The 112,444-nt window shown below is 69.1% G+C and carries 109 protein-coding genes, 1 rRNA gene and 4 pseudogenes (1 of these 114 cut by a window edge); 32 read left to right on the top strand and 82 right to left on the bottom strand.

Features of this window, described 5'->3' with window-relative positions; all coding sequences use genetic code 11:
• A protein-coding gene (locus tag ACTWQI_RS23550) for a polyprenyl synthetase family protein (RefSeq protein ID WP_443273471.1) crosses the window boundary here: on the bottom strand, positions 1–822 show its 5' portion. Its footprint begins 186 nt before the window's first position; the window shows 822 of its 1,008 coding nt (coding positions 1–822); the start codon lies at positions 820–822; the stop codon falls past the left edge of the window.
• A gap of 301 nt (positions 823–1,123) precedes the next feature.
• Here ACTWQI_RS23550 and fahA point away from each other — a divergent pair, with 301 nt between their 5' ends.
• Entirely contained in the window at positions 1,124–2,335 is a 1,212-nt protein-coding gene (gene fahA, locus ACTWQI_RS23545) for a fumarylacetoacetase (protein ID WP_443273470.1), read from the top strand.
• Between the two features lie 121 nt (positions 2,336–2,456).
• Here the strand turns inward: fahA and ACTWQI_RS23540 are convergent, their stop codons facing one another.
• The 18 genes from ACTWQI_RS23540 to ACTWQI_RS23455 form a co-directional block, all read right to left on the bottom strand.
• The gene (locus ACTWQI_RS23540) at positions 2,457–3,275 is read right to left on the bottom strand and encodes a glycerophosphodiester phosphodiesterase (RefSeq protein ID WP_443273469.1); all 819 of its coding nucleotides are present in this window, start codon (positions 3,273–3,275) and stop codon (positions 2,457–2,459) included.
• Between the two features lie 107 nt (positions 3,276–3,382).
• A complete protein-coding gene (locus ACTWQI_RS23535) occupies positions 3,383–4,246 on the bottom strand; it encodes a geranyl diphosphate 2-C-methyltransferase (RefSeq protein WP_443273467.1) in 864 nt (287 codons plus the stop codon).
• Positions 4,247–4,292: 46 nt separating this feature from the next.
• The gene (locus ACTWQI_RS23530; protein ID WP_443273466.1) at positions 4,293–5,717 is read right to left on the bottom strand and encodes a family 2 encapsulin nanocompartment cargo protein terpene cyclase; all 1,425 of its coding nucleotides are present in this window, start codon (positions 5,715–5,717) and stop codon (positions 4,293–4,295) included.
• A 35-nt stretch (positions 5,718–5,752) separates the two neighbouring features.
• The gene (locus ACTWQI_RS23525; protein ID WP_443273464.1) at positions 5,753–7,168 is read right to left on the bottom strand and encodes a family 2B encapsulin nanocompartment shell protein; all 1,416 of its coding nucleotides are present in this window, start codon (positions 7,166–7,168) and stop codon (positions 5,753–5,755) included.
• 212 nt (positions 7,169–7,380) lie between these two features.
• The gene (nuoN, locus tag ACTWQI_RS23520; protein ID WP_443273517.1) at positions 7,381–9,033 is read right to left on the bottom strand and encodes an NADH-quinone oxidoreductase subunit NuoN; all 1,653 of its coding nucleotides are present in this window, start codon (positions 9,031–9,033) and stop codon (positions 7,381–7,383) included.
• A 5-nt stretch (positions 9,034–9,038) separates the two neighbouring features.
• The gene (locus ACTWQI_RS23515) at positions 9,039–10,646 is read right to left on the bottom strand and encodes an NADH-quinone oxidoreductase subunit M (protein WP_443273463.1); all 1,608 of its coding nucleotides are present in this window, start codon (positions 10,644–10,646) and stop codon (positions 9,039–9,041) included.
• A 3-nt stretch (positions 10,647–10,649) separates the two neighbouring features.
• Positions 10,650–12,590, bottom strand: a complete 1,941-nt coding sequence (nuoL, locus tag ACTWQI_RS23510) for an NADH-quinone oxidoreductase subunit L (protein WP_443273461.1) — start codon at positions 12,588–12,590, stop codon at positions 10,650–10,652.
• Between the two features lie 12 nt (positions 12,591–12,602).
• Positions 12,603–12,902: an NADH-quinone oxidoreductase subunit NuoK gene (gene nuoK, locus ACTWQI_RS23505; RefSeq protein ID WP_443273459.1), complete on the bottom strand. Its 300-nt coding sequence runs from the start codon at positions 12,900–12,902 to the stop codon at positions 12,603–12,605.
• Entirely contained in the window at positions 12,899–13,714 is an 816-nt protein-coding gene (locus ACTWQI_RS23500; RefSeq protein ID WP_443273457.1) for an NADH-quinone oxidoreductase subunit J, read from the bottom strand. Before ACTWQI_RS23500 ends, nuoK begins: the two co-directional genes overlap by 4 nt.
• Positions 13,711–14,316: an NADH-quinone oxidoreductase subunit NuoI gene (gene nuoI, locus ACTWQI_RS23495; RefSeq protein WP_443273456.1), complete on the bottom strand. Its 606-nt coding sequence runs from the start codon at positions 14,314–14,316 to the stop codon at positions 13,711–13,713. The genes ACTWQI_RS23500 and nuoI overlap by 4 nt, the downstream gene beginning before the upstream one ends.
• On the bottom strand, positions 14,309–15,688 hold the full coding sequence (gene nuoH / locus ACTWQI_RS23490; RefSeq protein ID WP_443273455.1) for an NADH-quinone oxidoreductase subunit NuoH: 1,380 nt from the start codon (positions 15,686–15,688) through the stop codon (positions 14,309–14,311). Before nuoH ends, nuoI begins: the two co-directional genes overlap by 8 nt.
• Positions 15,685–18,246: an NADH-quinone oxidoreductase subunit G gene (locus ACTWQI_RS23485; RefSeq protein ID WP_443273454.1), complete on the bottom strand. Its 2,562-nt coding sequence runs from the start codon at positions 18,244–18,246 to the stop codon at positions 15,685–15,687. Before ACTWQI_RS23485 ends, nuoH begins: the two co-directional genes overlap by 4 nt.
• Positions 18,243–19,601 (bottom strand): NADH-quinone oxidoreductase subunit NuoF, encoded by a 1,359-nt coding sequence (gene nuoF, locus ACTWQI_RS23480; RefSeq protein WP_443273453.1) that lies wholly within the window; start codon positions 19,599–19,601, stop codon positions 18,243–18,245. The genes ACTWQI_RS23485 and nuoF overlap by 4 nt, the downstream gene beginning before the upstream one ends.
• On the bottom strand, positions 19,601–20,434 hold the full coding sequence (gene nuoE / locus ACTWQI_RS23475) for an NADH-quinone oxidoreductase subunit NuoE (protein WP_443273513.1): 834 nt from the start codon (positions 20,432–20,434) through the stop codon (positions 19,601–19,603). Before nuoE ends, nuoF begins: the two co-directional genes overlap by 1 nt.
• Positions 20,435–20,451: 17 nt before the next feature.
• Positions 20,452–21,828 carry an NADH-quinone oxidoreductase subunit D gene (locus tag ACTWQI_RS23470; protein WP_443273452.1) on the bottom strand — a complete coding sequence of 459 codons (1,377 nt, stop codon included), beginning with the start codon at positions 21,826–21,828 and terminating at the stop codon, positions 20,452–20,454.
• Positions 21,828–22,577 (bottom strand): NADH-quinone oxidoreductase subunit C, encoded by a 750-nt coding sequence (locus ACTWQI_RS23465; protein ID WP_443273451.1) that lies wholly within the window; start codon positions 22,575–22,577, stop codon positions 21,828–21,830. Before ACTWQI_RS23465 ends, ACTWQI_RS23470 begins: the two co-directional genes overlap by 1 nt.
• Positions 22,578–22,695: 118 nt before the next feature.
• Complete coding sequence (locus ACTWQI_RS23460) at positions 22,696–23,250, bottom strand: NuoB/complex I 20 kDa subunit family protein (protein ID WP_443273450.1); 555 nt, start codon at positions 23,248–23,250, stop codon at positions 22,696–22,698.
• Positions 23,251–23,266: 16 nt separating this feature from the next.
• On the bottom strand, positions 23,267–23,626 hold the full coding sequence (locus ACTWQI_RS23455; protein WP_443273448.1) for an NADH-quinone oxidoreductase subunit A: 360 nt from the start codon (positions 23,624–23,626) through the stop codon (positions 23,267–23,269).
• A 685-nt stretch (positions 23,627–24,311) separates the two neighbouring features.
• Between ACTWQI_RS23455 and ACTWQI_RS23450 the strand changes: the two genes are divergently transcribed.
• Complete coding sequence (locus ACTWQI_RS23450; RefSeq protein WP_443273446.1) at positions 24,312–25,109, top strand: C40 family peptidase; 798 nt, start codon at positions 24,312–24,314, stop codon at positions 25,107–25,109.
• Positions 25,110–25,215: 106 nt separating this feature from the next.
• Here ACTWQI_RS23450 and ACTWQI_RS23445 read toward each other — a convergent pair whose 3' ends face one another.
• The 3 genes from ACTWQI_RS23445 to ACTWQI_RS23435 all read right to left on the bottom strand — a co-directional run bounded on the left by ACTWQI_RS23445 (position 25,216) and on the right by ACTWQI_RS23435 (position 30,110).
• Entirely contained in the window at positions 25,216–27,552 is a 2,337-nt protein-coding gene (locus ACTWQI_RS23445; RefSeq protein WP_443273444.1) for an ATP-binding protein, read from the bottom strand.
• Between the two features lie 100 nt (positions 27,553–27,652).
• Positions 27,653–28,948 (bottom strand): geranylgeranyl reductase family protein, encoded by a 1,296-nt coding sequence (locus ACTWQI_RS23440; protein WP_443273443.1) that lies wholly within the window; start codon positions 28,946–28,948, stop codon positions 27,653–27,655.
• A 157-nt stretch (positions 28,949–29,105) separates the two neighbouring features.
• Positions 29,106–30,110 carry an asparaginase gene (locus tag ACTWQI_RS23435; RefSeq protein WP_443273441.1) on the bottom strand — a complete coding sequence of 335 codons (1,005 nt, stop codon included), beginning with the start codon at positions 30,108–30,110 and terminating at the stop codon, positions 29,106–29,108.
• A gap of 133 nt (positions 30,111–30,243) precedes the next feature.
• Here ACTWQI_RS23435 and ACTWQI_RS23430 point away from each other — a divergent pair, with 133 nt between their 5' ends.
• Positions 30,244–30,699, top strand: coding sequence for an Lrp/AsnC family transcriptional regulator (locus tag ACTWQI_RS23430; RefSeq protein ID WP_443273439.1), 456 nt, complete (start codon positions 30,244–30,246; stop codon positions 30,697–30,699).
• Positions 30,700–30,750: 51 nt separating this feature from the next.
• On the opposite strand, the gene ACTWQI_RS23425 is transcribed toward ACTWQI_RS23430, so the two are convergent.
• The 3 genes from ACTWQI_RS23425 to ACTWQI_RS23415 all read right to left on the bottom strand — a co-directional run bounded on the left by ACTWQI_RS23425 (position 30,751) and on the right by ACTWQI_RS23415 (position 33,754).
• Positions 30,751–31,446, bottom strand: a complete 696-nt coding sequence (locus ACTWQI_RS23425; RefSeq protein ID WP_443273437.1) for a demethylmenaquinone methyltransferase — start codon at positions 31,444–31,446, stop codon at positions 30,751–30,753.
• Between the two features lie 56 nt (positions 31,447–31,502).
• Positions 31,503–32,699 (bottom strand): cyclic dehypoxanthinyl futalosine synthase, encoded by a 1,197-nt coding sequence (mqnC, locus tag ACTWQI_RS23420; RefSeq protein ID WP_443273436.1) that lies wholly within the window; start codon positions 32,697–32,699, stop codon positions 31,503–31,505.
• 191 nt (positions 32,700–32,890) lie between these two features.
• A complete protein-coding gene (locus ACTWQI_RS23415; RefSeq protein WP_443273511.1) occupies positions 32,891–33,754 on the bottom strand; it encodes a menaquinone biosynthetic enzyme MqnA/MqnD family protein in 864 nt (287 codons plus the stop codon).
• A gap of 440 nt (positions 33,755–34,194) precedes the next feature.
• On the opposite strand from ACTWQI_RS23415, the gene ACTWQI_RS23410 reads away from it, so the two are divergent.
• A complete protein-coding gene (locus tag ACTWQI_RS23410) occupies positions 34,195–34,398 on the top strand; it encodes a cold-shock protein (RefSeq protein ID WP_030620150.1) in 204 nt (67 codons plus the stop codon).
• 123 nt (positions 34,399–34,521) lie between these two features.
• Here ACTWQI_RS23410 and ACTWQI_RS23405 read toward each other — a convergent pair whose 3' ends face one another.
• Positions 34,522–35,028, bottom strand: coding sequence for a hypothetical protein (locus ACTWQI_RS23405; protein ID WP_443273435.1), 507 nt, complete (start codon positions 35,026–35,028; stop codon positions 34,522–34,524).
• 10 nt (positions 35,029–35,038) lie between these two features.
• Positions 35,039–36,868 (bottom strand): AMP-dependent synthetase/ligase, encoded by a 1,830-nt coding sequence (locus tag ACTWQI_RS23400; protein ID WP_443273433.1) that lies wholly within the window; start codon positions 36,866–36,868, stop codon positions 35,039–35,041.
• Positions 36,869–36,989: 121 nt separating this feature from the next.
• Between ACTWQI_RS23400 and ACTWQI_RS23395 the strand changes: the two genes are divergently transcribed.
• Complete coding sequence (locus tag ACTWQI_RS23395) at positions 36,990–38,114, top strand: AraC family transcriptional regulator (RefSeq protein WP_443273431.1); 1,125 nt, start codon at positions 36,990–36,992, stop codon at positions 38,112–38,114.
• 142 nt (positions 38,115–38,256) lie between these two features.
• On the top strand, positions 38,257–39,435 hold the full coding sequence (locus ACTWQI_RS23390) for a lipase family protein (protein ID WP_443273429.1): 1,179 nt from the start codon (positions 38,257–38,259) through the stop codon (positions 39,433–39,435).
• 79 nt (positions 39,436–39,514) lie between these two features.
• Here the strand turns inward: ACTWQI_RS23390 and ACTWQI_RS23385 are convergent, their stop codons facing one another.
• Positions 39,515–40,156: a TetR/AcrR family transcriptional regulator gene (locus ACTWQI_RS23385; protein WP_443273510.1), complete on the bottom strand. Its 642-nt coding sequence runs from the start codon at positions 40,154–40,156 to the stop codon at positions 39,515–39,517.
• A 265-nt stretch (positions 40,157–40,421) separates the two neighbouring features.
• Between ACTWQI_RS23385 and ACTWQI_RS23380 the strand changes: the two genes are divergently transcribed.
• Positions 40,422–40,943, top strand: coding sequence for an SUKH-3 domain-containing protein (locus ACTWQI_RS23380; protein WP_443273428.1), 522 nt, complete (start codon positions 40,422–40,424; stop codon positions 40,941–40,943).
• A 197-nt stretch (positions 40,944–41,140) separates the two neighbouring features.
• On the opposite strand, the gene ACTWQI_RS23375 is transcribed toward ACTWQI_RS23380, so the two are convergent.
• From ACTWQI_RS23375 to ACTWQI_RS23325, 11 genes and pseudogenes are all read right to left on the bottom strand, one after another.
• Positions 41,141–42,304 (bottom strand): ABC transporter permease, encoded by a 1,164-nt coding sequence (locus ACTWQI_RS23375; RefSeq protein WP_443273426.1) that lies wholly within the window; start codon positions 42,302–42,304, stop codon positions 41,141–41,143.
• 2 nt (positions 42,305–42,306) lie between these two features.
• Entirely contained in the window at positions 42,307–42,972 is a 666-nt protein-coding gene (locus ACTWQI_RS23370; RefSeq protein WP_443273424.1) for an ABC transporter ATP-binding protein, read from the bottom strand.
• Positions 42,973–43,663: 691 nt separating this feature from the next.
• Positions 43,664–44,134: a hypothetical protein gene (locus tag ACTWQI_RS23365; RefSeq protein ID WP_443273422.1), complete on the bottom strand. Its 471-nt coding sequence runs from the start codon at positions 44,132–44,134 to the stop codon at positions 43,664–43,666.
• 98 nt (positions 44,135–44,232) lie between these two features.
• Entirely contained in the window at positions 44,233–44,643 is a 411-nt protein-coding gene (locus ACTWQI_RS23360) for a hypothetical protein (RefSeq protein ID WP_443273420.1), read from the bottom strand.
• A 111-nt stretch (positions 44,644–44,754) separates the two neighbouring features.
• On the bottom strand, positions 44,755–45,150 hold the full coding sequence (locus ACTWQI_RS23355; RefSeq protein WP_443273418.1) for a hypothetical protein: 396 nt from the start codon (positions 45,148–45,150) through the stop codon (positions 44,755–44,757).
• A 115-nt stretch (positions 45,151–45,265) separates the two neighbouring features.
• Positions 45,266–45,667: a hypothetical protein gene (locus tag ACTWQI_RS23350; RefSeq protein WP_443273416.1), complete on the bottom strand. Its 402-nt coding sequence runs from the start codon at positions 45,665–45,667 to the stop codon at positions 45,266–45,268.
• Between the two features lie 514 nt (positions 45,668–46,181).
• A complete protein-coding gene (locus ACTWQI_RS23345) occupies positions 46,182–46,391 on the bottom strand; it encodes an SH3 domain-containing protein (protein ID WP_443273414.1) in 210 nt (69 codons plus the stop codon).
• A gap of 730 nt (positions 46,392–47,121) precedes the next feature.
• Entirely contained in the window at positions 47,122–47,328 is a 207-nt protein-coding gene (locus tag ACTWQI_RS23340) for a hypothetical protein (protein WP_443273412.1), read from the bottom strand.
• Entirely contained in the window at positions 47,325–47,558 is a 234-nt protein-coding gene (locus tag ACTWQI_RS23335) for a DUF7848 domain-containing protein (protein ID WP_443273411.1), read from the bottom strand. Before ACTWQI_RS23335 ends, ACTWQI_RS23340 begins: the two co-directional genes overlap by 4 nt.
• Before the next feature lie 216 nt (positions 47,559–47,774).
• Positions 47,775–48,200 carry an ATP-binding protein gene (locus ACTWQI_RS23330; protein ID WP_443273409.1) on the bottom strand — a complete coding sequence of 142 codons (426 nt, stop codon included), beginning with the start codon at positions 48,198–48,200 and terminating at the stop codon, positions 47,775–47,777.
• Positions 48,201–48,381: 181 nt separating this feature from the next.
• Positions 48,382–49,567: pseudogene (locus ACTWQI_RS23325) on the bottom strand (helix-turn-helix domain-containing protein).
• Between the two features lie 129 nt (positions 49,568–49,696).
• Here ACTWQI_RS23325 and ACTWQI_RS23320 point away from each other — a divergent pair.
• Positions 49,697–50,260, top strand: coding sequence for a flavoprotein (locus ACTWQI_RS23320; RefSeq protein ID WP_443273408.1), 564 nt, complete (start codon positions 49,697–49,699; stop codon positions 50,258–50,260).
• A gap of 39 nt (positions 50,261–50,299) precedes the next feature.
• Here ACTWQI_RS23320 and ACTWQI_RS23315 read toward each other — a convergent pair.
• Positions 50,300–50,407 (bottom strand): annotated as a pseudogene (locus tag ACTWQI_RS23315) (IS5 family transposase); the annotation flags it as partial.
• A gap of 5 nt (positions 50,408–50,412) precedes the next feature.
• A pseudogene (locus ACTWQI_RS23310) lies at positions 50,413–50,601 on the bottom strand (transposase); the annotation flags it as partial.
• Here ACTWQI_RS23310 and ACTWQI_RS23305 point away from each other — a divergent pair.
• Positions 50,600–50,956, top strand: a complete 357-nt coding sequence (locus ACTWQI_RS23305; protein WP_443273406.1) for a PadR family transcriptional regulator — start codon at positions 50,600–50,602, stop codon at positions 50,954–50,956. The pseudogene ACTWQI_RS23310 and the gene ACTWQI_RS23305 overlap by 2 nt on opposite strands.
• Entirely contained in the window at positions 50,953–51,570 is a 618-nt protein-coding gene (locus ACTWQI_RS23300; RefSeq protein WP_443273404.1) for an HAAS signaling domain-containing protein, read from the top strand. The genes ACTWQI_RS23305 and ACTWQI_RS23300 overlap by 4 nt, the downstream gene beginning before the upstream one ends.
• Before the next feature lie 194 nt (positions 51,571–51,764).
• Here ACTWQI_RS23300 and ACTWQI_RS23295 read toward each other — a convergent pair whose 3' ends face one another.
• The 7 genes from ACTWQI_RS23295 to ACTWQI_RS23265 form a co-directional block, all read right to left on the bottom strand.
• The gene (locus ACTWQI_RS23295) at positions 51,765–53,093 is read right to left on the bottom strand and encodes a dicarboxylate/amino acid:cation symporter (RefSeq protein WP_443273402.1); all 1,329 of its coding nucleotides are present in this window, start codon (positions 53,091–53,093) and stop codon (positions 51,765–51,767) included.
• Positions 53,094–53,510: 417 nt separating this feature from the next.
• Entirely contained in the window at positions 53,511–53,795 is a 285-nt protein-coding gene (locus ACTWQI_RS23290) for a DUF4229 domain-containing protein (protein ID WP_443273399.1), read from the bottom strand.
• Between the two features lie 66 nt (positions 53,796–53,861).
• A complete protein-coding gene (locus ACTWQI_RS23285) occupies positions 53,862–54,386 on the bottom strand; it encodes a GNAT family N-acetyltransferase (RefSeq protein WP_443273398.1) in 525 nt (174 codons plus the stop codon).
• Positions 54,387–54,405: 19 nt separating this feature from the next.
• Complete coding sequence (locus ACTWQI_RS23280) at positions 54,406–55,077, bottom strand: UdgX family uracil-DNA binding protein (protein WP_443273396.1); 672 nt, start codon at positions 55,075–55,077, stop codon at positions 54,406–54,408.
• A 90-nt stretch (positions 55,078–55,167) separates the two neighbouring features.
• Positions 55,168–56,346 (bottom strand): aminofutalosine synthase MqnE, encoded by a 1,179-nt coding sequence (mqnE, locus tag ACTWQI_RS23275; RefSeq protein ID WP_443273395.1) that lies wholly within the window; start codon positions 56,344–56,346, stop codon positions 55,168–55,170.
• A gap of 75 nt (positions 56,347–56,421) precedes the next feature.
• Positions 56,422–56,877: an Lrp/AsnC family transcriptional regulator gene (locus ACTWQI_RS23270; protein WP_443273393.1), complete on the bottom strand. Its 456-nt coding sequence runs from the start codon at positions 56,875–56,877 to the stop codon at positions 56,422–56,424.
• A gap of 121 nt (positions 56,878–56,998) precedes the next feature.
• Positions 56,999–57,709, bottom strand: a complete 711-nt coding sequence (locus ACTWQI_RS23265; protein WP_443273391.1) for a UbiX family flavin prenyltransferase — start codon at positions 57,707–57,709, stop codon at positions 56,999–57,001.
• 91 nt (positions 57,710–57,800) lie between these two features.
• Between ACTWQI_RS23265 and ACTWQI_RS23260 the strand changes: the two genes are divergently transcribed.
• The gene (locus ACTWQI_RS23260; RefSeq protein ID WP_443273389.1) at positions 57,801–58,475 is read left to right on the top strand and encodes a rhomboid family intramembrane serine protease; all 675 of its coding nucleotides are present in this window, start codon (positions 57,801–57,803) and stop codon (positions 58,473–58,475) included.
• 27 nt (positions 58,476–58,502) lie between these two features.
• Here ACTWQI_RS23260 and mqnP read toward each other — a convergent pair whose 3' ends face one another.
• Entirely contained in the window at positions 58,503–59,417 is a 915-nt protein-coding gene (gene mqnP / locus ACTWQI_RS23255) for a menaquinone biosynthesis prenyltransferase MqnP (protein WP_443273387.1), read from the bottom strand.
• A gap of 94 nt (positions 59,418–59,511) precedes the next feature.
• Positions 59,512–60,963, bottom strand: coding sequence for a menaquinone biosynthesis decarboxylase (locus ACTWQI_RS23250; RefSeq protein WP_443273385.1), 1,452 nt, complete (start codon positions 60,961–60,963; stop codon positions 59,512–59,514).
• 212 nt (positions 60,964–61,175) lie between these two features.
• Here ACTWQI_RS23250 and ACTWQI_RS23245 point away from each other — a divergent pair, with 212 nt between their 5' ends.
• The gene (locus ACTWQI_RS23245) at positions 61,176–61,577 is read left to right on the top strand and encodes a PLD nuclease N-terminal domain-containing protein (protein ID WP_443273383.1); all 402 of its coding nucleotides are present in this window, start codon (positions 61,176–61,178) and stop codon (positions 61,575–61,577) included.
• Positions 61,578–61,588: 11 nt separating this feature from the next.
• The gene (locus tag ACTWQI_RS23240) at positions 61,589–62,557 is read left to right on the top strand and encodes an isopenicillin N synthase family dioxygenase (protein ID WP_443273382.1); all 969 of its coding nucleotides are present in this window, start codon (positions 61,589–61,591) and stop codon (positions 62,555–62,557) included.
• 25 nt (positions 62,558–62,582) lie between these two features.
• On the opposite strand, the gene ccsB is transcribed toward ACTWQI_RS23240, so the two are convergent.
• From ccsB to hemL, 7 genes are all read right to left on the bottom strand, one after another.
• Entirely contained in the window at positions 62,583–63,716 is a 1,134-nt protein-coding gene (gene ccsB / locus ACTWQI_RS23235) for a c-type cytochrome biogenesis protein CcsB (protein WP_443273380.1), read from the bottom strand.
• On the bottom strand, positions 63,713–65,524 hold the full coding sequence (resB, locus tag ACTWQI_RS23230; protein WP_443273378.1) for a cytochrome c biogenesis protein ResB: 1,812 nt from the start codon (positions 65,522–65,524) through the stop codon (positions 63,713–63,715). Before resB ends, ccsB begins: the two co-directional genes overlap by 4 nt.
• 3 nt (positions 65,525–65,527) lie before the next feature.
• Positions 65,528–66,289, bottom strand: a complete 762-nt coding sequence (locus ACTWQI_RS23225; protein WP_443273509.1) for a cytochrome c biogenesis CcdA family protein — start codon at positions 66,287–66,289, stop codon at positions 65,528–65,530.
• A gap of 7 nt (positions 66,290–66,296) precedes the next feature.
• A complete protein-coding gene (locus tag ACTWQI_RS23220) occupies positions 66,297–66,917 on the bottom strand; it encodes a TlpA family protein disulfide reductase (RefSeq protein ID WP_443273377.1) in 621 nt (206 codons plus the stop codon).
• 101 nt (positions 66,918–67,018) lie between these two features.
• Positions 67,019–68,251, bottom strand: coding sequence for a hypothetical protein (locus ACTWQI_RS23215; protein ID WP_443273508.1), 1,233 nt, complete (start codon positions 68,249–68,251; stop codon positions 67,019–67,021).
• Positions 68,252–68,359: 108 nt separating this feature from the next.
• Complete coding sequence (locus tag ACTWQI_RS23210; RefSeq protein ID WP_443273375.1) at positions 68,360–69,106, bottom strand: histidine phosphatase family protein; 747 nt, start codon at positions 69,104–69,106, stop codon at positions 68,360–68,362.
• A gap of 8 nt (positions 69,107–69,114) precedes the next feature.
• Positions 69,115–70,431 (bottom strand): glutamate-1-semialdehyde 2,1-aminomutase, encoded by a 1,317-nt coding sequence (gene hemL / locus ACTWQI_RS23205; RefSeq protein ID WP_443273373.1) that lies wholly within the window; start codon positions 70,429–70,431, stop codon positions 69,115–69,117.
• 116 nt (positions 70,432–70,547) lie between these two features.
• On the opposite strand from hemL, the gene ACTWQI_RS23200 reads away from it, so the two are divergent.
• On the top strand, positions 70,548–71,126 hold the full coding sequence (locus tag ACTWQI_RS23200) for a hypothetical protein (protein WP_443273507.1): 579 nt from the start codon (positions 70,548–70,550) through the stop codon (positions 71,124–71,126).
• A gap of 160 nt (positions 71,127–71,286) precedes the next feature.
• On the opposite strand, the gene ACTWQI_RS23195 is transcribed toward ACTWQI_RS23200, so the two are convergent.
• Both ACTWQI_RS23195 and ACTWQI_RS23190 read right to left on the bottom strand, forming a co-directional pair.
• A complete protein-coding gene (locus tag ACTWQI_RS23195) occupies positions 71,287–71,757 on the bottom strand; it encodes a hypothetical protein (protein ID WP_443273371.1) in 471 nt (156 codons plus the stop codon).
• A gap of 284 nt (positions 71,758–72,041) precedes the next feature.
• Positions 72,042–72,689 carry a TetR/AcrR family transcriptional regulator gene (locus ACTWQI_RS23190; RefSeq protein WP_443273369.1) on the bottom strand — a complete coding sequence of 216 codons (648 nt, stop codon included), beginning with the start codon at positions 72,687–72,689 and terminating at the stop codon, positions 72,042–72,044.
• Positions 72,690–72,719: 30 nt separating this feature from the next.
• On the opposite strand from ACTWQI_RS23190, the pseudogene ACTWQI_RS23185 reads away from it, so the two are divergent.
• Positions 72,720–73,308, top strand: a pseudogene (locus tag ACTWQI_RS23185) (aromatic-ring hydroxylase C-terminal domain-containing protein); the annotation flags it as partial.
• 12 nt (positions 73,309–73,320) lie between these two features.
• Here ACTWQI_RS23185 and ACTWQI_RS23180 read toward each other — a convergent pair.
• The gene (locus ACTWQI_RS23180) at positions 73,321–74,061 is read right to left on the bottom strand and encodes an AAA family ATPase (protein ID WP_443273367.1); all 741 of its coding nucleotides are present in this window, start codon (positions 74,059–74,061) and stop codon (positions 73,321–73,323) included.
• On the opposite strand from ACTWQI_RS23180, the gene ACTWQI_RS23175 reads away from it, so the two are divergent.
• A complete protein-coding gene (locus tag ACTWQI_RS23175) occupies positions 74,054–74,272 on the top strand; it encodes a hypothetical protein (RefSeq protein WP_443273365.1) in 219 nt (72 codons plus the stop codon). The two genes, ACTWQI_RS23180 and ACTWQI_RS23175, sit on opposite strands and share 8 nt — an antisense overlap.
• A 30-nt stretch (positions 74,273–74,302) precedes the next feature.
• On the opposite strand, the gene ACTWQI_RS23170 is transcribed toward ACTWQI_RS23175, so the two are convergent.
• Positions 74,303–74,977: a hypothetical protein gene (locus ACTWQI_RS23170; protein WP_443273363.1), complete on the bottom strand. Its 675-nt coding sequence runs from the start codon at positions 74,975–74,977 to the stop codon at positions 74,303–74,305.
• A 284-nt stretch (positions 74,978–75,261) separates the two neighbouring features.
• On the opposite strand from ACTWQI_RS23170, the gene ACTWQI_RS23165 reads away from it, so the two are divergent.
• The 4 genes from ACTWQI_RS23165 to ACTWQI_RS23150 all read left to right on the top strand — a co-directional run bounded on the left by ACTWQI_RS23165 (position 75,262) and on the right by ACTWQI_RS23150 (position 77,968).
• Positions 75,262–76,062, top strand: a complete 801-nt coding sequence (locus ACTWQI_RS23165; protein WP_443273361.1) for an SDR family NAD(P)-dependent oxidoreductase — start codon at positions 75,262–75,264, stop codon at positions 76,060–76,062.
• A gap of 168 nt (positions 76,063–76,230) precedes the next feature.
• Complete coding sequence (locus ACTWQI_RS23160) at positions 76,231–76,641, top strand: hypothetical protein (RefSeq protein WP_443273359.1); 411 nt, start codon at positions 76,231–76,233, stop codon at positions 76,639–76,641.
• A 2-nt stretch (positions 76,642–76,643) separates the two neighbouring features.
• On the top strand, positions 76,644–77,201 hold the full coding sequence (locus tag ACTWQI_RS23155) for a thiol-disulfide oxidoreductase DCC family protein (RefSeq protein WP_443273356.1): 558 nt from the start codon (positions 76,644–76,646) through the stop codon (positions 77,199–77,201).
• 11 nt (positions 77,202–77,212) lie between these two features.
• On the top strand, positions 77,213–77,968 hold the full coding sequence (locus tag ACTWQI_RS23150) for a TetR family transcriptional regulator (protein ID WP_443273354.1): 756 nt from the start codon (positions 77,213–77,215) through the stop codon (positions 77,966–77,968).
• A 217-nt stretch (positions 77,969–78,185) separates the two neighbouring features.
• On the opposite strand, the gene ACTWQI_RS23145 is transcribed toward ACTWQI_RS23150, so the two are convergent.
• Positions 78,186–79,556, bottom strand: coding sequence for a hypothetical protein (locus ACTWQI_RS23145; RefSeq protein ID WP_443273352.1), 1,371 nt, complete (start codon positions 79,554–79,556; stop codon positions 78,186–78,188).
• A 333-nt stretch (positions 79,557–79,889) separates the two neighbouring features.
• Positions 79,890–81,083, bottom strand: coding sequence for an RtcB family protein (locus ACTWQI_RS23140; protein WP_443273350.1), 1,194 nt, complete (start codon positions 81,081–81,083; stop codon positions 79,890–79,892).
• A gap of 156 nt (positions 81,084–81,239) precedes the next feature.
• On the opposite strand from ACTWQI_RS23140, the gene ACTWQI_RS23135 reads away from it, so the two are divergent.
• The 3 genes from ACTWQI_RS23135 (at position 81,240) to ACTWQI_RS23125 (ending at position 84,476) form a co-directional block, all read left to right on the top strand.
• Positions 81,240–82,151 carry a hypothetical protein gene (locus tag ACTWQI_RS23135; protein WP_443273347.1) on the top strand — a complete coding sequence of 304 codons (912 nt, stop codon included), beginning with the start codon at positions 81,240–81,242 and terminating at the stop codon, positions 82,149–82,151.
• A 58-nt stretch (positions 82,152–82,209) separates the two neighbouring features.
• Positions 82,210–82,917: a DUF3558 domain-containing protein gene (locus tag ACTWQI_RS23130; protein ID WP_443273345.1), complete on the top strand. Its 708-nt coding sequence runs from the start codon at positions 82,210–82,212 to the stop codon at positions 82,915–82,917.
• A 194-nt stretch (positions 82,918–83,111) separates the two neighbouring features.
• Positions 83,112–84,476, top strand: a complete 1,365-nt coding sequence (locus ACTWQI_RS23125) for a DUF2637 domain-containing protein (protein WP_443273343.1) — start codon at positions 83,112–83,114, stop codon at positions 84,474–84,476.
• A 25-nt stretch (positions 84,477–84,501) separates the two neighbouring features.
• On the opposite strand, the gene lysS is transcribed toward ACTWQI_RS23125, so the two are convergent.
• Complete coding sequence (gene lysS / locus ACTWQI_RS23120; RefSeq protein WP_443273341.1) at positions 84,502–86,280, bottom strand: lysine--tRNA ligase; 1,779 nt, start codon at positions 86,278–86,280, stop codon at positions 84,502–84,504.
• Between the two features lie 118 nt (positions 86,281–86,398).
• Here lysS and argS point away from each other — a divergent pair, with 118 nt between their 5' ends.
• Complete coding sequence (gene argS, locus ACTWQI_RS23115; RefSeq protein ID WP_443273339.1) at positions 86,399–88,168, top strand: arginine--tRNA ligase; 1,770 nt, start codon at positions 86,399–86,401, stop codon at positions 88,166–88,168.
• 75 nt (positions 88,169–88,243) lie between these two features.
• Here argS and ACTWQI_RS23110 read toward each other — a convergent pair whose 3' ends face one another.
• Positions 88,244–89,704 (bottom strand): VCBS repeat-containing protein, encoded by a 1,461-nt coding sequence (locus ACTWQI_RS23110; RefSeq protein WP_443273338.1) that lies wholly within the window; start codon positions 89,702–89,704, stop codon positions 88,244–88,246.
• A 228-nt stretch (positions 89,705–89,932) separates the two neighbouring features.
• Between ACTWQI_RS23110 and ACTWQI_RS23105 the strand changes: the two genes are divergently transcribed.
• Positions 89,933–90,520, top strand: coding sequence for an AMIN-like domain-containing (lipo)protein (locus tag ACTWQI_RS23105; protein ID WP_443273337.1), 588 nt, complete (start codon positions 89,933–89,935; stop codon positions 90,518–90,520).
• A gap of 46 nt (positions 90,521–90,566) precedes the next feature.
• Here the strand turns inward: ACTWQI_RS23105 and ACTWQI_RS23100 are convergent, their stop codons facing one another.
• Entirely contained in the window at positions 90,567–90,998 is a 432-nt protein-coding gene (locus ACTWQI_RS23100; protein WP_443273335.1) for an ATP-binding protein, read from the bottom strand.
• Between the two features lie 112 nt (positions 90,999–91,110).
• Here ACTWQI_RS23100 and ACTWQI_RS23095 point away from each other — a divergent pair, with 112 nt between their 5' ends.
• Together ACTWQI_RS23095 and ACTWQI_RS23090 are read left to right on the top strand one after the other, a co-directional pair.
• Positions 91,111–91,929, top strand: a complete 819-nt coding sequence (locus ACTWQI_RS23095) for a helix-turn-helix domain-containing protein (RefSeq protein ID WP_443273334.1) — start codon at positions 91,111–91,113, stop codon at positions 91,927–91,929.
• Complete coding sequence (locus tag ACTWQI_RS23090) at positions 91,926–92,174, top strand: DUF397 domain-containing protein (RefSeq protein WP_443273333.1); 249 nt, start codon at positions 91,926–91,928, stop codon at positions 92,172–92,174. The genes ACTWQI_RS23095 and ACTWQI_RS23090 overlap by 4 nt, the downstream gene beginning before the upstream one ends.
• A gap of 9 nt (positions 92,175–92,183) precedes the next feature.
• Here ACTWQI_RS23090 and ACTWQI_RS23085 read toward each other — a convergent pair whose 3' ends face one another.
• Both ACTWQI_RS23085 and ACTWQI_RS23080 read right to left on the bottom strand, forming a co-directional pair.
• On the bottom strand, positions 92,184–93,635 hold the full coding sequence (locus tag ACTWQI_RS23085; RefSeq protein WP_443273332.1) for a DEAD/DEAH box helicase: 1,452 nt from the start codon (positions 93,633–93,635) through the stop codon (positions 92,184–92,186).
• 215 nt (positions 93,636–93,850) lie between these two features.
• Positions 93,851–94,054 carry a cold-shock protein gene (locus tag ACTWQI_RS23080; protein WP_020871138.1) on the bottom strand — a complete coding sequence of 68 codons (204 nt, stop codon included), beginning with the start codon at positions 94,052–94,054 and terminating at the stop codon, positions 93,851–93,853.
• Positions 94,055–94,355: 301 nt separating this feature from the next.
• Here ACTWQI_RS23080 and ACTWQI_RS23075 point away from each other — a divergent pair, with 301 nt between their 5' ends.
• Complete coding sequence (locus ACTWQI_RS23075; RefSeq protein ID WP_443273506.1) at positions 94,356–94,715, top strand: SCO5918 family protein; 360 nt, start codon at positions 94,356–94,358, stop codon at positions 94,713–94,715.
• 22 nt (positions 94,716–94,737) lie between these two features.
• On the opposite strand, the gene hemB is transcribed toward ACTWQI_RS23075, so the two are convergent.
• Genes hemB through ACTWQI_RS23050 form a run of 5 tightly spaced genes read right to left on the bottom strand, consistent with a single transcriptional unit; the run spans position 94,738 to position 100,607 of the window.
• Entirely contained in the window at positions 94,738–95,739 is a 1,002-nt protein-coding gene (gene hemB, locus ACTWQI_RS23070) for a porphobilinogen synthase (protein ID WP_443273330.1), read from the bottom strand.
• Positions 95,736–97,397: a uroporphyrinogen-III synthase gene (locus ACTWQI_RS23065; RefSeq protein WP_443273329.1), complete on the bottom strand. Its 1,662-nt coding sequence runs from the start codon at positions 97,395–97,397 to the stop codon at positions 95,736–95,738. The genes hemB and ACTWQI_RS23065 overlap by 4 nt, the downstream gene beginning before the upstream one ends.
• Complete coding sequence (gene hemC / locus ACTWQI_RS23060) at positions 97,394–98,395, bottom strand: hydroxymethylbilane synthase (protein ID WP_443273327.1); 1,002 nt, start codon at positions 98,393–98,395, stop codon at positions 97,394–97,396. Before hemC ends, ACTWQI_RS23065 begins: the two co-directional genes overlap by 4 nt.
• Positions 98,392–99,825, bottom strand: coding sequence for a glutamyl-tRNA reductase (locus ACTWQI_RS23055; RefSeq protein WP_443273325.1), 1,434 nt, complete (start codon positions 99,823–99,825; stop codon positions 98,392–98,394). Before ACTWQI_RS23055 ends, hemC begins: the two co-directional genes overlap by 4 nt.
• A complete protein-coding gene (locus tag ACTWQI_RS23050; RefSeq protein ID WP_443273324.1) occupies positions 99,822–100,607 on the bottom strand; it encodes a redox-sensing transcriptional repressor Rex in 786 nt (261 codons plus the stop codon). Before ACTWQI_RS23050 ends, ACTWQI_RS23055 begins: the two co-directional genes overlap by 4 nt.
• 305 nt (positions 100,608–100,912) lie before the next feature.
• Between ACTWQI_RS23050 and ACTWQI_RS23045 the strand changes: the two genes are divergently transcribed.
• From ACTWQI_RS23045 to ACTWQI_RS23030, 4 genes are all read left to right on the top strand, one after another.
• Positions 100,913–101,191 (top strand): glutaredoxin family protein, encoded by a 279-nt coding sequence (locus ACTWQI_RS23045; RefSeq protein WP_443273322.1) that lies wholly within the window; start codon positions 100,913–100,915, stop codon positions 101,189–101,191.
• Positions 101,192–101,376: 185 nt separating this feature from the next.
• Positions 101,377–102,357 carry an HAD family hydrolase gene (locus ACTWQI_RS23040; RefSeq protein WP_443273321.1) on the top strand — a complete coding sequence of 327 codons (981 nt, stop codon included), beginning with the start codon at positions 101,377–101,379 and terminating at the stop codon, positions 102,355–102,357.
• Between the two features lie 485 nt (positions 102,358–102,842).
• Complete coding sequence (locus tag ACTWQI_RS23035) at positions 102,843–103,625, top strand: ECF subfamily RNA polymerase sigma factor, BldN family (protein WP_443273320.1); 783 nt, start codon at positions 102,843–102,845, stop codon at positions 103,623–103,625.
• Positions 103,626–103,885: 260 nt separating this feature from the next.
• Positions 103,886–105,115, top strand: a complete 1,230-nt coding sequence (locus ACTWQI_RS23030; protein ID WP_443273319.1) for a DUF5667 domain-containing protein — start codon at positions 103,886–103,888, stop codon at positions 105,113–105,115.
• A gap of 144 nt (positions 105,116–105,259) precedes the next feature.
• Here the strand turns inward: ACTWQI_RS23030 and ACTWQI_RS23025 are convergent, their stop codons facing one another.
• The 9 genes from ACTWQI_RS23025 to rrf all read right to left on the bottom strand — a co-directional run.
• Positions 105,260–106,297: a lysophospholipid acyltransferase family protein gene (locus ACTWQI_RS23025; RefSeq protein WP_443273318.1), complete on the bottom strand. Its 1,038-nt coding sequence runs from the start codon at positions 106,295–106,297 to the stop codon at positions 105,260–105,262.
• A gap of 1 nt (position 106,298) precedes the next feature.
• Complete coding sequence (locus tag ACTWQI_RS23020; protein ID WP_443273316.1) at positions 106,299–107,351, bottom strand: NAD-dependent epimerase/dehydratase family protein; 1,053 nt, start codon at positions 107,349–107,351, stop codon at positions 106,299–106,301.
• A gap of 245 nt (positions 107,352–107,596) precedes the next feature.
• Positions 107,597–107,695 carry a 30S ribosomal protein bS22 gene (locus ACTWQI_RS23015; RefSeq protein ID WP_003948845.1) on the bottom strand — a complete coding sequence of 33 codons (99 nt, stop codon included), beginning with the start codon at positions 107,693–107,695 and terminating at the stop codon, positions 107,597–107,599.
• A 143-nt stretch (positions 107,696–107,838) separates the two neighbouring features.
• Complete coding sequence (locus ACTWQI_RS23010; RefSeq protein ID WP_443273314.1) at positions 107,839–108,051, bottom strand: helix-turn-helix domain-containing protein; 213 nt, start codon at positions 108,049–108,051, stop codon at positions 107,839–107,841.
• A gap of 127 nt (positions 108,052–108,178) precedes the next feature.
• Positions 108,179–108,994: a phosphatase gene (locus ACTWQI_RS23005; protein WP_443273312.1), complete on the bottom strand. Its 816-nt coding sequence runs from the start codon at positions 108,992–108,994 to the stop codon at positions 108,179–108,181.
• A gap of 191 nt (positions 108,995–109,185) precedes the next feature.
• Positions 109,186–110,358, bottom strand: a complete 1,173-nt coding sequence (locus ACTWQI_RS23000) for an acetoin utilization protein AcuC (protein WP_443273310.1) — start codon at positions 110,356–110,358, stop codon at positions 109,186–109,188.
• Positions 110,309–111,568, bottom strand: coding sequence for an MFS transporter (locus ACTWQI_RS22995; RefSeq protein WP_443273308.1), 1,260 nt, complete (start codon positions 111,566–111,568; stop codon positions 110,309–110,311). The genes ACTWQI_RS23000 and ACTWQI_RS22995 overlap by 50 nt, the downstream gene beginning before the upstream one ends.
• 43 nt (positions 111,569–111,611) lie before the next feature.
• Positions 111,612–112,256, bottom strand: a complete 645-nt coding sequence (locus tag ACTWQI_RS22990) for an HAD family hydrolase (RefSeq protein ID WP_443273307.1) — start codon at positions 112,254–112,256, stop codon at positions 111,612–111,614.
• A 109-nt stretch (positions 112,257–112,365) separates the two neighbouring features.
• Positions 112,366–112,444 (bottom strand): 5S ribosomal RNA (gene rrf, locus ACTWQI_RS22985); the annotation flags it as partial.

Genomic DNA, 112,444 nt, shown 5'->3' with positions numbered 1-112,444 from the left:
GAGGTCGCCGTCGAGCAGCTCGCACAGCTCCCGGTCGGCGGCCTCGCCCTTCGCCGCCCGGGCGCGCAGATGGAGGACGGGCAAGGTCGGGATGCCCTCACGGAGGTCCGTGCCCGGCGTCTTGCCGGACTCATGGCTGTCGCTGGCGATGTCGAGCACGTCATCGGCGAGCTGGAAGGCGGTGCCGAGCCGCTCACCGTACTGGGTGAGGATGGACACCATGCTCTCGTCGGCGCCGGACATCATCGCGCCGAATCGGCCGGAGACGGCGATCAGCGAGCCCGTCTTGCCCGCGATGACGTCGAGGTAGTGGTCGATCGGGTCCCGGCCGTCGCGCGGCCCCGCGGTCTCCAGGATCTGTCCGGTGACGAGCCGCTCGAACGCCTCGGCCTGGATGCGGACGGCGTCCGGCCCGAGGTCGGCCAGGATGTGGGAGGCACGGGCGAACAGGAAGTCGCCGGTGAGCACCGCGACCGAGTTGTCCCAGTTCGCATTGGCGCTGGGGACCCCGCGCCGAACGTCCGCCTCGTCCATCACGTCGTCGTGATAGAGCGTGGCGAGGTGGGTCAGCTCGACGACCACGGCGGACGGGACGACCCCCGGCGCGTGCGGGTCCCCGAACTGCGCGGCGAGCATCACCAGCAGCGGGCGGAACCGCTTGCCCCCGGCCCGTACGAGATGCTGTGCGGCCTCGGTGATGAACGGGACATCGCTCTTGGTGGCCTCCAGCAGGCCCTCCTCGACTGCCGTCAACCCGGCCTGGACATCGGCTTCCAGAGCCTGGTCCCGCACGCTCAGCCCAAACGGCCCGACGACGGTCACGAGGGGTTCTCCTGTCTGCGGACGACTAGGTGGAATGTCGATGTGTCGCTGTCACCACTGGCAGCGTAACCGGTCCCCTGTGGATCACCACGGGCGCCTGCCCCACCCGGCACGCGCGGCACCGGCCACGACACGAGCTCGGTCGGCGCACGTCGAGCAGCGGGCCGCGCGGCAGGCGGCCGGCCGCTTCGCCTCGACGCGGAAGCGGCGGTTCGGCGAGCCCGTGGCGTGCCGTCAGGACGTAATCTGGCTGCCCGGCCCCGGAGCCCGCACGGCGGACAGGAAGGCGAGGCAGCGATCCATGACCGAGCAGAGCCCGCTCGATCTCCCCGAAGACCACCCCTTCGGCCTGCACAACCTCCCCTACGGGGTGTTCAGCACGCCCGACGAGCCCGACCGCCACCGGATCGGCGTGCGGTACGGCGACCACGTCCTGGACGTCCACACGGCGTCGACCGCGCTCGGCTCCCCGCACGCCGACCTCCTCGCGCACCCGACGCTGAACGCGCTGATGGCCGCGGGCCGCGCCGTCTGGCAGGCCGTACGCGCCGACATCCGGACCTGGCTCGGCTATCCGGCGATCGAGCCCTTCCTGCACCCGCTCACCGGCGTCACCCTGCACCTGCCGATCGAGGTCGCGGACTACGTCGACTTCTACGCATCCGAGCACCACGCCACGAACGTCGGCCGGATGTTCCGGCCCGACGGGGATCCGCTCACGCCCAACTGGAAGCACCTGCCCATCGGCTACCACGGCCGCGCCGGAACCGTCGTGGTCTCCGGCACCCCGGTCGTACGCCCCAGCGGCCAGCGCAAGGCCCCCGCCGACGCCGATCCCACCTTCGGGCCCACCCAGCGGCTCGACATCGAGGCCGAAGTGGGCTTCGTCGTCGGCACCCCATCGGCGCTCGGCGAGCCGGTGCCGCAGACCGCCTTCCGCGAGCACGTCTTCGGAGTCTGCCTGCTCAACGACTGGTCGGCACGGGACATCCAGGCCTGGGAGTACGTCCCGCTCGGCCCGTTCCTCGGCAAGTCCTTCGCCACGTCCATCTCCGCCTGGATCACCCCGCTCGAGGCGCTGGACGCGGCCCGTACGGCCCCTCCGGCGCGGGACCACGCGCTGCTGCCCTATCTGGACGACGGCGACCTCGAGCCCGGCGGCCTGGACCTCCGGATCTCCGTCGCGATCAACGGCCACCCGATCGCCAACCCGCCCTTCTCGGCGATGTACTGGACGGCCGCTCAGCAGCTGGCCCATATGACGGTGAACGGGGCCTCGCTCCGCACGGGCGACCTCTACGCGTCCGGCACGGTCAGCGGACCACGCGTCGAGGAGCGTGGCTGCCTGCTGGAGCTGACCTGGGCGGGCCGTGACCCGGTGGACCTCCCGGACGGCAAGCGCACCTTCCTGGAGGACGGTGACGAGGTCACCCTCACCGCCTGGGCCCCGGGGCCGGGGACCGTACGGATCGGTCTCGGCGACGTCGTCGGCCGGATCGAGCCTGCCGTCTGACGCACGACGAGCGAGGGCCGGGGGCCACCCGACCGGCGGGGCCTCCGGCCTTCGCGTATCGCGGGAGCCGGACCAGTGGGTCAACGACGCGGGATGGCCACCGCGGCGGGGACACCGGACGTCAGCGGTCGCCGATCTGAGCCAGGACCTCGCGGGGACGGTTGGTGATCAGCGCCTCGACGCCGAGGCTGAGGCACAGCTCCACGTCCTCCGGCTCGTCCACGGTCCATACGTGCACCTGGTGACCGGCTGCGCGCAGCCGGCGCACCCGGTCGGGCCGGGCCCGTACGAGGTCGATGCCGGGGCCCGCGATGCGGACTCCTCGCGGGAGGGCCGTCGCCCGGCCCGGGAGCACGGCGCGTTCGGTGAGCAGTACGCGGGGCAGATCGGGGGCGAGCGCCCGCATTCTGCGGAGCGCGAGCCGCGAGAAGCTCATCAGCCGCACCCTCGGCGGCTGCCCCGGCCGGGTCCGGTGCAGTCCGAAGAGCCGCAGCTGCCGGACGAGTTCGCGCTCGACTCGGCCCGCCCAGCGCGTGGGGTGCTTGGTCTCGACGGCCAGACCGACCGGCCGGGGCGCGGAGGTGGCCAGGGCCAGCAGCTCATCGAAGGCAAGGATCCGGGCGGGCCCGGCGCCACCGCCCTTCCAGGAGCCGAAGTCCAGCCGGTCCAGCTCGTCCAGGGTCATGGCGGAAACGGCGCCGCGGCCACCGGACGTACGGTCCACGCGCCGGTCGTGGATGCACACCAGCCGGCCGTCGCCGGTCAGGCGGACATCGCACTCCAGCACATCCGCTCCGTCCGCGATCGCCTGCTCGTACGCGGCGAGGGTGTGCTCGGGCTGGTCGTGGGAGGCGCCCCGGTGGGCGACGACCTGGGTGATCCGGCCGGTGGGGATGACCGGTGCCCGGTCTTGGCGCTGGGTCTGTGGGAGGAGGTTCACCCGTCAGAGGGTGTCATCCGAGGGTGAACGGACAGCCAACGGCCCGCAATGCCAAGAAATGTCCTTTATGACACTTCGCACCACGGGCCGTGAGACGCCTCAGCCTGTCAGATCCGGTCGGCGGCGATCAGCAGATAGTGGAAACTGCCTTCCTTGTACGCGGCGAGGAACGGCTCCTCGATGCCGGTGGCCACCGAGGACTTCGCCCGTAGCTCCCAGTACGGGATGGTCGCGGCCGTCAGATCGACGACGTTGATCGGGACGAGGTTGTTGGCCGCCAGCGCCTTGAAGTACTCGCTTCTCGGGTGGATGTTGCAGGTGTAGTGCTCGTCGATCCGGCTCACAGCCTTGGAGCGGAGGCCCGTCACATCATTGGAGCACCCGGTGATGCAGACATAGCGGCCGCCGTACTCGAGCAGCCGGGAGAACTCCGCGAAGAGCTCGAACAAGTCCACATACATCGTGGTCTCGTTGGTCCAGATGGCTCTGCGGGAGCGGCTCGCGAGGCCGGTGTCCAGCATGTTGCGGAAGTGGAATCTGACGTGGTCGGTGACGCCCCGCTGCTCGGCCTGCTCGCCGGCGAAGCCGACCTGGTACTCCGAGATCGACACCCCGTCCACTTGGCAGCCGAAGCGCTGATGGGCCATGAAGCTGGTGCCGCCCCGGCCGGACCCGGCGTCCAGCAGGCGGCCCCCGGGGGACACCGGACCCAGGTGGTCGAGGAGCAGATCCGCCTGTGCCGTCTCGAGCCGGTGCAACTCGGCGATGATGCGCTCGTCCCGGGTGTCCTCCCGGCCGTCCAGTACGGAGGGGTCGTAGTCGCCGATCCCGTAATGGTGGTGGTAAAGGCCGTCGACGTCGCCGAGCCGCAGGTTGACCGGATCCTGCTGGTTAGTGTTCCAGTACTCCGCGACGGACTTCTGATACGCGGTGCGCAGGACGGTGGTAGGGGCGGATGTGGTGGCGGTCATGGTGGGGGGAACTCCTTGTGTTCGTAACGGGATCAGCAGACGTCGATTACGCGGTGCTGTAGCGGGCGCTGCCGGCGTGCCATTCGCGGTTGCCGCCCACCCAGGCCCACGTTCCGGCCAGGAAGCGGCGCAGCTCGGGGGAGCCGGTGAGGGCGAGGGCGGATGCCTCGGCCTCGTAGGTGTGCATCAGCTCGTCGTGGATCATGACGCTGCGCTCGACCGCTTCCTGCATCGAGCACTGCTCCTCGGCCGCGATCAGCATGGGCAGGCTGAAGTCCGAGGGACCTTCCTTGCCCATCGAGTACAGATCGTTCATGAGCACGGTCGCGGTGCCGGCCAGGTTGAACGCGCGGCGCACCCGTGGGTGGGCGAACTCGGCCTGCGGGACCTCGTAGCCGGCGACGGCGTCGACCAGCACCATGCACGGGACGAAGCTGTTCTCGTGCCGGTGCATCAGGTACTCCCAGACCGGCGGTGTGTGCCCGGCCGTATGCCAGACCGCCTCCTGGTTGTAGGCCACGAACATGATGGCCAGCTCATGGCGGAGCCGGCGCACCTGGGTCGTCGTGGCGTACCTGCCGAGGTTCTGCAGAGCGGAGCGGATGGCGACCATCACGGGGTCCTTCCGCACCACCTGCTCCAGCTGCGGCGCGTAACGCAGCGGGAGCTGGGCCTGGTCGATCACCGAATGGGCGATCGCCAGCCGCTGACCGAGCAGTTCGTGGTGGGCTTCCTCCACTTCGCCGTCGACATAGTGGTCGTCGACCGCCCACTCGGACAGCCCGCACTTCGCCGCGGCCAGCAACCGGTCGGGGTCGTCCGTCTCGGGATGGGCGAGCATCATGAGGCGTCCGAAGTTGGCCGAGCGGACCTTGTCGAGCTGACCGGGGTAGATCCCGACCTCCTCGGCCCACTCGACCAGCCGCTCGTTGACCACCTCGCCGAGGGCGGGGTCGTCGCGGACGGCGGGCGGACAGTACAGAACCAGCCCCGACGTATCGGAACTGCGCGACGACGCAGCACCCTCGGACCGCTCGCCGCCGCCCGCGAGCCGAGCGGCGGACGTGCCGAGTCCGGCGGGGCGGGTGGGCACCCGGGACTGGGCGCCCCGGGCGACAGCGCTCGGGTCGATGGCGGACGGCGCGGGGAGTTCGACCCTGGCCGCCGACGTGCCCAGACCGGTGGGCCCGGTGGGAAGCCGGGGTACGGCCGGAGCCGGTGCGGACTGCTCCGGCACGGACGGCGGCGCGGACGTTCCCGGCACGGACGCTTCCGGCAGGGACGCTTCCGGCAGGGACAGCTGTGGCACAGACCGTTGCGCGGGCGCAGCCTTCGGGTCCGACGGTCGCTCCTCGGCCGGCCCGGGGAGATCCCTCCTTCCGGGGCGTACCGGGTCGGACAACAGGGCACCCACCAGACGCGCCACCTCGTCCGCGGCCTCAGAGGCGGACATCCGGGACAGCAATGACACCGTCTCAGCCCTCCTTCACTGGTGGCGCGGAACGCTCAGCCACGCGGACGGACCTCGACGTTCTCCAGAATCCCGATGGCGTCCGGGACGAGCACCGCGGCCGAGTAGTAGGTGCTGACGAGGTACGAGATGATGGCCTTCTCATCGATGCCCATGAACCGCACGTTGAGGCCGGGCTCGACCTCGTCGGGAATCCCCGTCTGGTAGAGGCCGATGACGCCCTCGTTGTCCTCGCCGGTGCGCATCGCGATGATCGACGACGTCTGCTGCTCGGTGACCGGGATCTTGCCGCACGGGAGGATCGGTACGCCCCGCCAGGCGGGGATGTGGTGACCGTCGACGTCGACGCTGCCGAAGTAGATGCCCCGACTGTTGCACTCCTTGCCGAAGGCGGCGATGGCGCGCGGGTGGGCGAACAGGTACTTCGTCCCGCGCCGCATGCTCAGCAGGTCGTCGAGGTCGTCCGGGGTCGGCGGGCCGGACTGGGGCTGGATGCGCTGGTCGTAGTCGGTGTTGTGGAGCAGACCGAAGTCGGGGTTGTTGACCAGCTCCCGCTCCTGGCGCTCGCGCAGCGCCTCGATGGTGAGCTTCAGCTGCTGCTCGGTCTGGTTCATGGGCTGGTTGTAGAGATCGGCGATCCGGCTGTGCACCCGCAGCACCGTCTGCGCCACGCTCAACTCGTACTCACGTGGATTGAGTTCGTAGTCCGCGAACGTGGCCGGCAGGTCCGGCTCACCGGCGTGGCCGGAGAGAAACGCGATCTCGGCCTCGCCGGACTTGTTCGTCGGCCTGCTTCCGTTGGAGCTCATCTGCTCGACGTGGGACCGCAGTCTCGCGTGCTGGCCTGCCACCGCCTTGTACGCCGTATGCGGCAGCGCCAGCACCGTGGTCGGGGTCACCGCACGAGCCGTGAACTGCCACTTGCCGTTAGGACCCTGCAGCACCTGACCACCGAAGGTGTCGCCGTCGGCCATTCGTCCCAGGACCGTCTCGTCGCCGTACTTCCCGGTGCCGACCTGCTCCACCCTGCCGTGGGCGATCAGGAAGACGTGATCCGCCTTCCTGCCCTCCTGCACGATGACCTGGCCGGGGGCGAACTCCTTCTGGACGAACTTGTCGGCCAGCGCCCCCAGCGCCATGGGGTCGTCGAACCCGTGCAGCAGGGGCAGCTCGGCAAGCTCCGCGGGAACGACCTTCACCTTGGAGCCGTTCTGGACGAACGTCACCCGCCCGTCCCCTAGGGCGTACGACAGTCGCCGGTTCACCCGGTAGGTTCCGCCGGGCACATGAACCCACGGCAGTTTTCGCAGCAACCACCGCGAACTCTTCCCCTGCATCTGCGGCTCGGACTTGGCCGTCGTCGCAAGGTTCCGCGCCGCCGCCGTGCTGAGGCTCTGCCGCTCCTGCTCCTGCACATCCGCCGCTGGGGCAGTACTCGTCTCGACCGACATCGCTTACCTCTCTCTTCGCATGATCACGATCGGTGATCAGATGCAATCGCACAGCAATCTCCGCTGCGAACAGGCACGCGGAACGGCCCGAGGCGAACCCGCGAACAGCGCGCCCCCCAAAGTGCGCTGCGCGCGCCCCCGCACGACGGGGAAACGAAGAAGCTCCCAGGTCAGCTGACCTGGGAGCTTCCTGCCCGAAGCGGCGACGAGCGCTACCGCACGAACACCCCTGCCTGGCTCGCCAGGTCGAGGAAGTACTGCGGAGCGACGCCCAACACCACCGTGACCGCGACACCCAACGCGATCGCCGTCATCGTCAGCGGGCTCGGCACCGCGACCGTCGGCCCCTCCGGCTTCGGCTCGCTGAAGAACATGAGCACGATCACCCGGATGTAGAAGAACGCCGCGATGGCGGAGGCGATGACGCCCACGATGACCAGCGCCCCGGCACCGCCCCCCGCCGCCGCCTTGAAGACCGCGAACTTCCCGGCGAATCCGGAGGTCAGCGGGATACCGGCGAAGGCCAGCAGGAAGATCGCGAAAACCGCGGCCGTCAGCGGCGACCGCCGCCCCAGCCCCGCCCACTTGGAGAGGTGGGTGGCCTCGCCCCCGGCGTCGCGCACCAGCGTGACCACCGCGAAGGCGCCCAGGGTCACGAAGGAGTACGCGGCCAGGTAGAAGAGGACCGACGAGATGCCGTCCGGGGTGGCGGCGATGACACCCGCGAGGATGAAGCCGGCGTGCGCGATCGAGGAGTACGCCAGCAGCCGCTTCACATCGGTCTGGGTGACGGCAACGACCGCACCGAACAGCATGGTGACGATCGCCACGCCCCACATCACCGGCCGCCAGTCCCAGCGCAGGCCCGGCAGCACGACGTACAGCAGCCGCAGCAGCGCACCGAACGCCGCGACCTTGGTGGCCGCGGCCATGAAGCCGGTCACCGGGGTCGGGGCGCCCTGATAGACGTCGGGCGTCCACATGTGGAAGGGCACGGCGCCGACCTTGAAGAGCAGGCCCATCAGCACCATGGCACCGCCGATCAGCAGCAGCGCGTCGTTGCCCATGGTCCCGGCGAGGGCCGGAGTGATCTCCCGCACCGTGCCGTCGACGACCTCGGCGATCCCGGCGTACGTCACCGTGCCCGCATAGCCGTAGAGCAGCGCGATGCCGAACAGCATGAAGGCGGAGGAGAAGGCGCCCAGCAGGAAGTACTTCACCGCTGCCTCCTGCGAGAGCAGCCGCTGACGGCGAGCCAGCGCGCACAGCACGTACAGCGGCAGGGAGAAGACCTCGAGGGCGACGAAGAGGGTCAGCAGGTCGTTGGCGGCGGGGAAGATCAGCATGCCGCCGACCGCGAACAGGAGGATCGGAAAGACCTCGGTCGTGGTGAACCCGGCTTTCACGGCGGCCTGTTCCGCCGTGCCGCCCGGCACGGCACCGGCCTGCGCGGCGAACGAATCGACATGCTTGCCGTGTTCCTTCGGATCGAGCCGCCGCTCGGCGAAGGTGAAGAGCGCCACCAGGGAGACGAGGAGGATCGTGCCCTGCAGGAAGAGCGCCGGGCCGTCGACCGCGATCGCGCCCATCGCGGCGATCCGCGACTTCTCCGTCGCGTAACCGCCCACCGCCAGCCCCACGACGGCCGCGAAGGCGGCTGCGAGACCGACCAGCGACAGCAACAGCTGGGCGTAGTACCGGCTGCGGCGCGGCAGGAATGCCTCCAGGAGCACGCCGATGACGGCGGCGCCGAGCACGATCAGGGTGGGGGCCAGCTGCCCGTACTCGATGTCCGGGCCCTGGATCTTCTCCGGAGCCTGGGCCGCCGTTGTCCACAGGCTGTGGACAACACTTGGGTCTGCCACGGCGATCACTTCGCGGCCTCCACGTCTCGTACCGGAACATCAGGCTTGGGGTCCGTCTTCTGGACGTCCGAGAGGGTGTAGTCCACCGCCGGGTTCACGAGGTCGGTGACCGGCTTCGGGAAGACCCCCAGGAAGATCAACAGGGCGACCAGCGGGGCGACGACCACGAGCTCCCGGACCTTGAGATCGGGCATGCCCCGCACCTCGGCCTTCACCGGGCCGGTCATCGTGCGCTGGTAGAGCACCAGGACGTAGAGCGCGGCCAGCACGATGCCGAAGGTCGCGATGACAGCGAGCGCCGGATAGCGGCTGAACGTGCCGACCAGCACCAGGAATTCACTGATGAAGGGCGCGAGGCCGGGCAGCGAGAGCGTGGCGAGACCACCGACGAGGAAGGTGCCCGCGAGGACCGGCGCGACCTTCTGCACCCCGCCGTAGTCGGCGATGAGCCGCGATCCCCGTCGCGAGATCAGGAAGCCGGCCACCAGCATCAGGGCTGCAGTGGAGATCCCGTGGTTGACCATGTAGAGCGTGGCCCCACTCTGCCCCTGGCTGGTCATCGCGAAGATGCCCAGGATGATGAAGCCGAAATGGGAGATCGAGGCGTACGCGATCAGCCGCTTGATGTCTCGCTGGCCGACCGCGAGCAGTGCTCCGTAGACGATGCTGATGACGGCCAGCACCAGGATCGCGGGCGTGGCCCACTTCGACGCCTCCGGGAAGAGCTGGAGACAGAAGCGGAGCATCGCGAAGGTGCCGACCTTGTCGACGACCGCGGTGATCAGTACGGCGATGGGTGCAGTGGACTCGCCCATCGCGTTCGGCAGCCAGGTGTGCAGCGGCCAGAGCGGCGCCTTCACCGCGAAGGCGAAGAAGAAGCCGAGGAACAGGGCGCGTTCGGTGACCGTCGCCATGTCGAGCTCTCCGCCGGCCCGGGCCTCGACGATCCCCTGGAGGGAGAACGTGCCGGTGCCGAGGTCGTCGGCGGTGACCGCGAAGAGCCCGATGACGGCGGCCAGCATGATCAGACCGCCCGCGAGGTTGTAGAGCAGGAACTTCACCGCGGCGTACGACCGCTGCCGGCTCGCTTCCTCCTCACCATGCGGGTGTGCCCGGTCCCCGAAGCCCCCGATGAGGAAGTACATCGGGATCAGCATGGCTTCGAAGAAGATGTAGAAGAGGAAGACGTCGGTGGCCTCGAAGGAGATGATCACCATCGCCTCGACCATCAGGACCAGCGCGAAGAAGCCCTGGGTGGGCCGCCACTTGCGGCTCACCTTCTCCTCGAGGGGGTCGGCGTCGTGCCAGCCGGCCAGGATCACGAAGGGGATGAGGAGCGCGGTCAGCCCGATGAGCGCCACCGCGATGCCGTCCACGCCCAGCGAGTACCGGACCCCGAAGTCCTCGATCCAGGCATGCGACTCGGTGAGCTGGTAGCGGGCGCCACCGGGGTCGAAGCGTACGAGCACGACCGCCGCCAGCACGAGCGTGGCGAGGGAGGCCAGCAGCGCGACCCACTTGGCGGCGGTGCGGCGCGCGGCGGGGACGGCGGCAGTGGCGATCGCGCCGAGCGCCGGCACCGCCGCCGTTACCGTGAGCAGGGGAAATGACATCTATCAGACCGCCCTCACCAGCAGGGTGGCGGCGATCAGGACCGCCGCACCGCCGAACATCGAGACCGCATAGGAGCGGGCGAAGCCGTTCTGCACCTTGCGCAGCCGGCCCGAGAGACCGCCGACCGAGGCCGCGGTCCCATTGACCACACCGTCGACGAGCGAGTGGTCGAGGTAGACCAGACCCCGGGTGAGGTACTCCCCGGGCTTGACCAGGGCCACATGGTTGAAGTCGTCCTGGAGCAGATCGCGGCGGGCCGCCCGGGTGAGCAGCGAGCCGCGCGGCGCGGTGACCGGCACGGGCGCGCGCCCATACTGCGCCCAGGCCAGCGCCACACCGACGAGCAGGACCACGACCGTCGCGGAGGTGACGGTGGCGGCGCTCAGCGGGGAGTGACCGTGCTCGAACTCGGTCACCGGCTTGAGCCAGTTGACGAACGCGTCGTTGATGCTGAAGAGCCCGCCCGCGAAGACCGACCCGAAGGCGAGCAGGATCATCGGGATCGTCATGGACTTCGGTGCCTCGTGGGGGTGCGGCATCTCGCCGGGGTGCACCTCGATACCGGGCTCGACACTCGGCACCTTGTCCGGGTCGGGTGCGGGCTGCCACCGCTTCTCGCCGAAGAAGGTCAGCAGCATCACTCGGGTCATGTAGTACGCGGTGATGGCCGCGCCCAGCAGCGCCGCGCCGCCGAGGATCCAGCCTTCCGTACCACCCTTGGCGAAGGCCGCTTCGATGATCTTGTCCTTGGAGAAGAAGCCGGACAGGCCCGGGAAGCCGATGATCGCCAGATAGCCGAGCCCGAAGGTGACGAAGGTGATCGGCATGTACGTCCGCAGGGCGCCGTACTTTCGCATGTCGACCTCGTCGTTCATGCCGTGCATGACCGAGCCCGCGCCGAGGAAGAGCCCGGCCTTGAAGAAGCCGTGGGTGATCAGGTGCATGATCGCGAATGCGTAGCCGATCGGGCCGAGGCCCGCCGCCAGCATCATGTAGCCGATCTGGGACATCGTCGACGCGGCGAGCGCCTTCTTGATGTCGTCCTTCGCGCAACCGACGATCGCCCCGAAGAGCAGCGTGACGGCGCCGACGGTCACCACCGCGAGCTGCGCGTCCGGCGCCGCGTTGAAGATCGCCCCGGACCGGGTGATCAGATAGACGCCGGCGGTCACCATCGTCGCGGCGTGGATCAGCGCCGAGACGGGGGTCGGGCCCTCCATCGCGTCACCGAGCCAGGACTGCAGCGGCACCTGGGCGGACTTGCCGCAGGCACCGAGCAGCAGCATCAGGCCGATGGCGGTCACCGTGCCCTCGCCGGTCGCACCCACCGAGGCCAGCACCGGTTCGAAGGCGAAGGTCCCGAAGGTCACGAACATGATCATGATCGCGATGGACAAGCCCATGTCGCCGACCCGGTTGACCAGGAACGCCTTCTTCGCCGCCGTGGCCGCGCTCGGCTTGTGCTGCCAGAAGCCGATGAGCAGGTACGAGGCCAGGCCGACGCCCTCCCACCCGACGTACAGCAGCAGGTAGTTGTCGGCCAGGACCAGCAGCAGCATCGCCGCGAGGAAGAGGTTGAGATAGCCGAAGAAGCGACGGCGGCGCTCGTCGTGCTCCATGTAGCCGATCGAGTAGAAGTGGATCAGCGAACCCACTCCGGTGATCAGCAGCACGAAGGTCATCGACAGCTGGTCGAGGCGGAAGGCCACGTCCGCCTGGAAGCCCCCGACCGGGATCCAGCTGAACAGGTGCTGGCCCAGGGTGCGTTCCTCGCCGCCGAGGCCCAGCATATGGGCGAACAGCACCGCGCCGATCACGAAGGACACGGTGGCCATGGCGCAGCCGATCCAGTGCCCGGTGCGGTCCAACCGCCGCCCGCCGCACAGCAGTACGGCCGCACCGAGCAGTGGGGCCGCGACGAGCAATCCGATGAGGTTCTCCACTGTTGCGACCCCTTACAGCTTCATCAGGCTGGCGTCGTCGACCGAGGCCGAGTGGCGGGCACGGAAGATCGTCACGATGATCGCCAGGCCGACCACGACCTCGGCCGCGGCGACGACCATCGTGAAGAACGCGATGATCTGGCCGTCGAGGTTGCCGTGCAGCCGGGAGAAGGCGACGAAGGCCAGATTGCAGGCGTTCAGCATCAGCTCGACGCACATGAAGACGACGATCGCGTTGCGCCGGATCAGCACGCCTGCCGCCCCGATGCTGAACAGCAGGGCGGCGAGGAAGAGGTAGTTGACCGGATTCACTTGCTGGCCTCCTCGGAACGCTCGTACCGTCCGAGCCGCTCCTCGGCGCGCTGCTCGAGCGCGGCGAGTTCGGCGAGCGACTGCCGGGACACATCGCGGATCTGGCCGCGGGCGCGCAGCGTCTGGCTGACGGTGAGCTCCGACGGCGTGCCGTCCGGCAGCAGGCCCGGGATGTCCACCGCGTTGTGCCGGGCGTAGACCCCGGGCGCGGGCAGCGGCGGGACCTGCTTGCCTTCACGGACTCGGGCCTCGGCCTGCTCGCGCTGGGACGGGGCGCGCTCGGCGCGCTCGCGGTGGGTGAGCACCATCGCGCCGACGACCGCGACGATCAGCAGGGCGCCGGTGAGCTCGAAGGCGAACACGTACTTGCTGAAGAGCAGCGCGGCCAGGCCCTCGACATTGCCGCCCGCGTTCGCCCGGCCGATGCCGTTGAAGGTCTCGATCGAGGCGTTGCCGATCCCGGCGATCATCAGGATGCCGAACCCGAGCCCGCAGATCGCCGCCAGCCAGCGCTGGCCCTTCAGGGTCTCCTTGAGCGAGTCGGCGGCGGTGACGCCGACCAGCATGACGACGAAGAGGAACAGCATCATGATCGCGCCGGTGTAGACGACGATCTGGACGACGCCGAGGAAATAGGCGCCGTTGACGAGGTAGAAGACCGCCAGGACGATCATGGTGGCGGCCAGGCACAGGGCACTGTGCACGGCCTTCTTCATCCAGACGGTGCACAGGGCCCCGATGACGGCGACGACCGCCAGAATCCAGAACTGCACGGCCTCGCCGGTGGAGGTCATGGTGGCCGCGAGGTTCATGCGTCCACCCCCTGGTCTTCGGGCCGGGCCGAAGACCCTTCGGACTCCGGCTCTTCGCCCTCGCTCACGGCCACCTGCCGCTCCGTGCCCGTTGCCGCCTCGGTGACGAGCCCCCGGTAGTAGTCCTGCTCCGTCATCCCTGGATAGATCGCGTGCGGAGAGTCGACCATGCCCTCCTCCAGGCCCACGAGCAGCTCCTCCTTGGTGTAGATGAGCGACTCGCGGGTCCGGTCGGCGAGCTCGTATTCGTTCGTCATCGTCAGCGCCCTGGTCGGGCACGCCTCGACGCACAGCCCGCAAAGAATGCAGCGCAGATAGTTGATCTGGTAGACGCGGCCGTATCGCTCGCCGGGCGAGTAGCGCTCCTCGTCGGTGTTGTCCGCGCCTTCCACGTAGATCGCGTCGGCGGGGCAGGCCCAGGCGCACAGCTCGCAGCCGATGCACTTCTCCAACCCGTCCGGATGACGGTTGAGCTGGTGCCGGCCGTGGAAGCGCGGTGCAGTGGGCTTCTTCTCCTCCGGGTACTGCTCGGTCAGCCGCTTCTTGAACATGGCCTTGAAGGTCACGCCGAAGCCGGCCACGGGGTTCTGGAACTCACCCACCGTCAGCCTCCTTTCCGTCACTGTCAGTATCCGGCCCGCCACTGACAACCAACTCGCGCTGGCTGCGCGACCGTCGGCGCGGAACTGGCGGCAGAGTCTGTCCGGGCAGCGGCGGCACCGGGAAGCCGCCCGCCATCGGGTCGAACTCGGGCGGCGGTCCGCCCTCCGCCTCCGCCGCCCTCGCGCCCCGGTCGCGGAAGACGTCGACGACGAAGGAGAGGAGCAGGAGCGCGATGACCGCACCGCCGATGTACAGCACGATCTGCTGGAAGTCGTAGTTCTCGTTGCGCAGCGCCCGCACCGTCGCGACGAGCATCACCCAGACCGCCGAAACCGGGATGAGGACCTTCCATCCGAGTTTCATCAGCTGGTCGTAGCGGACCCGCGGGAGCGAGCCGCGCAGCCAGATGAAGAAGAACAGCAGCAGCTGCACCTTGAGCACGACCCAGAGCAACGGCCACCAGCCGTGGTTCGCACCCTCCCAGAACGCGCTGATCGGGTACGGGGCCCGCCAGCCGCCCAGGAAGAGGGTGACCGCCAGAGCCGAGACGGTGACCATGTTGACGTACTCGGCGAGCATGAACATCGCGAACTTGATCGACGAGTATTCGGTGTTGAACCCGCCCACGAGGTCGCCCTCGGACTCCGGCATGTCGAACGGCAGGCGGTTGGTCTCGCCGACCATCGACACGATGTAGATCAGGAACGAGACCGGGAGCAGGACCGCGAACCAGCGGTCCCCCTGCGCCTCGACGATCGCGGAGGTCGACATCGACCCCGAGTAGAGGAAGACGGCGGCGAAGGACAGGCCCATGGCGATCTCGTAGGAGATCAGTTGGGCGGCGGAGCGCAGGCCGCCGAGCAGCGGGTAGGTCGAGCCGGAGGACCAGCCTGCCAGCACGATCCCGTAGAAACCGACGGACGCCACCGCGAGGATGTAGAGGACGGCGATCGGGAGGTCGGTGAGCTGCATCGCGGTGCGCTGGCCGAAGATCGAGACCTCGTTGCCCGCCGGCCCGAACGGGATCACCGCGATCGCCATGAACGCCGGGATGGCGGCGACGACCGGCGCCAGCACGTAGACCACCTTGTCCGCGCGCTTGACGACCACGTCCTCCTTCAGCATCAGCTTGATGCCGTCCGCGAGGGACTGGAGCATCCCCCACGGTCCGTGGCGGTTGGGGCCGATGCGCAGCTGCATCCAGGCGACGACCTTGCGCTCCCAGACGATCGAGAAGAGCACGGTCAGCATCACGAAGGCGAAGCAGAACACCGCCTTCAGCGCGATCAGCCACCAGGGGTCCCGTCCGAACATGGACAGGTCCTCCTGGGCCAGCACGGTCTCGGCCCTGAAGGCCGGGATTGACCTCACGATCGCACCTCCGGCGTCTCCGGGCCGCTGCCAGAATCGGCGGCGGCCTCGTGTGCCTGCGGGCCCGCGGCATCGGCACTCGCACCGGCACCGATCCGGACGAGCTCACCCGGGCGTGCACCGGTATCGGCCGTGACGCCGCCGCCGACGGAGTTCATCGGCAGCCAGACGACGCGGTCGGGCATCGACGTGATCTGCAGCGGGAGTTCCACGGACCCGGCCGGTCCTGAGACCCGTACGCTCCGGCCGTCCGCGACGCCCGCCTCCTTCGCCGTGGCGGCCGAGAGCCGGGCCACGGCCGCGTGCCGGGTCGCGGCCAGTGCCTCGTCACCGGTCTGAAGCCTGCCCTGGTCGAGCAGCAGCCGATGCCCGGCGAGCACGGCCTCGCCCGCGCCGGGGCGGGGAGCCGGCTGCGGACGTTCCGCGGGGCCGGTGGCGTACGGGCCCTGCCAGGCGCCCAGCCGCTCCATCTCCCGCCGGATGGTCCGCACATCCGGCAGCCCCAGGTGCACGTCGAGTGCGTCCGCGAGCATGTGCAGCACACGGGCGTCGGGGAGGGGCTGGCGCCGGGCCATCTGGTCCGGCTTGAGCGCGGTCTCGAACGGCCTGGCCCGGCCCTCCCAGTTGAGGAACGTGCCGTCCTTCTCGGCGACGGCGGCGACCGGGAACACGACGTCGGCCCGGTCGGTCACCTCGCTCGGCCGCTGCTCCAGGCTGACCAGGAAGCCGACGTCGTCCAGCGCCTGGAGTGCCCGGGCCGGGTCCGGCAGATCGGCGACCTCGACGCCCGCGACGACCAGGGCGACCAACTCGCCGGTGGCCGCGGCCTCGACGATCTGCCCGGTGTCACGGCCGTGCCGGTGCGGGAGCCCGGCGATGCCCCAGACGGCGGCGGTCTCCTCGCGGGCGCGCGGGTCGGTGGCCGGGCGGCCGCCGGGCAGCAGCCCGGGCAACGCACCCGCCTCGACCGCACCGCGCTCGCCGGCCCGGCGCGGGATCCACGCGAGCGTGGCACCCGTCGCGGTGGCGGCCCGTACGGCGGCGGTCAGTCCGCCCGGAACGCCGGCCAGTCGCTCACCGACGATGATCACTGCGCCGTCGGCACGCAGCGCCTCCGCCGCCTTCTCCCCTTCGCCGTCGAGCCCGTTCCGGGCCGCGAGAGCGTTGAGCCAGTCGGGCTCGGTGCCGGGCGCGGCCGGGAGCAGGGTGCCGCCCGCCTTGGTCAGACCGCGGGTGGCGTGCGTAGCAATGGCGAAGGTGCGCTGACCGTGGGTGCGCATGCCCTTGCGGAGCCGGAGGAAGACGCCGGGCGCCTCCTCCTCGGACTCGAAGCCCACCACCAGCACCGCCGGGGCCTTCTCCAACGCGGTGTACGTGACCCCGCTGCCGTCCAGATCCCGGCCGCGGCCGGCGATGTGCGCGGCGAGGAAGTCGGTCTCCTCGGCGCTGTGGACCCGGGCCCGGAAGTCGATGTCGTTGGTGTCGAGCGCGACCCGGGCGAACTTGGCGTAGGCGTAGGTGTCCTCGACCGTGAGTCGGCCTCCGGTCAGCACGCCGGTACGCCCCTTGGCTGCCGCCAGTCCCTTGGCCGCCGCCTCGAGGGCCTCCGGCCAGCTCGCGGGCTCCAGCTCGCCGGACTCCGCGTTCCGTACCAGCGGCGTGGTCAGCCGGTCCCGCTGCTGCTGGTAGCGGAAGGCGAAGCGGCCCTTGTCGCAGATCCACTCCTCGTTGACCTCGGGGTCGTCGCCCGCCATGCGACGCATGACCTTGCCGCGCCGGTGGTCCGTGCGGGTCGCGCAGCCGCCCGCGCAGTGCTCGCAGACGCTGGGCGAGGAGACGAGGTCGAAGGGGCGGGAGCGGAACCGGTAGGCCTTGGAGGTGAGGGCCCCCACCGGGCAGATCTGGATGGTGTTGCCGGAGAAGTACGACTCGAAGGGCTCGCCCTCGCCGATGCCGACCTGCTCCAGCGCGCCCCGCTCCAGCAGCTCGATCATCGGGTCGCCCGCGATCTGCTGCTGGAAGCGGGTGCAGCGGGCGCACAGCACGCAGCGCTCGCGGTCCAGCAGCACCTGCGCGGACAGCGGGACCGGCTTCTCGTACGTCCGCTTCCGGCCCTCGAACCGGCTGTCGGCCTGGCCGGCGCTCATCGCCTGGTTCTGCAGCGGGCACTCGCCGCCCTTGTCGCAGACCGGGCAGTCCAGCGGGTGGTTGATGAGCAGCAGCTCCATCACACCGCGCTGGGCCTTCTCGGCGACGGGCGAGGTGAGCTGGGTCTTCACCACCATCCCGTCCGTGCACGTGATCGTGCAGGAGGCCATCGGCTTGCGCTGGCCCTCGACTTCGACGATGCACTGGCGGCAGGCGCCGACGGGGTCGAGCAGCGGATGGTCACAGAAGCGCGGGATCTCGATGCCGAGCAGCTCGGCCGCCCGGATCACGAGCGTCCCCTTGGGCACGGAGATCTCGATGCCGTCGATGGTGACGGACACCAGGTCCTCCGGCGGGACGGCGGCGCCTTCCCCTCCGGAAGAGGTGGCGGAGGACGTCGTGACGGTCATGCGGACACCTCCCTGTGGGGGTTCTTCTCGTCTGCCCAGACAGTGGATTTCGCCGGGTCGAAGGGGCAGCCGCGGCCGGTGATGTGCTGCTCGTACTCCTCGCGGAAGTACTGGAGCGAGGAGAAGATCGGGCTGGCGGCACCGTCGCCGAGGGCGCAGAACGACTTGCCGTTGATGTTGTCGGCGATGTCGTTCAGCTTGTCGAGGTCCGCCATCCGGCCCTTCCCGGCCTCGATGTCGCGCAGCAACTGCACCAGCCAGTACGTCCCTTCCCTGCAGGGTGTGCACTTGCCGCAGGACTCATGGGCGTAGAACTCGGTCCAGCGGGTGACGGCCCGGACCACACAGGTCGTCTCGTCGAAGCACTGAAGCGCCTTGGTGCCGAGCATCGAGCCGGCCGCGCCGACGCCCTCGTAGTCGAGCGGCACATCCAGATGCTCGTCGGTGAGCAGCGGGGTGGACGAGCCGCCGGGGGTCCAGAACTTCAGCCGGTGGCCAGGCCGCATGCCGCCGCTCATGTCGAGGAGTTGGCGCAGCGTGATGCCGAGCGGCGCCTCGTACTGGCCGGGGCGCGCGACATGACCGGAGAGCGAGTAGAGCGTGAAGCCCGGGGACTTCTCGCTGCCCATCGAGCGGAACCAGTCCTTGCCCTTGTGCAGGATCGCCGGAACCGACGCGATGGACTCGACGTTGTTCACCACAGTGGGGCAGGCGTAAAGACCGGCGACCGCGGGGAAGGGGGGACGCAGCCGCGGCTGGCCCCGTCGGCCTTCGAGCGAGTCGAGCAGTGCGGTCTCCTCACCGCAGATGTACGCCCCCGCGCCGGCGTGCACGGTGATGTCGAGATCCAGGCCGCTGCCCAGGATGTTCTTGCCGAGGTATCCCGCCTCGTACGCCTCGGCGACCGCCTGGTGCAGGCGCCGCAGCACGGGCACGACCTCACCGCGCAGATAGATGAAGGCGTGGTCGGAGCGGATCGCATGGCAGGCGATCGCCATGCCCTCGATCAGCGAATGGGGGTTGGCGAAGAGCAGCGGGATGTCCTTGCAGGTGCCAGGTTCCGACTCGTCGGCGTTGACGACGAGGTAGTGCGGCTTGCCGTCGCCCTGCGGAATGAACTGCCACTTCATGCCGGTGGGGAAGCCGGCCCCGCCGCGGCCGCGCAGACCGGAGTCCTTGACCAGGGCGATGACGTCGTCCGGCGCCATCTCCAGGGCCTTGCGCAGGCCCTTGTAGCCGTCGTGGCGGAGGTAGGTCTGCAGGGTCCAGGACTGCGGCTGGTCCCAGAAGGCCGACAGCACGGGGGAGAGCAGTTTCTCGGGGCTGGTCGATTCGATGTGTGCTGCCACGGTCATCACTCACCCTCCTCGGACACCGGGCCGGCCGGGTGGTCCGGGTCGGCCGCGGACGTCTGCTGCGGGGAGTCATGGGAGCTGGGGTGGGTCGGGGGCGCTTCGTCGTCGGGCCCCGGCGGCTCTCCGGCCCGGTCGGCGGGGGCCGGTCGGGGGGAGACGATCCGGCCGGGTGTGGCCTCGCCCTTGGCGAGCCGCAGTCCGACGAGCGAGGCGGGCCCGGCACCGCCGGTGGCCTCAACCGCGCCGGGCCGGGTGTCGGGGAAGCCGGCCAGAATGCGGGCGGTCTCCTTGTACGGGCACAGCGGGGCGCCGCGGGTCGGCGCGACTTCCCTGCCTGCCCGCAGGTCGTCCACCAGCTGCTTGGCCGACTCCGGCGTCTGGTTGTCGAAGAACTCCCAGTTGACCATCACCACGGGTGCGAAGTCGCAGGCCGCGTTGCACTCGACGTGTTCGAGCGTGACCTTGCCGTCCTCGGTGGTCTCGCCGTTGCCGACACCGAGGTGCTGCTTGAGCTCGTCGAAGATGGCGTCACCGCCCATCACCGCGCACAGCGTGTTCGTACAGACGCCGACCTGGTACTCGCCCGACGGCTTGCGGCGGTACATGGTGTAGAAGGTGGAGACCGCGGTGACCTCGGCGGTGGTGAGGTCGAGCATCTCGGCGCAGAACCGGATGCCGGTGCGGGAGACGTACCCCTCCTCCGACTGCACGAGATGCAGCAGGGGCAGCAGCGCGGAACGGCTGTCGGGGTAGCGCCCGATCACCTCGCGCGCATCGGCCTCCAACCGGGCCCGCACGTCGGCCGGGTAGTCGGGGGCGGGGAGCTGCGGCATCCCCAACTGGACGTCTGTCACCGGTCGACGCCTCCCATCACGGGGTCGATGGACGCCACCGCGACGATGACGTCGGCGACCTGGCCGCCTTCGCACATCGCCGCCATGGCCTGCAGGTTGGTGAAGGACGGGTCGCGGAAGTGGACCCGGTAGGGGCGGGTTCCGCCGTCGCTGACGGCGTGCACGCCCAGTTCGCCCTTGGGCGACTCCACGGCCGCGTACGCCTGGCCGGGCGGGACCCGGAAGCCCTCGGTGACCAGCTTGAAGTGGTGGATCAGGGCCTCCATCGACGTGCCCATGATCTTCTTGATGTGGTCGAGCGAGTTGCCGAGCCCGTCCGGCCCCAGCGCGAGCTGCGCAGGCCAGGCGATCTTCTTGTCGGCGACCATCACCGGCCCCGGCTCCAGCCGGTCCAGGCACTGCTCGACGATCCGCAGGCTCTGCCGCATCTCCTCCAGCCGGATCAGGAACCGGCCGTACGCGTCGCAGGTGTCGGCGGTCGGGATCTCGAACTCGAAGGTCTCGTAGCCGCAGTAGGGCTGGGACTTGCGCAGGTCGTGCGGGAGGCCGGTGGCGCGCAGGATCGGTCCGGTGGCGCCGAGCGCCATGCAGCCGGCGAGGTCGAGGTAGCCGACGTTCTGCATCCGGCCCTTGAAGATGGGATTGCCGGTGGCGAGCTTGTCGTACTCGGGCAGGTTCTTCCGCATCTTCTTGATGAACTCACGGACCGCGTCCACCGCCCCGGGCGGCAGATCCTGGGCCAGCCCGCCGGGCCGGATGTACGCGTGGTTCATCCGCAGCCCGGTGATCAGCTCGTACAGGTCCAGGATCATCTCGCGGTCCCGGAAGCCGTAGATCATGATCGTGGTGGCGCCGAGCTCCATGCCGCCGGTGGCGATGGCCACCAGGTGGGAAGAGAGCCGGTTGAGCTCCATCAGCAGGACGCGGATCAGGGTGGCGCGGTCGGGGACGTCGTCCTCGATGCCGAGCAGCCTCTCCACGGCCAGGCAGTACGCCGTCTCGTTGTAGAACGAGGTGAGGTAGTCCATGCGCGTGACGAAGGTGGTGCCCTGCGTCCACGTCCGGAACTCGAGGTTCTTCTCGATGCCGGTGTGGAGATAGCCGATGCCGCAGCGGGCTTCGGTGACCGTCTCGCCGTCGATCTCCAGGATCAGCCGGAGCACGCCGTGCGTGGACGGGTGCTGCGGGCCCATGTTGACGACGATCCGCTCGTCGTCCGCCTTGGCAGCCGCGGCCGCGACCTCGTCCCAGTCGCCGCCGGTGACGGTGTAGACGGTGCCTTCTGTGGTCTCTCGTGCATCCGACGGGGGCGGCCCGAAGGGCGTCGATGAGGGGCGGTGGCCGGGTGACGGGTGGGATTGCGAAGCAGACATCAGCTGTACGACCTCCGCTGGTCGGGAGCCGGGATCTGGGCGCCCTTGTACTCGACGGGGATGCCACCGAGCGGGTAGTCCTTGCGCTGCGGGAAGCCCTGCCAGTCATCCGGCATCATGATCCGCGTCAGCGCCGGGTGGCCGTCGAAGACGATGCCGAAGAAGTCGTACGTCTCGCGCTCGTGCCAGTCGTTGGTCGGGTAGACCGAGACGATCGACGGGATGTGCGGGTCGGCGTCGGGGCAGCCGACCTCGAGCCGGATCAGCCGGTTGTGGGTGATCGAGCGCAGGTGGTAGACGGCGTGCAACTCGCGGCCCTGGTCGCCGAGGAAGTGGACGCCGCTGACGCCGGTACAGAGCTCGAAGCGCAGCGCGGGGTCGTCGCGCAGGGTCTTGGCCACCTGCGGCAGGTGCTCGCGGGCGATGTGGAAGGTGATCTCGCCGCGGTCGACGACGGTCTTCTCAATGGCGTCGTCGGGGGCGAGTCCCTGCTCCTCGAGGGCGCCTTCGAGCTCGTCGGCGACCTCGTCGAACCAGCCGCCGTACGGGCGCGTGGCCGCGTGCGGCATCCGTACGGACCGTACGAGCCCACCGTAGCCGGAGGTATCGCCGCCGTCGCGCGGACCGAACATGCCGCGGCGCACGTCGATGACCTCGCCGTGGTCACCGCGCCGGCCCGGCAAGTTCTGGGCGCTCAGCTCCTTGTCGGGGTTCACGCCGTTGGCGTTCGGCTCGGGTGCGTCGCTCACAGCGCCCCTCCGTTCTCCCCCAGAGCTTGCGCCTGGGAGGTACCCCCATCTCCGCCCGCTCGGCGCAGAGGTGCGGGCATCGTCGCCATCTGCCGCCCGGCGGCCTCGCGTGCGTCGCTCACCTCAGCAGCCCCTTCATCTCGATCGTCGGAAGCGCCTTGAGTGCCGCCTCCTCCGCCTCGCGGGCGGCCCGCTCGCGGTTCACCCCGAGCTTCTCCTCGCGGATCTTCTGGTGGAGCTTGAGGATCGCGTCGAGCAGCATCTCGGGGCGGGGCGGGCAGCCGGGCAGATAGATGTCGACGGGGACGACGTGGTCGACGCCCTGCACGATCGCGTAGTTGTTGAACATCCCGCCGGAGGAGGCGCAGACGCCCATCGAGATGACCCACTTCGGATTCGGCATCTGGTCGTAGACCTGCCGCAGCACCGGGGCCATCTTCTGGCTGACCCGGCCGGCGACGATCATGAGGTCCGCCTGCCGCGGAGAGCCGCGGAAGACCTCCATGCCGAAGCGGGCCAGGTCGTAGCGTCCCGCGCCGGTGGTCATCATCTCGATGGCGCAGCAGGCGAGCCCGAACGTGGCCGGGAAGACGGACGACTTGCGCACCCAGCCCGCCGCCTGCTCGACGGTGGTCAGCAGAAAGCCGCTCGGCAGTTTCTCTTCGATACCCATAGTGGCTCCTGGCCCCCTAGTCCCATTCCAGGCCGCCGCGGCGCCAGACATACGCGTAGGCGACGAAGACGGTGAGCACGAAGAGGAGCATCTCGACGAGCCCGAACAACCCCAGGGCGTCGAAGGTGACGGCCCAGGGATAGAGGAAGACGATCTCGATGTCGAAGACGATGAAGAGCATCGCCGTCAGGTAGTACTTGATCGGGAAACGGCCGCCGCCGGCCGGCTGCGGGGTCGGCTCGATGCCGCACTCGTACGCCTCGAGCTTGGCCCGGTTGTAGCGCTTGGGCCCGACGATGGCGGCCATGACCACGGAGAAGATCGCGAAGCCTGCCCCGAGGGCGCCAAGCACGAGGATGGGCGCGTAGGCGTTCACGCTCCTCGCTCCTTCCAGTCGACGATGACTGCGGACCGTGACCGGACATGAGTGCCGCCTCACGGAAGATCGTGCGTATGTGAGGCAGTTCACAAGCCCGAGTCGACTGCATCCTATGCCTCCCGCTCTGTGATCTGCGACACGGGGTCCCCAAGAGGTTTGTGATCTCCACCACCTGACGAACGATCATGAGGTCGGATGGGCGGCAATCGCCATACGTGAAGCGTCCGCTCGGTCACCAGTTGTCACATTGGGCGACGTTACCGCTGGTCAGAGAGTTGAGCGTCTAGCAAAGCAATCCGGGCAGGGGCAAATTCGCGCTGGACGAGAACGGCTGATAGACGCGCGGCGCCCGCCCGGGAGGGCGCGGCCAAGATCTTCGGTACGTGCATGCGTTCACGTACGGGCCCTTGCGTTCAAACTCCCAGCAATCTGTTAGGAATCCCACGCCCCTCCGCCACCGGAGAAAGCATTGCTTGGCCACTGACCGTACGGAGTGATAAGCGGCGAGCAATTCGGACGAAGCAACGGAATGCCGTGCTCATGGGGAAGACCGGAGTTGATCCTTCCGCAGCGGAATCAGCCCGCCGAGATCGGCGGCCCGCTTTTTCGCCGCGTACCCGCCAACTGTGGCGCATCACACGTTTCTTGAAGGCACCCACGCCCCACTGATAGCCGTGGTCACATGTCCGAAACAACCGCTCACATACGTAGCCGCCGGAAACCCCGCCGTGCCTCCAACCCCTGGGTGGTACGGGCGGGTGTGGCCGGCGGCGTCCTCAGCACACTCGCCGTCACCGGCGGGTCGAGCTCCGCGACCGCCGCGGAGACCGTCACCGAGACCGTGGAGATGCCCACGGTGACCGCCGCACTCGTCGGTGCGGCCGCGCAGTCCTCCGCGGCCACCGAGCAGGCCGCCCAGGACTATGCGGACCGGGCCGAGCTCCAGAAGCAGCGGGACCGCGCCGCCGACGCCGCCCGCAAGGCCGCCAAGAAGGCCAAACAGGAGGCCGAGCGCAAGGCCGAGGCGCAGCGCAAGGCGCGGGCCGCGCGAGAGGCCGAGGCGCAGCGCGAGCGGGCCGCCCGCTCCGCCGAGCGGACCAGCCTGAGCACCGCCTCCTCCGCGACCGGCAGCGTCGCGACCCTCATCTCCTTCCTCGAAGCCCAGGTCGGCAAGGCCTACGTCATGGGTGCGACCGGCCCCTCCGCTTACGACTGTTCCGGTCTCACGCAGGCCGCGTTCCGGACCGTCGGCGTCGACCTGCCGCGCGTCTCGCAGGACCAGTCGGCCACCGGCACTTCGGTCTCCCTGGACGCGCTGCGCCCGGGCGACCTCCTCTACTGGGGCGGCGCGGGCAGCGCGTACCACATTGCCGTCTACGTGGGCGACGGCATGTACATCGACGCCGCGAACTCCAGCAAGGGCGTGGTGAAGCAGAAGGTCAGCGACTGGCCGCCGACCGGCGCCACCCGCGTGCTGTAACCGCGCGTACCGGAAATCCCTGCTGCCCGGCGGCCCTGTGCCGCCGGGCAGTCGGCTTCGGTCGACGCACAGGGGGCGACTCCCTCGGAGCGGTCACAGCGAGGAGTCACTGGTGCCCGCGAGGCCGCTCCCCTTCGAGATGCTCAGCGGCCCAGGCGGCGATCTGCGCACGCGAGTGGAAGCCGAGCTTGGCAAGGATGTGCTCGACATGGCCCTCGGCGGTGCGCTGGGCGATGACGAGCTGGGCGGCGATCTCCCGATTGCTCAGCCCCTGGGCGACCAGCCCGGCGATCTCGCGTTCCCGAGGGGTCAACGTGGGCGCGGCGGTCGTCGTCACCTCCGCGGTGGTGGCCGCCTCCTCGCCGAGCGCCAGGGCCACGGCCTCATCAGGCCCCAGCGTCTCGCCGTGGCGGACCGCCGCCTGGAAGGCCTTGTCGCCGAGAGCGGCTCGCGCCTGTGCCTCGCAGCGCTCGTGCGGCGGGGCCAAGTGCCCGTACTTGTCAGGGGAAGTGCCCACCACGCGCCAGAAGACCCGGGCGGCACCGAGCAGCTCCGCGGCTCGCGCATGTCGGTCCTGCGCCCCGGCGGTCCAGGCGAGCAGCTCGATGCACAAGGCCGTGCCCAGTGGGTCGTGGAAGGCGTGCCGCAGCCGGGTGCTCTCGCGCACCAGACTGACCGCCCGGGGCAGGTTCCCCTGCCGGAACATTGCCACCCCGAGCACATGCAGTGCGTACGAGGAGGACCACCTCAGACCTCGTTCCCTGCAGAGCGCGAGCATCTCTTCACCCAGCTCGGCGGACCGGGGATCACCCGCGGCGGAGGTGGCGGAGGCCAGCAGGTACAGGCCCACCACGATGCCGCTGACGTTGCCCAGGGACCGGTGGCGCTCCAGCGCCTCGGAGAACAGCTCGACCGCCCGCGGGATGTCGGACCCGTGCAACGCTGCCTGACCGGACCACTCGATCGCCCAGGCGAGGGCTGTCTCGTCGCCCAGCTCCTCTGCCAGTTGGCGGCACTCGGCCAGCAGCGGCACTCCCCCCGCCACATCGCCTTGCTGGACGGCGTGCCAGCCGGCTACCCACAGCGCCTTCGCCCTGACCCGGCTGTGCTGCGGATCGGCCGCGAGTGCTTCGCCGAGCCAGTGGCGCGCCTCGGTGAAGGCACCCGAAGCGAGCCAGTAGGGCCAGAGCGAGGAGCCGATGGCGAGCGCCGCTTGCGCGCCGCCCGGCTCAGCCACGGAGAACTCGAATGCCGCTCGCAGGTTGGAGTGGTCCCTGGCCATCCGGAACAGCCACTCCACCTGATCCGGCCTGGTCCAGGCGGCCTCGTTCTCCTCGGCCAGGTGCCGGTACCAGTCCCGGTGCCGGCGGCGCAGCGCGACCTCCTGACCGGAGTCGGCGAGCAGCTCCCGGCCGTACTGGCGGATGGTCTCCAGAAGCTGGTATCGCGCAGGTCCGTCCTCGGGACGTACACACCCGATGATCGATTTGTCGACCAGGCCGGAGATCAGGTCGAGCATCTCCGTCCTGTCGATGCCATCGCCCGCGCACACCTCCTCGGCCGCCTCCAGATCCAGGCTTCCGGCGAAGACCGACAGCTTGGCCCAGAGCAACTGCTCCTTGGGGGAGCAGAGCTCGTAGCTCCAGTCGATCGCCGCTCGCAGAGTGCGCTGGCGTGGCGGTGCCGCCCGCCATCCACGGGTGAGCAGATGCAGCTGGTCGTCCAGACGGTCCAGGATCTGCTCGAGAGCCAGACGGCGCAGCCACATGGCCGCCAGCTCGATCGCGAGGGGGATCCCCTGGAGTCTCCCGCAGATCCGGCTCACGGCCTGGGCATTCTGATCACTCAGAGTGAAACCCGTCTGCATGGCGCCGGCCCGCTCCAGGAAGAGCCTCACGGCGTCGTATCGCGGTAGCGATCCGGGCGGCACCCCTGCTTCGGGGTCGGGTACGGGCAGCGGCGGCACATCGAGGATGTATTCGCCCTGCACCCCCAGCGGCTGGCGGCTGGTGGCCAGGATCCGCAGGCCAGGGGCCGCACGCAGCAGTTGCCCGGCCAGACTCGCGACCGCGTCCAGCAGGTGCTCGCAGTTGTCCAGCACCAGGAGCAGCTGCCGGTCGGCGAGGAAGTCGCAGAGAGCCTCGACGGGCGGGCGGGCCCGCTGCCGGATCCCGAGCGCATCGATCACGGTGTGGGCCAGCAGCCGCTCGTCCGTGAGGGCCGCCAGCTCGACCAGCCACACCCCGTCGGGGAAAGCGCGCTCCACCTCGCCGGCGATCCTCAGCCCAAGCCGGGTCTTGCCCACCCCACCGACCCCGGTGAGCGTCAGCATCCGGGTGCTCGACAGCAGCCTCTTGGCCTCCGCTACCTCCCGGCGGCGGCCGATGAAGCTGGTGGTATCGGCCGGCAGACGCGTCTCATGCCGCGGCGCCACAAATGTCATAGTGATTTGACTGTAAATATCCGGACTCGCTGTGACAACCGTGTCAGTGCTTTGCCGACGGGCGATCCGGAGCGCAGCCGCCCGGAACCGCCGTGCCCGCCTAGGAGCGCGGTGCCACTTTCGACAGGCCGTTGATGATCCGGTCCATGGCGTCACCGCCGGTCGGGTCCGTGAGGTTGGCCAGCAGCTTCAGCGTGAACCTCATCAGCAGCGGGTGCGTGAGGCCACGCTGCGTCGCGACCTTCATGACCTTCGGGTTGCCGATCAGCTTCACGAAGCCGCGGCCCAGCGTGTAGTAACCGCCGTAGGTGTCCTTGAGGATCTTCGGGTAGGCGTGGAGGGCCCGCTCACGCTGCGCCGGGGTCGCACGGGCATGCGCCTGGACGATGACATCCGCGACGATCTGCCCCGATTCCATCGCGTAGGCGATGCCTTCGCCGTTGAACGGGTTGACCAGTCCGCCCGCGTCACCGACCAGCAGCAGCCCCTTGGTGTAGTGCGGCTGCCGGTTGAAGGCCATGGGCAGCGCGGCGCCGCGGATCGGGCCCGTCATGTTCTCCGGGGTGTAGCCCCAGTCCTGAGGCATCGAGGCGCACCACGCCTTGAGGACCTCACGCCAGTCCAGCTCCTTGAAGGAGTCGGAGGTGTTGAGGACGCCCAGGCCGACGTTGGAGGTGCCGTCCCCCATGCCGAAGATCCAGCCGTAGCCGGGCAGCAGCCGCTCCTGGCCGCCGCGCCGGTCCCACAGCTCCAGCCAGGACTCGAGGTAGTCGTCGTCGTGGCGCGGGGAGGTGAAGTACGTCCGTACGGCCACGCCCATCGGACGGTCCTCGCGCCGGTGCAGGCCCATGGCCAGGGAGAGTCGGGTCGAGTTGCCGTCCGCCGCGACGACGAGCGGGGCGTGGAAGGTGACCGGGGTCTTCTCCTCGCCGAGCTTCGCCTCGACGCCGGTGATCCGGCCGGTCCGGTCGTCCAGGATCGGGGCACCGACGTTGCAGCGCTCGTACAGCCGCGCGCCCGCCTTCTCCGCCTGCCGGGCCAACTGCTCGTCGAAGTCGTCCCGCTTGCGGACGAGTCCGTAGTCCGGATACGAGGCCAGCTCCGGCCAGTCGAGCTGGAGGCGGACCCCGCCGCCGATGATCCGCAGGCCCTTGTTGCGCAGCCAGCCCGCTTCCGGTGAGACGTCGATGCCCATGGCGACCAACTGCTTGGTGGCACGCGGGGTCAGACCGTCGCCGCAGACCTTCTCGCGCGGGAACGCGGTCTTCTCCAGCAGGAGGACGTCGAGGCCGGCCTTCGCCAGGTAGTACGCCGTCGTCGAGCCGGCGGGCCCGGCCCCGACCACGATCACGTCTGCGCTGCGCTCGTTGTGTGCGGTGGCGGCGGTGTCGGTCACGTCGGCACTCCTGGTGCTCTCGGCGGAGACGATCCCCGCAGTCTAGAACGACCGCTTTGCGCCGACGGGAGGAGGTCGACCGGGCGCCCGTCCGCCACTGGCGACGACGAGCGGCCCGGCTTCGACGGTGCGTCAGGACTGCGTCAGGCCCGCTGCGTCAGGCCGTCGCCGGAAGGGCCACCGTGCTGGGGTCGGCGATGCGCCGGAGCGTGGCCGCGCACTCCAGCGGGTCGGTCCCGGACATCAGCGCGGACAGGACGGCGATACGGGCCTGGCCGCCGCGCAGGGTGCCGGTCGGCACCGCACCCGCCGCGATCAGGTCCACGGCGCCGCCGCCGGTGTAGATCGGGGTGACCGGTCCGGCTGCCACCCGGGTGGTGAGCGCGACGAGGACGCCGCGGGACACCGCCCGGGCGACCGCGTTAGCGAATTCCGGGGTGGCGTTGCCCGCCCCGGTGGCGACGAGCACCACGCCCCGCGCCCCCGCCTCCACGGCGGCTTCGAGGAGCAGTGGATCGGCGTCGACATGGTGCATGACCATGTCCACGCGCGGGACTTGGGCACCGCGGGCCGGCAGATCGAGGGGCTCCGGACGGTCCGGGCGGCGCAGCACCTGGACGCGGCCGAAGCCGACCTTCCCGACCGGCCTCTGGGAGGGGTCGGCGAAGGCGTCGGCGGCCACGGTCTGGGTCTTCACCGTGCCGCGGGCGGCGTGCACAGAACCCGCGAAAACCGAGAGCGTGCCGAGGTCCTGGACGCTCGCGGCCGTGAGCAGCGCGTCGTAGAGGTTGCTCGCCGCGTCGCCGTCGACCGCCTCGAAGGGACGCTGTGCCCCGGTGAGTACCACGGGGCGGGGGTCGCCGTGGTGGAGGTCGAGCAGCAGCGCGGACTCCTCCAGGGTGTCGGTGCCGTGGGTGACGACGACGCCGTCCACCGCGGGGTTCGCCAGGACCTCGTGAACCGTGTGGAGCAGGGCGAGTTGGTGGGAGGTGGTCAAGCGCGGGCTGTTGACGGTGAAGAGATCGACGATCTCGGTCTCGACGCCTTCCGGGAGGGCGGCCGTGGCGAGCACGTCCTGCCCGGCGGCGTCGGCGGCGTACCCGTTGCCCTGCCAGCGGCTGGCTATGGTCCCACCGGTGGTCACCACGACGATGCGTCGCATACCCCTGCTCACCTTCTTCCCTCGTCCTTCTTCGGCGGACTCTGACCCAACGGGCAATAATAGGGCACACGGGATGGCAAGTGATGGCTAGTATTCATGCAGCATCCTTCTCTAGTAGCGGATAATTGCGGGAATGGACGAGATCGATCGCAGCATCTTGCGCGAGCTCCAGCATGACGGCCGACTGACGAACCAGGAGCTGGCCCAGCGGGTGGGTCTGACGCCCTCGCCGTGCCTGCGCCGCGTGCGGCAGCTTGAGCAGGACGGCGTGATCCTCGGCTACCGGGCAGTGCTCGACCCCGTGGCGGTGGGACGCGGCTTCGAAGTCCTCGTCTCGGTCGAGGTGCGCCGGGACCGCGAAACGGTGGAGGCCTTCGAGGCGGCGCTCGAGGAACTGCCGGACGTGGTGGAGGCCTACCGGCTCTTCGGCAGCCCCGGCTGTCTGCTGCGGATCGCGGTCGCCGACATCGACGCGTACGAGCAGCTGTGGATCGAACGGATCACCGCGCTGCCCGGGGTGACCGAGGTGAACTCGCAGATCGTGATGAAGCGGATCAAGGAGCCGCGAGGACTGTCGGTCGGTAGCTGACCGGGCCACAAGATCCGGCATCCGATCCGCCCGATCCGGGCGGCGGACCACTCAGTCGGTGCGGACCGCCCGGTGCAGGGCGACGATGCCGCCCGTCAGATTCCGCCAGGCGACCTTCGACCAGCCCGCCTTCCCCAGCAGGGCGGCCAGCGCAGGCTGGTCCGGCCAGGCGCGGATCGACTCGGCGAGGTAGACGTACGCGTCCGGGCTGCTGCTGACCGCGGTCGCGATCGGCGGCAGCGCCCGCATCAGGTACTCGGTGTAGAGCGTGCGGAACGGCGCCCACGTGGGGTGGCTGAACTCGCAGATCACCAGCCGGCCCCCGGGCTTGGTGACCCGCAGCAGCTCCGCCAGCGCGGCATCCGTGTCCTGCACATTGCGCAGCCCGAAGGAGATCGTGACGGCGTCGAAGGAGGCGTCCGCGAAGGGCAGCCTGGTGGCGTCGCCCGCAGTGAACGGCATGTGCGGATACCGCTTCTTGCCCTCGCGCAGCATGCCCAGCGAGAAGTCGCAGGGCACGACGTACGCCCCCGCCGCGGCGAAGGGCTGCGAGGAGGTGGCCGTCCCGGCGGCGAGGTCCAGGATCCGCTCCGCGGGGCGTGCGGCGACGGCCCGGGCCACCGCCTTGCGCCAGAGCCGCGCCTGGCCCAGCGACAGCACGTCGTTCGTGAGGTCGTACTTCGCCGCCACGTCATCAAACATCGCGGCGACTTCATGCGGCTGCTTGTCCAGGGATGCTCGGGTCACGGCCCCATTCTTCACCCTGGACAGATGCGGTCCGTACCCGGCCCGCCCGGCGCGGCTCACCCCGCGTCGATGAGTTTGAGCTCGGGATGCGCCGTCCCCCCGGCGATGGCCGTGGAGGACAGGTGCGAGACCACGTGGTCGTCGACCGGGTCGTTCGCCGGATCGTCGTGGACCACCAGGTGCTGGTACGTCGTCGACCGCTGCGCCGGGACACGGTCCGCGGCACGGATCAGCGCCAGCAGCTCCATGCGGTTGGAGCGGTGCTTGGCGCCCGCCGAGGAGACCACGTTCTCCTCCAGCATCACCGATCCGAGGTCGTCCGCACCGTAGTGCAGCGACAGCTGGCCGACCTCCTTGCCGACGGTGAGCCACGAGCCCTGGATGTGGGCGACGTTGTCGAGGAAGAGCCGCGCGACCGCGATCATCCGCAGGTACTCGAAGATCGTGGCCTGGGTCTGCCCCTTCAGATGGTTGTTCTCCGGCTGGTAGGTGTACGGGATGAAGGCGCGGAAGCCTCCCGTACGGTCCTGGACGTCGCGGATCATCCGCAGGTGCTCGATGCGCTCCGCGTTCGTCTCCCCCGTGCCCATCAGCATGGTGGAGGTCGACTCGACACCGAGCCCGTGCGCGATCTCCATGATCTCCAGCCAGCGCTCGCCGGACTCCTTGAGCGGCGCGATGGCCTTGCGGGGGCGGGCGGGCAGCAGTTCGGCGCCCGCGCCGGCGAAGGAGTCGAGACCCGCGGCGTGAATCCGGCGGATCGCCTCCTCCACCGGGACGCCCGAGATGCGGGCCATGTGCTCGACCTCGGACGCCCCGAGGGAGTGGATGACCAGCTGCGGGTACGCCTTCTTGATCGCCGAGAAGTGCTCCTCGTAGTACTCGACGCCGAAGTCGGGGTGGTGGCCGCCCTGGAACATGATCTGGGTGCCGCCGAGTTCGACCGTCTCGGCGCAGCGCCGCAGAATGTCGTCGAGGTCGCGCGTCCAGCCCTTGTCGCTCTTCGGCGGAGCGTAGAAGGCGCAGAATTTACACGCCGTCACACACACGTTGGTGTAGTTGATATTGCGCTCGATGATGTACGTCGCGATGTGGTCGGTCCCGGCGTAACGGCGGCGGCGGACCGCGTCGGCGGCTGCGCCGAGCGCGTGCAGCGGCACCGACCGGTACAGGTCGAGCGCCTCCTCCGGGGTGATGCGGCCCCCCACGGCAGCGCGGTCGAGGACGGACTGAAGGTCGGCGCTCTGGCTCACCGGGGCGTCCCTTCCGGAGGGTCTTGACGGACCGGACCAGCGTACGCCCCCGTCCGGACGGAGCCCGCGGCGGTACGCCGCCGAAGGGTGGACGTGGTGACCGTGCAGCCCGGCGCGGCACCGGAAGTCGTGGCGTCCCAGGCCGGATTCCGGGCCGGGGAACGCGCGGACCGACAGATCGACGGACCGGCTCAGGAGGTCGCCGCAGGCAGCAGCTGCACCCGCACGTCCGGCGGGAAGCCGGTCGTGGGACCGACGCGGCGGGCGAACTCGGCCACACCCGCGAGCTGTTCGGGCCCGAAACGGAAGTCCAGCGTGGTGAAGTACCGCTCCAGCATCTCGGCGTCGAAGGCCTCCCAGCGGGCCGCCTGCTCGGCGACCTTGCCGACCTCCTCCAGCGAGAGGTCCCGGGACGCGAGGAACGCCTCGTGCACCTGGCGCACGATCCGCGGCTCGCGCGCCAGGTAGTCGCGGCGGGCCGCCCAGACGGCGAAGACGAACGGCAGGCCCGTCCAGTCCTTCCACATCCGTCCCAGGTCGTGGACCCGGAGCCCGAGGCGGGGCGCGTCGTGCAGGGAGGCGCGCAGCGCTGCGTCCCCGATCAGCACGGCGGCCTGCGCCTCCTGCATCATCAGACCGAGATCGGGCGGACAGGTGTAGTAGTCGGGCGCGACGCCGTACTGCTCGGCGAGGAGCAGCTGGGCGAGCCGTACCGACGTACGGGACGTGGAGCCCAGCGCCACGCGCGCGTGGTCCAGCTGGTCCAGCGGCAGCTGCGACACGATCACACACGACATCACCGGCCCGTCGCAGCCCACGGCCAGATCGGGGAAGGCGACGAGATCGTCCGCGTTCCGCAGGAACTCGACCAGCGTGATCGGTGCGATGTCGAGTTCGCCGCGGATCAGCTGCTCGCTGAGCTTCTCGGGAGTGTCCTTGCTCAGCTCGAGGTCGAGCAGGGAGCCCGTACGGGCAAGGCCCCAGTAAAGGGGCAGGCAGTTCAGGAACTGGATGTGGCCGACCCGGGGCCGACCGTGACGGTGGCCGTCGCCGATGCGGTCGTCGGCGACGGGGGTGCCTGCGGCGTGGGTGCTGAGGGCGGCGCTGTCTGAGCGGTGTTCCACAGCGTGAGGCTAGACCCGGCGGCCCGGGGGAACGGCCGCGGGGCACCCTTCCCGTACCGGCGAGGCGGCCCGGAGGGCCGAATTCACCCGGACGGACCGCCGGGCCCGGTCCGGTACGTGTCCTACGGGGCCGATGTTCCGCTGTGCCGCGCCGCAGGCTCGCGCGGCTTTGCCGGTGTGAAACCGCCCGCCCGGGTGATCTTCTTCTCTTCCGGGACCTGCGCATACCTGCTAGGCTCGCCCCCAAGTTGCAGTTTGGTTTCCCTTGCAGTACAGAGCCTGCGGAGCATGTGACGCCGCAGGCTTTTGTAGTTTTCAGACTTCTTTGCAGGTTCTGGAGCAGGGCAACCCTTTGGCCCAAGGAGGGCTTTATGGCTACCGGAACCGTCAAGTGGTTCAACGCCGAGAAGGGCTTCGGCTTCATCGCCCAGGACGGCGGCGGTCCCGATGTCTTCGTCCACTACTCCGCGATCAACGCGTCTGGCTTCCGCTCCCTGGAGGAGAACCAGACCGTGACCTTCGACGTCACCCAGGGCCCGAAGGGCCCGCAGGCGGAGAACGTCACCCCGGCCTAAGGTGCCCGGGTCGACCGATCACGGTCGACGTGTTGGACCCGAGTGCAGTACCCAAGGAGCCCTGCCCCCGCTTCGGCGGAGGCAGGGCTCCTGCCTGTGTCACGTCCCGGCCCCGGCAGCCTGTCACATCCCGGCCACGCGGCGTTCCGTCCGCGCCGGCCCTGACGCCAGCCCCTCCGGGCAGGCCAGCTCCGGCTCCATCAGGTTCGGGCAGCAGATCAGCGCGTACGAGGCGAACCGCCCGTCCCGCAGGTGGAAGCCCCACACCACGTCCCCGCCCCATCGGAGCATGTCCGCCGCGACCGCCTCGCGCCGGGCCAGCGGTGGCGACTCGGCCTCTTCCGGGTGCAGCAGTGACGGTACGACCTCCTCGGTCCGCGCCCTGATCCACGCGGCCGCCTCCTCGGGGTCCGTGAAGGTGGAGCGGATCATGCGCCTGGGCTTGCGCAGCCACTGCGCCGGCCGCAGCGGAGTCACCTCCGATGCCGCGAAGGCAGCGGGGTACTCCGGCCGCCGCTCGCCCTCCTTGTCGAAGAGCCAGCGGGGCCCGACCCAGGCATACGCGTGGCAGTGCGCGGGCGCAGGCGCCCCTCCCGCCGCGTACGGCTCCGCGTACGGAGACCGCTCCACCTCTTCATTGTCAGCCCTGCTCGTAGAGGGCCGCGATCTGAGCCGCGTACCGCTCCGCGACAGCGCTGCGGCGGACCTTCAGGGTCGGGGTCAGGAGGCCGGAGTCGACCGTGAAGTCCTCGTCGAGAATCGCGAAGGCGCGGATCCGGGCCGGGCGGGCCAGCTGGGCGTTCGCGGCGGCGACGGCTTCCCGGCACAGCGCCCGTACGGCCGGGTGACGGGACGGACCGTCGTCCAGCGCCACGCCCTCGCGCCGCGCCCAGCCCGCGATCTCCTCAGCATCGAGGGTGAGCAGCGCGACCGGGTACGGGCGGTGGTCGCCGATCATCACCGCCCGGGAGATCCAGCGGGACTGCTGGATGGCGAATTCCACGAGCGACGGCGTCAGATTCTTGCCGGCCGAGGTGATGATCAGGTCCTTCTTGCGACCGGTGATGGTGAGATAGCCGTCGGCGTCCAGCGCGCCGAGGTCGCCGGTGTGCAGCCAGGCCTCCGCATCCACCGCCTCCCGGGTGGCCTCCGGGTTCCGGTGGTAGCCGGGGAAGACGTTCGGGCCGCGGACCAGCACCTCGCCGTCCTCAGCGATCTTGACCTCGCAGCCCGCCATGGGCCGCCCGACCGTGCCGTACCGCACCGCGCCCGGGTGGTTGAGCGCGATGACGCCGCCGGACTCGGTCATCCCGTACCCCTCGTAGACCGCGATGCCGCAGGCGCGCAGGAAGTCCAGGGTCTGCCGGGCGATGGGCGCGGCTCCGGTGAGGGCCCAGCGCAGCCGCCCTCCGAAGGCCGCGCGGACCAGGCCGTACAGCGCCCGGTCGGCCGCCTGCCATCGGTCCAGCAGCTCGCCCGTCGGCTCCTCGCCGCGCGCTCGCGCCTCGGCGACCTGCACACCCAGCCGTACGGCCGCGTCGAGGCGCTCCCGGCCGCCCTCCTGGGACTCGGCGAGCGCCAGGACGGTCGCATGGACCTTCTCGAACAGTCGTGGCACGGACGGGAGACGGGTGGGCCGGACCTCGGCCAGCTCGGCCACGATGTTCTCGATCTTCCCGCCGAAGTAGCAGAGAGTGCCGCCCTGGAGCAGGGTCTGGAACTGCACGAGCTGTGCCATGAGGTGCGCGAGGGGAAGGTAGAGATACGTGGTGTCGCCCGGGCCGCCGTCGGTGAGGTGGAGCGTGCCGTCCCGAACGGCGCCGATGTTGCCGTGCGTGAGGCGGCAGCCCTTGGGCAGGCCGGTGGTGCCGGAGGTGTAGACGATGGCGGCCAGGTCGTCACCCGTGCGCCGGGCGCTCCGCGCCAGGAGCTCGGGCAGCGGCGCGGGGTCGGGAAGGGCGGTCAGCGACAGATCGTCGTCCGTGGCCTCGGACATCAGGACGACGTGCCGCAGGCCCGTCAGTTTCCAGCGGATGCGCTCGATCTTCGCGGCCTGCGCAGCGTCCTCGCAGACGATCACGGTGGGGGCGGAGTCGCCGAGCACCCAGGTGACCTCCTCCTCGCCCGCGGTCGGGTAGACCGGGACGACGACCGCGCCCGCCGCCAGCGCGGCCAGCTGCGCGTACGTCCACTCGGGCCGGGTTTCGGCGAGGATCGCGACCCGGTCGTCCGGGCGAACGCCGAGCCCGCCGACGAATCCGCAGGCGATGGCCCGTACGGTCTCCCAGAGCTCCCCGTACGTGACCTCCGCCCAGCAGTCCCCCTTCCGGAACCGGAGGGCGGGCAGCTCGCCGAAGCGGTCGGCGGTCCACTCCGTGAACACGGCTAGGGTCTCCGGCTGTTCGCTCTGTTCGGGCTGTTCGGGCTGTTCGGGCTGTTCGGGCTGCTGGACGTGCCGGGCCTGCTCCATGGCGTCTCCCTCGGTCGCGTACCGTACGACGCTAGGGAGCGGGCGTGGCGGCCAGGGATGGCGGGAAACGTCACCGCGACTGGCCTCTCCGCTCACCGGAGCTCACGGGAGCCCACCTGCAATGTCGAGCCGGCGGACGATCTCAGTGCACCATGTGCGCGCCGCCCTGCGCGGAGCCCAGCGACTCGGCATCGACACCGTGCCGCTGCTGCAGCGGGCACAGATCCCTCCGCTGCTGCTCGGCGACGACCGGGCACGGGTCACGCCCGAGCAGTTCACGCGCCTCGTCAGGGCGCTGCACCGGGCCACCGACGACGAGTTCCTCGCCCTCGGATCCGCGCCCAGCCGGCGCGGCACCTTCGCGATGATGTGTTACGCCGCGCTGGGCTGCCGGGACCTGGGTGCCGCGCTGGAGCGGGGCATCCGCTTCTACGGGCTCTTCCCCAACGGTCCCGACCTCGCCCTCGAGCGCCCCGCGAGGCTCGCCGCCGGCTCCGAGGCCGTCTTCGTCGTCCGCAGTGATCTCGCCCACGACGAGGACCACTTCCTCTCCGAGTGCCTGGTGATCATCTGGCACCGGCTGTCCAGCTGGCTGATCGGCCGCCGTATCCCGCTGCTGCGCGCCGAGTTCGCCTATCCCGCGCCCCTGGCCCCGTACCGGCACGAATACGACATCCTGTTCGGCTGTCCGGTGCGCTTCGGTGCCGACCGCACGCGCGCCGCCATCGACGCGCACTGGCTGGCCGCCCCCGTCGTGCAGGACGAGTCGACCCTCGAGGCCCTGCTGCGGCGGGCACCCGCCGATCTGCTGAGCCGCCGCGAGTACGGCACGACGGTCGCCGAGCAGGTGCGCCGGGTGCTCGTCCGGGCCCTGCGGGGCGGCGGTACGGCCCGGCTGCCCGAGGTCGCCGAGGTCGCCGCCAGGCTGGCGGTCAGTCCGGCAACGCTGCGGCGCAGGCTCCAGCAGGAGGACACCTCCTTCCAGCGCCTGAAGGACGCGGTCCGTCGGGATGCGGCGATCACGGGGCTGGCGGAGGGACGGGAGCCGATCGCGGAGCTGGCGGCACGGCTCGGGTTCTCCGAGGACACCGCGTTCCACCGGGCCTTCCGCCGCTGGACCGGCACCACGCCGGGCGCGTATCGCCTCTCGGGCGGCGAACGCAGCGGCGCGGAAGCAGCCGACGGCGGAACTCACGGTGCAGGAGCCGGTGGCGCGTCTTGTGAGACGCAGAGTCAACAAAGCTGAGCTGTTCGGTCAGCGCCGACCTTACTCGTGAGTCACTACGTTCCCCCCAACGTCCAGAGATGGTCCGGTCGACCAGCCGGACCGGCCCAGCGCTTCCGGGCGCTTGTCGCCGGTCCGCCGCTCGGACAGTTGGGAGAGCCGCATGCATCGTGCACCAGTGCGCCCGTACCACCGGTGGGCCGTCGCCGCCACGGCGGGCCTGATCCTCGCGGCGGGCCTGCCATGGGCCGCCACCGCCATCGACGCCGGCGGCGAAGCCGTGAGCCGCCCGGGCGACATCGTCCGATCCGCCCCGACCTCCTTCCACCCCCTCCCGGGCCAGCCGACGAACACCCGGGCCTGGCACATCGAGTACCGCTCCAGCACCGCCAAGGGCGAGCCGAACGTCGTCTCCGGCACGGTGATCGTCCCCAACGACGGCAGGACGGGGCCGCGGCCGCTGGTCACGTACGCCGTCGGGACGGTCGGGCTCGGCGATCAGTGCGCCCCGTCGGCGGGGTTCCCGAACGGCACCACCACCGAAGCCACTCTGATCAACCAGGTGGTGCAGCGGGGCTGGGCGGTGGCCGTCACCGACTACGAGGGCCTCGGCACCCCTGGCGACCACACGTACACGGTCGGCCGGGCCGAGGGCCACGCCGTCCTCGACGCGGCGCGCGCCGCCCAGCGCCTCCCGGAGGCCGGTCTTTCGGCGGACGGGCCCGTCGGCATCATGGGCTACTCGCAGGGCGGGCAGGCCTCCAGTTGGGCGGCCGAGCTGCACGACTCGTACGCGCCTGAGCTGAAGGTCGAGGGCACGGCGACCGGCGGCGTGCCCGCCGATCTGCTGAAGGTCGCCGACTTCAATGACGGCAACATCGGCGCGGGCCTGATCCTGATGGCGGCCACCGGCCAGAACGCCGCCTTCCCGGAACTGCAACTCGACAAGTACCTCAACGACAAGGGGCGCTTCTACGTCGACTACATGAAGAAGAACTGCGTCGCTGCCAACACCACGGCGGGACTCTTCAAGCGGATCTCGGACGTGACGGTCAAGAACCCGCTGTACGAGGAGGACTGGCTGCGGCGGCTGCGCGAGAGCAACCTCGGTTCGCACGGCCCCGACCACCCCGTGTACCTGTACCACGGGACCGTGGACGAGCTGATCCCGTACGACGTGGGGCAGCGGCTGCGCGCCGACTGGTGCGCCAGGGGCACGGCTGTGCGGTGGACGTCACTGCCGCTCGGGCATGTGACGGCGGTGACGGCGGGAGCGGTCCCGGCGATCGACTGGCTCGCCGGCCGATTCTCCGGGAAGCCGGCGGACGGCAACTGCTCGTAGCGGCCGCCGGTCCGAAGACCCGTGGGTGCGGTGCTCCTGGTCCCGGCACCGCACCCACGGCTGCCGGCACGGACCTGCCTCAGCGGGTGGGTGACCAGGGGCGACCGTTCATGAGGTTCCCCAGCCCCGCCCAGGCGAAGTTCATCAGTGTCGCCGCTGTCTCCCGCGCCGACGGACCGTCCTCGCCGGGGCGGTCGTGCTTGCGGTCGTTCGCCCATCCGGCCAGCGACTCGGCCGCCCCTACCAGCGCGTGTGCCATCCCGGCCACCTCCCGCTCGGTCGGCTCGGGGTCGCACCCGGCCTCGCGTGCCGCCGCCGCGATGAGTTGCGTGACGAACGCGACGATGTCCACCCGCATGGCGGCGACTTCGCGGGCGAAGGGCTCCCCGTGCGTACGGGCCTGACTGTGCAGCACCGCCCAGCCGTCCGGATGCTCGGCGGTGTGCGCGAAGAAGGCCCGCAGCCCGTTCCAGAGCTGCTGCGCCGCGGACTCCGCATCCCGTTCGACCGCCTCCCGGACGGCCGCAAGCAGGGCCGCCCCCTCGCGCCGGATGCAGGCGCTGAACAACTCCTCCTTGGAGTTGAGATACAGATACACCAGCGGCTTCGACACGCCTGCCAGCTCGGCGATCTCGTCCATCGACGCGGCCCGGTACCCGCGCTGGGCAAAGGTCGCCACCGCCGCGTCGAGCATCTGCTGCTCCCGCACGGCGCGCGGCATCCGCTGCGCCCTCTCGCCCACGTCTCCGCCCTCCCCCCACCCGACTTACTGGCCGGTAATATAACCGGCCGGCCGCACGGCCCTCGTAGCCGCCGTCGGCTTCCGGCCTGCGGCGCAGCCCCGCCACAGCGTTCCCCGTGATCGCAGCCCAAGGCTCGCCCCTGCCCCACGGATTGCCGGGATACCGAGAAATACACCGGTCCTCGATTCACGGGTGTGACGGCCTGCCGCTGCTGGACGTCAACTGTTCGCGACAGTGAGCCAGATGGGAACGACGTTCCGTGCGCATGCCCGTCCCGGACCGGCGCCGGACGCCGACGAATCCGGAATCGGACAGCACAGAGCAGCGCCGCGAAGCAGCAAGATCTTCTGGGGATTCCCAAGCTCGCCCGCTGAGGTGCACGGTTCCCTGGCCGTCAGTACGGATTGCTCGCGACCCAGATCTCGGCAGTCCGACCAGAATGAATCCATGTCACCAGAAGTGGATGAGGCTCTTCGAGCTGCGGGCTGGCTGCCAGGGCGGAGGATCGACACGACTGCCTGGCGCGCTGAGCTGGAGCAGGAAGGCCTTCGCATTCATGAGGCCGCCGAGGTCTTCCTCCGAGAGTTTGGCGGCTTGGACGTCCGGCGGCCCTTCTCGTCCTCCACCACCTGCACCACACCAGCCCCTTCCTCCGCAAAGGCCGACCAACCGTCTTCCGCCGCATCCCAGCCCCCTTCACAAACACCCCTAGCAATGCTCCGCGCCCGTGCCTCCATTGGCCAGGGGATGACGGCACAGTGGTAGCTAGTCGGCACGGGGGCGAGGCCTGAGGATCAAAGCCTCCGCCGCCGACCGCGTGCCACCTCATGAGTCGATCAGAGCGTCGCTAGCCCCGTCTGGCTGTCCTCGGTGCAACGCGGCTGCCAAAGATGAGGGGATGACCAGCAGGATCGAACGTCGGCGCAGATCGATTCTGACCAAGCGTTATAGCCAGCAGTGTGCTACTGGGTGCGGATGGCATCAATCACGTCAACACGGGTCGCCTGACGGGCTGGTATCACGCCAACCAATAGGCCAAGCGCCACTGACACAACCAGGCCGACCAGAACTGCGCTTCCGGGCAACTCTGCATTCCCAAGGTCGATGCTTCCAATCGGTGGCATGACCTGCAGCGCGAACCAGGAAATGCCGACGGAGGCAATGCCCGCACCGAGTGTGATCACGACGGATTCCATGAGCACCGTCAGGAAGACCGACGCTCTGGTAGCTCCGAATGAACGGAGGACACCGAAGTCGCGGACACGTTGCTGGACGGATGCCAATCCCAGATTAAGAAATCCCAAACTGCCGGCGATCAACGCGATAGCGGCAGCACCAATGCCAACCCCTTGGATCACACGAAAGATCTTTTGAAATGCATCACTGTCATCGATACGACGTACGTCCACCCCGGAGGCCTCAAGATTACGTGCGAGACGGGCTAGGTCGCGAGCAACTAGTTGGGCTCCACTCGGCGAAATGGCATAGAGGTAACCAGCCTCAGGGGCAGGAAGTGTAGCCGATGTCGACTGCAGGGACTCATGAAGTCCATATACGGTGGCGTCCGTTCGCCCGTCGTCAACTTTCCCTATCACCCTGGCAGCAATGGCCGTGTCCCCCACCTTCAATACGGACACCGTACCAATTTCGTCCGAGGAAAGATCGCCGCCTGCGGCCTTATTAATCACTACAGGGACCGGGTAACGCCGGACGTCCTTGCTGCTATACCACCTGCCAGCAATTAGGTCGATAGAACGGACATGATTGTAAGACGGATCGACAGCAAATAGGTCGGTGCTGCGACCCGTGGAGGTTATGGCCTGGTAGCCGTCGTAGCGGCTACGGGAAGGGACGCCGAGTTGTGCCAGGCGCCGATCCGCATGCTCTACAACCTTGCGCGACAAAAAGTTTCCATCGGTGTCCAGTCCATCGAGCTTGTACGTCTCCGCTCGACCAGCGGACTTTTCGATGTCGCTCCGGATAGCGCGCTCCCCCAATCCGGTGAGAGCCACTACCACCACGAGGCAGGTAATGCCGACGACTACACTGGCTGCAGCGAGCAGAGTGCGTGTCGGATGCGCGGTGAGTTCATCCCGAACTGCCGCCATGAGGGATCGAAATCGCATGATTACTCCAGCACCCGTCCTTTGTCCAGATGGACTGTCCGGTCAGCCTGGAGGGCCAACTCCCGATCATGCGTGACAAGAAGCAGCGTTGCGCCGGCGCTCCGCACCTCGTCAATCAGTAGACGCATCACTTGCGTTCCGGTGTCTTCATCCAAGGAGCCGGTGGGCTCATCTGCAAGGACAATCTTGGGATTTCCGATGAGTGCACGGGCGATAGCAACTCGTTGCTGCTCGCCGCCGGACATCGTGGAAGGCACCGCATCCAGGCGATGTTCCAATCCAACCCGTCGCAGCTGCTCAACTGCCCGGCGCCTGCGCTCCCGCGCATCACAGGACGAGGTGAATAGCAACGGCGCAGCCACATTAGCAACGGCCGTGCGTCTTGCAAGGAGATTAAATTGCTGGAAGACAAAGCCGAGGTGCTGGCCTCTAAGCTGGGACAGTTCCGTGTCTCCGCATCCGGAGATGTCTTTGTCCTCGTAGAGGATGCGCCCGCGGGTTGGGGTGTCCAGCAGGCCAATCAAATTGAGCAAAGTGCTCTTGCCTGAGCCGGAACGGCCCACTACAGCGACGAACTCACCTGCGCGCACTGTCAGATTCACCTGGTCCAGCAAGGTGAGCGGCTGCCCATCACGGAGGACGACATCCTTTCCGACCTCCTCAAGCATGATCACTACTTGCCACCCGGTTCGAAGAAGGATGGTGGCGGGTCAAGCACTACGGAACCAGTCCTCAATCCCGAGGAGATTTCGACGTTGACGCCGTCGTGCAGCCCGAGCTTGACCTCTCGTGGATGTGGCTTTCCGTTCTCGACGACGTACACAGTTCCACGCTCTGATGATCCATCAACGGCGCTGAGTGGCAAAGTGACAACGTCTCGGGCCTCCCCGACGGTTAGAGCCAGTTCTGCCCCAACGCCTGGGTAGCCGATTCGCTGAGGAAAGCGGCACCGAATGCGGGTTGGGGCGTCTGGCCCCCCACCAGTCAGCCTGGAGAGGCGGCAGTCTTGGGTAGCAGGGCCCCCGTCAACCTTTCCCTTCCCGGTGGTGGGCAGGTTCGAGAAGCGTACGAGCTGCTCAGGTCGGATTTCCGCTTCGATAGTGCGAGATCGCTGGATGCTGTCCTTATCAGACGCCTCAGTCGAGTCTCGGTCGGCCACCACGCTTCCATCGAGCACGATGACTGAACGAATCGTGCCGCGACTGGTGGTTACATGGCGAGGTGAGGCATCGGCCAGGGGGGATTTCACTTGCTCAGTTGTCGCAGAAGGGCCTGTTGCCTGCTGGGCCAGCCAACCGCCAGTGACGCTTCCCGCCAGAATGAGAAGCCCAACACCAACAGTTCTAAATATACGCATTTTCACGAGTAGCTCTTACAATTGTTGTCAACGTACTGGCTCATCGTGCTAAAGTCCCCCAATTCCGCCTTGCTTTGGGTGGATTCTACCAACTGCCGGTAGCTGACGTCATTGCGCTTGTACGCTGGCAGATTGCGCAATTCCTTGAGCTCTGCCAGGGCCTTTTCCTGGCCCCGTTCATCGTCCTTTTCCGCGCTCTTTAGCGCAGCCAAACTCCACGCGCAGGTCACCTCGTCCAGGACCATGGCCTGCGCGGCACCCTCCTCATAGATGTCCTTCTGTCCGCCCGCCACCTGGTCTTGCCAGTGCCATCCCTTAGGGAGCGAGACCTTCTGGCGCTCCTTGACTAGCTGCTTCTTGACTTTGTCCTTGGTGGTCCAACCGTCAGGGATCTCATTTCCCCCTCCGCAACCAGTGAGTCCTGCCAAGAGCATTCCTGTCACCAGTGCTGCCCAGCCTGCGTTTGCGCGCATGTAAGTTTCCATCCTTCATTGCGGTCGATCGAACGTTAGGAAAGCTATCGGCGCCAGGCCCGCAGAGGCCTGGCGCCGACGTTATCGATTTGCGCCTGTCAGAGGTTACGCCAATCGATGTGGGCGAACCAGGTGTCCTGCCAGTCCGTCTCGAAGGTGCCCTCGTATTGGCGGGCGTTCCAGTAGAAGCACTTACCAGAATTGACGCCCATATTGCGCCACGCGTAGGTGCCGGCGGTGAAATACTGATCGGAATAGGTGATTCCGCCACCGCCCGACCCGGAAGTCGGCTTGTGGCGCATGTCGTCGCCATCCGGGTAGCTGCTCATCTGGAAGTACACGACCCCGTGTGAAGATGGGACGCACCGCTTGGTGGAATAGTGGGCCCAACCGTCGTCATAGACGGTTCCCGACATGTCCTCAGTGGTGGCGTTTGCTATCCCCGTTGCCGCTACGCCTGCGAGGGCGGTAGCAATTGCAACGAACGCGAGCTTTCGCTTCAGCCGCATTCGATCCTCCTGAATCAGCGGAGTGTTTATGTGTTGCTTGAAGGTTGTGATGCATGCGATGGCGTGACACGCAACCTAATTGGCGTTACACCATGACGAACTCGCTGCCACCTACTTGTACTCGATCTTGCCGAACCAGGTGTCCTGCCAGTCCGTCTCGAAGGTGCCTTCATATTGGCGTGAGTTCCAGTAGAAGCAGTCGCCCGAGCCCATGCTCATGCTTCGCGCCGTGTAGGTGCCGGCGCTGAAGTACTGGTCGGTGTAGGCAGTTCCCCCGCCGCCAGACCCAGAGGTCGGCTTGTGGCGCACGTCGTCACCATCCGGGTAACTGCTCATCTTGAACCAGACACTGGTGCTAGCGCAGCGCCTGGTCGAATAGTGCGACCACCCGTCGTCGTAAACCGTCCCCGACATATCGAGGTAAGTGGCACTTGCGGTCCCGACCCCAGCCACGCTCGCGAGAGCGGCGGTAATGGCGACTACAGCGAGCTTTCGCTTCAACTGCATTCGTCCTCCCCTGAATCCGTAAAGCTTGAAGCGACCTGACGAACTGTCGTGGCGTGCGGCATGACGCAGCTCGAAACCGCCCGTCGGCGCACACAATGAGGCAGGCTGCCCCGACCTAGTACTCGATCTTGCCGAACCAGGTGTCCTGCCAGTCCGTCTCGAAAGTTCCCTCGTATTGGCGCGAATTCCAGTAGAAGCACTCGCCCATGCTGGGGCCCATGGTTTTTGCCGTGTAGTCGCCAGACGTGAAGTACGTGTCGGAGTAGACGCGGCCCCCGCCGCCCGACCCAGAGGTCGGCTTGTGGCGCATGCTGTCGCCGTCCGGGTAGCTGCTCATCTTGAATCTGGCAGCTCCGATAAAGGCTGAAACACAACGCTGTTTGGAATAGTGGGACCAACCGTCGTCGTAAACCGTCCCCGACATATCTGTGAACGTGGCGCTCGCGGTGCCGACGCCGGCCACGCTCGCGAAGGCGGCAGCAACGGCCACGATCGCCAGCTTTCGCTTCAACTGCATTCGAACCTCCCCGACTCGAAAGATGTTGACGTGCACACGCCTAGAGCATTGACGTGGGCACGGCGGAGATCATTAAACACTCTTTCTTGCCTATGTACATACGGTGACTAGCTTGATCAACTGTGTCGTGAATCACGGGACAAATCACCTTGAATAATGGCTTTCACGACTTCCTCTTCCTCTCCCACGGGCTATATAGCGGATAAAGAGTGGATTTAAGGACGCAGGCCTCCTCGATCCTTAGTCCGCACTGCGCACTCAGCCGTCTTGCCCGGTTCATCGCCCCAGGCCCCAGCGACGCATCCTCACGCATGTAGCGCATCTCCTCACGGGCCAACCGACCCCGCCAGTTGCCCTGCATCAGCAAACGCACAGCGTTGGGCAAATTCGTACCCTGTTGAACCACCGAAAACGGTCCCCTCCCATGCAGGGAGGAGACCGCAGTTCCAGATGGTGACGATCCGTCACCGAGTACCTCGTGGGAGCCCGCTCCAGGCACCAGGCTTCCCGCCGACTAGGCGAGGTACCACTTGTAGACGTAGCCGAACGTCCGCTTGCTCAGACCTCCCCTGCCCTTCTGCGTCAGGACAACCCCGACCCAGTCCCGGTTGTACGAAGGGTGGAACTGTATGCGGACAAAGACCCTGTCCCCGTTGCACAGCAGCCCCTTGATCCGGCCGTTGAAGGACGGTGCCGCCCGCAGCCGGAGCCCGTCCGTCGCCACGCGCTTCGTGACCCCGGCCTTGCCCGGGGGGCGCCCGCCGTGACCTGCGACGCGGCCCCACCCAGGGAAGCCGCATCGGCGCGTGAGGACCCTGCGCCCAGTGCACACAGGAGCCCCAAGACCGCGGCGGCTACCGCCAACCACAGCCGATTCCGTACCAACTGCATCGCATGCCTTCCGACTCGCAGTTCGCAATAGCGAAGGCAAGGAGACAAGATCGTGCCCTACTAGGGGTCGATGGCCTACGAGGCTTTACGCAGCCACCATGGGGCGAGCCTCTGATCTCTGAACTTGCCCGATCACATCGCGTCAGCGAACGCGTCCGCCCCGGTACCATTCGGCACCGGGATTCCCTGTGGACTCCCGCCGGACCACCCCGCGCTTACCAGGGCTAAGGGGTGGGTCCGGTCTCGTATGCGGTTGTCTGCGACCCTCACCCGAATCGGTCGCCATGGGTTCGTGCATGTGCGGCCCGGCCTCCGACGCCATAGAAGCCGGGCCGCGTCGGCAACGATTGGCCGTCAAGCCGTTGCCGCTCCCGAACGCGTGCTTGCTCCCAGCAGGCGAAGTTGCCCCCAGACCAGTGGGGCTCCACCCGCCTGGTCACGCGCTCAAGGGAATCGGAAGGGCGAGGACCGCCACTGCCGTCACTCGCGACAGCCCCCGCCCTGCTCTACGGCGGATACCGAATCAGCCGCGCCTCACGATGCAGCCGGATCGCCGCATACAGTCAGCACCTGCTGACGCCGAACCGATCCGCGATCTCGTCATGCCGCACCCCCTGGGCCCGCAGCTCGCTGTACTCGGCCAGCTGCTCGGTGCTCACTGCGACGTTGGGCAACCGCACCCGCATCCCATGCGCCTCCAGCAGCGACAGCACCCGCGCACGGCTAAGTCCGTACCGGCCCGCAACCCAGACCCGTTCGCCGCCGCTCACCGGACACTCACCAACTCAGCCCGGAAGAACGCGGTGATGATGCCCCGAAAACCCGTGTGACCCGTCCGGCCCGCATGCCCCAGACACCAGACCTCCGGCCCCTCCCTGTCATCCGCAGCACTCGACTGATCCCCGCACGTCGTGCACTCCGCCTCATAGACCGGCCCGCTCCCAGACTCGTCCACGCGCAAAGACCAATCGGCGAACCACATCACAGACCGCACCGCCATCACTAAGACCCCCGCAAGGCGCGCCGACCGCCACGTTCGACGTTCATCACGTCCGAGGCCCGCAGGCGCACAGGCGGGCCCGATCTGAAGACCAGCACCACCGCAGGTTCGCCCGAGGAACGACCGTCTGACCGGACAGCCTTCACCTCCCGATGCCGACCCCGGTCGATCAACTGGTCACCGCTCCGCACCCGCAAAGCACGGACACGACCACCATTACGAGCCATCCTGGTCACCATCTCCGCTACTCGCCGTCAACACGGCCCACACAACCTTTCCGACCCCGACCCGTTCGTTTACTCCCCAGCGGTCGGACAGCGCTGCCAGAAGTGCCAGGCCCCGCCCGTGTTCCGCGTCCGTATCGGGCGCCTGCTTCTGCTCCCACATCTCAGCCGCGTCGTGGACCTCGATTCGCACGCCATCGCCCTCGCGCAGATAGCGCGTCTCGATCTCCCGACCAGGCGACACACGCGAATGCCGCACGGCATTGGTCACGAGCTCTGAGACGGCCAGGAGCGCCGCGTCCTCGATTTCGATCAGGCCCCAACTGGCCAGTGTCTTGCGCAGCTCGGCACGCGCCCGACCAACAGAGCGAGGGTGACGCGACCAGCGCCGGACCACAGTTGCGCTGTCCGTCTCCACTCGGCGCAGCCGAAGTGCGGACGCCTTGGGTGAGCGATCAATCTGTGCAAGGCGGCTACTCACGTCGTCTACCTCGGTCCCGTTGTTGGCGAACCAGCTGTGCATTCATGCTGACGACGTGCCAAGCCCCCAACTTTCACACTTGAGTGAAAGCCAGGGGCACAGGGTGAAAGGGCTACGGCTACAGGCCTACCCAGGCGGCGAGGTGATCGAGAGTGTCCGGGGTACGCCGGGACAGCTGGACGAGGCCTCTGATCGTTTCGCGTGCGCCGGAGTGATACCGGGTCTGCTGGGGCGCCAACCTGCGTGCCATCACGATGGATTTCAAGGCGGCCTCGGATCGACCGGCTTCCATCTCGGCGCGCGCTTGGTCGATGTAGAAGTGAGCGACTCGGGAAAGTGCCCAGCCCTTGGGGATCCGTACCTGTGCCGCATGCCGTAGCGCTTCGCCGTACTGCCGCATCTCGACGTTGGTGGATACGGCATGCACCGCGACGTTGGTCGGCCCGAACGACAACCAGTGCACATCCGTCGCCTCGCCGATTCGATCCGCATAGGACCGCGCTTCGGCCAGGTGCGTCGTGACGGCGTCGTGGTCACGAGCCCGGGCGGCGATGACTGAGGCCCCGAGATGGAGTTGTCCCGCTACGGCATGCCTTTCCCTCGTGATCGGCGACTGCTCCAACAGCCCACGCCCGGAGGCGATGAGACGTTGGCCGATCGTGTATTCGCCTTCACGGAAGTAGACGAACGCGCGCATGTACTGGCGCACGGCTGACAACAGCGGATCGGACGCGCGCACCGCTGCCCAGTCCATTCGGTCCAGCGCCACCGTCGACAGGTCGTAGAAACCGAGCTTTAACGGCCACGTCGTGTGCGGTGCGGTAGGTGCTCGACAAAGCTGCCCACAGGTCGGACGACGGCGTGCGGTGCGCGGCTGTAGTGATCTCAGCGATCGTGCCAGGGAGATCACGAGCTGCGTCGTGGAGCTTCGTGGCCCGGACCTGTTGGCAAAGATGATGGGCGGCGGCGACAAGCTGGGGCGTGGGCCGAGGAGCGATGTCGGGATCCGCCCCCAGGTCGTAGAGATCAAGAGCCTCCCGGATGGGCCGGATCAACTCCGTCAATCGATCCTGCTGGAGCTCAGTCACGTACGGCTGACCAGTCAGCGCGGTGACATCGACACACAGCGCCTGCGCGACTGTGGCCACCAGGTCCGGACTGGCAGGCTTATGACCGGACTCAACCTGCGTGAGCAGGCTGTAGGAGTACGGAATCTTCTGAGCCAACCCGCGCTGCGTCAGCCCGGCTCGCTTCCGATGATGTGCGATCCGAGCGCCCGTGTGATCGTCGCCGGGGAAGGGCATCCAACGCTCCGTTCCATGACTCGCTCATCGAAACGCTACCCGTCGGGCTGCTGCCGAGAACGACGAACGGCGATCTACCCACCGCCGAGCACGGTTGCAGGAGCAGGCCCGACAGGGTGGACTGCCACCATGAACGCGAACCGTGTCCTCTATGTGCTGGGCAGCGCCGCCCCACCGGTGCTCAACGTCGGGGGGTTCATCGAGCGCGCGCAAGCTGCGGGCTGGGACGTCTGCCTGGGGCTCACCCCTACGGCAGCACGCTGGCTTGACGATCAACTCCCCGCGCTGGAGAAGCAGACTGGGCATCCGGTGCGCAGCCAGTACAAGCTCCCGAAAGAGCCGGACGTCTGGCCGCCTGCAGATGTCGCCGTCGTCGCACCCGCCACGTTCAACACGATCAACCAATGGGCGCTGGGGATCACCGACAAGTTCATCGTCGGCTTCGCGGCCGAGGGCATCGGCAAGGGCATCCCGCTGGTGGCAATGCCGTGCGTCAACGCCGCCTACGTTCAGCACACACAGTTCCATACGAGCATCGCGGCTCTGCGAGCCATGGGCGTGCACGTGCTGTACGGAGAAGGCGGATTCGTACCCAACGAGCCAGGCAAAGGCCGACCGTGCGCCTACCCATGGCACCTTGCCCTGGAGGCGGCCCAGTCAGTCCTCAGCCGGCGCAACGCCGGAGGAGGATGAGAAGGTGCTTTGCTCCCGAGTTTTCGTTTGATTCGAGGTTTAGGTGCCGCGCCAGGTCGGGGTGGATTCGCCGGTGAGGAGGCAGGCCATCAGGTCGATCATCGCGATGTGGATCACGGCAGCGGACCGGTCGGGCAGGGCCTCGTAGCCCCCTTCTCCCAGCGGGCGAAGTAGCCGTACACCGTCTCCCAGGGCGGCAGGTAGCGCCAGGGGATCCCGGTCCGGTCCACATACAAGATCGCGGGTTGAGCGGACCTTGACTCTCGTGTACCGCATCGCGCCCTCGGAATGAGGTAGCGAGGCTGGCGGCGTGAACCCTCACCAGGTACCTTGTTCCGCATGGTACTGCCTGGTGGTGCGCGTTCCGGAGTGAGCCAACTCCGACGTGGGGTCCTGCAGTTCTGCGTTTTGGCACTACTGCGTGACGGCGAGAAGTACGCCTTTGAACTGGTGCGGGAACTATGCGATGCACACGGGCTCGTGACCAGCGAGGGCACCATCTATCCGCTGCTTTCGCGGCTTCGGAAGGAAGAGTGGGTCAGCACGGTCTGGCAGGAGTCCGACACCGGGCCTCCACGCCGCTACTACACGCTGACGGCTGCGGGGCGACTGGCACTGGCGGACTTCACCGCTGAGTGGGCGCCTTTCAAAACCGCTGTAGACAACCTGCTGGACAGTGAGGAGAACCACCAGTGACCTCAAGGCAGAATCAGCTCATCGAGGAGTACCTGCGTCGCCTTGACAACGCTTCCGTCTTCCTCACAGCTGACCGTCGGCAAGAACTCAGGCAGGAGATAGTCGAGCACATAGACGCTGCCCTCGAAGAAGCAGACACCCTGCACGTCAACGCAGTACGCGCCGTTCTGGAGCGGCTGGGGCCACCGGCGGACATCGTGGCCGCCGAGCTGGGCCCGAGATCCACAGGCTCCACGCCTATCGTCAGGCAGATTCCCTCCTCCGCCCTCGCGACTCATAAGGGTGAGCCGGGCCACGAAGGCAGGAGACGGCAACGGCTGGACGACATCGCTGCGCCTGCTGCCGCCCTCGCTCGGCCTCGGAGGACTGTGATGCTTCTGAGTGGGGCAGCGGCGGCCGCCGTTGTTGCCGGTTTGCTAGCCCTCGGCGCGATCAGCAGCGAACACGATCAACCTCCACCCGCCATCGAGAAACCGTCGATCGGCCCCTCCCAAAGCGATGCACCCTCCAGCGAAATGCCCGATTGGTCCCCCACTGCAAGTCCCGACATCACCATCGCGCCCTCGGAGGAGCCCTCCCACGTTCCCGTCGATCCCACAGAGTCAGCTTCGTGAGAAGCGCGGCTCAGCGACAGGGATGAGGCTCCTTGATCCCGCTGTCTGTGCGGGGGCCTTTGCGGGGCAGCCGCCGGGCCATGAGGGTGACGAGTGACCAGGTGAGGCTCCCTACCCGTTCGGCCACCGGAGAGCACAGAGCCCCCAATCCCAGCGAGGGATGGGGGCTCCGTGTCGACGGTTCAGCCGCGACTCTACGCGGCAGCCGCAACCGCCTGCGGTTCGGCGTCGGCGCCTTCGAGGCCGTGGGACTTGGCCTTGCTGTACGCGTCGCGGTCGAGGATTCCCTCACGTGCGGCGACGAGCAACGTGCAGACCGATTGGCCGGCGACGTTCGTGGCGGTGCGGATCATGTCCAGGACCGGATCGATCGCCAGCAGCAGGCCGACGCCCTCCAGCGGGAGGCCCAGGGTCGACAGCGTCAGCGTGAGCATCACGGTGGCGCCGGTCAGGCCGGCGGTGGCCGCCGAGCCGATCACCGAGACGAAGGCGATGAGCAGGTAGTCACCGATACCCAAGTGCACCTGGAAGATCTCGGCGATGAAGATCGCGGCAAGTGCCGGGTAGATCGCCGCGCAGCCGTCCATCTTGGTGGTGGCGCCGAACGGCACCGCGAAGGAGGCGTACTCCCGCGGCACACCGAGGCGCTCGGTGACCCGCTGGGTGACCGGCATGGTGCCGACCGAGGAGCGGGAGACGAAGGCCAGCTGGATGGCGGGCCAGGCGCCCCGGAAGAACTGCAGCGGATTGACCTTGGCGACGCCTGCCAGCAGCAGCGGGTAGACACCGAACATCACCAGCGCGCAGCCGATGTAGACGTCCGCCGTGAAGGTGGCGTACTTGCCGATGAGGTTCCAGCCGTACGTGGCGATGGCGTGGCCGATGAGGCCGAGCGTGCCGAGCGGGGCGAGCCGGATGACCCACCAGAGCGCCTTCTGCAGCAGCTCCAGAACGGACTGGCTGAAGGTGAGGATCGGCTGGGCCTTCTCGCCGAGCTGCAGCGCGGCGATACCGGCGACGGCTGCCATGAAGACGATCTGCAGCACGTTGAGTTCGGTGAACGGCGTGATGACGTCCGTCGGCACGATGCCGGTCAGGAAGTCGATCCAGGAGCCCGCCTCTTCGGGCTTGCCGCCGTCCTTGGCGGTGAGGCCGGTGCCGGCGCCCGGGTTGGTGACCAGGCCGATCGCCAGGCCGATGGCGACCGCGATCAGCGAGGTGACCATGAACCAGAGCAGAGTACGGGTGGCCAGCCGGGCGGCGTTGTTGACCTTCCGCAGATTGGTGATGGACACCAGGATCGCGAAGAAGACGAGCGGGGCGACGGCGAGCTTCAGCAGCTGAACGAAGATCGAACCGATCTTGTCGAGCGTGGTGACGAGCCAGCCGACGTCACCGCTCCTGGCTATCCAGCCCAGGAGCACGCCGAGAACAAGGCCCAGAAGTATCTGGGCCCAGAACGGCAACTTCGGGAGGGAGAAGCCTGCCGGCTTCTTCGCAGGGGCTTCGGTGGACACAGGCACACTCCGGCAAGGAAAGGACAGACAGAATCGAGGGGGACCACGAGAGGAGAGCGAGGGTGAAGAGCGCAGCGGCCCGAAGAGAGGTGCGCAGTTCCAGGAAATCCCGGTGAATTCCGGTGAGTTCCGGTTCGCGCCCCGGGGGCGGCGACGAGGGCTGTCGCTCAGGCTCGGACGCGGCGACAGGCCGCAGACACCCGGCGGCACAGATCGACGTGCAACCGCGCCACGAGCGAGATGCTCAGGGCGTCTTGGTGCACGGCTGCTGTGGTCATGCTGCACACGTTAACACTTGAACTTTCAGGGCTTCAAAGAAGGTCTTTGACGCGGGATCGGGGCGCAGGAACGCCAACACCCCACCGTGCAGCGGCTGCTCCACAGCGGGGTGTCGACGACGTCCGCCCTGAGGTGTGACGCGTGTTACGCGTCTTCCTGCGCCTGGTTGGCGGTCAGCCGCTCCTTGGCGCGGTCCACCTTCTCGACGATCTGCTCGGACATGGCGTCGCGCTGCTTGCGCAGCAGGACCCAGCTCAGCGGGGCGGAGAGGATCAGCGCGAGCAGCAGCACCCACATGAGGTGGGAGTCGCCGCGACCGGCCGGGAGGATGCGCAGATAGGTGAGGGCCCAGACGACGAGGAAGCAGGCCACGAAGACTCCGAGGCGCAGTGCGGTGTAACGGAGAGTGGCGTGCTGCTTGCTGCTCACGGACGGACCTTCTTCTCTACTGCGGCGGAACGGGGCCAGGTCCAGTGAAGCACGTCCCGTTTCGGATCAAATGAGGGGGAGCCACATCGTGACGTCGTCCCGGAACTCGCCGTACGCGACCTTGATCGCGCCCGGCACCCGGCCGACCTCCTTGTAGCCGCAGGACCCGTAGAACCGCTCCAGTCCGAGTCCCCCGCGGCAGCCGAGCCGGAGTCCGTCTATGCCGTCCATCCCGCGGGCCGCCTCCTCGACGGCGGCCATCAGCTCGCGCCCGTAACCCTTGCCCTGGTGGGCCGGGTGCACCATCACGGTGTAGAGCCAGCACCAGTGGCGCATCAGCCGGTGCGCGTTGAAGGTGAAGAAGGCGGTCGCCAGCACCCGGCCGTGCCCGTCGAGCCCGACCAGGAGCCGGGCGCGGCCCTCGGCCATCGCGGCGAGGTGCCTGACCAGCTCGGGCCGGATGTCGTCCGCGCTGACGGGCGGTACGAACCCGACGGCGCCTCCCGCGTTCGTGACATCGGCCCACAACGCGCATATGCCGTCGCGCAGCTCGGGCCTCATCTCGGGGTCCAGGTGGAAAGTCAGCGGCATGCCTACGACGATAAGCGGCTCAGCTCAGCGCCTGAGCGGCCACCCGCAGGTCGGACACCAGGCCTCGGTACACCGCCTCCCGGTCGTCGGCACGCAGCACGGCGGACGGGTGGATGGTGGCCACGACGCATTCCTCCCGCTCCTCGTCGCCGTCGAAGGAGGGGCACGTCAGCAGCGCTCCGCGCTGCTTGGTCACCCGGAAGGACGGGCCGAGCAGCGCCTTCCCGGCCGTCGCACCCAGGGCCACGATCACCTCGGGGTCGATCAGCCGCAGCTCGGCCGTCAGCCAGGGCTTGCAGGCACTCAGCTCACGCAGGTTCGGCGTCTTGTGGATCCGGCGCTTGCCGCGCTCGGGGACGTACTCGAACTTGAAGTGCTTCACGGCATTGGTGACGTACGTCTCCGTCGGGTCGATGCCGGCCTCGTCGAGCGCCTGCATCAGCACCCGGCCCGCGGGCCCGACGAACGGCAGGCCCTTCCGGTCCTCCTGGTCGCCCGGCTGCTCGCCCACGAGCACCACCCGGGCGTCCGCGTCGCCGGAGCTGAAGACGGTCTGGGTCGTGTTGCGGTGCAGCGGACACCCACGGCAGCCCGCTGCGGCCTCCCGCAGGGTGGCCAGATCCGCACCGGCGGGGACGAAGGGGCCGGCATCGTAGCTGTCCTCGGGCTCGGGGGTCCCGGTCGCGTTCATATGCCCCGGGGTACCCCCGAAAGCCCTCGTCAGACAGAGGCGCCCCCGCCTGCAGCGAGCAGCGGGGTCTGGGGCGGAGCCCCAGGACAGTCAGACGCGCATCGGCTGCGGCGCTTCGCGGCGGTCCGGGTCGGGCCCCGGGTACTCGCGAATGACCTCGTACCGCGTGTTCCGCTCGACCGGCCGGAACCCGGCGTCCCGGATCAGGTCCAGCAGATCGTCACGGGTCAGCTTGTTGGGCGTGCCGAAGTTGTCCGCGTCGTGGGTGATCTTGTACTCGACCACCGAGCCGTCCATGTCGTCCGCGCCGTGCTGCAGCGCGAGCTGCGCCGTCTGCACCCCGTGCATGACCCAGAAGACCTTGACATGCTGCACGTTGTCGAACAGCAGTCGCGAGACCGCGAAGGTCTTCAGCGCCTCGGCACCGCTCGCCATGGTCGTCCGGGCCTGGAGCCGATTGCGGATCTTGCCGTCCTTCATGTCCACGAAGTCGTGCTGGTAGCGCAGCGGGATGAAGACCTGGAAGCCGCCGGTCTCGTCCTGCAGCTCGCGCAGCCGCAGCACGTGGTCCACCCGGTGACGAGGCTCCTCGATGTGCCCGTACAGCATCGTGGACGGGGTCTTCAGACCCTTTTCATGCGCCAGGCGGTGGATGCGCGACCAGTCCTCCCAGTGAGTGCGGTGGTCGACGATGTGCTGCCGGACCTCCCAGTCGAAGATCTCGGCGCCACCGCCGGTCAGGGACTCCAGACCGGCGTCGATCAGCTCGTCGAGGATCTCGGATGCGGACAGCCCGGAGATCGTCTCGAAGTGGTGGATCTCGGTGGCGGTGAAGGCCTTCAGGGAGACGTTCGGCAGGGCCTTCTTCAGCTCGCGCAGCGAGCGCGGGTAGTAGCGCCAGGGCAGCGTCGGGTGGAGGCCGTTGACGATGTGCAGCTCGGTGAGGTTCTCGTGCTCCATCGCCGTGGCGAGGCGGACGGCCTCCTCGATACGCATCGTGTACGCGTCCTTCTCGCCGGGCTTCCGCTGGAAGGAGCAGTAGGCGCAGGACGCGGTGCACACATTCGTCATGTTGAGGTGGCGGTTGACGTTGAAGTGGACGACGTCGCCGTTCTTCCGGGTCCGCACCTCATGGGCGAGGCCGCCCAGCCACGCGAGGTCGTCGCACTCGTAGAGCGCGATGCCGTCCTCGCGGGTCAGTCGCTCCCCCGCGTGGACCTTCTCCTCGAGCTCGCGCCTGAAGCCCACATCCTTGATAGATGCAGTCATACGGCCGCCTCCCAATCGCCTGCCTGTCGGGCCCCGTCGAGCGTACCCCCCGCCGTGTCGCGGGAATTCACCCCGTCACACCCCTTCCGGCAGTTCACCTACCCGGTTCTCCCACTTGGTGGAGAGCACGATGGTGGTCCGGGTGCGAGAGACTCCCTTGGTGCCGGAGAGCCGCCGGATGGTCTTCTCCAGACCGTCGACGTCGCTGACCCGGACCTTGAGCATGTACGAGTCGTCGCCGGCGATGAACCAGCAGTCCTCGATCTCGGCCAGGTCCCGCAGTCGGCGTGCCACGTCCTCGTGGTCGGCGGCGTCGGACAGCGAGATGCCGATGAGGGCCGTCACGCCAAGGCCGAGCGAGGCGGAGTCGACGGTCGCGCGGTAGCCGGTGATCACCCCGGCCGCCTCCAGACGATTGATCCGGTCCGTGACGCTGGGCCCGGAGAGCCCCACGAGCCGTCCCAGCTCTGCATACGAGGCCCTGCCGTTCTCCCGAAGGGCCTGGATGAGCTGCCTGTCCACCGCGTCCATCTGCCTGGAGCCTTCCATTGTTCAGTATTCGCCAGCTTCAGTATAAGGAATCTGAGGCACACAGGATAACCTGCCTGTGAATCAACCTAAGAATCCAAAGTGGGATGGGGCTGGCACGAGGCTAGTCGTCGCCTCGGGAGCCTCCGATCGCACCCTCCCACCGGCGGTACAGCTTGTGCGGCACGCCCGCCGCGTCCAGCACTCGCCCAGCGACGAAGTCCACCAGGTCCTGGATCTGCGTGGCGCCCGCATAGAACGCCGGAGACGCCGGCAGGACCACGGCGCCCGCCTGATCCAGCGCCACCAGATGCTTGAGCGTCTGCCCACTCAGCGGTGTCTCCCGGAGCGCCACCACGAGCGGCCGCCGTTCCTTCAGCGTCACGCTCGCTGTCCGCTGCAGCAGGTCCTTCGAGAGACCGAGGGCCACCCCGGCCACGCACGCCGTGCTCGCCGGCACGATCAGCATGCCTTTGACCGGGTACGAACCCGAGGAGGGGCCTGCGGCCAGATCTCCGGGCGCCCAGTGCCGTACGTCCGACAGGTCGGGCAGCGTGGCCTCGAACCGGTCCGGGGTGCCGTCCGCGCCGCGCGCCAGCCAACGGCGCAGGTCCTCGTGCCAGTGCGCATCGCGGAAGGCGATGCCCGTCTCGTCCAGCAGCGTCAGCCGGGAGGCCCGGCTGACCACCAGGTCCACGGCCTCGCCCGCGTGCAGCAGGGCACGCAGCACCGACGCCGCATAGGGCGTGCCGGACGCGCCGGACACTCCGACCACCCAGGGTCGGCGCTGCCCGGTGCCGGGGGCGTCCTTCGATCTCGGCTGCGGCGGCTCCACGGCTCGAGCCTATCCGGCGGCGTACGGCGTCATCCGGCGGGAACCCGGGCAGCCTCTCCTGGCGTTGGGATGGTGGAGAAAGGGGGCTCCGATGACGTACGGACCAGGGGGATACGGCCCGCCCGGACATGGCCCGCCTGAATACGGACGGCCGCCGTACGGGGCGGGGCCGCCGGGCGCCGGGCCGGAGACGTCCCGTCGCGGGGCGCGGGCGAAGGCGGCAGCCGTGCTGGTGCTCGCCTGGGTCGTGCTGCTCTGGCTGCTGGAGTACGTGGACGCGGCGAACGGACATGTCCTGGATCCGTACGGCATCACGCCGCGCGAGCCGACCGAGCTGCGCGACGTCGTGCCCGCCGCCTTCCTCCACTTCGGCTTCCAGCATCTCGCCGCCAACACGATGCCGCTGCTCATCCTGGGCTTCCTCGCCGCCGTCAGCGGCATAGGGCGCTTCATGGGCGTGGTGGCGGTGATCATCCTGACGAGCGGTCTCGGCGTCTGGTTCTTCGCGCCCGCGGGGTCCATCACAGCCGGCGCGTCAGGAGTCGTCTTCGGGCTCTTCGGCTACCTGCTGGTGCGCGGCTTCGTGGACCGCAGGCCGACCTGGGTGGGCATAGGCCTGGCCGTCGCGGTCTTCTACGGGTCGATCCTGTGGGGCGCGCTGCCGACCACGACCGGTATCAGCTGGCAGGGCCACCTGTTCGGCCTGCTCGGCGGGGTGTTGGCGGCGTTCCTGTTCCGCGAGCAGCGGCCAGCGCCGAGGATGTGACGCCTCCGCGCTCACGAGGGGTACGCCCTATACGCCGAGCCCGCGCGCGATGAGATCAAGCAAGGTGCAGGCGAACAGCACGCAGCCGATGACACCGTTGACCGTGAAGAACGCGCGGTTCAGCCGGGACAGGTCGTGCGGCCCCACGATCGTGTGCTCGTAGAGGAACGCCACAGCGACGATCACCAGTCCGGCCCAGAAGAAGGTCCCGGCCTCGGTGACCGCCCCGTACCACGCCAGCAGCGCGGTCGTGACGGCATGGCAGGCTCGCGCGCCGTACAGCGCCGCAGGGACGCCGAAGCGGGCCGGCACGGACAGCACACCGTGCGCACGGTCCGCCTGGACGTCCTGGCAGGCGAAGATCAGGTCGAAGCCGCCGATCCAGATGCCGACGGCGAGGCCCAGGACCACTGCGTCCCACGACCAGGCACCGGTGACCGCTATCCAGGCGCCGACCGGGCCCATCGCCTGGGCCAGACCGAGGATCGCATGCGGGTAGTTGGTGAACCGTTTCCCGTAGGGATAGACCACCATCGGGATGACCGCGACGGGGGCGAGCGCCAGGCACAGCGGGTTGAGCAGCGCCGCGGCGCTCAGGAAGACGACGACGGCGATGAGCGCTCCGGTCCATGCGGACCGTACGGAGACCGCGCCCGTCACCAACTCGCGTCCCGCCGTACGCGGATTGCGAGCGTCGATCTCGCGGTCGATGATCCGGTTGCACGCCATGGCGAAGGTCCGCAGGCCCACCATCGCCACGGTGACGAGGAAGAGCTCCCACCAGTGGACCCGGGCGTCTTCGAGGAACATCGCGGTGAGCGAGGCGATATAGGCGAAGGGGAGGGCGAAGACCGAGTGCTCGATCATCACGAGCCGGAGGAAGGCCTTGACCTTGTTGTCGCTCGCGGCCGGCGCGGGCGACGCGGCTGCTGCCGACGTCATACCTGAGACCTCCGGAAGGTGTCTTCGATACTGCGCAGTTCATGGAGGCCTACTGCCCTGGCATCGCCCGGCCTCGCTGTGGCGGACGCGGCACTCATAGCCCGTACTCCTTCCACCGCCGAGTGACCCTGTCGGCGGTGTCTGGGTCGGACTCGACCATGTTCGGCCAGCCGCCGTCCCGGGTGTAGCCCTCCTCGGGGAGCTTCCGCGTCGCGTCGATGCCTGCCTTGCCACCCCAGAACTGCTGGTACGAGGCGTGGTCGAGGTGGTCGACCGGGCCCTCGACCACCGTCAGGTCACGGGCGTAGTCGGTGTTGCCCAGAGCCCGCCAGGCGACCTCGTGCAGATCGTGCACATCGCAGTCGGCGTCCACGATCACGATGAGTTTGGTGAGCGACATCATGTGCGCACCCCAGATGGCGTGCATCACCTTCTGTGCGTGCTTGGGGTACTTCTTGTCGATCGACACGATCGCGCAGTTGTGGAACCCACCCGCCTCGGGGAGGTGGTAGTCCACGATGTCGGGCACGATGATCTTCAGCAGCGGCAGGAAGAACCGCTCCGTCGCCCGTCCCAGCGGCCCGTCCTCGGTCGGCGGACGGCCGACGACGATCGACTGCAGCAGCGGGCGCCGACGCATCGTCACGCAGTCGACGGTGAGCGCCGGGAAGTCCTCCTGCGGGGTGTAGAAGCCGGTGTGATCCCCGAACGGGCCCTCCGGCAGCAGCTTCCCGGGCTCCAGCCACCCCTCCAGCACGACCTCGGCGGCCGCCGGAACCTGCAGCGGCACGGTCTTGCAGTCCACCAACTCGACCCGCTTGCCCTGCACCAAGCCGGCGAAGAGGTACTCGTCGATGTCGCCGGGAAGCGGGGCCGTGGACGCGTAGGTCACGGCGGGCGGGCAGCCGAAGGCGATGGCGACCGGCAGCTTCTCGCCCCGCCGGGCCGCGACCTGGTAGTGGTTGCGGCTGTCCTTGTGGATCTGCCAGTGCATACCGATGGTGCGGCGGTCGTGCCGCTGCAGGCGGTAGAGCCCGAGATTGCGGATGCCCGTCTCCGGGTCCTTGGTGTGCGTCAGCCCGAGGTTGAAGAAGGAGCCACCGTCCTCGGGCCAGGTGAACAGCGCCGGCAGCTTGTCGAGATCGACGTCGTCGCCGGTGAGCACGGCCTCCTGGACGGGGCCGTCCTTCACCTTCTTCGGCGGCACGTGCGCCATGCTGCCCAACTTGCCGAACGCCTCGCGCATCCCGACGAAACCGTGCGGCAGCTCCGGCTTGAGCAGGCCGCCGATCTTCTGGCTGATCTCGTCGTAGGACGTCAGGCCGAGCGCCTTGAGGAGCCGTCGGTCGGTCCCGAAGACGTTCATGGCGAGCGGCATCGCCGAGCCCTTCACGTTCTCGAAGAGCAGCGCGGGTCCGCCCGCCTTGTTAACCCGGTCGACGATCTCACCGACCTCAAGATACGGGTCGACTTCGGCCTTGATGCGCCGCAGGTCGCCGTCGCGCTCCAGCGCGCGAAGGAACGAGCGAAGATCGTCGTATGCCATGCGCCCCAGTATCCGCCATCGGATGTCGCCGCTGGCCCCCCGGGCGCTCCTGAGGTGTCGCGCGTCACCCGTCCCTCGGCCGGGCCCCGGCCGCCGGGCTCTGGGGTCCCCCATGCCGCAGGCCAGAGGAGCGCCTATCGGCTCGCGGCGTCTACCCTGGACTGGTCCGGGGCTTCCCGCCTTCCCGCCGCCTCCAGGGGGACCGCACCACCATGCTCAGGTATCTGCCGTTCATCCTGATCCTGGCGCTGACGATCTACGCCTTCATCGACTGCCTCAACACCCCCGAGGACGAGGTCAAACACCTCCCCAAGGTGGTCTGGGTCATCATCATCCTGCTCTTCTCGATCGTCGGGCCGATCGTCTGGCTCGCCACGGGCAAGCGGCGACACGTCCCGGCCGGCGGGAGCACCCCGTCGCATGGGCACCGCACCCACCGCACGCAGTGGGTGGCTCCGGATGACAATCCGGAGTTCCTGCAGTCCTTGAAGGGCGAGAACGAGAAGGACGAGGCGCTCCTGGAGGACTGGGAGGCGGATCTGCGCCGCCGCGAGGAAGAGCTCAAGCGCCGGGAGAACGGCGGCAACGACGACACCCCGCCGCAGTCCTCCTGACGAGCCGTGTGATGCCCGGAACCCGCATCCCCACCGTCGACGTGGGTCCCTGGCTGTCCGGGGACGATCCGGCGGCGCGGAACCGGATCGCCGCGACCGTGGACCGCGCCCTGCAGAGCGCCGGTTTCCTGCTCGTCACCGGCCACGGTGTGGACCCGGCGCTGCGCACCGGCGTACGGGACGCGGCACGCGGCTTCTTCCGGCTTCCCGAGGCGGCGAAGCGACCGTATGCCGTACGGGTCGGGGGGCGCGGCTGGCTCGGGCCGGGCGCCGAGGCCAACGCGTATGCCGAGGGCGTCCAAACCCCGCCCGATCTCAAGGAGTCGCTGTCCTTCGCGGCCGAGGAGCCGACCGGGGACCCGGAGACGGACGCGGAGTGGTTTCTGCCGAACACCTGGCCGTCGGCGGTGCCGGGCCTGCGGCCGCTGACGGAGGCGTATCTCACGCAGATGCGCACGCTGTCGGACCGGCTGCTGGAACTGCTGGCCGCCGCGCTCGGCTGCTCCCTCGACTTCTTCACCCGGCACACCCGGCACCCCACCTGGGGCTTCAACATCAACTGGTATCCGGGGACGGACACGGTGGGCGAGCCGGAGCCCGGTCAGTTCCGGATCGGTCCGCACACCGACTTCGGGACGGTCACGGTGCTGGACCGGCAGCAGGGCAAGGGCGGACTTCAGGTCTTCACCGAAGAGGGCGGCTGGGAGGACGCGCCGTACGACCGGGACGCCTTCACCGTGAATATCGGCGATCTGATGGCCCGTTGGACAGGCGATCGCTGGCGCTCCGGCCGCCACCGCGTGCTGCCCCCGCCGGCCGACGCCCCGGCGGAGGAGCTGATGTCACTGGTCTACTTCTACGAGTGCGATCCGCACACCCGCGTGGAGTCCGTGCCGGCCCCGCTGGGGCGCGTCGCGTACGAGCCGGTGGACGCGCACTCCTATCTGCGGGCGAAGCTGGACGCGATCGGCGTCGGGTGATCGGTCCCGCGCTACCGCACCGGTCTCAGACTCCGGCGTAGGAGTGCTTGCCGGTGATGAAGATGTTGACGCCGTAGTAGTTGAAGAGGAAGCAGGCGAAGGCGATCAGGGCGAGGTAGGCGGCCTTGCGGCCCTTCCAGCCGGCGGTGGCCCGGGCGTGCAGGTAGCAGGCGTAGGCGACCCAGGTGATGAACGACCAGACCTCCTTGGGGTCCCAGCCCCAGTAGCGGCCCCAGGCGGCCTCGGCCCAGATCGCGCCCGCGATGATGGTAAAGGTCCACAGCGGGAAGATCACCGCGTTGATGCGGTAGCTGAACTTGTCGAGGCTGGCGGCCGCGGGGAGCCGGTACATCACCGATGCGTTCGCCCGCGCCAGCCGCCAGCGCAGCCGCTTGAACGAGGTCGCCGGGCGGGGACCCGGTGCCCAGCCCGTGGCGAGCTTGGCCTCGTAGCTGTCGCGGAAGAGGTAGAGCAGCGTGCCGACGGCGCCGAGGTAGAACACCGCGCCGGAGATGATCGCGCAGGAGACGTGGATGTACAGCCAGTACGAGTCGAGGGCGGGAACCAATTGGTCGCTCGCGGTGTACAAGACAGTGACGGCGAGGCCGAGATCGAGGAGGACCGTCGTGACCAGGGGGAGTCCGATCCAGCGCACGTTCTTCTTCAGCGCGAGGAGGATGGCGTACGCACCGACGGCCACCATCGAGAAGGTGGTCGAGAATTCGTACATGTTGCCCCAGGGGGCGCGCTCCACAGAGAGGGCGCGGGCAACTACGCCGCCGGCGTGGACGAGTAGGGCGAGGACGGTCAGCGAGACGGCGAATCTGCCGTACAGATCGCCCTGCTCGGTGCCGCCTGCGGCACCGGGGCCATCCGGGACGTCACGGGTGCCGGCGGCGGACCGGGTGACGACCTTGGGGCGTTCCAGGACCGCCGTGCCGCCTCCAGTGGAGCCGGTGTTCGCACCGGGAGAGTCCTGCACCAGGGCGGCGGTGGCATCGGTGAGAGCGGCGGCGGTGCGGCCCACCCTGCTCCGGCTGCCGAGCACCCATTCGGCGATATGCGCGATGAAGGCCAGGGTGTAGACCGCCATCGCGGAATAGATCAGCACGTTGCTGATGTGGGCCATGTTCTCGTTGGCCGCGACCGCGAGGTTCACGCGCGCGCTCCTTCGCCTTCGGCAGGTTCAGCTGGGTCGTCGTCGGCTTCCGCAGCCGCGTTCTCGATCGGTGGTGCGTCGGGCTGCAGTGTCACGGCGAGGTCGGCCAGCTCCTCGGGGAGCTTTGCGGATTCGCTGCGGCCGAGTCCGGCCATCTCGACGACCGTGGTGCCGTCGTCGCCTCGCCTCGCCCTCACCCACACCCGGCGACGCTGGATGAACAGGGAGGCGGCGAGGCCCATGAGTGCGGCGACCGCACCACCGAGCGCCAGTCCGCCCGCGGGCCGGTAGGAGATCTGGAAGCTGGCCCAGGTCTTGACCCCGTCGAACGTCAGCGAGCCCGCTCCGCTCGGCAGGGTCATGGTCTCGCCGGGGCGCAGGGCCTTGCGGAAGAAGTCGCCGCTCGGGTCCTTGAACTGCTCCATCTTCCGGGTGTCCAGCTGGTACACGTTCTGCGGCAGGCCGGAGTCGATGCCGAGGCTGCCGTGGAAGGCGTTCAGCGAGAGCACCGGATAGTCGAGCGCGGGGAAGGAGGAGTGCGGGCCACGCACTTCATCGAGTGCGAAGGTGGGGGTGAACCGGCCCTGGAAGCCGAGCTGGTCCTTCTCGCCGTCCTTGTCACGGTAGTCCGGGACCTTGATCACGCCGACGGAGGTCAGATTGCCGTCCTGAGGGAGGAACGGGACCGGCCCCTGGTAGGCGATATCGCCCTGCCCGTCCTTGACCGTCACCACTGGCGCGTAGCCGTGGCCGATCAGAAAGACTTTGTACGACGCGAATGTGTCGCCCGTGACCTCGAGGGGTTCGTTGACCTCGATGGTGGAGGCGCGCTCCGGGCCGTCCGCGCCCTCCCAGTACGTGACGTGGGCGCGGAATTCGCGGGGGGTGCCCTTCTGGGGGCCGGACCGCTCGTAGCTCGCGTCGAAGCCGTTCAGCGAGAAGCCGAAGGGGGCGAGGGTGTCGGAATCGAAGAGACCGCCGGACTTGAAGTCGTCGTACTGCGTCAGCGTGTTGGAGAAGCCGTCACCGTCGACGATCAGCTTGCCGCCCTCGGACTTCCAGAGCTGCCCCGCGGCGAAGGCCACCAGCATCACGATCAGCGCGATATGGAAGGCCAGGTTGCCCACCTCCCGCAGGTAGCCCTTCTCCGCGGCGACCGCGTCGCCGGTGGTGTGGGCCCGGAAACGGCGGCTGCCCAGCATCCGCCGCGCGGCGGCCAGCACCTGCTCGGGCTCGGCTTCGGTACGCCATGTGGTGTAGACGGGCAGCTGCGTGAGGCGGCGCGGTGCGGCCGGCGGACGGCCGCGAAGCTGACCGACGAACTGCCAGGTGCGCGGGACGATGCAGCCGATGAGAGAGATGAACAGCAGGAGGTAGATCGCCGAGAACCACACCGAGGTGTAGACCTCGAACAACCCGAGCTTGTCGTAGACCGGGGCGAGCGTTTCATGGGCGGCCCGGAACTCCTCGACCTTGACCGGGTCGACGCCGGTCTGCGGGACCAGCGACCCCGGGATGGAGGCGAGCGAGAGCAGGAAGAGCAGGATCAGCGCGACCCGCATGGAGGTGAGCTGCCGCCAGAACCAGCGTGCCCAGCCGATGACCTCGCGCCCCAGCCAGCCCAGCCTCCCGCGCACGCCGGGTCGGCGCACGCCGCCGAACGAGCCCGGCACGGCCTGCCCGGCGTCGTCCTGCGCGGGTGCCGTGGACAGCTGGGACCCGGCGGCGCCCAGCTCGTCGTCCTCCCGCGCCGCGGCGGTGACGGCGGCAGCGGCGTCGGTGCCTGTCTGTGTCTCCGACTCGGCCATGGTTCAGATTCCCGGAGTAAAGGTGGACGACCAGCCCTGCAGGTCGGTGATCATGCGGTCCCAGATCCCGGTGACGAGCAGGACGCCCACCACGACCAGCATCGAACCACCGATCCGCATCACCCACACGTAGTGCTGCTTGACCCAGCCGAACGCGCCCAGCGCCCGCCGGAAGGCGATCGCGGTGAGGAGGAAGGGCACGCCCAGGCCCGCGCAGTACGCGACGGTGAGCAGCGCCCCGCGCGCGGCACTCGCCTCATTGAACGCCAGGGCGTTGACCGCGGCCAGCGTCGGGCCGATGCAAGGGGTCCAGCCGATGCCGAACAACGCGCCCAGCATCGGCGCGCCGAGCAGGCCCATAGTGGGCTTGGTGTGGATGCGGAACTCGCGCCGGCCGAACCCTCCCAGGACCCCCATGAAAGCGAGGCCCAGCAGGATCGTGAGAGCGCCGAGCACCTTGGAGATGGTCTCCTTGTGCTCCTCCAGCGTCAGGCCGAAGTTCCCGAACAGCGCCCCGTAGGAGACGAAGACCGCCGTGAAGCCGAGGACGAAGAGGGACGCCCCCGCGACCATCCGGCCCCGTCGGGCCTCGGCCAGGTCGGTGCCGCTGACCCCGGTGACATACGACAGATAGCCCGGTACGAGCGGCAGCACGCAGGGGGAGAAGAAGGAGACCAGTCCGCCGAGGAGGGCGACGGGCAACGCGAGCAGGAGTGCGCCGGTGAGGACGGTCTGGTTGGGGTCGGTCGCGGCGGCGAGGGCGATCACGTGATCACTTCTCCGCGATCAACGGATCGAGCGTCCGGTACAGCTGCTCCTCACCCAGCGGCGTCAGGGCGCGCGCCGCGACCCTGCCCTCCCGGTCGATGAACAGCGTCGAAGGGATGGCCTTCGGGTTGAGGCTGCCCGCGGGGAAGCGAAGCATCAGCTTGCCCGCCGGGTCGTAGAGGCTCGGGTACGGACTACCGAACTCCTTCTCGAACTTCACCGCCGGCTGCCGCGTCGAGTCCCGCGTGTTGATGCCGACGAACCGCACCCCCCGGGCCTCGGTGGCCTTGGCGACCTTGGCGAAGTGGGGTGCCTCCGCCCGGCACGGCGGGCACCACGACCCCCATACGTTGATCACGACGACCTTGCCCCGGTAGTCGGCGAGGTCGAGCTGCTCATCGTCGAGGGTCTCGCCGGAGATCTCTGGAAGCGGCTTGCGGTCGGCCTTCTTCACCGTGTCGATGCCGCCCTCGCCCGCCACGAACTTCGTCCCGGCGGAACCTCCGGACGTACCGGTCCCGCAGGCGGTCAGAGCCAGGGCGGCTGCCGCGGCCCCGGTGGCAGCCCGCACGGCGGTACGACGTGAGGTCGCTCGGCGTCGGGGGGCGCGGCGGCAGGCAGACATGTGAAAAGTTTCGCATGGCCCGTTCCAGGATCTTCCACACCCCCCTCAAGTCACCCGAAACCGCCTGTCAGGGTGGCCGTGATGCAGGTCGGACACCCGGCTCAGGACGCGGACAGATATGCCTTCCAGCCACCTGCCGGCCGCTGTCCCACCCCGAGGCCGCGCAGCTTCCGCAGCACCTTTGGATCCTGGACGTCGAGCCAGTCCACGTACTGCCGGAAGGAGACCAGACGCACGTCTTTCCGCTTCTCGTCCGCCATGTGCTTGAAGGCCTCTTCGACGGCGTTCATATAGATGCCGCCGTTCCACTGCTCGAAGTGGTTGCCGATGAACAGCGGGGCGCGGTTGGTCTCGTATGCGCGCTGGAAGCCCGCGACCAGGGCCTCGCGCGCCTGCTGCTCCCAGGCCGGGTACTTGGACGGATCGCTCTGCATCGCGTTCTGCGACTGGTTGGCGAGCATGTTGTAGTCCATGGACAGGACTTCGAACTCCCGGCCCGGGAAGGGTATCTGCTGGAGCGGAAAATCCCATATGCCCTGTTTCTTGGTGGGCCAGACCTGGTGTCCGCCCGGCGCGCTCGCGTCATAGCGCCAGCCCAGCCGCTTGGCCGTCTGCAGCAGGTTGTCCTGGCCCAGCAGACAGGGCGTACGGCCGCCGATCAGCTCCTTCTCGTAGTTGAACGGCAGCGGGTCCAGGTCCGTGAAGCCGGTGTTCGTCCGCCACTTCGTGACGAAGGACACTGCCTGATCGATCTCCGACTGCCAGTCGGCCGGCGTCCAGTGGGCGACCGAGCCCGACCCGGCGCAGAAGTGACCGTTGAAGTGGGTGCCGATCTCGTGGCCCTCGAGCCAGGCGAGACGGACGTTCTCCAGGGTCATCCGGATGTGCTCGTCGGTGAGGTATCCGATGTCGGAGGCCCCGACGGGATTGTTCGGCGGCCGGTAGAGGCTCTTCTTCGACTCGGGCAGCAGATAGAGCCCGGAGAGGAAGAAGGTCATGGCCGCGCCGTGGTCCTTTGCGAGCTTGCGGAAGCGCGGAAAGAGTCCATTGCCGACATCGCCCGCACCGTCCCAGGAGAAGATCACGAACTGCGGCGGCATCTGGCCGGGTTCGAGCCGCTCGGGCTTCGGCTGGCCGGGCTGCGGACCGGTATCGGCGGTGGAGCCGTCACCGATCAGCCGGGGGCGACTCTGCCTGCCCCCACCACCGCTTCCCGCGCCCCAGCCGCCCGTACCGGCCGCCGATCCCGAACCCATTCCGCAGCCCGCGGCCCCGAGCGCAGCCGCCGCACCCAGCCCCAAGCCCAGCAGTCCCCGTCGACTGATCTCGCGCATTTCGCCCCCGTTCATCACATGCCGTACCCGCTTTTCCCAAACGGGCACTTGTTAAGAGGGCATGACGGGAGACGGGGTTCCGGAAAACGGTGGAGAGATTGGCGTGATCTATGCGCCGAAGCCCTTGACGCCCTTCACCGATCCCCTGCCGAAGCGCTGCTGAGCGCCGACCAGCAGGTGCGGCGGCACCAGATCCCGGGCGGGTTCGCTGTAGCCGACGGAAACCATCCGGTCGCCCTCGAAGGTGAAGGTGGTCAGGCTCGCGAGCGTGCACTGCCGCCGGCGCGGATCGTGCCACAGCCGCCGTCGCTCGACATGGCTGCGCACGATCCAGATCGGCAGCTGATGGCTGACGGCCACCGCCTCGTGCCCGCGCGCGGCGTCGCGCGCCGCAGCCAGCGCGGCCATCATCCGTACGACCAGCTCGATGTAGGGCTCGCCCCAGGAGGGCCGGAACGGGTTGATGAGGTGCCGCCAGTTGCCCGGCCGCCGGAGCGCCCCATCGCCGACCCCGAAGGTCTTGCCCTCGAAGACGTTCTCGGCCTCGATGAGCCGATCGTCGGTGGTGATGTCCAGGGAGTGCGACTTGGCGATCGGCGTGGCCGTCTCCTGCGCACGCTCCAGCGGAGAGGAGGCGACGAACCGAATGTCGCGGTCGGCCAGGTGCTCGGCCACCCGGTCGGCCATCTGCCGCCCCAGATCGGAGAGGTGGTAGCCGGGCCGCCGCCCGTAGAGCACGCCGTCCGGATTGAGCACCTCACCATGGCGCACCAGGTGCACAACGGTCCTGGTCCGATCCGGCCCGCTCCGGTCGGCGGCGCTCGGTTCGGTGGAGATGGCGTTCGCTTCGGTCATGGCGTCCATCATGCAGATGCCTCGGCGGCGGCCCGCGCGGCGGTCGGCAGGGCGGCTGCGATGCGCTCGATCGCAGCGCTGTCGTGGGCCGTCGACACGAACCAGGACTCGAACGCGGACGGCGGGAGGTAGACGCCCTCGGCGAGCATCGCGTGGAAGAAAGCCGTGAAGCGGTGGGCCTGCTGGGCCTTCGCCTTCTCGTAGTCCGTCACGTCCTCGTCCGTGAAGAACACCGAGAACATGTTCCCGGCCGTCTGCAGCCGGTGGACGACGCCCTCCTTCGCGAGTGCCTCGGTCACCAGTGCCCGCACCTCGGCGGAGACCGCGTCCACCGTCTCGTACGCCGCGTCGTCCAGCAGCCGCAGCTGTGCGAGCCCGGCGGCGGTCGCGACCGGGTTACCGGAGAGCGTGCCCGCCTGGTAGACGGGTCCGGCCGGGGCCAGGTGCGCCATGACATCGGCGCGGCCGCCGAAGGCCGCGGCCGGGAAGCCACCGCCCATGACCTTGCCGAAGGTCATCAGATCCGGTTCGACGCCGTCGATGCCGTACCAGCCCGTCCTGCTCACCCGGAAGCCGGTCATCACCTCGTCGGAGATGTAGAGCGCACCGCTCTCCGCGCAGAGCGACTTCAGCCCCGCGTTGAAGCCCGGAAGCGGCGGCACGACGCCCATGTTGCCCGGCGCCGCTTCGGTGATCACGCAGGCGATCTCTCCGGGGTAGCGGGCGAAGGTGTGCCGCACCGCGTCCAGATCGTTATACGGGAGCACGATCGTGTCGCCGGTCTGCGCGCCGGTCACCCCCGGTGTGTCGGGCAGCCCGAACGTGGCAACCCCGGAACCGGCCGAAGCCAGCAGCGCGTCCACATGACCGTGGTAGCAGCCCGCGAACTTGATCACCTTCGCACGGCCGGTGAACCCACGGGCGAGCCGGATCGCCGACATGGTCGCCTCGGTGCCGGAGGAGACCAGTCGGACCTGCTCGACGGGGGCGATCCGGTCCACGATCTCCTCGGCGAGCGCCACCTCACCCTCGCCGGGCGTACCGAAGGAGGTGCCGTGTGCCACCGCCGCCTGCACGGCCTCGACGACCTGCGGATGGGCATGCCCGAGGATCATCGGCCCCCAGGAACACACGAGGTCGACATACTCCCGACCGTCGGCATCGGTGAGGTACGGACCGGTACCGGACACCATGAACCGGGGTGTACCACCCACGGCACGGAACGCACGGACGGGAGAGTTGACGCCCCCGGGCGTCACGACCGCCGCGCGGTCGAAAAGTGTCTGCGAGACTGAGGCATCGTACGAGTAAGTCACGTATTCCATGGTGTCAGAGGCAGACGGGGACACGAGGAGAGGCGTTTCACCTCTCGTCGACGGGGGAGGTCTCTGAGACGATGATCGGGTTGCGCGGCGATGGCCGCGAGTGGTCGGGTGGAGATATGCATCGCGGTGGCGGACTGGGCGAGGGGACCGATGACCTGGGCCCCGACCGCGCTGGTGTCCCCTACGCCGAAGGCGAAGGGCGGGGGCGGCACCGGCGCGAGCGCGAGGTGCACAGTGGCGGGAGCAGGGGTGGCCGTGTGGGGGTGACCTACAAATACTTCGGCGCGCCCGACGGAGCGACCGCGGCCCGTGTCCCCATCTCGATGCGACCCGAGGAGCTGGGCGGCGACGAGCTCGGCATGGGGGGAATGTTCACCAAGATCAAGCCCGAGACGATGGCGGCGATGGTGCTGACCGGCATCGAGGGCATACCCCTGTACAAGGTGCCGCCGCTCGAGCTGGTCGTGCTGCACCCGGACTATGCCGTGGTGAAACTGCCGATGACGGTCGTCGACCCACTGCGAGGGGTGGGCGAGGAGGCCGTCGGCGCGGCCGCCTTCATCTGGTCCACGGTCCCGGACCGCGGGGGGCCGCGGGACGCCTTCAACGTCTACCAGCTGCTGCACGAGTGGCAGGACTTCAGCCACCGCCTGCATGAGGCGGGACACCAACCGTACTGCCTGGTCTGGCCCTGACCTGACATCATTCTTCTGGGCCGCCCATGCGGTCGGGACCAGGCGGGCCCTCTTCGGCGGCCGGGCACAGCGCGGGTAGCGGCGACAACAGCGGCAGGGGCACCCCTGTGCCGTGGGGTGCCCCTTCGTAATATCTCTGCCGCATATATCTCTGATGCCGTCATGTACTGCCTTTCCTCCGGCGGCGCAGGACCACGACGCCGCCGCCCACCGCCAGAACGACGAGCGCGGCACCGCCGACCAGCTCCGCGTTGTTCACCTTCCCGGTGCCGCCGCCTTCGCCGGCCCGCGAGCCCCGCGTGGGCCCGACCTGTAGCCGGCCGAAGAGCCGCTCCCCGTCCCCGCACCGGATGACGACGCTGTGCTTGCCCCTGGCATGCCAGAGCACCCGCGCGCTGCCGACGAGCCGGTCACCCCTCGGGGTCAGCGGGACGCTGCCGAAGGCACCCGAGTACGCGGTCGTGCCCTCGCGGATGTCGCAGTACCCGTCGTCACTGATCCATACGGTCTGGCCCGGATGCACCCGGTGCGGATCGACGTTCGCCGGGGTGCTCGCCACGGCGACCGGGGCGGCGAGACCGACGACAGCGGCAGCCGCAGCCGTGGTGGCGACAACACGAGCAGATCGCATGGAATCCTCCGATGCCGGCCGTGGCCCCGTGGCCACGCCTGATAAATCCGGCACAGAACGATGCAAAGCGACGAGCCGGAGGTCCGCGACGCGGGCGTCGGCTCCGCTCACCCTGATGCCGCATCACATCCGGTGCAATGGTCGGCGTTGTCCCAGCACATAGGGCATATCGGGGGGAATCCGATGGTCTTTCAGTGGACGCGTCCGCACGGGTGAGGCCGTACCCCCGACGCCCCGTCACCCGCCGCGGGGGCCACCGACCGACAGCGGTACGGACGTACGGCCTACGGGGCCTCGGCTGTGAGATAGCGCTGGACCGTCGGCGCCAGCCAGGCCACCACGTCGTCGCGGGACAGGGCGACGGCGGGCGGGATGCGCAGCACGTACCGGCTCAGCGCCATGCCCAGAATCTGCGAGGCCGCCAGCGCCGCGCGTGTGGCACTCTCCGCCGAACGGGGGCACACGGCCGCCGCCACCGGCTCCAGCTGCTCGCGAAAGATCCGCTGCATCCGTTCGGCACCCGCGGAGTTGGTGACCCCCACCCGCAGCAGCGCCGTCAGGACCTCGTCCTCCTCCCAGCGGCTCAGGAAGTGCCGGACCAGCGCGACGCCGACCTCCTCGCGCGGGACGGCGGAGAGGTCCGGCAGCCGCAGGTCGAATGCCGAGGCGGCCGCGAAGAGCCCCTCCTTGTTGCCGAAGTAGCGCATCACCATGGACGGATCGATGCCGGCGTCCTTGGCGATGGCCCGGATCGTGGCGCGCTCGTATCCGTCGGCGGCGAAGCGTTCGCGCGCCGCCTCGAGGATGGCGGTCCGGGTGGCGTCGGAGCGGCGCGGCCTGGGGGCACCTCCCTGGGGGCACCGCCCAGCGATAGCTGGGGGAGGTAGCTGGGGGCGATCTGCGTCCGCGGCGGCCTTCTCGGCGTGCTGCATGCCAACGATTGTATGCCAACGCATGTTGATGCCCTCGGCGTCCACGCCCGCACCCGGGAGCAGCTCGATGCCCGGGGGCCTGGCCGACGAACTCGTCGAGACCGGTCTGCCGGGCAGCACCGTCCGGCTCTTCGGAAACCTCTCCCTCGACCTGGGGCGGCTGCCCACCCGCTTTCCGTACCTGCTGATCACCCCGCAGTACGAGGTGGAGCGGCTGCTGGAGCGGCGGGCCATCAGCGCCGGAGTCGACTTCCGGTACGGCACCGAAGTCCTCGGTGTGACCCAGGGCGCGGACGGCGTCGACCCGGCCGGAAAGCGCGCCCCCGACGCACCGCCGGCGGCGCGCCGGGGCGATGGTCCGACCCGGCTCTACGAGGCCTTGCGCGCGGGGACGTTCGTCTTGGTCACGCCCGGCGACGAGAGCCCGGATACCGGCGGCCGGGGCGACCGTCTCGTCCTCGCCTCCTGGTCCGACCGGAGCCGCACCGCGATGCTCGTCCGCCCGGACGGGTACGTCACCTGGGCCCCGGACGAGAAGGACCCGGCACGGCGCCGGGAGTCGCTCCGGACGGCCTTCAGCCAGTGGACCGGAGAACCGGCTGCGCCGCGGCAGGTGTAGCCACCGACGGCGTCAGTCGATGATGTGCCGGAGATACGTGTGCGGATCGTCGAGGTAGCGACGCCAGTGGTCGACGATCGCCAGGTCCTTCCACTCCACCGTGCGCATGCCGTGGTCGCCGACCTCCACGATCTCGGCCCCGGGGACCGCCGTGAGCAGCGGCGAGTGCGTCGCACAGACGATCTGCGCGCCGCTCCTGCCCAACTGGTGCATCAGACCCACCAGTTGCAGGCAGGAGGCGAAGGACAGCGCGGCCTCCGGCTCGTCCATGATGTACAGGCCGGGCCCATGGAACTTGTCGCGGAACGCCGCGAGGAAGCCCTCGCCGTGACTCACCTCGTCCACCACCACCGACAGTCCCTTGCCCGCCTGCTCCCGTCTCAGCGCCTCCAGCGCAGTCTCCGCGCGGAGGAAGAATCCCCGGCGGCGGCTGCGCGGCGCGCGGATCATGCGCCGGCCGTCCCGCGTCGCATCGAAGCGGATCCGCTCGCCGAGCGCCGACTTCTCCCGTTCTGTCGCGTACCGGTAACCCGCGGCGCCGCCGTAGGAGTCCAGGCCGAACCCCTCGGCCAGCCCCTCGACCAGCGTCGACTTCCCCGAGCCGTTCTCCCCCACCAGAAACGTCACAGGGGCGGAGAAGCGCAGTCCGCCGTCGTCCAGCAACTGCCGTACGCACGGCACCGACCAGGGCCACTCGCCGCGGTCGAACCCCTCACCGTCCGGAAGATGCGCATAGGCGCGCTCTATGAGCATGATTCGACGGTCTCATGCCGCACCGACAGCGGCTCCTGGGCTGTCGGCATGCTCATCGCCCGCTCCCGTCGCCCTCTTCGCCCTCGCCGCCCTGCCGGAGGTCGGCGCCGCCTGGCTGGACTTGCAGGGGGTGCACGTAGACGTGATCGGCGCGCCGGTCTGCCTCGCGGGTGTCACTGTGATCATGTACGCCCCGCGAGGCAGCAGCTGAGGACGGTCGCCGCGGGTCGGCGACCGCGGGTCAGCGGTGGCGCACGAACGCCTTCCCCATGCGGAAGTCGGCCGAACAGGACCGCTTCTCGGCGGCGGTCATCTTCCGCGTCTTGACCACCACCGCATTGCTCTTGCCGTCCGTGCCGTTCGGCGCGGGGCCGGTGACGACGTCCGGGACGAACCAGTAGTAGTGGCCCCACTTCGGGTCGTCGTAGTGCGTCTGCCAGGTACCCGAGACCGTCTGCATCACCTGCGCCCGGGAGATCCATCCCACTTCACCGGGCCGCACGGTCATGTCGAGGCGGCTGGTCTCGGAGTGCTCGCTCGACCAGGTGTGGCTGTACGTCGCCGTCACACTGACGTCGATGATGCCCGCCAGCTTGCTGCCGGCGGACACGGAGACTCCGGCCGAGTCCGTCGAGCCCACCGTGTCGGACCAGATCATCGTCTGGGATGCGGGCGAGGTGCTGCAGTTGTGGAGCTCGTCGGAGACCCGCCGGAAGTCTCCGAGGTAGGCCTCGCCGAGCTGCGGCGTGTTGAAGCTGCACTTCCCGGCACCGGAGTCGCAGTCGGCTATGAGCTGCTCCCGGGTGGGCCCGTCATCGGCGGCGGCGGGCATCGCCGTCAGGGCCACCATTCCGAGTGCGGCCGCCGACAACGCCAGCATCCGGCCGCCGTGCCGCATCGCGCGGTTCTTCGCCATGTTCGTGCCTCTCACCTTGCTGTGGGGGGTCGGCGAGCGCAGGAGCCCCTTTCGGAGGTTCTGATGCCACAGAGCCTGCAGTCACCGCCTGATGCAGATGAGACTGATGTAAACAACCGAGGCCGCCACACCAAGGCTCGGCAAAGTTGTGGTTGAGAACGGAACGGAGGAGGAAACGGCCTGCTCCAGCAGCACATCCCCAACGAAAGGAAAATCAGGGGTGGTTGAAAGTCCGGCTTATGCTGCCTTTCGGATCACGATCTCCCCAGCCCGAGGAGCCACCCATGCCCGCCGTCCCTCTGCACCGGCCCGAGGCGCCCCCGGTCGCCGTCGTCACCGGCGCGAGCAGCGGCATCGGCGCCGCGACCGCCCGTCGGCTCGCCGCCGCCGGGTACCGCGTCGTCCTCACCGCCCGCCGCAAGGACCGCATCGAGGCCCTCGCCGCCGAGCTCGCGGAGGCCGGCCACGAGGCCGTGCCGTACGCGCTGGACGTCACCGACCGGGCCGCCGTCGACGAATTCGCCGCCTCTCTGGACCACCACGGCCCCGGCCCCGGCGTCCAAGTTCTCGTCAACAACGCGGGCGGCGCACTCGGCACCGACCCGGTGGAGACCGCGGACCCGGCCGACTGGCGCGCGATGTACGAGGTCAACGTCCTCGGCGTGCTGAACATCACGCAGGCCCTGCTGCCCTCGCTCACCGCCTCCGGCGCGGGCACGGTCGTGATCCTCTCCTCCACCGCGGGCCTGGCCACGTACGAGGGCGGCGGTGGTTACGTCGCCGCCAAGCACGGCGCGCATGTCATCGCCGAGACCTTGCGCCTGGAACTGGTCGGCCGGCCGATCCGGGTCATCGAGATCGCGCCGGGCATGGTGAAGACCGACGAGTTCGCGCTGACCCGCTTCGGGGGCGACGAAGAGAAGGCGGCGGCGGTCTACGCGGGTGTGGCGGAGCCCCTGACGGCGGAGGACGTGGCAGACACCGTCACCTGGTCCGTCACCCGCCCTCCCCACGTCAACATCGACCTCCTGGTCGTACGCCCCCGCGCCCAGGCCTCCAACTACAAGGTCCACCGCGAGAGCTGACGCCCGCGGCACCCCGGACCCACATCCCCGCACGACCCGACCCCATGGCGTGACCTGAGGCCGCCGCACAGCGGCCGGAGCCGCGCACCCGCCACTTGAACATGTTCAAAAAAGCGTCTACAGTCCAGGCAACGCAATTTTTGAACACGTTCGAAAAGGGGGGGTCTCGTGGACCTCACAGTGGTCAGCTATGCCGTCTACCTGCCGATCAGCACGGCACTCACCGTCTGGGTCGCCCGGACACTGAGCCGGAACGGACGGATCTTCCTGGCCGATGTCTTCCAGGGCGACGACAAGCTCGCCGACGCCGTCAACCACCTGCTGGTCGTCGGCTTCTACCTCGTCAACCTGGGCTTCGTGGCGCTGTGGATGAAGACCGACGCGGAGATCGGGGACGTCCGCGAGGTGTTCAACGCCCTCTCGATGAAGCTCGGGACGGTGCTGCTGGTGCTCGGCATCCTGCACCTCACCAACGTCTACGTGCTCAACAAGATCCGCCGCCGCGGCCTGATGGACCGTGAGCAGCGGCCGCCGCTGCCGCCGCAGGGCTGGGTCGCTCCGGCCTCGCCGACGGCCTGACGATGAGCACCACCGGCGCGGGCCGGGGCACCGAGGCCCCGGCCCTCCCGGCCGCCGCCTCCTCCTCGCCCACCCCGGCGGCGGTCCGGCGGCTGACCGTCCTGCACGACCCCGGCTGCCCGCTGTGCCGGCATCTGAGCGACTGGCTGCGCAGACAGCGGCAGCTGGTGCCGCTGGAGTTCGTGGCGGTCGGCTCGGACGAGGCCCGGGAGCGGTTCCCGGGAATCGACCAGACAGTCGCGTACCGCGAGATCACCGTGGTGGGGGACGGCGGCCAGGTGTGGACCGGGCACGCCGCGTTCGTCGTCTGCCTGTGGGCCCTGGCCGCTCACCGGCCGCTGGCGCACCGGCTCAGCACACCGGCCGGCCTGCCGTTCGCCCGCGGGGCGGCCCTGGCCGCGGCGAAGTACCGAGCCGCAACCTCGGCGAAGCGGCGGTCCCCGGGCAGCGGCACCACCTCGCCCTGGCAGGGCTGGGGCGGGGACTCCTGGGGTGCCGACCTGTGGCCGGGCCCGCCGGAGCCGCCCGGCTGTGACGGGCGGTGCCCGGCACCCGATTAGGCTCCCTGAGCGTGGCAGACGTGAGAGACGAACACGGCGCGGGGCCTGCCCGGGACCCGGAGCAGGCCGCGGGCAAGCCCCGCGCGAAGAGCGAGCAGACCCGCGAGCTGATCCTCGAAACGGCCATGCGGCTCTTCGAGGAACGGGGTTACGACCGCACCACCATGCGCGCCATCGCCAAAGAGGCGGGTGTGTCGGTCGGCAACGCGTACTACTACTTCGCGTCCAAGGAACACCTCATCCAGGGCTTCTACGACCGGATGGCGCAGGAACACACGCTGGCCGCGCGGGCCGCCCTCGCGGGGAGGACCGACTTCGCCGAGCGGCTCGACATCACGCTCACCACCTGGCTCCGATGCGCGGCGCCGTACCACGAGTTCGCCGCCCAGTTCTTCCGGAACGCGGCCGACCCCGACAGCCCGCTCAGCCCCTTCTCGGAGGAGTCACACCCGGCGCGATCGCTGTCCGTGGCCCTTCACCGCGATGTGCTGATGGAGTCCGATCTCGCGCCGAAGATCGACGACGAACTCGCCGAGTTGCTCCCCGACATCCTGTGGCTGCACCAGATGGGCATCGTCCTGTACTGGGTCTTCGACCGCACACCGGGCTGCGAGCGCACCCACCAGTTCGTCCAGCGGTGCACGCCCATGGTCGCCCGGCTGGTCGGCCTCTCCCGCTACCGGGTATTCCGCCCGATCGTCCGGGACGCCAAGCAGCTCATCCGCGACTTCATCGTCCCGGTCGCCGCACGCGTCCCGAAGCCCTGACCGGAGGGTTCAGGGGGTCCAGTAGTTGTGCGTGACCACGACCATCGACTGGCACGCTGGCGGAGTAGTAGTCCGTGCTGCTGGGCGTGGTGGTGAGCATCTTCTTCCACAGCGCGTCCAGCCCTCCTGGCTGCCGTGCGACGTAGAGGTGGTCGGCGTCGGCGGCGTAGACCTCGACCCGTCGCCGAGCAGAGCGACGGCTCCGGCGGGCGGTGGGTCAGGGTGCGATGCCCACGCCGGGAATCCGACTCCACTCCCTCTCCTGGGCGGCCGTGAGGGCCGGCCAGTCCAGTTCTCCGGGTCGCGGATTCACGCGCGAGGCGTAGGGGGGAGGAAGGAAGCCGGGCTGGTAGAAACAGCCGGTTCCGTACGTGGCGTCGAAGGCGGAGCAGGACGCCGCAATGGATGACGCCGTGGGCTTTGTGCCGGTTCGTACCCATCTGTCAAGCGCGGCAATGGAGTTGGCGTACTCGGATGTGCTCAGCGCGCTGTGCTCGCTCTCCTGCGTATATGTCTGCACAAGGTGCTGGTCCCGGCCCGCGCCCTGCAGGCTGGCCCGATAGGCCGCCTCGTGCTCGACGAAGGCTGTCGGGTCGTCGATCGCGTGGAGGGTGAGTACGGGAATCGAGACCTTGCCGGTGATGTCGCTGTCGTAGGACAGATCCCGCACGGCGGAAGGATCGGCCGAGAACCGTTCCACACCGGCGTTGAGGGCCTCGTCGTCGTGAGATCCGGAGTAGCGCACGCCCTGGTTGCTGAAGGGGTTACGTCCGCCGAGCCTGCTGTGGACGATGTCCCGGAACGTGAAGGTCGCGAACCTCAGGTGGGACTCCAGTGTCCGTTCCGGGATCCGGGTGACAGCGAGAATGTCGTCGAGGTTGCGCTGCTGCGCAGCCGTCCGGTCCTGCGGAGCCGAGGCGTATCCGGTGCACTCCTGCAGCCTGGCGCGCAGGCCGCTGCTCGTCATCGTCGAGCCCTCTCGCAAGCCCATCCACAGGGGGTACTGGGGCTCGGAGGGCCGCGGGTGGTTCTTGCAGTAGTACTGGTAGACGACGCGCAGATCCACGCGGTAGTCGTAGCCGCGTGAGCCGCCCCCGAGGACACCGTTGGTGAGCAGCGCGCCGTCGTACGGCCCGTTCTCTTGTGAGGCGTATGTCTCAATGGCCTTGGCGGCAACGTTGCCACCCCAGGACTGACCGTGGATGTACGTCGTCTTCGGCTTGCGGAACTCCCGCACGAACAGGCGCCGAAGATTTTCGGTGTCGGCGGCCGCCATCCTGGTTCCGTAACCGCCTCGGCGATACGACGAACCGGCCCACGCATACCCCTGGTCCACCATGACGGACCAGCGTTCGAGATCCTCAATGCTGCGCTGCGGATCGGATTCCGGGCCCAGGTCCGGGCCACCGTGGGCGTGCATGATCAGCGAGCCGTTCCATTCCTCGGGAATGGCGATCGCGTAGTAGGCGCCATTGGCATCCCGGCCCGTATAACACGTGGCCTTTGTCGCCAGATTGGCTGGACAAGCAGTGGATCCGGCCTCATCGGCCGCGGCGGGGAGAACGGGACCGGCGACCGCGGTGGCCACGACCACAGCGATGCCGCCCGCGAATGCAGTAGACCGTCGTCGGTGGAATGTGAACCCGGTACACCCCCGCCGCGGCGCTTTCCACGGTCTCGGCTGTCTCGCCATGGGCCGGCCTCCTTCGGTCTCCGGGCGCACTGTCGCGCGGAGGGCTAGGTCCTGTCCGGTCGATCAGGCCGGATCAGCGAGGCGCGGTGCCAGGGCACGCGAGCCCGGCATGATCGGCCGGACAGGACCTAGAGGCTAAGCGGGGGCGGACCGGCGTTCGAGTGCCTGGCCATTGAGTTCATACTGTTCACTACCGACGAGGAACCACGCGCGCGTGTTGTGCCGAGCTCAGCCCTTGACGCAGATGACCTGCTTCAGCTTCGCGATGACCTCCACCAGGTCCGTCTGTTGCTCCATGACCTGCTCGATCGGCTTGTACGCGCCCGGGATCTCGTCCACGACGCCCGAGTCCTTCCGGCACTCCACGCCACGCGTCTGGTCCTCCAGGTCCCGCGTCGAGAAACGCTTCTTCGCGGCGTTGCGGCTCATCCTGCGACCCGCGCCGTGCGAGGCGGAGTTGAACGACGCCTCGTTCCCGAGGCCCTTGACGATGTACGAACCCGTCCCCATGGAGCCGGGGATGATCCCGTAGTCGCCCGAGCCCGCCCGGATCGCACCCTTCCGCGTCACCAGCAGGTCCATCCCCGCGTAGCGCTCCTCGGCCACGTAGTTGTGGTGGCAGGAGATGACGGGCTCGAAGGTGACCTTCGCCTTCTTGAACTCCCTGCGGACGACGTCCTGGAACAGACCCATCATGATCGCGCGGTTGTGCTTCGCGTACTCCTGCGCCCAGAAGAGATCGTTCCGGTACGCCGCCATCTGCGGAGTGTCCGCGACGAAGACGGCGAGGTCCCGGTCGACCAGACCCTGGTTGTGCGGCAGCTTCTGCGCCTCACCGATGTGGTACTCGGCCAGCTCCTTGCCAATGTTCCGGGAGCCGGAGTGCAGCATCAGCCAGACCGAACCCGCCTCGTCGAGACAGAGTTCGACGAAGTGATTGCCCGATCCGAGCGTTCCCATCTGCTTCGTGGCCCGCTCCTGACGGAACTTGACCGCTTCCGCGACCCCGTCGAACCGCCCCCAGAAGTCGTCCCATCCCGCCGTCGGGAAGCCGTGCAGCCGCCCCGGATCGACCGGGTTGTCGTGCATCCCGCGCCCCACCGGGATGGCCTGCTCGATCTTCGAGCGGAGCCGGGACAGATCCCCGGGAAGGTGCTGCGCGGTCAGCGAGGTCTTGACCGCGCTCATCCCGCAGCCGATGTCCACGCCCACCGCCGCCGGGCAGACCGCACCGTGCATCGCGATCACCGAACCGACGGTCGCGCCCTTGCCGTAGTGCACGTCCGGCATCACGGCCAGGCCCTTGATCCACGGCAGCGTCGCCACGTTCTGCAGCTGCTGCATCGCGACGCCCTCGACGGTCGCCGGGTCGGCCCACATCCGGATCGGCACCCGCGCGCCAGGCACTTCGGTATGCCCCATGACTCCCCCCAATTCCCCCGAAAAGCAGAAAACGCAAAAGCCGGACTTACCGCCAGATTCACTCCAGGGAACCGGCAGGCGCGGCGGTACGTGCGATACACATTGTGTCCATCGGCCGCAGAACGGCGGCAACCAGTTTTCACCCGGAGGGAGCCGGTGACCGTGCAGCGAAGGCCGTACGTAGCGGGTGCCGCCCTGGCCGCCATGCTGCTCGCCGCGGGACTCACCGGCTGCACCGGCGACGAGGAGGCAGGTTCCCCGCAGGACTCCAAGCCCGGGGGTCCCGCCGCGACCGAGCCCGCCGCCGAGCCGGGTAGGTACCGCACCCTCCCCGAGCCCTGCGGCGCCGTCGGCCGCGGCACACTGCGCGCACTGCTCCCCGGCGTGGACGCCCTCGAGGGGCAGGAGCGCGAGAAGGCCTACGACGGCCAGGCGGCCATCACCTTCGACACCGACCGCCGCGTCGGCTGCCGCTGGAAGGCCGATTCCCCGGCGGGCAGCCGCCACCTCTCCATCGACCTCGAGCGCGTCGTGTCCTACGAGCGGTCCCTCAGCGACGACGACCGCGCCCAGGAGCTGTACGGCAAGAAGGCCACGGCCGCCGGCATCCCAGCCCTCAACTCCGCGGAAGACGAAGACGACAAGTCCTCGGACTCCGCGTCGGCCTCCGCCACCGAGTCCGCCGCGCGCCTGGCCGATCAGGACGGCGCGGACGACAAGGGAGGCAAGCAGGGCAAGGGGGTCAACGAGGTCAAGGGCGACTCGGCGGACCATGGGAAGGACATGGACCAGGGCCTCGACGGTTCCGGGACCCCGTCCGACAGCGCCGGGACGGCCCCTCGCCCCCTCGACGACCTGGCCGATGCCGCATACCTCGACGACCGCCTGGTCACCGCCGACTCCGGCGTCCACCGGGACATCACCCTCGTCTTCCGTGTGGCCAATGTCCTGGTCACGGTCGAGTACGACCAGTGGTCCGCAGTCCAGGCCGATGTCCCCGACAGCCAGGACCTGCAGAGCAAGGCCCAGCGCCTCGCCCGGGAACTGGCCGACACCTTCAGCGAATAGCCTGGCGGATGCCGGGAGACGACACAGACGACAGAGACGACAGATGAGCCAAGGAATCATGCACATAACACCCCCGCGACTCGCCCGCCTCCTCGCCTGCGCAGCCGTCGTACCAGCGATGCTCGTCACGAGCTGCTCCCTCGGCCCCGACTCCAAGGACTCGGCGTCGGGCGACGCCTCCGCACCGGCCAAGTCCAGTACCCCGCCGACCGTGGCGCCCGCGAAGTACGCCAAGCTGCCGCAGCCCTGCTCGGTCATCGACAAGAAGATGATCGGCGACCTGGTCCCGAAGACGAAGGAGAAGTCCGGCACAGCCGGCAAGTCCGCCGACCTCAACACCCGCGGCACCTGCTCCTGGAACGGCCTCGACGGCTTCCAGTACCGCTGGCTGGACGTCTCCCTCCAGCGCTTCGACTCCGACCCCACCCTCGGCAGCGGCGACAGCCGGGCGCGGTCCTACTTCGCCAAGCAGGTCGAGAGCGTGAAGGCCGCGCGGGGCGCCAAGGGCCTCAAGTCCGGTACGGCCGCGGGCATCGGCGACCAGGCGACGACGGTGACGTATGAGGCGAAGAAGGACGGCGACACGTTCAAGAACCAGACGGTCGTGGCCCGTTCGGCCAACGTCGTCGTCACGCTCAACTACAACGGCGCGGGTTACGAGGACGCCAAGCCCCCCAAGACCGCCGACATGCTCAAGGACGCCAGGATCGCCGCCGAAGCGGCTGTGGCCGCCGTGGCGGACGGCAACAAGTCCGCCGCCGGCTGAGCATCTGACCGCCCGCCCAGCCGGACCGCCCGCCCAGCCGGACCGCCCGCTCGGCCGGACAGACCCCCTCAAACACCTCGAACGACAGCACGGCGTCCGCGCTCCGTCCGGACCCGGGCGCCGCGGCACGGGCAGGTGTGCCAGGCTGTGCGGCGCCGGGTGCCGAGGCTGTAGTTGTTGGAGGGGACCGCGGGATGGCCGCGACGAGAACGACGAAACTGACACGAACACACCGAATACTCGTCGGGGTGGTCGTCATCGGAGCGATCGTGATCGCGGCGATCGGATTCGCCGGGTCCTACGCCGCCGTACGCGACCTCGCGCGAGAGAAGGGCTTCGGCGCATTCTCCGTCGTCTTCCCCATCGGCATCGACGCCGGGATCGTCGTCCTCCTCGCCCTCGACCTGCTGCTCACCTGGATCCGCATCCCCTTTCCGCTGCTGCGGCAGACCGCCTGGCTGCTCACCGCCGCGACCATCGCCTTCAACGGCGCCGCCGCCTGGCCCGACCCGCTCGGCGTCGGCATGCACGCGGTGATCCCGGTCCTCTTCGTCGTCTCCGTCGAGGCCGCTCGGCACGCCATCGGCCGGATCGCCGACATCACCGCCGACCGGCACATGGAGTCGGTACGCGTCGCCCGCTGGCTGCTCGCCTTCCCCTCCACCTTCCGGCTCTGGCGAAAGATGAAGCTGTGGGAGCTGCGCTCCTACGAAGAGGTCATCAAGCTCGAACAGGAACGCCTCGTCTACCGCGCGCGGCTGCGCGCCCGCTACGGCCGCGCCTGGCGCCGCAAGGCCCCCGTGGAGTCCCTGATGCCGCTGCGGCTGGCCCGCTACGGCGTGCCGCTCACGGAGACCGGCCCGGCGGGCCTGGCTGCTGCGGGGATCGAACCGGCCGTGCTGCCGGCTGCGGCCGCCGGGCAGCCCGCGAACGCCTCGCCATCGCCGTCTCCGTCCCCGGAGCTCGCCGGGCGGACGGGGGAGCCCCGGTCGCTGCCCGCGGGGGCGTACGGCGCACCGGACGGCGCGGCGCAGCTGAACGGCGGCCAGGCGGCCGTACAGCCCCAGCCCGGGCCCCAACAGGAGCCGCAACTGGAGCCCCAGCCGCAGCCCGCGGCGACCTACGCGGCCGAAGCCGCCGCGCCCCACGTCACGGTCCCGGTCGGACCGGGCCGCTACCGCACCCTGGGCCAGGCCCAGCCGAACGGCCACTCCGCGTTCGTACCGTCGCCGCGGGCCACCCATTCCACGCCGGAGCAGCAGCTCTTCATCGAGCCCGCGCCCACCGCGGAGGAATACCCGGCGCCCGAACCCGACGCGGACGACGACCCCGTCGGCATACCCGACGGGATGCCCCGCGAGGACATGTACTTCGCGGCGTACCGCCAGTTCGCTGGGGAACAGGGCACCTTTCCCACCGCCCGCCAGCTCTCCCGCGCCCTCAACGACCGCTTCGGCGTGACCAACAGCGACGGCAGCCTGCTCAGCGAGAGCTACCTCCGCTCGTACATGCGCGAGTTCCGCGACCGCTACAAAGCGGAGATGGGCATGGCCGGCTGAGCCGCTGGTGTGTGGGCGGCGGCGTTTACGCCCCCAGAAGCTTGCGCACGCGGTCCGCGCCGACCGCCAGGAGGAGAGTCGGGAGCCGCGGCCCCGTGTCGCGCCCGACGAGCAGTCGGTACAGCAGCGCGAAGAAGGACCGCTGCGCCACCTTCAGCTCCGGCGTCGGCTTGGCGTCCTTCGCCAGCCCGGCCTGGATCTTCGGCACGCCGTAGACCAGCGCGGTGAGCCCGTCCAGCGACCAGTGGTCGTCCAGCCCCTCGAGCAGCAGCCGCAGCGACTCGCGCTCGAAGTCGCCGAGCGAGGCCAGCAGTTCGGTGTCCGGCTCCTCGCGGACGCGCGTACGGGACTCGGCCGGGACCTGGGTGGTGATCCAGCGCTCGGCCTTGTCGAGCCGGGGCCGGGTCTCGTCCAGCGACCCGATCGGGTCGGTCGGGTCGAGATCGCGCAGGATGCGCAGCGTCTGCTCGTCGTGCCCGGTGGTGATGTCGACGACGGAGGCGAGGGTGCGGTACGGCAACGGGCGCGGGGTGCGCGGCAGCTCCCCGGCGGCCGTGCGCGTCGCCCTGCTGTACGCGGCCGTGTCCGCCGGCTGCGCACTGCCGTCCGTGACCTTCCGCTCCAGCGCGTCCCACTCGTCGTACAGTCGCTGGATCTCCTGGTCGAAGGCGATCTTGAACGACTGGTTGGGCTTGCGCCGCGCGTACAGCCAGCGCAGCAGCGGCGCCTCCATGATCTCCAGCGCGTCGGCCGGGGTCGGCACCCCGCCCTTGGAGCTCGACATCTTGGCCATGCCGCTGATGCCGACGAACGCGTACATCGGCCCGATGGGCTGCTCGCCGCCGAAGACCTCCTTGACGATCTGCCCGCCGACGACGTACGACGACCCCGGCGAGGAGTGATCGACGCCGGACGGCTCGAAGATCACGCCCTCGTACGCCCAGCGCATGGGCCAGTCGACCTTCCAGACCAGCTTGCCGCGGTTGTGCTCGGAGAGCCGTACGGTCTCGGCGTGCCCGCAGGCGCAGGTGTACGACAGCTCGGTGGTCTCGTCGTCGTACGCGACCACCGTCGTCAGGTCCCGGTCGCAGACGGAGCAGTACGGCTTGTACGGGAAGTAGCCCGCCGCCGCCCTGCCGTCGTCCTCGGTCGCGGCGCCCGAGCCCTCGGCCGCGGCCTCGGCGGCAGCGGCGTCGGCCTCGTCCAGCTTGCCCTTCTGCTGCTGCTTCGGCTGCGCCTTCTTCTTCGCCTCCGCGACCTTGTCCTTCGTCCGGTAACGGTCGAGGACGGCGTCGATCCGCTCGCGCTCGCGCATGGCGAAGAGGATCTGCTCACGGTAGGCGCCGGAGGTGTACTTCTCGGTCTGGCTGATGGCCTGGACCTCGATGCCGAGCTCCTCGAGCGCCGCCAGCATCGGCGCCTTGAAGTGTTCGGCCCAGTTCGGGTACGAGCTGCCGGGCGGGGCGGGGACGGTGGTCAGCGGCTTGCCGATGTGCTCGGCCCAGGACGGGTCGATGCCCACCGGGACCTTGCGGAACCGGTCGTAGTCGTCCCAGGACAGGATGTGCACGCAGTCGTATCCGCGCCGCCGGATCTCGTCGGCGACCAGGTGCGGGGTCATGACCTCGCGGAGGTTGCCGAGGTGGATCGGCCCGGACGGGCTGAGGCCCGAGGCGCAGACGATGCCCGGAGCGGAAGCGACCGATTTCACTGCGCCGGGGGCGCGGCGCTCCGCCTCGGCAATGACCTCGTCCGCGAACCTGGAGACCCAGTCGGTCTCGGTGCTCTGAGCCACGATCGGCACTTCCTTCTTGTCTCTGCTCGAAAGCCTGGCGCCCCCATTGTCCCAGACCACAATTCACTGGCGGTGCCATGGGATACTGGCGGAATCCCCTTCCACCCGACGGAACGGTACGTAACTCATGGCCTCGGTTCCCTCCCTCGCCGCTACGGTCCACCAGCGCGTCGCGGACGCCCTCTCGGCTGCCCTGCCGGAGGCCGGCGCCGCCGACCCGCTGCTGCGACGCAGCGACCGGGCGGACTTCCAGGCCAACGGCGTGCTGGGCCTGGCGAAGAGGCTGAAGGGCAACCCGCGGGAGCTGGCGGCGAAGGTCGTCGAGGCCCTGCCGTCCGACGACGTCCTGGCGGGCGTCGAGGTCTCCGGCCCGGGCTTCCTCAACATCACGATCACGGACTCCGCAATCACCTCCACGCTCGCCGCGCGGGCGGCGGACGACCGACTGGGCGTCCCGTACGCGGAGAACCCCGGCACCACGGTGATCGACTACGCCCAGCCGAACGTGGCCAAGGAGATGCACGTCGGACACCTCCGCTCGACGGTGATCGGCAACGCGATCGTGCAGATCCTGGAGCACCGCGGCGAGACGGTGATCCGCCGCCATCACATCGGCGACTGGGGCACCCAGTTCGGCATGCTCGTCCAGTACCTGATCGAGCATCCGCACGAGCTGGACCACGAGTCGGACGCCGCCGCCGGAGACGGCGAGGGCGAGGCCGCCATGGCTCGCCTCAACCGCCTCTACAAGGCCTCCCGGGTGCTCTTCGACTCCGACGAGGAGTTCAAGGAGCGGGCCCGCCGCCGGCTGGTGGACCTCCAGGCCGGTGACGCGGAGACCCGCGCCCTCTGGCACAAGATCGTCGACGAGTCGAAAATCTACTTCCAGGGCGTGTACCACAAGCTCGACGTCGAGATCCGCGACGCGGACGTCGTCGGCGAGAGCGCCTACAACGACGACCTGATGAACGTCGTCAAGGACCTGGAGGAGAGCGGGGTTGCGGTCCGCTCCGAAGGTGCCCTCTGCGTCTTCTTCGACGACGTCAAGGGGCCGGACGGCAAGCCGACCCCGCTGATCGTCCAGAAGTCCAACGGCGGCTTCGGCTACGCGGCCACCGACCTCGCGGCCATCCGCGACCGCATCGGCACGCTGAAGGCCGACTCGCTGCTGTACGTGGTGGACGCCCGCCAGGCCCTCCACTTCCGGATGGTCTTCGAGACGGCCCGCCGGGCGGGCTGGCTCCCGGACGAGGCGGCGAAGCAGCTGCCCTTCGGCACCGTCCTGGGCAAGGACGGCAAGCCGTTCAAGACGCGTGCGGGCGAGACGGTCCGGCTGATCGACCTGCTGGACGAGGCGATCGAACGGGCCGCGGTGGTCGTCGCCGAGAAGGCGCCCGAGCTGACGCCGTCGGAGGTCGCCGAGCGCGCGGCGCAGGTCGGCATCGGCGCGGTGAAGTACGCGGACCTGTCCACGTCGATGTCGCGCGACTACGTCTTCGACCTGGACCGGATGGTCTCGCTGAGCGGCGACACCAGCGTGTACCTCCAGTACGCCTACGCCCGTGTCCAGTCCATCAAGCGCAAGGCGGGCGGCATCGAGCCGGTCGCCCACCCGGACCTCCCGCTGGCCCCGGCCGAGCGGGCCCTGGGTCTGCACCTCGACGACTTCGCCGACACGCTGGCGAGCGTCGCCGAGACGTACGAGCCGCACAAACTGGCCGGGTACCTCTACCAGCTGGCCTCGCACCTCACGACCTTCTACGACCAGTGCCCGGTCCTGAAGGCCGAGGGCGGCCCGACGATGGTCGAGAACCGCCTCTTCCTCTGCGATCTGACGGCTCGTACCCTCCGCCAGGGCATGTCCCTGCTGGGCATCCGCACCCCAGAGCGGCTCTGACCGTACGAGGCGCACGCGACGCATGCAGCGCAAGAGCCCTCGCCGTTCCGGTCGGAACGGCGAGGGCTCGGTCGTTCAGCCGGCGAAGTTGACGCCGAAGAGCGGGGTGCCGCTAGCGGATACACCCACCGTGGAGGTGTAGACGGAGACCGCACCCGTGCTGCTGATCGTGGTGCCGTCGGACGTGAGCGCGTAGACGGCACCGTTCCAGCCGTTCTCCCCGGAGGCGCCGATCGTCAGATCGGCCTTGCCGTCGCCCGTGAGGTCGGCGAGGTGGACATCGGAGCCGAAGCGGTCGTCCGTCTCGTTGGCGTTGGGGACGCCTGGGGTGGCCTGGCTGAAGAACTGGGCGCCTGCCCCGGTGATGCCCGAGCCGTCTGCCGCGCCGTACAACACCGTGACCGAACCGGCGTTCTTGACGCCGTCCAGGTCCTCACTGGCCGCACTGACGGCGAGGTCCAGGTGACCGTCGCCATTGACGTCGCCCAGGTGCAGCTCATTTCCGAAGCGGTCGCCCTTCTCGGAGCTGCCGGGAACGCCGGGGCTGTCCTGGGAGATGGAGGTACCGGCGCCCGGCCCCAAGGCTGAGCCGTAGATGATGTTGACCTTGCCGCCGTCGCCGGCACCGGGAACGCCGGTGTCGCTGTCCCAGTCCATGCCGATGACGATGTCGCCGTAGCCGTCGCTGTTGGTGTCACCGATGTCGGTGATCAGACCTGCGGGCAGCTTCTTGGCGCCGCTGGTGGTCACGCCGGACGCCGAGCCGGGCAGGTAATAGTTGGTGTTCCAGCCTTCTTCGCTGGTGGTCTCGTAGCCGTCGACGACCAGGTCGGCGATGTCGTCACCGTTGACGTCGCCCGAGTGGAGGTTGAACTCACCGGCGTCGCCACCGCTCAGGATGGCCGGGCGCACGGTGTAGAGCCCGCCCGTGCTGCCGGCGGACTTGCCGAAACCGCCGCGATAGATGCGGATGCTGGCAGAGCTGGAGCCGATCGCGAGGTCGGACTTGTCGTCGCCGTTGAAGTCGGCGGCCTCCAGAACAAATCCGAACCGGTCGTGCTGGGTCGGCGCCGGATCCGCGACGGTTGTGCCACCGGACAGGCCGTTCGCCGAGCCCCAGATGATCTGGACCGTACCGCCGTCGGTGTCACCGGAGACGTCCTCGAACGGCGCGCCGACGGCCAGGTCGGTGTACCCGTCGTTGTTGAAGTCGGCGGCCGAGGTGTCGTGACCCCAGAAGTCACCGCTCTCGGCGGTGCCGGGGACGCCCGAACTGTCTTGGCTCAGAACCGTGCGCTTGGCGCCCGAGACACCATTCGCGGAGCCGTACAGGACAACGACCTGCCCGGCCTTGGACTTGCCGTTGACGTACGCGCCCGGGGCGGAGACCGCGAGGTCCCGGTAGCCGTCGCCGTTGAAGTCCGCCGTCGGGCGAGCGCCCTCGGCGGCCGCGTTGCCCACCGTGGTGGCGAGCAAACCACTGGTGAGGGCCGCGACAGCGGCGGTGGCAAGCGCCGTACGGAAGTGCTTGTGCATGCGGATTCTCCTGAAATTCGCCTCGCGTTGGTCCGCGATTGGCGATCAGGAGACGCCCGACGGGACACAAGGGTTGTACGAGACCGGAGAGACTCCGGAAAGATCGCTTTCGGGGGTTCGCGGAACCGCCGGGGTTCTCGGATGGGGAACAATCCCGTCGAATTGCAACCCTCCGGTCTTGCCGGTCGTCCCACCTGTTGTATCCGCACTCGAAACCTGGGGGATGAAATGCGACGGTGGGGCACTGCACTGGCCGCACTCGTGCTGGCAACCGCCGGGCTGTCGGTCACGACGGCATCGGCCACAACTGCCACGGCACCCGCTGCCAAAGCACCCGCGAAGACCTGCGAGACCGCCTGGGGGAGCGGCATCAAGACCGACTTGGACACCAGTTACCGGCCACTGGTGGATATCAGGACCGGCCGACACACCTGTTACGACCGAATGGTCCTCGACGTCCGCGGCTCGGGCGCCGGGCCCATCGGCTACTCCGTCCGCTACGTGGACAAGCTGTACCAGGACGGTTCGGGCGAGCCCATTCCGGTCCGCGGCGGAGCAATTCTCGAGATCCGGGCGGCGGCGCCGAGCTACGACCCGGAAACGCACGAAACGACGTATCCGGGGCGGGCCGGAGAGCCACTCCCTGGCGTGAACATCGCCGGGTACCGCACCTTCAAGGACACCCGGTTCGCGGCCAGTTTCGAGGGCGACACCCAGATAGGACTCGGCGTTCGCGCCCGACTGCCGTTCCGGGTCATCCAGCTCTCCGACCGACTCGTGGTCGACGTGGCCCACTCCTGGGGGACCGGACGCTGACTCCGGGACGGCCGACGGCGGCGCCCGGAACCGAGCGCCGCCGTCGTCAGCCCGACCGCCCTGCGGGGGTGGCGATCTCCGCGAACTCGCACCAGACGATCTTGCCGGGGTTGCGCTCGCCGACGCCCCACTTGTCGGCCAGCACCTCGACGAGCAGCAGGCCGCGGCCCGACTCGTCCCCTTCCCCGGCATCGGGGATGCACGGGTGGCCGTCGCCGCTGTCGTGCACTTCGACACGAAGCGGGCCGCCCACGCCATCGAGGAACAGACACAGCTTGAAGCCACGCCCCGGCGGCACCCCGTGCAGCAGCGCATTGGTGGCCAACTCGCTCACGCAGAGCACTACGTCGTCCGATCGATCGCCGAATCCCCAGTCAGCCAGTGCCCGCCGGGCGAATCCCCTGGCAGCGGGCACGGACCGACGGTCCCGGCGGTAGAACTTCTCGCGGACATACGGGGGTTGGGTGGCGCCATTCATGGCACCACGGTCGCTCTCCGTGACTACAGTGGACCAGTGCGCGAACCCGTACGGATTGTTTGTACGGGTTGACCGTGAGTAATGCGCGGACAGGGGTGGGGAGTTGGTCGGCATGCACCCACGGAAGAGGAAAAACGCGTCAGCCGTACGACTCGTAGGCGCCCTGGCGGCCCAGTTCCGCCGCTCGGCCCGGCTCACACAGCGGGAGCTGGCCGAGCGACTGTGCCTGCACGAGGAGACCATCGCCTCGATCGAGCAGGGCAGACGCCCGCTGAAGCTGGACCTCGCGGAGGACCTGGACCGGGTGCTGGAAACGAAGGGCGCCCTGGCGGTCGCGGTGGAGAACATGCCAGAGGTGGACAAGTTCCCGGTGTGGGCGGCGGAGTTCATCGACTACGAGCGGGAGGCGATCGCCCTTTCCTCGTACGAGAACCAGGTCGTCCCCGGCCTGCTACAGAGCGAGGCCTACGCCCGCGCGGTGTTCCGTAACGAGATTCCCCTTCTCAGCGAGGAGGAAATTGAGCATCGCGTCGCGGCCCGTATCGAGCGCCAGGACATCCTGCACCGCAAGGTTCCGCCGAACGCCAGCTTCGTCATCTCCGAGGCTGTACTGATGGACCGCCTCGGTGGCGACGAGGTGTACAGAGAGCAGCTGCAGCACCTGCGCGAATGCGCCGACCTGCCGGGCCTCTCCCTCCAGATCATGCCGTTCGGCAGGCAGACACACGCCGGGATCTCCGGGCCCTTCGTCCTGCTGGAAACCCCCGAACACGAGCTGCTCGCTTACGCCGAGACCCAGCGCGGCAGCCAGCTGATTTCTGACGCAGATGAGGTCAGCATCCTCACCAGGAAGTATGCGATGCTGCGGACACAGGCCCTCAACCCCGAAGATACGAAGGACCTGTTGGACCGGCTGCTAGGAGAGCAATGAACGACGCACTGGAGTGGTTCAAGTCCAGTTACAGCACCGAGCAGGGCGGCAACTGCGTCGAAGTCGCCTACGCCTGGCGCAAGTCCAGCTACAGCGGCTCCGAGGGCGGCGCCTGCGTCGAGGTCGCCGCCCACCCCGCCGCCGTCCACGTCCGCGACTCCAAGGACCCGGACGGCCCCGTCCTCACCTTCACCCCCGAAGCCTGGGCGTCCTTCACCTCCACGCTCGACTCCCGCGAGGTCTGAGCGAATAGCTCACGCTGCCCGGCCGCGTGATCCCCTCCGCGCCGGGGAACCGGGCTGTCGGCCCGTCGCCGCGAAGGAGCGGCCCGTCTGGGACGAGCGGCGCCTTCGGCCGCCGCCGTTGGCACCCGGGCGCGGCTGCTCGGTGGCCGGAGCCGTGACCGTGACCGCGACGCCGGTCGGAGTTCTGGCACCCGTGATACGAACGAGCTCAGCGTCACCGGAGTGCACCGTGACAACCTCGGGAGTGATCCCGGCATCAACCATGATCCGGCTCATGTCACGGCGCTGGTGTGGCAGGACCAGAGTGACGACCCTCCCGGACTCACCGGCGCGGGCCGTGCGCCCGCCGCGGTGGAGGTAGTCCTTGTGGTCGGCCGGCGGGTCGATGTTGACCACGAGGTCGAGATCGTCCACATGAATGCCCCGGGCGGCCACGTTGGTGGCGATCAGCGCCGTGACGTGTCCCTGTTTGAACTGGTCGAGCGTGCGCGTGCGACGGGGCTGGGACTTGCCGCCGTGCAGCGCCGCTGCTCGTACGCCGCTGGCCAGCAGCCGCCGCACGAGCCGGTCGACGGCGTGCTTGGTGTCGAGGAACATGATCACTCGGCCGTCACGGGCGGCGATCCGGGTGACGGTGGCCTGCTTGTCCCCGTCCGCGATGTGCAGGAGGTGGTGCTCCATCGTGCTGACCGCGCCGGCGGACGGGTCGACCGAGTGGACGACCGGGTCGGCCAGGAAGCGGCTGACCAGTTCGTCGATGTTCCGGTCGAGGGTCGCGGAGAAGAGCATCCGCTGGCCGTCGGCGGGCACCTGCCGGAGGAGGGCGGTGACCTGCGGCATGAATCCCATGTCGGCCATTTGGTCGGCCTCGTCGAGCACGGTGATGCGTACCTGGTTCAGCTCGCAGTCGCCGCGCTCGATGAGGTCCTTGAGCCGCCCGGGAGTGGCCACGACGACCTCGGCGCCCGCACGGAGTTCCCCGGCCTGACGGCCGATCGACAAGCCGCCGACCACCGTGGCCAGCCGAAGCTGGAGTCTCCGGGCATAGGGAGTCAGGGCCTGGGTGACCTGCTGGGCGAGTTCTCGGGTGGGGACCAGGACGAGGGCGAGCGGCCGACGGGGCTGTGCCCGGTGTCCGGCGGTGCGGGCGAGCAGCGCGAGGCCGAAGGCCAGGGTTTTACCGGAGCCGGTGCGTCCACGGCCCAGTACGTCACGGCCGGCGAGGGCGTTCGGCAGGGTCGCGGCCTGGATGGGGAACGGCACCGTCACGCCTTGGCGGCTGAGCTCGTCCGCCAGCGCCTGCGGCATGTCCATATCAGTAAAGGAGCCGACGGCGGGCAGTGCGGGAGAGGCTTCAGTCGGCAGCGCAAAATCACTCTGCCCAGAAGCCACCCCGCGGTGGCGAGCGGGTGCGGCGAGTTGCGAACGAGGCTTTCGGGTGGAGCGGGCACGACGATTCACGGGGGGAGGAACCTTCCTCGGGACGACGGCGCGTACCGGTGCGGAGTCCTCTCCAGCGGAGCCGGACGGAGAATTGCGGGAACGGGCCGGTAGACCGGTAGATGGGAATACCTGGCACGGTTCAGCGAAAATGTGCCATTGAGGTTTCAGAAATGGCGGCAAGCGCGAGGGCCCGCACCCATCAGGTGCGGGCCCTTGCTGTGTGGCGTACAGGCTCAGGCGGGGACGATGTTCTCGGCCTGCGGGCCCTTCTGGCCCTGCGTGACGTCGAACGTGACCTTCTGGCCTTCCTGGAGCTCACGGAAGCCCGAGGTGGCGATGTTCGAGTAGTGGGCGAAGACGTCGGCGCCGCCGCCGTCCTGCTCGATGAAGCCGAAGCCCTTTTCCGCGTTGAACCACTTCACGGTGCCGGTGGCCATATTAATCTCCTTCGTAGGGGAAGCAGTACCGGAACCCGCACTGCACGGATTCCACGTCGCCGCGATGACCCCATCCGATGAGATCGGAAAAACAAAAAAGCACCTGAAGGTCACATACCGTCAGGTGCCAAAGTTCATGGGTACCACAACTGCAACTAAGGACAATGTAGCACACCTCTTCGCGGGATGCGGATTTCTCCTGATGGGTCGCATGTGCTTCCCGCCCGAGCAGGCGGTGTGCGACGCTGAGCAGACCGCCGTACGCCCGACGTACGCCATCACTCCCCCTGCCGAGGCCCCCATGCGCTGCATCATCGCCGGCTACCCCTTCAATCTGACCGCGAGCGAGGTGGAACAGACGATGCGCGGCGTGAGGCCCGAACCGATCACCGGCGAGTCCGTCAAGATCGGTCGCTCCACCTACCCGGTCATGCAGGTCGGGGCGCTGGTCACCCGCCAGGACCGCCGCGACTTCAGCGCCCGTGAGGTGACCCGGGCCATGAAGCGCCTGGGATTCACCTGCCTCGCCGCTCCCACGCCCCCGCCTGCGCCTACGCCTGCTCCCGGCGCCGGCCTCTGGGGCGACACCATGTATCCCGACGTACTCCCGGTCGTGCCGCCCCCCGGCCCGCCGCCCTCGAAGCCGAGCTTCGGCGGCTGACCAGCGGGCTGCGATCAGCGGGCTACGCGCCGCGCTGCAGCCGCTGCGCGACCTCCGTCGCCCAGTAGGTCAGGATGAGGCCCGCGCCCGCGCGCTTGATGCCCGTCAGCGTCTCCATGATCGCGCGGTCGCGGTCCAGCCACCCGTTCGCGGCGGCGGCCTCGACCATCGCGTACTCGCCGGAGATCTGGTACGCCGCGACCGGCACGTCCGTCTCGTCCGCGATGCGGCGCAGCACATCGAGGTACGGCAGCGCGGGCTTGACCATCACCATGTCGGCACCCTCGGCCAGGTCCAGCGCCAACTCACGCATCGCTTCCCGGGCGTTCGGCGGGTCCTGCTGGTACGTCTTGCGGTCGCCCTTCAGTGACGAGGCCACCGCCTCGCGGAAGGGCCCGTAGAAGGCCGACGCGTACTTGGCGGTGTAGGCGAGGATCGAGACGTCCTGGTGGCCGCCGCCGTCCAGGGCCTCGCGGATCACTCGGACCTGACCGTCCATCATGCCGCTGGCGCCGACGACATGGACGCCCGCGTCGGCCTGGACCCGCGCCATCTCGGCGTAGCGCTCCAGCGTCGCGTCGTTGTCCACCCGGCCCTCGGCGTCCAGCACCCCGCAGTGGCCGTGGTCCGTGTGCTCGTCCAGGCACAGGTCGGACATGATCACCAGCTCGTCGCCGACCTCCGCCCGTACGTCCCGGATCGCGAGCTGCAGAATCCCCTGCGGGTCCGTCCCCGGCGAGCCGATCGCGTCCTTCTTCGCCTCCTCCGGCACGCCGAACAGCATGATGCCGCCGACGCCCGCCGCGACCGCCTCGGCCGCGGCCTTCCGCAGCGTGCTGCGGGTGTGCTGAACGACTCCCGGCATCGTGGAGACCGGCACCGGCTCGCCGATGCCCTCCCGTACGAAGGCGGGGAGGATCAGTTCGGCCGGGTGCAGCCGGGTCTCGGCGACCATGCGGCGCATGGCGGGGGTGGTGCGCAGCCGCCTGGGCCGCGCGCCGGGGAAGGATCCGTAAACGCTCAACTGCGCCTCCTTCGCGAGCCCGGTCGGCGCTCGCTCGGCCGGGTGACGTGTTCACCTGCCTCGACGGCCGCCGCCCGGCGCTGTGCGCCGAACGCCGCGAGTGCCTCGGCCAGCTTGTGCACCGACGGCTCGGGCGAGAGGACGTCGACCCGCAGGCCGTGCTCCTCCGCCGTCTTGGCGGTGGCCGGGCCGATGCAGGCGATGACGGTGACGTTGTGCGGCTTGCCCGCGATCCCGACCAAGTTCCGCACCGTACTCGACGAGGTGAACAGCACGGCGTCGAATCCGCCACCCTTGATGGCCTCGCGGGTCTCGGCCGGCGGCGGCGAGGCGCGCACGGTCCGGTACGCCGTGACGTCGTCCACCTCCCACCCCAGCTCGATGAGGCCTGCGACCAGCGTCTCCGTCGCGATGTCGGCACGCGGCAGGAAAACCCGGTCGATCGGGTCGAAGACCGGGTCGTACGGCGGCCAGTCCTCCAGCAGCCCGGCCGCCGACTGCTCGCCGCTGGGCACCAGGTCCGGCTTCACGCCGAAGTCCACCAGCGCCTTGGCGGTCTGCTCGCCGACCGCGGCGACCTTGATGCCGGCGAAGGCGCGCGCGTCCAGGCCGTACTCCTCGAACTTCTCCCGTACGGCCTTCACCGCGTTCACCGAGGTGAAGGCGATCCACTCGTAGCGCCCGGTCACCAGGCCCTTGACCGCCCGCTCCATCTGCTGCGGGGTGCGCGGCGGCTCGACGGCGATGGTCGGCACCTCGTGCGGCACGGCGCCATACGAACGCAGCTGGTCGGAGAGCGACGCCGCCTGCTCCTTGGTCCGCGGCACGAGGACCTTCCAGCCGAAGAGCGGCTTGGACTCGAACCAGGACATCCGGTCGCGCTGGGCAGCGGGGGCGCCGTGCTCGCCGACCACGGCTATGACCGGCTGCCCGCCGTCCGGCGAGGGCAGCACCTTCGCGGCCTTCAGGACCTGCGCGATCGTGCCGAGCGTGGCGGTCCAGGTGCGCTGACGGGTCGTCGTACCGGCGACCGTGACGGTCAGCGGGGTCTCCGGCTTGCGCCCGCCGGCGACCAGCTCGCCCGCCGCGGCCCCGACCGACTCCAGCGTGGTGGAGACGACGGCGGTCGCGTCACTGGCACCGATCTCGGTCCAGCAGCGGTCCGAAGCCGTACGGGCGTCGATGAAGCGGACGTCCGCGCCCTCCGCGGAGCGCAGCGGCACACCGGCGTACGCAGGAACGCCCACGGCCGTGGCCACCCCCGGCACCACCTCGAACGGGATGCCCTCCGCGGCGCAGGCGAGCATCTCCTGACCTGCGTCGCCGTCCAGTCCGGGGTCTCCTGAGACCGCACGGACGACCCGCTTGCCTCCCCGGGCGGCCGCCATGACAAGATTGGCCGCATCTCGCAAGGCGAGCCCCGCCGTTGAGGTTGACGGTTCGTCATGCTCCGGCTGCGGGATGTCCACGCCTGCCCTCGCGTGCTTGCGGACCACGTCGAGCACCGGCGGGTCGGCGACCAGAACGTCGGCGTCGGCGAGCGCCTCGACGGCGCGCAGCGTCAGCAGTCCCGGATCTCCGGGTCCGGCACCCAGGAAGGTGACGTGACCGAGAGCAGCGTGCGGTGCTCTTGCAAGATGTGCGGCGGTGGGGCTCAAAGTGCTCGCTCCCCCATAAGACCGGCCGCACCCTTGGCGAGCATCTCGGCGGCCAGCTCGCGGCCGAGAGCAAGGGCGTCCTCATGAGACGCGGGTACGGGACCGGTGGTGGACAGCTGCACCAGCGTCTTGCCGTCGGTGGTTCCGACGACGCCACGCAGGCGCATTTCGGTGACAACCTGCCCGTCGGCCAGAAGGTCGGCCAGGGCGCCCACGGGCGCGCTGCAGCCGGCCTCCAGGGCGGCGAGCAGGGAACGCTCGGCCGTCACGGCGGCCCGCGTGTGCGGGTCGTCGAGCTCGGCGAGACGGGCTGCGAGGTCCGCGCTGGACGCGGCACATTCGATCGCCAGGGCCCCCTGGCCCGGGGCGGGCAGGACGACGTCGACGGGCAGCTTCTGCGTAGCCTCGTCGATCCGCCCGATCCGGGTCAGCCCGGCGGCGGCGAGGACCACGGCATCCAGCTCCCCGGAGCGCACGTATCCGATGCGGGTGTCGACGTTGCCCCGGATCGACACGGTCTCGATGTCGGCGCCGAGGGTCCGGGCCCAGGCGTTGAGCTGCGCCATGCGGCGGGGCGAGCCGGTGCCGATCCGCGGGACGTGCTTGGGGGAGCCGACGGCCAACTGCTCGAAGGTGAGGCCGTCGCGGGCCACGAGCACGTCACGCGGGTCCTCACGCGGCGGCACGGCGGCGAGCGTCAGCTCCTCGGGCTGCGTGGTCGGCAGGTCCTTGAGCGAGTGCACGGCGAAGTCGACGTCGCCGCGGAGCACGGCGTCGCGCAGCGCGGTGACGAAGACACCGCTGCCGCCGATCTTCGCGAGGGACTCGCGGGAGGTGTCGCCGTAGGTGGTGATCTCGACCAGTTCGACTGGGCGGCCGGTGAGCTTGCGGACGGCCTCGGCGACCTGGCCGGACTGGGCCATCGCGAGCGTGCTGCGCCGGGTTCCCAGTCTCAGTGCTTCGGTGGTGCTCATGTTCCGTGCTTCGGTGGTGCTCATGGCCGCTCCCGTTCGGGGCCGGCGCCGTCGGCCCGGCTGACGGCGGCGACCGCCTGCGGGTCGAGGTCGAACAGTTCGCGCAGCGCGTCGGCGTACCCGGCGCCGCCGGGCTCTCCCGCGAGCTCCTTGACCCGCACGGTGGGCGCGTGCAGGAGTTTGTCGACCACGCGCCGAACGGTCTGGGCGATCTCGGCGCGCTGCTTGTCGTCCAGTTCGGGGAGGCGGCCGTCGAGCCGGGCGATCTCACTGGTGACGACGTCCGCGGCCATGGTGCGCAGGGCGACGACCGTGGGTGTGATGTGGGCGGCGCGCTGCGCGGCGCCGAAGGCCGCGACCTCCTCGGAGACGATGGTCCGGACGTGGTCGACGTCGGCGGCCATCGGCTCGTCGGCGGAGGCCTCGGCGAGGGTCTCGATGTCGACCAGGCGCACGCCGTCGAGGCGATGCGCCGCCGCGTCGATGTCGCGCGGCATCGCCAGGTCGAGCAGGTGGAGCCGGGGCGCAGCACTGCCCGGCCGGGCGGTGGCGGATGCCGTAGTCACCTCGGCGTCGGCTGCGGCATCGGCCGCGTCCGTACGGACCGCGACCGCGGCCTCGACGGCACCGACCGTCAGCACCAGCCCGGTGGCCCCGGTACAGGAGATGACGACCTCGGCGTGCGCCAGCTCGTCGCCCACGGAGTCCATCGACACGGCGCGCACGCGCGGGGCCGGGTGGTCGCCCACCGCGAGCAGCCCGGTGGCGAGCGCGTCGGCGAGCCGTTCGGCACGCTCCGCCGTCCGGTTGGCGATCACCAGCTCGGTCACCCCGGTCCGGGCGAGCGTGGTCGCGGCGAGCGACGACATGGAACCCGCGCCGATCACCAGGGCGCGCTTCCCGGCCGCCCACTCCTCCACCGACGAGGGCAGGGCGAGCTGCTGCAGCCCGAAGGTCACGAGCGACTGCCCGGCCCGGTCGATTCCGGTCTCGCTGTGCGCGCGCTTCCCCACGCGCAGGGCCTGCTGGAACAGATCGTTGAGCAGGCGGCCCGCGCTGTGCAGCTCCTGCCCGAGCGCGAGGGCGTCCTTGATCTGACCGAGGATCTGTCCCTCGCCGACGACCATCGAGTCCAGGCCGCACGTCACCGAGAAGAGATGGTGGACGGCGCGGTCCTCGTAGTGCACATAGAGGTACGGGGTGAGCTCCTCGAGGCCGACGCCGGAGTGCAGCGAGAGCAGCGTCGACAGCTCTGCGACACCGGCGTGGAACTTGTCCACATCGGCGTAGAGCTCGACGCGGTTGCACGTGGCGAGCACTACGGCCTCCGCCGTGGGCTCGGCGGCGAGCGCGTCCTGCAGCAGCTTGCCCTGCGTTTCGACGCCGAGGGCGGCCCGCTCCAGCACGCTCACCGGAGCGCTGCGGTGGCTCAGTCCGACGACCAGGAGACTCATGCAGGCATCACGGCGGGCACATCCCCGTCGGGTCCCTTTCTGCCACCGTCCGCCCCGGCACGGACGGACGGCGCGGCCTCTTCGGTCGCGGGCACCTCGAGTGTCTCGGCGGCGCCCTCCTCACCGGCCTTCCGCTGCTCGTGGAAGGCGAGGATCTGGAGCTCTATCGACAGGTCGACCTTCCGTACGTCCACCCCGTCGGGCACGGACAGCACGGTGGGCGCGAAGTTCAGAATCGAGGTCACGCCGGCGGCGACGAGCCGGTCGCAGACCTGCTGCGCGGCGCCGGCCGGAGTCGCGATGACACCGATGGAGACGCCGTTCTCGCTGATGATCGACTCGAGCTCGTCGGTGTGCCGGACGGGCAGCCCGGCGACCGGCTTCCCGGCCATCGCGGGGTCGGCGTCGATCAGGGCGGCGACGCGGAAGCCGCGGGAGGCGAAGCCGCCGTAGTTGGCGAGCGCGGCGCCGAGGTTACCGATGCCGACGATGACGACCGGCCAGTCCTGGGTCAGCCCGAGCTCGCGGGAGATCTGGTAGACGAGGTACTCGACGTCGTAGCCGACCCCGCGGGTGCCGTACGAGCCGAGGTACGAGAAGTCCTTGCGCAGCTTGGCGGAGTTCACCCCGGCCGCGGCGGCCAGCTCCTCCGACGAGACCGTGGGCACCGAGCGCTCGGACAACGCGGTGAGCGCGCGCAGATACAACGGAAGCCGGGCGACGGTGGCCTCGGGAATCCCTCGGCTTCGGGTCGCCGGTCGGTGTGTTCGGCCAGTTGCCACGGTGCTCCTGCGGGTAGAGCGAGGCTGCGAGCGGTCACACGTCCCGGGACCGCTCCGTCGACAGCAGGCTATGTCTTTGTGAACGCGTGCACAAAGATGGTGTCCGCTTTGTCCGAGCAAAGTGATCGGGGTCACGCATATCGACCGCGTGACCGCGGAACTGCTCGGGGACACAGCCCGTTGAGTCGCGGAAGGGTGCACACGCACACTCTCCCTTGCGCCTTTGTGCCCGAACAAGCCGGAAGGTCCGCCGCGACGAACCTCACCCCGCACCGCCGCCCAGCACGGGGCGGCAGAATGCTGCCATGAGCCCGCTGCTGAGCCGTAAGCCCCGCAGGAACCCCGCCGACGGCGTCGTCACGCTGATCGGCAAGCCCGGCTGTCACCTCTGCGACGAGGCGCGCACCGTGATCGCTGCCGTCTGTGAGGACCTCGGCGCGAGCTGGGAGGAGAAGGACATCACCCAGGACCCGGAGCTCCACCGGAAGTACTGGGAGCAGATCCCGGTCGTGCTCGTGGACGGTGAGCAGCACGACTTCTGGCGGGTGGACCCGCAGCGCCTGCGGAAGGCACTGGGCGGCTGAACCGATGGCCCCACCGAAGTACCGGGGGACGGCCGCGCGGGTCGGGGACGCGCGGGGGCGTACACCGGGGGGACGCCCCGGCGGGTTCAGGGCGCATCGCCGGGTAACAGGTGCGCCGCGCGAAGTTCACGTGCCTGAATCCTGCTGACTCGGGATTGACCGAACAAACTGGCTATGCTCACGTCATGTCCGTCTCGCCGTCCGACCACCACTCCGGTTGGAGTCCCTTCGGGACATCCCCTCGATGGGGGTGGCTCACCCCCCGCAGGCGCTCCGCCACCGCACGCAGCGTGCTGGCAGGCGAGGCCGCCGCCGAGGCAGCGCGCAAGACATCTCGAGAACTCGAGGGGGAGGGCCCCGAGACCGCCGCGGAGCCCGAGTTCCCCGTCGCCGGCGACTCCCTCGCCGCCGCCTTCTTCGACCTCGACAACACCGTCATGCAGGGCGCAGCGCTGTTCCACTTCGGGCGAGGTCTGTACAAGCGCAAGTTCTTCCAAAAGCACGAGCTGGCCCGCTTCGCCTGGCAGCAGATGTGGTTCCGGCTCGCCGGCGTCGAGGACCCGGCCCATATGGAGGAGGCCCGCGACAGCGCGCTCTCCATCGTCAAGGGCCACCGCGTCTCCGAGTTGATGGAGATCGGCGAGGAGATCTACGACGAGTACATGGCCGAGCGGATCTGGCCCGGCACGCGCGCACTGGCCCAGGCCCACCTCGACGCGGGCCAGAAGGTCTGGCTCGTCACCGCCGCACCGGTGGAGACCGCGACGATCATCGCCCGCCGCCTCGGCCTGACCGGCGCGCTCGGCACGGTCGCCGAGTCCGTGGACGGCATCTACACCGGCAAGCTCGTGGGCGAGCCGCTGCACGGCCCGGCGAAGGCGGAAGCCGTACGGGCGCTGGCCGCGGCCGAGGACCTGGACCTGTCCCGCTGCGCCGCGTACAGCGACTCGGCCAACGACATCCCGATGCTGTCGATCGTCGGCCATCCGTACGCGATCAACCCGGACACCCGGCTGCGCAAGTACGCCCGCGAGCGCGGCTGGCGGCTGCGCGACTACCGGACGGGCCGTAAGGCGGCGAAGGTCGGCCTCCCGGCCGCTGCAGGGGTCGGCGCGCTGGCCGGCGGCGCCGCGGCGGCGGTCGCCCTGCAGCGCCGCCGCCGCTAGGCCCTGCCGGCCGATCACGAACGGCCCCGTCCCCAGCCCCGGCACGGCAGTCCCGCAGTGGCGCTCCAGGGCCCCTACCGCCTGGCGGGCGCGCGGCGTCACGCACTGTCACCGTGCCCGCCGCTGCGCAGCCGCCGCGACACGCCGTGGCCGACGGATCCGAACACCGCGCCGCGGCACGCGACCAATCCGGCTCCCTTACCCACGCTCGCGTCCCGCCAGTCCCGATATCGCCGCAGAGACACAAGATGACCGGCAATCAGCCACTCGGCGCGGAATTCTGATCAGAATCCATCCGGAACTTGATATCCATTCGGTCACTAATCCGCAACAGAGCGTTCCGAACCGGCGATTTGGGCAACCCGGTGTAGCGCTGCCTGTACGAAGCGTTATTCTCCTCAGACGCATGCCGGTACCCACACGTCCCTACGACGGGTGAACGGTCCCGTACTGCACGTGATGGAAGCTCTGCCTCTGGGAGTCCCGTGTACCCACACGTCGGGGTTGACGCCTCGGGCCTGGCTACGCTCCGCGCAACGGTCGCCGACCATCTGCGCGGCTTCGTCCCCACCGCGTACGCCGTCCCCGCCCTCGCCGCGCCTGTCGCCGTCGCCGGCCCTGCCGGCCCTGCCTATGCCCTGGCCGAGAGCACCGCCGCGGTCGGCAGACGAGCACGCGGTGGCGGCGCCACCACGGCCCGCCGTCCCGCCGCCGACAGCGACAGCCGTCGCATGATGGACCTCGTCGAGCGCGCCCAAGCCGGCGAGGCCGAGGCCTTCGGCCGACTGTACGACCAGTACGCCGACACGGTGTACCGCTACATCTACTATCGCGTCGGCGGCCGAGCCACGGCCGAGGACCTCACCAGCGAGACGTTCCTGCGCGCGCTGCGCCGCATCGGCACGTTCACCTGGCAGGGCCGCGACTTCGGTGCCTGGCTGGTGACGATCGCCCGTAACCTCGTCGCCGATCACTTCAAGTCCAGCCGTTTCCGCCTCGAGGTCACGACGGGCGAGATGCTGGACGCGAACGAGGTCGAGCGCAGCCCGGAGGACTCCGTCCTCGAGTCCCTGTCCAACGCCGCGCTCCTGGAGGCGGTTCGCAAGCTCAATCCCCAGCAGCAGGAGTGCGTGACGTTGCGTTTCCTCCAGGGACTCTCGGTCGCCGAGACAGCGCGGGTGATGGGGAAGAACGAAGGCGCGATCAAGACACTCCAGTACCGGGCCGTCCGCACGCTCGCCCGGCTCCTCCCCGACGACGCCCGTTGACGGCGACTGCCGGCGTCTGTCACGGGCGACGGCGCGCCGACATCACATCGACACCTCACGATGCCCAACAGAATGTTTCTGCAGTCTGATCATCATCCCTCCGTAACCCGACTGCCGCGTCGGTCGTTGTCCGGGTTGCAGGCTCTCTGTGGTCGCCTCCTGATCGCTTCCTTTCACTCGTTCGAGTGGTCGCGCTCAAGGTGTGCAACCTTCGCCACGGACAAGGGAGTCGCATGTGACGACGAGAGGAGGTGCCGCCCGTGATCGCGAACGTATCGGCGCACCGGCGGGCGAACGCCTTCGCCCAGGTCCTGGAGGAGCAGGCCCCCCGGGACCGGACGGCCGAGCAGTCCGCCGCTTCCCCAGCTGCCACAGCTCCCGCAGCTTCGGCAGCTTCCGCGGCGGACGAGCAAGGAACGTTGCTGACCCTGGCAGGCGCGCTCGGCGAGCTGCCGAAGCCGGAGCTGGACCCTGACGTCAAGGTCGTGCAACGGGCCCAGCTGGTCGCGGCCATGGAGGCGATGGTCGCCGACGGCGCCGGGGCGGAGGGACCGGCGCCCGCGCAGCGTGTCCGCAAGGGCGCCCACCGGGCCGGATCCCTGCGGAAGCTCCGGCCGCGGAGCCGCTGGAGCAAAGGCCTCGCGGCGGGCGGACTCACCGTCGGTGTGGCGGCCGGGGCGTTCAGCGGTGTCGCAGCGGCCAGCTCCGAGGCGCTGCCCGGTGACTCGCTGTACGGGCTGAAGCGCGGCATGGAGGATCTGAAGCTGGGCCTCGCGGAGGACGATTCCGACCGCGGCGAGCTCTACCTCGGCCAGGCGTCGACCCGGATGCAGGAAGCCCGCAGGCTGATGGAGCGCGGCCGGACCGGCGAGCTCGACCACGCCTCGCTCGGCGAGATCCGCAGGGCACTCTCCGGTATGCATCACGACGCGGCCGAGGGCCATCGCCTCCTCTCGGCGGCCTTCGCGCGCGACGGCTCGCTGGGCCCCATCCAGGCGCTGGACTCCTTCTCGACCTCGCACCGCGACAGTTGGCGGGAGCTGCGCGGCCGACTGCCTGTGCAACTCATCGATGTGAGCGACCAGGTGACATCGATCTTCGCTGCCATAGACCAGGAGGTCGGCCCGCTCAAGTCGCTGCTGCCGCCGGCTCCTGGCGGAGACGGCCGCCCTCGGGGCAGCGCTGGCAGCTCCTCCGGTCCGAGCGGTTCGCAGGGCACGTCCGGGCGGCCCGCTCCGTCGTCGAGTACGTCGTCCGACCGGCGTGCGGGATCGGACGGCAAGCCGCGGCCGGCCACGTCACAGTCCACGAGCGAGGGACTCATCGGCGGTACCGGCGACCTGCTCAACCCGCCGAGGGGCGAAAGCTCGATGCCGCCCCGCGGGGACGACGGGCAGAGTGGCAAGCCGCCCAAACCGGATGTCACGCTCCCGCCGCTGCTCCCCGGTCTGCTCCCGGGCCTCGGCATCGACGGAGAGGACGACCGTTAGCCGCGGCGCGTCCCGCAGCTTCCCCCGACGGCGCTCGGCATTCAGCTGCACGGAATGCCGAGCGCCGTCGCGCGCAGCCGGAGACACGGAGAGAAGACCGGATCAGGGCTGGAGACAACCGCAACAAAATCGCCGGGGAAACGGTCAGAAGAACACGGATCGGCGCTGCACCAGCAGCTTGTAGAGCGTGTGCTGAATCGTTTCCCGCACCTGGTCGGTCAGGTTGAACATGAGCATCGGGTCTTCCGCCGCCTCCAGCGGATATCCATCGGTCGGGATCGGCTCACCGAACTGGATGGTCCACTTCGTGGGCAGCGGCACGGCGCCGAGCGGCCCCAGCCAGGGGAAGGTCGGTGTGATCGGGAAGTACGGGAAGCCGAGCAGCCGTGCGACCGTCCTCGCGTTCCCGATCATCGGGTAGATCTCCTCGGCGCCGACGATCGAGCACGGCACGATCGGCGTCCCGGCGCGCAGCGCTGTGGAGACGAATCCGCCCCGCCCGAAACGCTGCAGCTTGTAGCGCTCGGAGAAGGGCTTCCCGATGCCCTTGAAGCCCTCCGGCATCACGCCGACCACTTCGCCCCGCTCCAGCAGCCGTTGGGCGTCCTCGGCACACGCCAGGGTGTGACCGGCCTTGCGCGCAAGCTCGTTGACGACCGGGAGCATGAAGACGAGGTCGGCGGCGAGCAGTCGCAGATGGCGGCCTGCCGGGTGGTTGTCGTGCACGGCGACCTGGAGCATCAGGCCATCCAGGGGCAGGGTGCCGGAGTGGTTGGCGACGATCAGGGCGCCTCCGGTGTCCGGGATGTTCTCGATCCCCTTCACCTCGACCCGGAAGTACTTGTCGTAGACCGGGCGCAGCAGGGACATCAGCACCTGGTCCGTGAGCTCCTGGTCGTAGCCGAAGTCGTCGACCTCGTACTCCCCGGTGACCCGGCGGCGCAGGAACGCCAGGCCGTGAGCGAGCTTCCGCTCCCAGCCTCCGCCCGTCCCTTCCCCGGCGGGCGCCGAGTCCGCCGCATCCGCCCCCTGCGGCTCGTCGTCCGGAGGAGTAGCCGACTGTTCCGGTACGGGGGCGAGCGAGCCCGGCCTTCGCCCGTTCACCTTCGTCTTGGGCTTGGTCGTCTTGCCCCGCCGCGACCTCGGTTCGTCACCGAAGGGGATGACCTTGGCATCAGCCATATCAGGTGCGCTCCTCACTGCGGGTGGCGGACGCGAGGTCCGCGAGCCGGTCGACGGTACGGGCGAGGGTTTCCGGCGGCAGCAGGCCCGGCCCACGGCTGCGGGCGAAGTCCGCGAACGTCTCCGCGGTCGTGTACCGGGGACTGAACCCCAGGGTCTCGCGCATCTGGGTCGTCTCCACGACCCGACCGTGGGTGAGCAGCCGGATCTGCTCGGGCGAGAAGTCCGTCATACCGACCGAGCGCAGCGCCGTCCCCGCCCAGGTGACGGCGGGCAGCAGCACGGGCACGGTGGGGCGCCCAAGCCTCCGGGCGGTCTGCGAGAGCAGCAGTACGCCATCGCCCGCGATGTTGAAGGTGCCGCTGTTGAGCGTGCCGCGCCGTGGCTCGAGGGAGGCGATCCGCAGCACCTCCATCACATCGTCCTCGTGCACGAACTGCAGCCGCGGGTCGTAGCCGAAGACGGTGGGGAGGACCGGCAGGGAGAAGTAGTCGACGAGCGGGGACTCGGCGCACGGGCCGAGGATATGAGCGAAGCGCAGCACGCAGACGGCCACATCGGGGCGCCGGCGGGCGAAGCCCCGTACGTACCCCTCGACCTCGACGGCGTCCTTGGCGAAGCCGCCGCTGGGCAGGGACTTGGGCGGGGTGGTCTCGGTGAAGACGGCGGGGTCGCGCGGCGCGGAACCGTACACGCTGGTGCTGGACTTGACCACGAGCCGCTGGACGGCGGGCGCCTTCTGGCAGGCACCGAGCAGCTGCATGGTGCCGATGACGTTGGTCTCCTTGACCGCGCTGCGGCTGCCGCGGGTGCCCAGCGGGGTTCCCGTGACATCCATGTGAACAACGGTGTCCACGGCGTGCTCGGCGAGGACCTTGCCGATCGTCGGCTGGCGGATGTCCGCCTGGACGAAGTCGGCACCGCCCAGGTGGTGCTCGGGTGGTACGGCGTCCACGCCGATCACCCGGTCGACCTCCGGGTCCCGCTGGATCCGCCGCACGAAACGGCCTCCGAGCTGCCGGGCGACACCGGTGACGAGCACGACTTTGCCCAAGATCAGAGCCTTCCTTCCACACCGCGGCCCGCACCGGGATGCACTCCGGTATCGGTCACCGTATCCGGTGCATGTTGCGCTGTGATGACCCCGGGATGCATACAGCTTTTTTCAGCCGGTCGCCGCACACGAGATGCGGTATACGGCGCCACCGCGTATGACGACACCGCCCTCCCGCCGTGCGTACAGCGGGAGGGCGGCGGAGTGTCTCCCCCGGCGCTCAGGCTCAGGGATCCAGCAATCGCCTACTTCTTGTTGCGACGCTGAACGCGGGTGCGCTTCAGCAGCTTGCGGTGCTTCTTCTTCGCCATCCGCTTGCGCCGCTTCTTGATGACAGAGCCCACGACTACCCTCGCTCACGTTCGATCCTCACCTCTCGCACGCCTCGTGCAAGAGGGGCACATGGTGCGGGGCGTCCGAGCCCACACGACCTACGTCGGCCCAGACTACCGGGCGCCGAGTGCCGAACGTAATCCGAGGGTCGTCGTCAGGCGCTCTCCACCCCCACGTACGACTCGCGGAGATAGTCGTGGACCGCCTGTTCCGGAACCCGGAAGGACCGCCCCACCCTGATCGCAGGCAGATGACCGCTGTGCACCAAGCGGTACACGGTCATCTTGGATACGCGCATCACTGTGGCAACCTCCGCCACAGTCAGGAACACGACCTCGTTCAGAGGCCTCTCATCGGCAGCAGCCATGACACACCTGAACCTTCCGCACATGACAGGTACCGGCTTCCCCTCCGGTGACCCTTTCGTCCTGTGCGCTCCTCCCCAGATTAGGGGCGTGTGATGCAAGTGGGGAAGAGGAGCAGCCAACGGATGCCTAATGTGACAGACACGCTCGATTGAGTACATAGCGCGTGAGCGGTCCGTAGTAGTCGGAGCGCACAGCGTCATCGATCGGGATGGCCACTGACACCCGCCCCTCGGCCTCCCCCACGAACATCGCCGGGTCGTCCGTGTCACCGAGGCCGATGGCCTCGATCCCCAGCTGACCTGCACCGCAGACCCATCCGTGGTCGCCGATGACCAGCGCGGGGAGCGCGGCGCGAGCATCCGCCGCGGCGTCGAGCGCGGTGCGGACCGGGAGCGGCGAGTGGGTGTGTGCGCCGGTTTCACCGGGTGTGCCCTGCGCGCCGGGTTTCCGCAACAACGCGACTCCTCGCGCGTAGTCGAGCTGGAATGTACGTACGCCGAACCGGGTTGTTATGTCGACACATCGACCATGCGCGGGGGTGAGGACAGGACACCCTGCCGCCGAGAGCGCCGCGGCCAACGAGGCGTAGAAGCCGAGGAGCCGGTGGGGGTGGCCGGTGCCCAGCAGCACCGGAGCGCGGGAGGCGGCAGCGGCGGCGAGACGCCCGGCGAAGGCGTCCAGCGCAGCCACCGTCCGATTGGGATCGATCACATCGGAGCCGGAAACGTGCTCGGGATCGTTCGAGACACCGCATCGCTCGGCCATCAGCCGTAAGACATCGGACTCTCGCCATGCCCACTCGGGTTCGAGGCCGAGCAGAACCCGCGGATCCCGGGCGGCGAAGAGCCGGTAGCTGCGCAGGCTCGTCTCACGGGGAGTGGCCACGGGCCCCGCCAATCGAGCCGCCAACAGATGCGCTCGCAGCGCGCCAGCACTCAACACGCCCACGATGCTGACCCAAGCCCCGCCTCCCCGGCCGGTGAACGCCGATACGCCCCACGGTCGGCGTAATCCCGCGTAACCTCCGAGCCGCGTCTCCGCCCGACGGACCGCCCCAGACCTGGTTCGGGAAGTGAGCGGTTCGAGAAGGGAAGGGCGGGTGGGGAAGGACTGCCCGGCGCCGCGGGCGGCAGTTACGGCAGCAGGCCGTGGGCCGGGAAGACCGCCGTCCGCGTGGCCCGGATCGCCTGGTCCAGGCGATCCGCGGGGTCGTACCCCGACTCCTCCCAGTCCCGCCACGCCACCCGGCGCCCATCCGTCATCCGTACCGGCGCCAACTGCCGCGCCCGGGCGTACACCTGATGCCGCCAGTCCTCCGGCACCTCGGACTCCGGCGGAATCGGCCGCCCGGCAGCGATCCCGACCAGGTGCGTCCACGCCCGCGGCACCACGTCCACGACCGCGTAGCCGCCCCCGCCCAGGGCCACCCACCGCCCCTCCGCATGCTCATGAGCCAGCCTGTGGCACGCCTCCGCCACCATCCGCTGCGCGTCCAGGCTGACCGCCAGGTGCGCCAGCGGGTCCTCGAAGTGCGTATCCGCTCCGTGCTGCGTCACCAGAACCTGCGGGCGGAAAGCCTCCAGGAGCTCCGGGACCACCGCGTGGAACGCCCTCAGCCAGCCCGCGTCCCCCGTCCCGGCCGGCAGCGCCACATTCACGGCGCCACCCGCCGCATCGGGCCCGCCCGTCTCCTCCGGCCAGCCGGTCTGCGGGAACAACGTCCGCGGATGCTCATGGATCGAAATCGTCAGCACCCGCGGGTCGTCCCAGAACGCGGCCTGCACGCCGTCCCCGTGGTGGACGTCCACGTCCACGTACGCGATCCGCTCCGCGCCCAGCTCCAGCAGGCGGGCCACCGCCAGCGAGGCATCGTTGTAGATGCAGAAACCCGCCGCACTGCCCGGCATCGCATGGTGCAGCCCGCCCGAGAAGTTCACCGCGTGCCGCGCCTCCCCCCGCCACACCGTCTCCGCCGCACCCACCGACTGCCCAGCGATCAGCGCCGATGCCTCGTGCATCCCCGCGAACGCCGGATCGTCCTCGGTGCCCAGCCCGTACGAGCCGTCGGCGGACTTCGGGTCGGCCGACACCCGGCGCACCGCCTCGACGTAGTCCGCCCGGTGCACCAGCCGCAGCGTGGACTCCCCCGCGGACTTCGCGGACACCACGTCCAGCTCTCGGTCCAGCCCGAACGCCTCCACCAGGCGCATGGTCAGTGCGAGCCGCACCGGGTCCATAGGATGCCCGGGCCCGAAGTCATAGCCCGTTACTGCCTCGTCCCACATCAGCTGTGCGCGGCCGCTCATGGTCGCCACCGTATCGGGTTGCTTCAGTTCCGAACGATCGGGCGTACAGGAGTGTCACCAGCACCAGCACCATCGGCACGAGCATGGCCCCGCGGTAGTTCCACGCATCCCCCAGCGCGCCGACCATGGGCGAGCCGACGAGGAAGCCGACGTAATTGAAGATGTTGAGGCGCGCCACAGCGGCGTCCGACGCACCCGGGCCGTAGCTCTCCGAGGCCTGCCGGCCGGCCGCCGCGAAAGTCTGCGGGACGATCACGCACAGCCCGAAGCCCAGGAACGTGAAACCGAGCATGCCCACCCAGGCGCCGGGCGCCGCGGCGACCACCGCGAACCCCGCGGCGGCGAGCAGCGTCCCCGCGCGCACCACCGCGACGGCCCCGAAGCGCCGTACGCCAAGATCCCCGACCGTCCGCCCGAGCAGCGTGGTCACCATGTAGACGTTGTACGGGACCGTGGCCAGCTGCTCGGAGCTGCCGAGCACATCCTGCAGGTACTTCGCGCTCCAGTTGGCCACCGTCGAGTCACCGATGTACGCACAGGTCATCACCAGGCACAGCGGGATGAGGGGCTTCATGGAGAAGGGCGCGGACGCGGGCAGGGCAGAAGCGTGGCCGGGCAGAGCGGCCGCCTCGGGCCCGGCATCCCGCCCACCCTGCCGGTCGAGGTAGAACCGACTCGCCGCGAGGGCCGCGGGCACAAGGACGGCCGCCACGGCCCCGTACAGCAAGGCGAGCGACAGCTCCCAGTGGGCACCCGCCCAGGCGAGCGACGCACCGGCGATCCCTCCGAGGCTGTACGCGGCGTGGAAGCCGAGCATGATGCTGCGCCCATAGGCCTGCTGAAGACTGACGCCCAGCATGTTCATGCTCGCGTCGAGCCCGCCGACGGAGAGCCCGAACACTGCCAGCGCGGCCGCCAGATGCCACAGTTCGTCGCCCCCGGCCACCCCGAGAAGAGCCAGGGATACGACCGGCTGGATCCAGCGCAGGACGACGCTCGGACGTATGCTCCGGACCAGGCGTTCGCTCAGGACGCTGCCCACTCCGGCGAGCACCGGGACGGCGGCCAGGAAGAGTGGCAACAGCGCGTTCGATACGCCGTAATGGTCCTGGATCCCCGGGATCCGGGTCACGAGCAGGGCAAAGAGCACGCCCTGCACGAAGAAGCTGACCGCCAACGAGAGCCTGCCGTGCCGCAGTGCTGGGTCCATGGTCGAGGAGCGTACGGGTCGGCGCTACCGCTGGGTAGGTAGATCACATCAGGAGTTCCGGCAGCCGGCCCATGTCCGCGAACAGAGCCGTGGCCGAACTCAGCCTGGCGGGCGGTGTCATGGCGGTGAAACCGTACACGTCCATTCCGGCGGCCCGGGCGGCCTGCACACCGAGCGGGCTGTCCTCGACGACCGCACATCGGTCGGCCGAGACACCCATGGACGCGGCGGCGTGCAGAAAGAGATCGGGCGCCGGCTTGCCGCGCCCGACATCCTGAGCACTGAAGATCGCACCGTCGTTGAAGCGCTCGTACAGACCGGTCGTGCGGAGCGCGATGCGGATGCGCTCGTGGCTTCCGGAGGAGGCGACGCAATGCGGCACTCCGTCGGCGGAGAGCTTCTCCAGTACGTCGACGACTCCTGCGACGGGCTCGAGTTCGCGACGGAAGGCGGTGAAGACCCTGGCGTGGAAGGTGTCGTCGAAGTCGTCGGGCAGCGGCTCCCCGCTGCGCTCCATCACCAGGTCATGGATGCGGTGGACAGCTGCCCCCATGTAGTCCCGGATCGACTCCTCGTAGGTGGTGGGATGGCCCAACTCCGTGAGGTATTCGGCGAGTATCCGGTTCGAGAGCGGCTCGCTGTCCACGAGGACGCCGTCATTGTCGAAGATCACCAGGTCGTAGCGCACGACCTGCAGCCTAGACGCAGCACGCGTGCAACACCGCAGTCCCCTGCAGCCCCCTGCAGAGAAATGCCGCAACCCCCGGGCGGGGCCCGGGGGTTGCGGATCAAAGATTGTCCGGCGGTGTCCTACTCTCCCACAGGGTCCCCCCTGCAGTACCATCGGCGCTGAAAGGCTTAGCTTCCGGGTTCGGA

Origin of the sequence: Streptomyces sp. KR80, assembly GCF_052245555.1 — a bacterium.
Taxonomy (GTDB): domain Bacteria; phylum Actinomycetota; class Actinomycetes; order Streptomycetales; family Streptomycetaceae; genus Streptomyces.
Note: the sequence above shows the minus strand (reverse complement) of the source record. Positions and strands in the feature narration are given on the sequence as shown.

Bases quoted from the DNA above. Each gene is read 5' to 3' on its own strand.
- fahA (WP_443273470.1), top strand. From the start codon at position 1,124: ATGACCGAGCAGAGCCCGCTCGATCTCCCCGAAGACCACCCCTTCGGC.
- ACTWQI_RS23535 (WP_443273467.1), bottom strand. From the start codon at position 4,246: ATGACCGCCACCACATCCGCCCCTACCACCGTCCTGCGCACCGCGTAT.
- ACTWQI_RS23525 (WP_443273464.1), bottom strand. From the start codon at position 7,168: ATGTCGGTCGAGACGAGTACTGCCCCAGCGGCGGATGTGCAGGAGCAG.
- ACTWQI_RS23515 (WP_443273463.1), bottom strand. From the start codon at position 10,646: ATGTCATTTCCCCTGCTCACGGTAACGGCGGCGGTGCCGGCGCTCGGC.
- ACTWQI_RS23500 (WP_443273457.1), bottom strand. From the start codon at position 13,714: ATGAACCTCGCGGCCACCATGACCTCCACCGGCGAGGCCGTGCAGTTC.
- ACTWQI_RS23485 (WP_443273454.1), bottom strand. From the start codon at position 18,246: ATGACCGTCACGACGTCCTCCGCCACCTCTTCCGGAGGGGAAGGCGCC.
- nuoF (WP_443273453.1), bottom strand. From the start codon at position 19,601: ATGACCGTGGCAGCACACATCGAATCGACCAGCCCCGAGAAACTGCTC.
- nuoE (WP_443273513.1), bottom strand. From the start codon at position 20,434: ATGCCGCAGCTCCCCGCCCCCGACTACCCGGCCGACGTGCGGGCCCGG.
- ACTWQI_RS23470 (WP_443273452.1), bottom strand. From the start codon at position 21,828: ATGTCTGCTTCGCAATCCCACCCGTCACCCGGCCACCGCCCCTCATCG.
- ACTWQI_RS23460 (WP_443273450.1), bottom strand. From the start codon at position 23,250: ATGGGTATCGAAGAGAAACTGCCGAGCGGCTTTCTGCTGACCACCGTC.
- ACTWQI_RS23450 (WP_443273446.1), top strand. From the start codon at position 24,312: ATGTCCGAAACAACCGCTCACATACGTAGCCGCCGGAAACCCCGCCGT.
- ACTWQI_RS23445 (WP_443273444.1), bottom strand. From the start codon at position 27,552: ATGACATTTGTGGCGCCGCGGCATGAGACGCGTCTGCCGGCCGATACC.
- ACTWQI_RS23435 (WP_443273441.1), bottom strand. From the start codon at position 30,110: ATGCGACGCATCGTCGTGGTGACCACCGGTGGGACCATAGCCAGCCGC.
- ACTWQI_RS23430 (WP_443273439.1), top strand. From the start codon at position 30,244: ATGGACGAGATCGATCGCAGCATCTTGCGCGAGCTCCAGCATGACGGC.
- ACTWQI_RS23410 (WP_030620150.1), top strand. From the start codon at position 34,195: ATGGCTACCGGAACCGTCAAGTGGTTCAACGCCGAGAAGGGCTTCGGC.
- ACTWQI_RS23400 (WP_443273433.1), bottom strand. From the start codon at position 36,868: ATGGAGCAGGCCCGGCACGTCCAGCAGCCCGAACAGCCCGAACAGCCC.
- ACTWQI_RS23395 (WP_443273431.1), top strand. From the start codon at position 36,990: ATGTCGAGCCGGCGGACGATCTCAGTGCACCATGTGCGCGCCGCCCTG.
- ACTWQI_RS23390 (WP_443273429.1), top strand. From the start codon at position 38,257: ATGCATCGTGCACCAGTGCGCCCGTACCACCGGTGGGCCGTCGCCGCC.
- ACTWQI_RS23385 (WP_443273510.1), bottom strand. From the start codon at position 40,156: ATGCCGCGCGCCGTGCGGGAGCAGCAGATGCTCGACGCGGCGGTGGCG.
- ACTWQI_RS23380 (WP_443273428.1), top strand. From the start codon at position 40,422: ATGGGAACGACGTTCCGTGCGCATGCCCGTCCCGGACCGGCGCCGGAC.
- ACTWQI_RS23375 (WP_443273426.1), bottom strand. From the start codon at position 42,304: ATGCGATTTCGATCCCTCATGGCGGCAGTTCGGGATGAACTCACCGCG.
- ACTWQI_RS23370 (WP_443273424.1), bottom strand. From the start codon at position 42,972: ATGCTTGAGGAGGTCGGAAAGGATGTCGTCCTCCGTGATGGGCAGCCG.
- ACTWQI_RS23365 (WP_443273422.1), bottom strand. From the start codon at position 44,134: ATGCGCGCAAACGCAGGCTGGGCAGCACTGGTGACAGGAATGCTCTTG.
- ACTWQI_RS23360 (WP_443273420.1), bottom strand. From the start codon at position 44,643: ATGCGGCTGAAGCGAAAGCTCGCGTTCGTTGCAATTGCTACCGCCCTC.
- ACTWQI_RS23355 (WP_443273418.1), bottom strand. From the start codon at position 45,150: ATGCAGTTGAAGCGAAAGCTCGCTGTAGTCGCCATTACCGCCGCTCTC.
- ACTWQI_RS23350 (WP_443273416.1), bottom strand. From the start codon at position 45,667: ATGCAGTTGAAGCGAAAGCTGGCGATCGTGGCCGTTGCTGCCGCCTTC.
- ACTWQI_RS23335 (WP_443273411.1), bottom strand. From the start codon at position 47,558: ATGGCGGTGCGGTCTGTGATGTGGTTCGCCGATTGGTCTTTGCGCGTG.
- ACTWQI_RS23320 (WP_443273408.1), top strand. From the start codon at position 49,697: ATGAACGCGAACCGTGTCCTCTATGTGCTGGGCAGCGCCGCCCCACCG.
- ACTWQI_RS23305 (WP_443273406.1), top strand. From the start codon at position 50,600: ATGGTACTGCCTGGTGGTGCGCGTTCCGGAGTGAGCCAACTCCGACGT.
- ACTWQI_RS23285 (WP_443273398.1), bottom strand. From the start codon at position 54,386: ATGCCGCTGACTTTCCACCTGGACCCCGAGATGAGGCCCGAGCTGCGC.
- ACTWQI_RS23280 (WP_443273396.1), bottom strand. From the start codon at position 55,077: ATGAACGCGACCGGGACCCCCGAGCCCGAGGACAGCTACGATGCCGGC.
- mqnE (WP_443273395.1), bottom strand. From the start codon at position 56,346: ATGACTGCATCTATCAAGGATGTGGGCTTCAGGCGCGAGCTCGAGGAG.
- ACTWQI_RS23270 (WP_443273393.1), bottom strand. From the start codon at position 56,877: ATGGACGCGGTGGACAGGCAGCTCATCCAGGCCCTTCGGGAGAACGGC.
- ACTWQI_RS23260 (WP_443273389.1), top strand. From the start codon at position 57,801: ATGACGTACGGACCAGGGGGATACGGCCCGCCCGGACATGGCCCGCCT.
- mqnP (WP_443273387.1), bottom strand. From the start codon at position 59,417: ATGACGTCGGCAGCAGCCGCGTCGCCCGCGCCGGCCGCGAGCGACAAC.
- ACTWQI_RS23250 (WP_443273385.1), bottom strand. From the start codon at position 60,963: ATGGCATACGACGATCTTCGCTCGTTCCTTCGCGCGCTGGAGCGCGAC.
- ACTWQI_RS23245 (WP_443273383.1), top strand. From the start codon at position 61,176: ATGCTCAGGTATCTGCCGTTCATCCTGATCCTGGCGCTGACGATCTAC.
- ACTWQI_RS23240 (WP_443273382.1), top strand. From the start codon at position 61,589: ATGCCCGGAACCCGCATCCCCACCGTCGACGTGGGTCCCTGGCTGTCC.
- resB (WP_443273378.1), bottom strand. From the start codon at position 65,524: ATGGCCGAGTCGGAGACACAGACAGGCACCGACGCCGCTGCCGCCGTC.
- ACTWQI_RS23220 (WP_443273377.1), bottom strand. From the start codon at position 66,917: ATGTCTGCCTGCCGCCGCGCCCCCCGACGCCGAGCGACCTCACGTCGT.
- ACTWQI_RS23215 (WP_443273508.1), bottom strand. From the start codon at position 68,251: ATGCGCGAGATCAGTCGACGGGGACTGCTGGGCTTGGGGCTGGGTGCG.
- ACTWQI_RS23210 (WP_443273375.1), bottom strand. From the start codon at position 69,106: ATGACCGAAGCGAACGCCATCTCCACCGAACCGAGCGCCGCCGACCGG.
- hemL (WP_443273373.1), bottom strand. From the start codon at position 70,431: ATGGAATACGTGACTTACTCGTACGATGCCTCAGTCTCGCAGACACTT.
- ACTWQI_RS23200 (WP_443273507.1), top strand. From the start codon at position 70,548: ATGCATCGCGGTGGCGGACTGGGCGAGGGGACCGATGACCTGGGCCCC.
- ACTWQI_RS23195 (WP_443273371.1), bottom strand. From the start codon at position 71,757: ATGCGATCTGCTCGTGTTGTCGCCACCACGGCTGCGGCTGCCGCTGTC.
- ACTWQI_RS23190 (WP_443273369.1), bottom strand. From the start codon at position 72,689: ATGCAGCACGCCGAGAAGGCCGCCGCGGACGCAGATCGCCCCCAGCTA.
- ACTWQI_RS23175 (WP_443273365.1), top strand. From the start codon at position 74,054: ATGAGCATGATTCGACGGTCTCATGCCGCACCGACAGCGGCTCCTGGG.
- ACTWQI_RS23180 (WP_443273367.1), bottom strand. From the start codon at position 74,061: ATGCTCATAGAGCGCGCCTATGCGCATCTTCCGGACGGTGAGGGGTTC.
- ACTWQI_RS23170 (WP_443273363.1), bottom strand. From the start codon at position 74,977: ATGGCGAAGAACCGCGCGATGCGGCACGGCGGCCGGATGCTGGCGTTG.
- ACTWQI_RS23165 (WP_443273361.1), top strand. From the start codon at position 75,262: ATGCCCGCCGTCCCTCTGCACCGGCCCGAGGCGCCCCCGGTCGCCGTC.
- ACTWQI_RS23155 (WP_443273356.1), top strand. From the start codon at position 76,644: ATGAGCACCACCGGCGCGGGCCGGGGCACCGAGGCCCCGGCCCTCCCG.
- ACTWQI_RS23140 (WP_443273350.1), bottom strand. From the start codon at position 81,083: ATGGGGCATACCGAAGTGCCTGGCGCGCGGGTGCCGATCCGGATGTGG.
- ACTWQI_RS23130 (WP_443273345.1), top strand. From the start codon at position 82,210: ATGCACATAACACCCCCGCGACTCGCCCGCCTCCTCGCCTGCGCAGCC.
- ACTWQI_RS23125 (WP_443273343.1), top strand. From the start codon at position 83,112: ATGGCCGCGACGAGAACGACGAAACTGACACGAACACACCGAATACTC.
- argS (WP_443273339.1), top strand. From the start codon at position 86,399: ATGGCCTCGGTTCCCTCCCTCGCCGCTACGGTCCACCAGCGCGTCGCG.
- ACTWQI_RS23110 (WP_443273338.1), bottom strand. From the start codon at position 89,704: ATGCACAAGCACTTCCGTACGGCGCTTGCCACCGCCGCTGTCGCGGCC.
- ACTWQI_RS23105 (WP_443273337.1), top strand. From the start codon at position 89,933: ATGCGACGGTGGGGCACTGCACTGGCCGCACTCGTGCTGGCAACCGCC.
- ACTWQI_RS23100 (WP_443273335.1), bottom strand. From the start codon at position 90,998: ATGAATGGCGCCACCCAACCCCCGTATGTCCGCGAGAAGTTCTACCGC.
- ACTWQI_RS23095 (WP_443273334.1), top strand. From the start codon at position 91,111: ATGCACCCACGGAAGAGGAAAAACGCGTCAGCCGTACGACTCGTAGGC.
- ACTWQI_RS23090 (WP_443273333.1), top strand. From the start codon at position 91,926: ATGAACGACGCACTGGAGTGGTTCAAGTCCAGTTACAGCACCGAGCAG.
- ACTWQI_RS23080 (WP_020871138.1), bottom strand. From the start codon at position 94,054: ATGGCCACCGGCACCGTGAAGTGGTTCAACGCGGAAAAGGGCTTCGGC.
- ACTWQI_RS23075 (WP_443273506.1), top strand. From the start codon at position 94,356: ATGCGCTGCATCATCGCCGGCTACCCCTTCAATCTGACCGCGAGCGAG.
- hemC (WP_443273327.1), bottom strand. From the start codon at position 98,395: ATGAGCACCACCGAAGCACGGAACATGAGCACCACCGAAGCACTGAGA.
- ACTWQI_RS23055 (WP_443273325.1), bottom strand. From the start codon at position 99,825: ATGAGTCTCCTGGTCGTCGGACTGAGCCACCGCAGCGCTCCGGTGAGC.
- ACTWQI_RS23045 (WP_443273322.1), top strand. From the start codon at position 100,913: ATGAGCCCGCTGCTGAGCCGTAAGCCCCGCAGGAACCCCGCCGACGGC.
- ACTWQI_RS23040 (WP_443273321.1), top strand. From the start codon at position 101,377: ATGTCCGTCTCGCCGTCCGACCACCACTCCGGTTGGAGTCCCTTCGGG.
- ACTWQI_RS23025 (WP_443273318.1), bottom strand. From the start codon at position 106,297: ATGGCTGATGCCAAGGTCATCCCCTTCGGTGACGAACCGAGGTCGCGG.
- ACTWQI_RS23010 (WP_443273314.1), bottom strand. From the start codon at position 108,051: ATGGCTGCTGCCGATGAGAGGCCTCTGAACGAGGTCGTGTTCCTGACT.
- ACTWQI_RS23000 (WP_443273310.1), bottom strand. From the start codon at position 110,358: ATGAGCGGCCGCGCACAGCTGATGTGGGACGAGGCAGTAACGGGCTAT.
- ACTWQI_RS22995 (WP_443273308.1), bottom strand. From the start codon at position 111,568: ATGGACCCAGCACTGCGGCACGGCAGGCTCTCGTTGGCGGTCAGCTTC.